The organism is Modicisalibacter sp. MOD 31.J (genome assembly GCF_020147985.1).
In the GTDB taxonomy this organism is placed as follows: Bacteria; Pseudomonadota; Gammaproteobacteria; order Pseudomonadales; family Halomonadaceae; genus Modicisalibacter; species Modicisalibacter coralii.
Map to the genome: position 1 here is coordinate 426,279 of NZ_JAGXFF010000001.1, position 112,074 is coordinate 538,352.

The 112,074-nt window shown below is 67.2% G+C and carries 99 protein-coding genes, 3 tRNA genes and 2 pseudogenes (1 of these 104 cut by a window edge); 53 read left to right on the top strand and 51 right to left on the bottom strand.

From position 1 onward, the window contains the following. From KGR00_RS01935 to KGR00_RS01950, 4 genes and pseudogenes are all read right to left on the bottom strand, one after another. Positions 1–182, bottom strand: a pseudogene (locus tag KGR00_RS01935) (hypothetical protein); the annotation flags it as partial. A gap of 42 nt (positions 183–224) precedes the next feature. Next, positions 225–755, bottom strand: coding sequence for a chromate transporter (locus KGR00_RS01940; protein ID WP_129138921.1), 531 nt, complete (start codon positions 753–755; stop codon positions 225–227). After that, complete coding sequence (locus tag KGR00_RS01945) at positions 752–1,315, bottom strand: chromate transporter (RefSeq protein ID WP_224417879.1); 564 nt, start codon at positions 1,313–1,315, stop codon at positions 752–754. Before KGR00_RS01945 ends, KGR00_RS01940 begins: the two co-directional genes overlap by 4 nt. 2 nt (positions 1,316–1,317) lie before the next feature. Next, positions 1,318–2,952, bottom strand: coding sequence for a gamma-glutamyltransferase family protein (locus tag KGR00_RS01950; RefSeq protein WP_224417878.1), 1,635 nt, complete (start codon positions 2,950–2,952; stop codon positions 1,318–1,320). Positions 2,953–3,091: 139 nt separating this feature from the next. Here KGR00_RS01950 and KGR00_RS01955 point away from each other — a divergent pair, with 139 nt between their 5' ends. Continuing rightward, the gene (locus tag KGR00_RS01955) at positions 3,092–3,745 is read left to right on the top strand and encodes an FCD domain-containing protein (RefSeq protein ID WP_224417877.1); all 654 of its coding nucleotides are present in this window, start codon (positions 3,092–3,094) and stop codon (positions 3,743–3,745) included. A 32-nt stretch (positions 3,746–3,777) separates the two neighbouring features. Further along, positions 3,778–4,152, top strand: coding sequence for a VOC family protein (locus tag KGR00_RS01960; RefSeq protein ID WP_129138925.1), 375 nt, complete (start codon positions 3,778–3,780; stop codon positions 4,150–4,152). Positions 4,153–4,164: 12 nt separating this feature from the next. Here KGR00_RS01960 and KGR00_RS01965 read toward each other — a convergent pair whose 3' ends face one another. From KGR00_RS01965 to KGR00_RS01980, 4 genes are all read right to left on the bottom strand, one after another. Next, positions 4,165–5,451: a DEAD/DEAH box helicase gene (locus KGR00_RS01965; protein WP_224417876.1), complete on the bottom strand. Its 1,287-nt coding sequence runs from the start codon at positions 5,449–5,451 to the stop codon at positions 4,165–4,167. 89 nt (positions 5,452–5,540) lie between these two features. After that, positions 5,541–6,164, bottom strand: coding sequence for an FMN-binding negative transcriptional regulator (locus KGR00_RS01970; protein WP_224417875.1), 624 nt, complete (start codon positions 6,162–6,164; stop codon positions 5,541–5,543). 4 nt (positions 6,165–6,168) lie between these two features. Beyond that, positions 6,169–6,921, bottom strand: a complete 753-nt coding sequence (locus KGR00_RS01975; protein ID WP_224417874.1) for a GNAT family protein — start codon at positions 6,919–6,921, stop codon at positions 6,169–6,171. Then, a complete protein-coding gene (locus KGR00_RS01980) occupies positions 6,918–7,391 on the bottom strand; it encodes a GNAT family N-acetyltransferase (protein WP_224417873.1) in 474 nt (157 codons plus the stop codon). Before KGR00_RS01980 ends, KGR00_RS01975 begins: the two co-directional genes overlap by 4 nt. A gap of 141 nt (positions 7,392–7,532) precedes the next feature. Here KGR00_RS01980 and KGR00_RS01985 point away from each other — a divergent pair, with 141 nt between their 5' ends. The 5 genes from KGR00_RS01985 to KGR00_RS02005 all read left to right on the top strand — a co-directional run bounded on the left by KGR00_RS01985 (position 7,533) and on the right by KGR00_RS02005 (position 11,945). Next, entirely contained in the window at positions 7,533–8,978 is a 1,446-nt protein-coding gene (locus tag KGR00_RS01985; protein ID WP_224419820.1) for a PLP-dependent aminotransferase family protein, read from the top strand. A 211-nt stretch (positions 8,979–9,189) separates the two neighbouring features. Beyond that, positions 9,190–10,146, top strand: coding sequence for a homocysteine S-methyltransferase family protein (locus tag KGR00_RS01990; protein ID WP_224417872.1), 957 nt, complete (start codon positions 9,190–9,192; stop codon positions 10,144–10,146). Positions 10,147–10,299: 153 nt separating this feature from the next. After that, a complete protein-coding gene (locus tag KGR00_RS22475; RefSeq protein WP_224417871.1) occupies positions 10,300–11,013 on the top strand; it encodes a ZIP family metal transporter in 714 nt (237 codons plus the stop codon). 107 nt (positions 11,014–11,120) lie between these two features. Next, complete coding sequence (locus KGR00_RS02000) at positions 11,121–11,390, top strand: PepSY domain-containing protein (protein WP_224417870.1); 270 nt, start codon at positions 11,121–11,123, stop codon at positions 11,388–11,390. A gap of 3 nt (positions 11,391–11,393) precedes the next feature. Then, on the top strand, positions 11,394–11,945 hold the full coding sequence (locus tag KGR00_RS02005) for a cytochrome b/b6 domain-containing protein (RefSeq protein ID WP_224417869.1): 552 nt from the start codon (positions 11,394–11,396) through the stop codon (positions 11,943–11,945). 94 nt (positions 11,946–12,039) lie between these two features. Here KGR00_RS02005 and KGR00_RS02010 read toward each other — a convergent pair whose 3' ends face one another. Next, on the bottom strand, positions 12,040–13,632 hold the full coding sequence (locus KGR00_RS02010; protein WP_224417868.1) for a glycosyltransferase family 39 protein: 1,593 nt from the start codon (positions 13,630–13,632) through the stop codon (positions 12,040–12,042). Positions 13,633–13,923: 291 nt separating this feature from the next. Between KGR00_RS02010 and KGR00_RS02015 the strand changes: the two genes are divergently transcribed. After that, the gene (locus KGR00_RS02015; protein WP_224417867.1) at positions 13,924–14,661 is read left to right on the top strand and encodes a sulfite exporter TauE/SafE family protein; all 738 of its coding nucleotides are present in this window, start codon (positions 13,924–13,926) and stop codon (positions 14,659–14,661) included. A gap of 2 nt (positions 14,662–14,663) precedes the next feature. On the opposite strand, the gene KGR00_RS02020 is transcribed toward KGR00_RS02015, so the two are convergent. Then, positions 14,664–15,584, bottom strand: a complete 921-nt coding sequence (locus tag KGR00_RS02020; RefSeq protein WP_224417866.1) for an AraC family transcriptional regulator — start codon at positions 15,582–15,584, stop codon at positions 14,664–14,666. Positions 15,585–15,808: 224 nt separating this feature from the next. On the opposite strand from KGR00_RS02020, the gene KGR00_RS02025 reads away from it, so the two are divergent. Together KGR00_RS02025 and KGR00_RS02030 are read left to right on the top strand one after the other, a co-directional pair. After that, the gene (locus KGR00_RS02025; RefSeq protein WP_224417865.1) at positions 15,809–16,867 is read left to right on the top strand and encodes an NAD(P)-dependent alcohol dehydrogenase; all 1,059 of its coding nucleotides are present in this window, start codon (positions 15,809–15,811) and stop codon (positions 16,865–16,867) included. 441 nt (positions 16,868–17,308) lie between these two features. Continuing rightward, entirely contained in the window at positions 17,309–18,781 is a 1,473-nt protein-coding gene (locus KGR00_RS02030) for a DASS family sodium-coupled anion symporter (RefSeq protein ID WP_224417864.1), read from the top strand. An 18-nt stretch (positions 18,782–18,799) separates the two neighbouring features. On the opposite strand, the gene KGR00_RS02035 is transcribed toward KGR00_RS02030, so the two are convergent. Continuing rightward, positions 18,800–21,484 carry a DUF2339 domain-containing protein gene (locus tag KGR00_RS02035; protein WP_224417863.1) on the bottom strand — a complete coding sequence of 895 codons (2,685 nt, stop codon included), beginning with the start codon at positions 21,482–21,484 and terminating at the stop codon, positions 18,800–18,802. 425 nt (positions 21,485–21,909) lie between these two features. Here KGR00_RS02035 and KGR00_RS02040 point away from each other — a divergent pair, with 425 nt between their 5' ends. The 5 genes from KGR00_RS02040 (at position 21,910) to KGR00_RS02060 (ending at position 25,708) form a co-directional block, all read left to right on the top strand. Further along, entirely contained in the window at positions 21,910–22,218 is a 309-nt protein-coding gene (locus KGR00_RS02040; protein WP_224417862.1) for a hypothetical protein, read from the top strand. 52 nt (positions 22,219–22,270) lie between these two features. Beyond that, the gene (locus KGR00_RS02045; protein ID WP_224417861.1) at positions 22,271–23,194 is read left to right on the top strand and encodes a DUF4339 domain-containing protein; all 924 of its coding nucleotides are present in this window, start codon (positions 22,271–22,273) and stop codon (positions 23,192–23,194) included. 239 nt (positions 23,195–23,433) lie between these two features. Beyond that, entirely contained in the window at positions 23,434–24,120 is a 687-nt protein-coding gene (locus tag KGR00_RS02050; protein WP_224417860.1) for a CDP-alcohol phosphatidyltransferase family protein, read from the top strand. Continuing rightward, complete coding sequence (locus KGR00_RS02055) at positions 24,113–25,045, top strand: phosphatidate cytidylyltransferase (protein WP_224417859.1); 933 nt, start codon at positions 24,113–24,115, stop codon at positions 25,043–25,045. Before KGR00_RS02050 ends, KGR00_RS02055 begins: the two co-directional genes overlap by 8 nt. A gap of 9 nt (positions 25,046–25,054) precedes the next feature. Then, positions 25,055–25,708, top strand: a complete 654-nt coding sequence (locus KGR00_RS02060; RefSeq protein WP_129138943.1) for a lysophospholipid acyltransferase family protein — start codon at positions 25,055–25,057, stop codon at positions 25,706–25,708. A gap of 120 nt (positions 25,709–25,828) precedes the next feature. Here KGR00_RS02060 and KGR00_RS02065 read toward each other — a convergent pair whose 3' ends face one another. After that, positions 25,829–26,641: an acyl-CoA thioesterase II gene (locus KGR00_RS02065; RefSeq protein ID WP_129138944.1), complete on the bottom strand. Its 813-nt coding sequence runs from the start codon at positions 26,639–26,641 to the stop codon at positions 25,829–25,831. A 57-nt stretch (positions 26,642–26,698) separates the two neighbouring features. Between KGR00_RS02065 and tadA the strand changes: the two genes are divergently transcribed. Then, positions 26,699–27,196: a tRNA adenosine(34) deaminase TadA gene (tadA, locus tag KGR00_RS02070; protein WP_224417858.1), complete on the top strand. Its 498-nt coding sequence runs from the start codon at positions 26,699–26,701 to the stop codon at positions 27,194–27,196. Between the two features lie 54 nt (positions 27,197–27,250). On the opposite strand, the gene KGR00_RS02075 is transcribed toward tadA, so the two are convergent. Together KGR00_RS02075 and mltF are read right to left on the bottom strand one after the other, a co-directional pair. Next, positions 27,251–28,948, bottom strand: a complete 1,698-nt coding sequence (locus KGR00_RS02075; RefSeq protein ID WP_224417857.1) for a hypothetical protein — start codon at positions 28,946–28,948, stop codon at positions 27,251–27,253. Positions 28,949–29,148: 200 nt separating this feature from the next. Next, positions 29,149–30,606, bottom strand: coding sequence for a membrane-bound lytic murein transglycosylase MltF (mltF, locus tag KGR00_RS02080; protein ID WP_129138947.1), 1,458 nt, complete (start codon positions 30,604–30,606; stop codon positions 29,149–29,151). A gap of 168 nt (positions 30,607–30,774) precedes the next feature. Here mltF and purL point away from each other — a divergent pair, with 168 nt between their 5' ends. Then, entirely contained in the window at positions 30,775–34,701 is a 3,927-nt protein-coding gene (gene purL, locus KGR00_RS02085; RefSeq protein ID WP_224417856.1) for a phosphoribosylformylglycinamidine synthase, read from the top strand. Between the two features lie 84 nt (positions 34,702–34,785). Here purL and KGR00_RS02090 read toward each other — a convergent pair whose 3' ends face one another. The 10 genes from KGR00_RS02090 to KGR00_RS02135 form a co-directional block, all read right to left on the bottom strand. Next, complete coding sequence (locus KGR00_RS02090) at positions 34,786–35,106, bottom strand: putative quinol monooxygenase (RefSeq protein WP_224417855.1); 321 nt, start codon at positions 35,104–35,106, stop codon at positions 34,786–34,788. A 165-nt stretch (positions 35,107–35,271) separates the two neighbouring features. Further along, positions 35,272–35,508: a transposase gene (locus tag KGR00_RS02095; RefSeq protein WP_224417854.1), complete on the bottom strand. Its 237-nt coding sequence runs from the start codon at positions 35,506–35,508 to the stop codon at positions 35,272–35,274. Between the two features lie 65 nt (positions 35,509–35,573). Continuing rightward, positions 35,574–37,040: an amidase gene (locus KGR00_RS02100; protein ID WP_224417853.1), complete on the bottom strand. Its 1,467-nt coding sequence runs from the start codon at positions 37,038–37,040 to the stop codon at positions 35,574–35,576. 2 nt (positions 37,041–37,042) lie between these two features. Beyond that, positions 37,043–38,314 carry a Zn-dependent hydrolase gene (locus KGR00_RS02105; protein ID WP_224417852.1) on the bottom strand — a complete coding sequence of 424 codons (1,272 nt, stop codon included), beginning with the start codon at positions 38,312–38,314 and terminating at the stop codon, positions 37,043–37,045. 45 nt (positions 38,315–38,359) lie between these two features. Continuing rightward, positions 38,360–39,055, bottom strand: a complete 696-nt coding sequence (locus KGR00_RS02110; protein WP_224417851.1) for an ABC transporter ATP-binding protein — start codon at positions 39,053–39,055, stop codon at positions 38,360–38,362. Further along, entirely contained in the window at positions 39,055–39,807 is a 753-nt protein-coding gene (locus tag KGR00_RS02115; RefSeq protein ID WP_224417850.1) for an ABC transporter ATP-binding protein, read from the bottom strand. The genes KGR00_RS02110 and KGR00_RS02115 overlap by 1 nt, the downstream gene beginning before the upstream one ends. Next, entirely contained in the window at positions 39,804–40,829 is a 1,026-nt protein-coding gene (locus KGR00_RS02120; RefSeq protein WP_224417849.1) for a branched-chain amino acid ABC transporter permease, read from the bottom strand. The genes KGR00_RS02115 and KGR00_RS02120 overlap by 4 nt, the downstream gene beginning before the upstream one ends. Before the next feature lies 1 nt (position 40,830). Then, positions 40,831–41,691: a branched-chain amino acid ABC transporter permease gene (locus tag KGR00_RS02125; RefSeq protein ID WP_224417848.1), complete on the bottom strand. Its 861-nt coding sequence runs from the start codon at positions 41,689–41,691 to the stop codon at positions 40,831–40,833. A gap of 75 nt (positions 41,692–41,766) precedes the next feature. Beyond that, positions 41,767–42,996 carry an ABC transporter substrate-binding protein gene (locus KGR00_RS02130; protein WP_224417847.1) on the bottom strand — a complete coding sequence of 410 codons (1,230 nt, stop codon included), beginning with the start codon at positions 42,994–42,996 and terminating at the stop codon, positions 41,767–41,769. A gap of 53 nt (positions 42,997–43,049) precedes the next feature. Continuing rightward, on the bottom strand, positions 43,050–43,826 hold the full coding sequence (locus KGR00_RS02135) for an FCD domain-containing protein (protein ID WP_224417846.1): 777 nt from the start codon (positions 43,824–43,826) through the stop codon (positions 43,050–43,052). 390 nt (positions 43,827–44,216) lie between these two features. Between KGR00_RS02135 and KGR00_RS02140 the strand changes: the two genes are divergently transcribed. The 4 genes from KGR00_RS02140 (at position 44,217) to rluB (ending at position 48,773) form a co-directional block, all read left to right on the top strand. After that, entirely contained in the window at positions 44,217–46,028 is a 1,812-nt protein-coding gene (locus KGR00_RS02140; protein ID WP_224417845.1) for a DEAD/DEAH box helicase, read from the top strand. Between the two features lie 119 nt (positions 46,029–46,147). Further along, entirely contained in the window at positions 46,148–47,017 is an 870-nt protein-coding gene (locus KGR00_RS02145) for a ScpA family protein (RefSeq protein ID WP_224419819.1), read from the top strand. Next, on the top strand, positions 47,017–47,919 hold the full coding sequence (gene scpB, locus KGR00_RS02150; protein ID WP_224417844.1) for an SMC-Scp complex subunit ScpB: 903 nt from the start codon (positions 47,017–47,019) through the stop codon (positions 47,917–47,919). The genes KGR00_RS02145 and scpB overlap by 1 nt, the downstream gene beginning before the upstream one ends. Beyond that, on the top strand, positions 47,916–48,773 hold the full coding sequence (rluB, locus tag KGR00_RS02155) for a 23S rRNA pseudouridine(2605) synthase RluB (protein ID WP_224417843.1): 858 nt from the start codon (positions 47,916–47,918) through the stop codon (positions 48,771–48,773). Before scpB ends, rluB begins: the two co-directional genes overlap by 4 nt. Positions 48,774–48,869: 96 nt before the next feature. Here rluB and KGR00_RS02160 read toward each other — a convergent pair whose 3' ends face one another. Beyond that, positions 48,870–49,589 (bottom strand): phosphatase PAP2 family protein, encoded by a 720-nt coding sequence (locus KGR00_RS02160; protein ID WP_224417842.1) that lies wholly within the window; start codon positions 49,587–49,589, stop codon positions 48,870–48,872. Between the two features lie 220 nt (positions 49,590–49,809). Here KGR00_RS02160 and KGR00_RS02165 point away from each other — a divergent pair. The 4 genes from KGR00_RS02165 (at position 49,810) to nadA (ending at position 51,369) form a co-directional block, all read left to right on the top strand. Further along, a tRNA-Lys gene (locus KGR00_RS02165) sits at positions 49,810–49,885 on the top strand. Between the two features lie 42 nt (positions 49,886–49,927). Beyond that, positions 49,928–50,003 (top strand) — tRNA-Lys (locus tag KGR00_RS02170). Between the two features lie 33 nt (positions 50,004–50,036). After that, positions 50,037–50,112: transfer RNA gene (locus KGR00_RS02175), tRNA-Lys, on the top strand. A 237-nt stretch (positions 50,113–50,349) separates the two neighbouring features. Next, complete coding sequence (gene nadA / locus KGR00_RS02180) at positions 50,350–51,369, top strand: quinolinate synthase NadA (protein ID WP_224417841.1); 1,020 nt, start codon at positions 50,350–50,352, stop codon at positions 51,367–51,369. 215 nt (positions 51,370–51,584) lie between these two features. Here the strand turns inward: nadA and KGR00_RS02185 are convergent, their stop codons facing one another. After that, entirely contained in the window at positions 51,585–53,048 is a 1,464-nt protein-coding gene (locus KGR00_RS02185) for a M48 family metalloprotease (RefSeq protein WP_224417840.1), read from the bottom strand. An 88-nt stretch (positions 53,049–53,136) separates the two neighbouring features. Between KGR00_RS02185 and KGR00_RS02190 the strand changes: the two genes are divergently transcribed. Beyond that, positions 53,137–53,382, top strand: coding sequence for a sulfurtransferase TusA family protein (locus tag KGR00_RS02190; protein WP_224417839.1), 246 nt, complete (start codon positions 53,137–53,139; stop codon positions 53,380–53,382). Continuing rightward, positions 53,379–54,476 (top strand): AI-2E family transporter, encoded by a 1,098-nt coding sequence (locus tag KGR00_RS02195; RefSeq protein ID WP_224417838.1) that lies wholly within the window; start codon positions 53,379–53,381, stop codon positions 54,474–54,476. The genes KGR00_RS02190 and KGR00_RS02195 overlap by 4 nt, the downstream gene beginning before the upstream one ends. A gap of 33 nt (positions 54,477–54,509) precedes the next feature. Here KGR00_RS02195 and KGR00_RS02200 read toward each other — a convergent pair. The 3 genes and pseudogenes from KGR00_RS02200 to KGR00_RS02210 all read right to left on the bottom strand — a co-directional run bounded on the left by KGR00_RS02200 (position 54,510) and on the right by KGR00_RS02210 (position 56,531). Continuing rightward, positions 54,510–55,121 (bottom strand): annotated as a pseudogene (locus KGR00_RS02200) (LysE family translocator). Positions 55,122–55,173: 52 nt separating this feature from the next. Next, complete coding sequence (locus tag KGR00_RS02205) at positions 55,174–55,947, bottom strand: AraC family transcriptional regulator (protein ID WP_224417837.1); 774 nt, start codon at positions 55,945–55,947, stop codon at positions 55,174–55,176. A 113-nt stretch (positions 55,948–56,060) separates the two neighbouring features. Next, a complete protein-coding gene (locus KGR00_RS02210; protein ID WP_224417836.1) occupies positions 56,061–56,531 on the bottom strand; it encodes a peroxiredoxin in 471 nt (156 codons plus the stop codon). 212 nt (positions 56,532–56,743) lie between these two features. Between KGR00_RS02210 and dapA the strand changes: the two genes are divergently transcribed. The 4 genes from dapA to purC all read left to right on the top strand — a co-directional run bounded on the left by dapA (position 56,744) and on the right by purC (position 60,211). Next, positions 56,744–57,628: a 4-hydroxy-tetrahydrodipicolinate synthase gene (dapA, locus tag KGR00_RS02215; RefSeq protein ID WP_224417835.1), complete on the top strand. Its 885-nt coding sequence runs from the start codon at positions 56,744–56,746 to the stop codon at positions 57,626–57,628. 30 nt (positions 57,629–57,658) lie between these two features. Continuing rightward, positions 57,659–58,606, top strand: a complete 948-nt coding sequence (gene bamC / locus KGR00_RS02220; protein WP_224417834.1) for an outer membrane protein assembly factor BamC — start codon at positions 57,659–57,661, stop codon at positions 58,604–58,606. Beyond that, positions 58,606–59,403, top strand: coding sequence for an MBL fold metallo-hydrolase (locus KGR00_RS02225; RefSeq protein WP_224417833.1), 798 nt, complete (start codon positions 58,606–58,608; stop codon positions 59,401–59,403). Before bamC ends, KGR00_RS02225 begins: the two co-directional genes overlap by 1 nt. A gap of 94 nt (positions 59,404–59,497) precedes the next feature. Beyond that, a complete protein-coding gene (gene purC / locus KGR00_RS02230; RefSeq protein WP_224417832.1) occupies positions 59,498–60,211 on the top strand; it encodes a phosphoribosylaminoimidazolesuccinocarboxamide synthase in 714 nt (237 codons plus the stop codon). Positions 60,212–60,283: 72 nt separating this feature from the next. Here the strand turns inward: purC and tsaA are convergent, their stop codons facing one another. Further along, entirely contained in the window at positions 60,284–61,027 is a 744-nt protein-coding gene (gene tsaA / locus KGR00_RS02235; RefSeq protein ID WP_224417831.1) for a tRNA (N6-threonylcarbamoyladenosine(37)-N6)-methyltransferase TrmO, read from the bottom strand. Positions 61,028–61,157: 130 nt separating this feature from the next. Between tsaA and KGR00_RS02240 the strand changes: the two genes are divergently transcribed. Beyond that, positions 61,158–61,640: a GNAT family N-acetyltransferase gene (locus tag KGR00_RS02240; protein WP_224417830.1), complete on the top strand. Its 483-nt coding sequence runs from the start codon at positions 61,158–61,160 to the stop codon at positions 61,638–61,640. Between the two features lie 73 nt (positions 61,641–61,713). On the opposite strand, the gene nadC is transcribed toward KGR00_RS02240, so the two are convergent. Continuing rightward, a complete protein-coding gene (nadC, locus tag KGR00_RS02245) occupies positions 61,714–62,568 on the bottom strand; it encodes a carboxylating nicotinate-nucleotide diphosphorylase (RefSeq protein ID WP_224417829.1) in 855 nt (284 codons plus the stop codon). A 77-nt stretch (positions 62,569–62,645) separates the two neighbouring features. On the opposite strand from nadC, the gene ampD reads away from it, so the two are divergent. The 5 genes from ampD (at position 62,646) to KGR00_RS02270 (ending at position 72,360) form a co-directional block, all read left to right on the top strand. Beyond that, complete coding sequence (ampD, locus tag KGR00_RS02250; RefSeq protein WP_224417828.1) at positions 62,646–63,218, top strand: 1,6-anhydro-N-acetylmuramyl-L-alanine amidase AmpD; 573 nt, start codon at positions 62,646–62,648, stop codon at positions 63,216–63,218. Positions 63,219–63,509: 291 nt separating this feature from the next. Next, a complete protein-coding gene (aceE, locus tag KGR00_RS02255) occupies positions 63,510–66,194 on the top strand; it encodes a pyruvate dehydrogenase (acetyl-transferring), homodimeric type (RefSeq protein WP_224417827.1) in 2,685 nt (894 codons plus the stop codon). A gap of 91 nt (positions 66,195–66,285) precedes the next feature. Then, positions 66,286–68,322: a dihydrolipoyllysine-residue acetyltransferase gene (aceF, locus tag KGR00_RS02260; protein WP_224424107.1), complete on the top strand. Its 2,037-nt coding sequence runs from the start codon at positions 66,286–66,288 to the stop codon at positions 68,320–68,322. A 133-nt stretch (positions 68,323–68,455) separates the two neighbouring features. Beyond that, positions 68,456–71,479 (top strand): bifunctional [glutamate--ammonia ligase]-adenylyl-L-tyrosine phosphorylase/[glutamate--ammonia-ligase] adenylyltransferase, encoded by a 3,024-nt coding sequence (gene glnE, locus KGR00_RS02265; protein WP_224417824.1) that lies wholly within the window; start codon positions 68,456–68,458, stop codon positions 71,477–71,479. 164 nt (positions 71,480–71,643) lie between these two features. Then, positions 71,644–72,360 carry a hypothetical protein gene (locus KGR00_RS02270; protein WP_224417823.1) on the top strand — a complete coding sequence of 239 codons (717 nt, stop codon included), beginning with the start codon at positions 71,644–71,646 and terminating at the stop codon, positions 72,358–72,360. Here the strand turns inward: KGR00_RS02270 and KGR00_RS02275 are convergent, their stop codons facing one another. The 4 genes from KGR00_RS02275 to KGR00_RS02290 form a co-directional block, all read right to left on the bottom strand. After that, on the bottom strand, positions 72,361–73,044 hold the full coding sequence (locus tag KGR00_RS02275; RefSeq protein ID WP_224417822.1) for an HAD family hydrolase: 684 nt from the start codon (positions 73,042–73,044) through the stop codon (positions 72,361–72,363). A gap of 55 nt (positions 73,045–73,099) precedes the next feature. Beyond that, positions 73,100–74,599, bottom strand: coding sequence for a tripartite tricarboxylate transporter permease (locus KGR00_RS02280; RefSeq protein WP_224417821.1), 1,500 nt, complete (start codon positions 74,597–74,599; stop codon positions 73,100–73,102). Positions 74,600–74,614: 15 nt separating this feature from the next. Further along, positions 74,615–75,085 (bottom strand): tripartite tricarboxylate transporter TctB family protein, encoded by a 471-nt coding sequence (locus tag KGR00_RS02285; protein ID WP_224417820.1) that lies wholly within the window; start codon positions 75,083–75,085, stop codon positions 74,615–74,617. A gap of 67 nt (positions 75,086–75,152) precedes the next feature. Beyond that, on the bottom strand, positions 75,153–76,154 hold the full coding sequence (locus KGR00_RS02290; RefSeq protein ID WP_224417819.1) for a tripartite tricarboxylate transporter substrate binding protein: 1,002 nt from the start codon (positions 76,152–76,154) through the stop codon (positions 75,153–75,155). Positions 76,155–76,537: 383 nt separating this feature from the next. Here KGR00_RS02290 and KGR00_RS02295 point away from each other — a divergent pair, with 383 nt between their 5' ends. From KGR00_RS02295 to aroQ, 3 genes are read left to right on the top strand one after another with little or no spacing between them, the layout of a single operon-like run. Beyond that, complete coding sequence (locus tag KGR00_RS02295; protein WP_224417818.1) at positions 76,538–78,385, top strand: sugar phosphate isomerase/epimerase and 4-hydroxyphenylpyruvate domain-containing protein; 1,848 nt, start codon at positions 76,538–76,540, stop codon at positions 78,383–78,385. A gap of 51 nt (positions 78,386–78,436) precedes the next feature. Beyond that, complete coding sequence (locus KGR00_RS02300) at positions 78,437–79,303, top strand: shikimate dehydrogenase (protein ID WP_224417817.1); 867 nt, start codon at positions 78,437–78,439, stop codon at positions 79,301–79,303. After that, the gene (aroQ, locus tag KGR00_RS02305) at positions 79,300–79,731 is read left to right on the top strand and encodes a type II 3-dehydroquinate dehydratase (protein WP_224417816.1); all 432 of its coding nucleotides are present in this window, start codon (positions 79,300–79,302) and stop codon (positions 79,729–79,731) included. Before KGR00_RS02300 ends, aroQ begins: the two co-directional genes overlap by 4 nt. A gap of 97 nt (positions 79,732–79,828) precedes the next feature. Here aroQ and KGR00_RS02310 read toward each other — a convergent pair whose 3' ends face one another. The 3 genes from KGR00_RS02310 to KGR00_RS02320 all read right to left on the bottom strand — a co-directional run bounded on the left by KGR00_RS02310 (position 79,829) and on the right by KGR00_RS02320 (position 83,313). Beyond that, on the bottom strand, positions 79,829–80,887 hold the full coding sequence (locus KGR00_RS02310; protein ID WP_224417815.1) for a TRAP transporter substrate-binding protein: 1,059 nt from the start codon (positions 80,885–80,887) through the stop codon (positions 79,829–79,831). Between the two features lie 59 nt (positions 80,888–80,946). Beyond that, the gene (locus tag KGR00_RS02315) at positions 80,947–82,395 is read right to left on the bottom strand and encodes an aldehyde dehydrogenase (RefSeq protein WP_224417814.1); all 1,449 of its coding nucleotides are present in this window, start codon (positions 82,393–82,395) and stop codon (positions 80,947–80,949) included. Between the two features lie 87 nt (positions 82,396–82,482). Further along, on the bottom strand, positions 82,483–83,313 hold the full coding sequence (locus KGR00_RS02320; RefSeq protein WP_224417813.1) for a p-hydroxycinnamoyl CoA hydratase/lyase: 831 nt from the start codon (positions 83,311–83,313) through the stop codon (positions 82,483–82,485). Positions 83,314–83,404: 91 nt separating this feature from the next. On the opposite strand from KGR00_RS02320, the gene KGR00_RS02325 reads away from it, so the two are divergent. Further along, positions 83,405–83,893, top strand: a complete 489-nt coding sequence (locus tag KGR00_RS02325; protein WP_224417812.1) for a MarR family transcriptional regulator — start codon at positions 83,405–83,407, stop codon at positions 83,891–83,893. 74 nt (positions 83,894–83,967) lie between these two features. Here KGR00_RS02325 and KGR00_RS02330 read toward each other — a convergent pair whose 3' ends face one another. The 3 genes from KGR00_RS02330 to KGR00_RS02340 form a co-directional block, all read right to left on the bottom strand. Beyond that, on the bottom strand, positions 83,968–85,287 hold the full coding sequence (locus KGR00_RS02330) for a TRAP transporter large permease (protein WP_224417811.1): 1,320 nt from the start codon (positions 85,285–85,287) through the stop codon (positions 83,968–83,970). Next, positions 85,284–85,856, bottom strand: a complete 573-nt coding sequence (locus KGR00_RS02335; RefSeq protein ID WP_224417810.1) for a TRAP transporter small permease — start codon at positions 85,854–85,856, stop codon at positions 85,284–85,286. Before KGR00_RS02335 ends, KGR00_RS02330 begins: the two co-directional genes overlap by 4 nt. 229 nt (positions 85,857–86,085) lie before the next feature. Continuing rightward, complete coding sequence (locus KGR00_RS02340; RefSeq protein ID WP_224417809.1) at positions 86,086–86,598, bottom strand: MarR family winged helix-turn-helix transcriptional regulator; 513 nt, start codon at positions 86,596–86,598, stop codon at positions 86,086–86,088. 219 nt (positions 86,599–86,817) lie between these two features. On the opposite strand from KGR00_RS02340, the gene KGR00_RS02345 reads away from it, so the two are divergent. After that, on the top strand, positions 86,818–88,656 hold the full coding sequence (locus KGR00_RS02345) for a feruloyl-CoA synthase (RefSeq protein WP_224417808.1): 1,839 nt from the start codon (positions 86,818–86,820) through the stop codon (positions 88,654–88,656). 399 nt (positions 88,657–89,055) lie between these two features. Here the strand turns inward: KGR00_RS02345 and KGR00_RS02350 are convergent, their stop codons facing one another. From KGR00_RS02350 to KGR00_RS02380, 7 genes are all read right to left on the bottom strand, one after another. After that, complete coding sequence (locus KGR00_RS02350; protein ID WP_224417807.1) at positions 89,056–90,270, bottom strand: DcaP family trimeric outer membrane transporter; 1,215 nt, start codon at positions 90,268–90,270, stop codon at positions 89,056–89,058. 452 nt (positions 90,271–90,722) lie between these two features. After that, the gene (locus KGR00_RS02355; RefSeq protein WP_224417806.1) at positions 90,723–91,544 is read right to left on the bottom strand and encodes a sugar phosphate isomerase/epimerase; all 822 of its coding nucleotides are present in this window, start codon (positions 91,542–91,544) and stop codon (positions 90,723–90,725) included. Positions 91,545–91,594: 50 nt separating this feature from the next. Then, positions 91,595–93,295, bottom strand: a complete 1,701-nt coding sequence (locus tag KGR00_RS02360) for an FAD-dependent oxidoreductase (protein ID WP_224417805.1) — start codon at positions 93,293–93,295, stop codon at positions 91,595–91,597. A 3-nt stretch (positions 93,296–93,298) separates the two neighbouring features. After that, complete coding sequence (locus KGR00_RS02365; protein WP_224417804.1) at positions 93,299–94,348, bottom strand: Gfo/Idh/MocA family oxidoreductase; 1,050 nt, start codon at positions 94,346–94,348, stop codon at positions 93,299–93,301. Between the two features lie 137 nt (positions 94,349–94,485). Then, positions 94,486–95,436 carry an AEC family transporter gene (locus KGR00_RS02370; protein ID WP_224417803.1) on the bottom strand — a complete coding sequence of 317 codons (951 nt, stop codon included), beginning with the start codon at positions 95,434–95,436 and terminating at the stop codon, positions 94,486–94,488. Between the two features lie 25 nt (positions 95,437–95,461). Beyond that, on the bottom strand, positions 95,462–96,250 hold the full coding sequence (locus KGR00_RS02375; protein WP_224417802.1) for an IclR family transcriptional regulator: 789 nt from the start codon (positions 96,248–96,250) through the stop codon (positions 95,462–95,464). 86 nt (positions 96,251–96,336) lie between these two features. Continuing rightward, complete coding sequence (locus KGR00_RS02380) at positions 96,337–97,128, bottom strand: IclR family transcriptional regulator C-terminal domain-containing protein (RefSeq protein WP_224417801.1); 792 nt, start codon at positions 97,126–97,128, stop codon at positions 96,337–96,339. A 129-nt stretch (positions 97,129–97,257) separates the two neighbouring features. Between KGR00_RS02380 and KGR00_RS02385 the strand changes: the two genes are divergently transcribed. From KGR00_RS02385 to KGR00_RS02420, 8 genes are all read left to right on the top strand, one after another. Continuing rightward, a complete protein-coding gene (locus KGR00_RS02385) occupies positions 97,258–98,595 on the top strand; it encodes an adenylosuccinate lyase family protein (RefSeq protein WP_224417800.1) in 1,338 nt (445 codons plus the stop codon). A gap of 163 nt (positions 98,596–98,758) precedes the next feature. Next, positions 98,759–99,577 (top strand): CoA transferase subunit A, encoded by an 819-nt coding sequence (locus KGR00_RS02390; protein WP_224417799.1) that lies wholly within the window; start codon positions 98,759–98,761, stop codon positions 99,575–99,577. Continuing rightward, positions 99,577–100,350 (top strand): CoA-transferase subunit beta, encoded by a 774-nt coding sequence (locus KGR00_RS02395; protein WP_224417798.1) that lies wholly within the window; start codon positions 99,577–99,579, stop codon positions 100,348–100,350. The genes KGR00_RS02390 and KGR00_RS02395 overlap by 1 nt, the downstream gene beginning before the upstream one ends. A gap of 14 nt (positions 100,351–100,364) precedes the next feature. Next, positions 100,365–101,570 carry a 3-oxoadipyl-CoA thiolase gene (pcaF, locus tag KGR00_RS02400; protein ID WP_224417797.1) on the top strand — a complete coding sequence of 402 codons (1,206 nt, stop codon included), beginning with the start codon at positions 100,365–100,367 and terminating at the stop codon, positions 101,568–101,570. 167 nt (positions 101,571–101,737) lie between these two features. Further along, positions 101,738–102,919 carry an alpha/beta fold hydrolase gene (locus tag KGR00_RS02405; RefSeq protein ID WP_224417796.1) on the top strand — a complete coding sequence of 394 codons (1,182 nt, stop codon included), beginning with the start codon at positions 101,738–101,740 and terminating at the stop codon, positions 102,917–102,919. A gap of 287 nt (positions 102,920–103,206) precedes the next feature. Beyond that, entirely contained in the window at positions 103,207–104,235 is a 1,029-nt protein-coding gene (locus tag KGR00_RS02410) for a TRAP transporter substrate-binding protein (RefSeq protein WP_224417795.1), read from the top strand. A 14-nt stretch (positions 104,236–104,249) separates the two neighbouring features. Beyond that, positions 104,250–104,768 (top strand): TRAP transporter small permease subunit, encoded by a 519-nt coding sequence (locus KGR00_RS02415; protein WP_129138998.1) that lies wholly within the window; start codon positions 104,250–104,252, stop codon positions 104,766–104,768. Continuing rightward, positions 104,765–106,057, top strand: a complete 1,293-nt coding sequence (locus KGR00_RS02420) for a TRAP transporter large permease (RefSeq protein WP_129138999.1) — start codon at positions 104,765–104,767, stop codon at positions 106,055–106,057. The genes KGR00_RS02415 and KGR00_RS02420 overlap by 4 nt, the downstream gene beginning before the upstream one ends. 84 nt (positions 106,058–106,141) lie before the next feature. Here the strand turns inward: KGR00_RS02420 and KGR00_RS02425 are convergent, their stop codons facing one another. Then, positions 106,142–107,056 (bottom strand): LysR family transcriptional regulator, encoded by a 915-nt coding sequence (locus tag KGR00_RS02425; RefSeq protein WP_129139000.1) that lies wholly within the window; start codon positions 107,054–107,056, stop codon positions 106,142–106,144. Positions 107,057–107,155: 99 nt separating this feature from the next. Between KGR00_RS02425 and mdlC the strand changes: the two genes are divergently transcribed. The 3 genes from mdlC (at position 107,156) to pcaQ (ending at position 111,059) form a co-directional block, all read left to right on the top strand. Next, complete coding sequence (mdlC, locus tag KGR00_RS02430; protein WP_224417794.1) at positions 107,156–108,742, top strand: benzoylformate decarboxylase; 1,587 nt, start codon at positions 107,156–107,158, stop codon at positions 108,740–108,742. A 73-nt stretch (positions 108,743–108,815) separates the two neighbouring features. Continuing rightward, complete coding sequence (locus tag KGR00_RS02435) at positions 108,816–109,865, top strand: TRAP transporter substrate-binding protein (RefSeq protein ID WP_224417793.1); 1,050 nt, start codon at positions 108,816–108,818, stop codon at positions 109,863–109,865. A 261-nt stretch (positions 109,866–110,126) separates the two neighbouring features. Continuing rightward, positions 110,127–111,059, top strand: coding sequence for a pca operon transcription factor PcaQ (gene pcaQ / locus KGR00_RS02440; RefSeq protein ID WP_224417792.1), 933 nt, complete (start codon positions 110,127–110,129; stop codon positions 111,057–111,059). An 18-nt stretch (positions 111,060–111,077) separates the two neighbouring features. Here pcaQ and KGR00_RS02445 read toward each other — a convergent pair whose 3' ends face one another. Continuing rightward, positions 111,078–111,326, bottom strand: coding sequence for a hypothetical protein (locus KGR00_RS02445; protein WP_129139004.1), 249 nt, complete (start codon positions 111,324–111,326; stop codon positions 111,078–111,080). 160 nt (positions 111,327–111,486) lie between these two features. After that, on the bottom strand, positions 111,487–112,074 hold the 3' portion of the coding sequence (locus KGR00_RS02450; RefSeq protein ID WP_129139005.1) for a TRAP transporter substrate-binding protein. 438 nt of this gene lie beyond the right edge of the window; the window shows 588 of its 1,026 coding nt (coding positions 439–1,026); the start codon falls outside the window, past its right edge — the gene reads right to left on this strand; it ends in the stop codon at positions 111,487–111,489.

The following is a 112,074-nucleotide window of genomic DNA, read 5'->3' on the forward strand; positions in this document are numbered from 1 at the left end:
TTGCCGGAGCCGGAGGCCCCGATGAGGGAGATCACGTCGCCCTGGTGGGCCTCGAGGGACAGGCCCTTGAGGACCTCGTTGTCGCCGAAGCGCTTCTTGAGGTTGCGCACGTCGAGCGGCAGGGTCGCGGTCGACGGCGCTCGGGTATCGCGGGGGGTGTCGATGAGTCTGGAAGAGGTCATGAGACGTCTCTCTTGTTCTTGTCTTGTCGGTTCAGGAATCGGTCAGCCGAGGAGCAGCGCCCCGTAGCCAAGCCCGAAACACACGACGAACGCCGGGTGGACCCGGGTCGCCAGCAGAAGGATCCCGGCCACGCCGCCGATGATCGCGGTGTGCAGCACGCCGGCCGTTTCCAGCCCCTCGGCGAGGAAGCGCCAGGTCAGAAACGCCATCAGCACCATCACCACCGGGCGTACCCACTGACTCATCGACTTGACCTTGATCGAGTCGCGATAGCGGTAGAGGGTCCCCAGTGCCACCAGCATCAGCAGCAGCGAGGGCGCCACGGTGGCGAAGAGCGCGACCAGCGCGCCGGCGACGCCGGCGACGTCGTAGCCGATGTAGCCGGCCATCTTGGTGGCGATGGGGCTGGGCAGGGCATTGCCCAGGGCCAGGGTCTCGGCGAAGGTCTGGGCGCTCATCCAGCCGTAACGGCCCACGACCTCGTTCTCGATCAACGGGATGATCGCCGGACCGCCGCCGTAGCCGACGATGTTGGGAACGAAGAAGGCGACGAAGAGCTGCCAGTAGATCATGAGCCGGTCTCCTTGGCCGAGGCGTGCCGCTCGGGCCGCAACAGGGCGGCGACGAGCAGGGCGCCGATCACCAGTCCGGGGTGGACGCCCAGGCCGTAGATCAGCCCACCCGCGACGGCGCCCATGATCACGGTGAGCAGCCAGCCGAGGCCGGCCCGGGCCTTGTTGAAGAAGTCCAGCGTCAGCTTGGCCATCATCACCATCACCACCGGCACCACGCCTTGCCCCATGCCCTGCACCCAGCGCTGGTCGCCGTGCCGGGCGTAGAGTCCGAGCAGCGCGATCATGGCCACCACGACCGGGGCGATCACGGCGATCACCGCGTTGACGGCGCCCAGGGCGCCACCGACCCGGTAGCCGATGTAGCCGGCCATCTTGGTGGCGATGGGGCCCGGCAGGGTATTGCCGATCGCCAGCACATCGGCGAAGGCGTCGTCGTCCAGCCAGGCGTGGCGCTTGACCACTTCCTGATGCACCAGCGGAATCATCGACGGGCCGCCGCCGAAGCCGAACAGGCCCACGCGCAGAAAGGCGAGGAACAGTTGTCGTTGCGAGGCCATGCTCACCACACCGCGATGCTGGCATCGGTGCGCGGTTCGGTGCCGCCGCAGTAGATGCCGGTGTCGGGATCGCGGATGATCACCTGGCCGCGACCGAATTCGCGGTTGTCGTGTTCGACACGCATGTCGTGACCGCGCTCGGCCATGTCGCGCACCAGGTGGGCCGGGAAATGGTGCTCGACGCCGATGCGCTTGCCGCCCATCCACTGCCAGCGCGGTGCGTCGAGGGCCGCCTGCGGGTTGAGGCCGAAGTCGACCAGATTGGTCACCACCTGGACGTGCCCCTGGGGCTGCATGAACCCGCCCATCACCCCGAACGGACCCAGCGGCATGCCGTCGGCCCGGGTCAGGAAGCCCGGGATGATGGTATGGAAGGTCTTCTTGCCCGGTGCCAGCACGTTGTCATGGGTAGGGTCGAGGCTGAAGTTGTGCCCGCGATTCTGCAGGGCGATCCCGGTACCCGGCACCACCACGCCGGAGCCGAAGCCGTGATAGTTGCTCTGGATGAACGACACCATGTTGCCGTCATCGTCGGCGGTGGCGAGATAGACGGTGCCGCCGGCCTGCGGCTGGCCGGGGCTGGGATCCAGCGCCCGTTCGCCGATCAGTGCGCGCCGCTCGCGGGTGTAGGCGTCGCTCAGCAGGGCGGCGACGTCGTGGGTCATGTGATCGGGCTGGGTGATATGGGTCTGGCCATCGACGAAGGCCAGCTTCATGGCCTCGAGCTGACGATGCAGCGTTCCCGGGTCGTCGCGCCCCACCGGCTCGAAGCCTTCCAGGATGCGCAGGGCCATCAGGGCCACCAACCCTTGCCCGTTGGGGGGGATCTCCCAGACATCCACGCCCCGGTAGCGGGCGGCGATGGGCGCGACCCATTCCGGCGCGTAGCCGGCCAGGTCGGTGGCGCGCAGATAACCGCCGGTGTCCCGTGAAAAGGCGTCGATGCGCTCGGCCAGTTCCCCGCGATAGAAGCTCTCAGCGCGGGTCTCGGCGATCGCTTCCAGGGTCCGCGCCTGATCCTCGCAGCGGTACCACTGCCCCGGTGCGGGCACCCGACCGTCGGGCAGGAAGGTCTCGAACCAGGGGGCGAGTTCGGGAAGGTCCTGGTAGCGGCGCAACTGGGCCTCTTCGAGCTGCCACAGGCCGGCGATGATCGGCGATACGGGGAAGCCGTCGCGGGCCAGGCGGATCGCCGGTTGCAGCAGGGTGGCGAAATCCAGCTTGCCGAAGCGGCGGGACAGTTCGGCCCAGGCGGCGGGGGTCCCCGGTACCGTGACCGGCGTCCAGCCGCACAGCGGCATCTCGGTATGGCCGGCCGCCGTCACCGCCTCGCGGGTCAGCGCCTGGGGCGCCGTGCCACTGGCGTTGAGGCCGTGAAGCTTGCCCTTGCCGCGGTCGTCGTCGGCGATCCAGACCAGCGCAAAGGCATCGCCGCCGATACCGCAGCCGGTCGGCTCGACCACCGTCAATGCCGCGGCGGTGGCGATGGCGGCATCCACGGCGTTGCCGCCCTGGGCGAGGATGTCACGGCCGATCTGGCTGGCCTGGGGCTGGGAGGCGGCGACCATGCCGTGGCGGGCGTAGGTGACACTGCGCTGCGAAGGGTAGGGCGTGGCGGGGGAAAAGGGCGTCAGCATGCCGTCTCCAATCGATTGTTGTGGTATAAATCGTTATTGATGAAAAAATCGATTTTCTGGGAATGACTATGACCCGTGACTGGGATAACGTCAACAGCCACGCTTTGCCTCATCACAACCGATCAACGGGAGGGGCCCCATGACCACCTCGCCCACCGCCGGCGTCACGGCGTCCAGCCAGGTCTTCGAGGCGCTCAAGCAGGATCTGATCCGGGGTCGCTTCGCGGCCGGCGAAAAGCTGGCCATCAGCGCGCTGAAGACGCATTACGGGGTCGGCCTGAGCCCCCTGCGCGAAGCGCTCAATCGCCTGGCGGCCTATGGATTGCTCGAACAGGTCAATCAGCGCGGCTTCCGGGTACCGGCCATGCATGGGGAGGAACTCGACGACATCGCCAGGCTGCGCCGGCAGCTGGAGTGCATGGCCCTGACCCAGGCGTTCCAGAACGGCGATTCCGAGTGGGAGTCGCAGTTGCTGGCGGCACACCATCGCCTGAAGCGTGCCGATGAGCAGCCACAGCGCGTCGAGGAGTGGGAGCAGGCGCACCTGCGTTTCCATCGCGCGCTGCTCGCCGCCTGCGGTTCGGCCTGGCTGCTGCGTTTCGTCGAACAACTGCACGATCAGTTCGATCGCTACCGGCGCATGGCCCCGGACAATCCGGGGGTGCGTGCCAGGCTGGACCGACAGCACGGCGAGCTGGTGGACCTGGCGTTGGCGCGCGACACGCATGACGCGCGGGCGTTGCTCGACGAGCACATTCGCCTGTCCTACGAGGTGGCGCGCGACGGCCTATAGTAGAGACGAGCCCCGCCGCGGAGACCCCCGCCATGCACAAGAGTCGACTGGCCTGTCTGGTGATCGATAGCCGGACCGAGGCCCTGATGGAAGCCGCCTATTTCTGGGGGCAGGCCCTAGGTTACGAGATCGCCGAGACCGACGGGCGTTACGTGTGTCTGCAAACGCCGGCCGACCAGCCGCAGGTGCTGCTGCAGCGGGTCGATCATCCCAGTCGCGTGCATCTGGACATCGAGACCGACGATATCGACGCCGAGGTGGCGAGAATGGAGGGGCTCGGCGCCCGGGTCGTCGAGCGCCTGGCCGAATGGGTGGTGATGCAGGCGCCGAGCGGTCAGCGCTTCTGCATCGTCGAACCGCAGCGCGCGGACTTCGCCGACGCCGACAACGTCAACGTGTGGCGCTGACGAGACGCCGGTTCACTCCCCGGAGGGCGAGCTGCGCCGGCGACCACGTCCGCCCCGGCGGCGGCGCGGCTTGGCACTGGCCCCGTCGTCCTTGCGCTCGCCGGTCGGGCGACGACGCGGTTCACCGCCGTTGCCACGCCGCTCGGGCGCGGGGGAACTCACCGCCTGACCGGGTTCGAAGCCGGCGATCGGCGTGCGCTTCAGGGTCTGCTTGATCAGGCGCTCGATGCCGGCGAGTTCCTTGGATTCCTCATGGCACACCAGCGAGACGGCCTGGCCGCTGGCACCGGCCCGGCCGGTGCGGCCGATGCGGTGGACGTAGTCCTCGGCGACATTGGGCAGTTCGAAGTTGACCACCTGCGGCAACTGGTCGATGTCCAGCCCGCGCGCCGCGATGTCGGTGGCCACCAGCACGCGGATCTCGCCGGACTTGAACCCGCCCAGCGCCTTGGTGCGGGCGTTCTGGCTCTTGTTGCCGTGAATCGCCGCGGCCTCGATGCCTTCGCCTTCCAGATAGCGGGTGAGCTTGTTGGCGCCGTGCTTGGTGCGGGTGAAGACCAGCACCTGGTGCCACTCGTGCTCGTGGATCAGGTGACTGAGCAGCGCGGGCTTGCGCGGCTTGTCCACCGGACAGACCCACTGGGCCACCGTGGTCGCGGCGGTGTTGCGCGGGGTGACCGAGACTTCCAGGGGATCCTCGACCAGGCCCTTGGCAAGCCGGCGGATCTCGTCGGAGAAGGTCGCCGAGAACATCAGGGTCTGACGCTTGGCCGGCAGCACCTTGAGAATCCGGCGGATATCGTGGATGAAGCCCATGTCGAGCATGCGATCGGCCTCGTCGAGGATCAGCACCTCGAGCGAGTCGAAGGACACCGCCTTCTGGCCGTGCAGGTCGAGCAGCCGACCGGGGGTGGCGACCAGCACGTCGACACCGCGCTTGAGGGCGGCGATCTGCGGATTGATCTTGACGCCACCGAAGACCACCGTGCTGGTCATCGGCAGGTGCTTGCCGTAGGTGGCCACGCTCTCGCCGACCTGGGCGGCCAGTTCGCGGGTCGGCGCGAGCACCAGGGCGCGCACCTGGCCGGGACGCGGGCGCGGGCCCTCCTTGAGCCGCTCGAGCAGCGGCAGGGTGAAGCCGGCGGTCTTGCCGGTGCCGGTCTGGGCGGCGGCCATCACGTCGCGCCCTTCGAGGACGGCGGGGATCGCCTGGGACTGGATCGGCGAAGGGGTGTCGTAGCCTTGTTCGGCCACGGCTTTCAGAAGTGGGGCGGACAGCCCCAGGGAAGCAAAGCTCATGGAATCTCTCGGTAGCTGCAGGATGGGGCCGTCGCGAACGCGCCGGCGGGGCAGCGGGCCTGCAGCTTAACGGATAAGTCGTGCCACGGCTAGCGAGGGAGAGCGCCGCTCAGTAAGTCGACCTCGTCGGCGGAGCCGCGGGCGTCGTCCCGCAGCCCCCGGCGCACCGCCTCGCGGGTCGCCGCGGGCTTGTTCTGGCTGGCCTTGTGCTTGCCCACCAGGCGCTCGACGCTGAGTTCCACGCCGACGATCGCTCGGCACAGGCCGTCGAGGTAATCCGCCGGCGCCTCGGCGAGCGACCAGGGCCTCTCGCGCCCCTGCTCGAAACGTCTCGTCAGGGCATCGACGCACTGCATGAGCCAGTCGCGATCCTCGATGAAACGCAGCCGACCGTGGGCGTGAACGACGAGATAGTTCCAGGTCGGTACCACCCGCCCATGCGCGCGCTTTTCGGGATACCACCCGGGGGAGACGTAGGCCTGCGGGCCGTGGAAGATCGCCAGGGCATCGCGCTCGCCGCCCTGCCACAGCGGGTTGGCCCGGGCGATATGGCCATAGAGCACGTCGCTCGTCGTCGCCTGGCGCAACAGTGGCAGGTGCTCGGCGCTGGGGCCAGCGTCGCCGACGCTGATCAGGCTGGCAAAGGGATGGCTATCGATCGTCGCGTGCAGGGCGCTCGCGTCGTCGAGGGCGAAAGGGCGAGGGCGGTACATGGCGTCACGGTCTCCGGTCGGTCGCTGAAGCAGCGGTGATGAAGGTCGCCAGGGACCGGCGCTGGCGACCCTCGGCGTCGAAGTTGTCGCAAGCGAGCCATTTTCTGAAGGCGCGCTCGATGGTCGGCCACTCGCCGTCGAGCAGCGCGTACCAGGCGGTATCGCGATTGCGCCCCTGGACCACGCGGTGCTGACGGAACACGCCTTCGAAACCCAAGCCCAGCCGCTCGGCGGCGCGTCGCGAGGGCGCGTTCAGGGCATCGCATTTCCACTCCAGGCGCCGGTAGCCCAGCGCGAAGGCTTCGCGCATCAGCAGGTAGAAGGCCTCGCTGGCGAGCGTGGTGCGTGACAGTCGCGACGAGAAACTCACATGACCGATCTCGATCGAGCCGTGCTCGGGAACGATGTTGAGCCAGGCCAGCGTGCCCAGTGCCTCGCCGGTGGCGATGTCGACGACGGCCAGGAAGCGCGGGTCGCGCTGGGTACTCTGGTGCTCGAGCCAGTCTTGGCAGCCGGCCTCGTCGGCGAAGGGGCGGCCGCCGAGGTAGGTCCAGCGCGCGGCGCCGTCGGTGTCGCCCGGACGGTCGGGATCCGCGCGGGACCAGGCCCGCCACAGCGCCGGGGCATGACGCGCGGCGTCGAGCGGCTCGACGCGCGCGGTGCGGCCGTGCAGCACGGTGTCGCCGGGTACGCAGGGCGGTCGCCACTCCGCCACGATGGGGCCCACCGGCTGGCCGAAGGCGTTGGTCGCGGTCACTGCGCGGCCTCCCCGGCGCGCGGCGCGAGTGCCAGCCGATAGCCGAAGAAGTCGTCGTTGCGCTGCCAGCCCAGGGACTCGTAGAGCGCCTGGGCGGCGTGATTGTCGACCTGGGTGCTGAGCGTCAATTGCGGAACGCCGTGGTCGCCGGCGAGTGCGGCCGCGGCCTGCATCAGTGCCCGCCCCACGCCCTGGCCGCGCGCCTCGGGGGCGACGAACAGGTCGTTGAGCAGCCAGCGCGGGGCCAGCCCCACCGTCGACAGCAGCGGATAGAGCTGAACGAAGCCGACGAGCCGTCCGGTCGCGCTCTCGGCGACGCGTAGATGGGCGTCGCCGAGGCCCAGGCGTTGTATCAGGAAGTCGCGCGCGGCGTCGATGTCGCCGGGCTGGCCGTAGAAGCGGCGGTAGCCATCGAGCAACTGGCTCAACGGGGCGAGATCATCGATCGTGGCGGGGCGGATGGTAGGCATGAGAATGAACTCCGTGACGGGGGACTCGCTCGATTGTGCAAGCGAAGTGGTGTCAAACTAAGAGCCAGTTCATGGCGATTTGGGGGAACCAGTTTGGCGCACGAACGGGAGCGGGACGCCTGGGTCATCGAGGCACTGGCGATGCAACTGAGCGACAAGACGGCCGGCACCCTGGCCCGCCGGCTGTACGACGCCCTGCGTGAACGGATCCAGGCCGGGGAGCTCGATCCGGGCACGCGTCTGCCCTCGTCGCGACGGTTGGCCCGGGAACTGGGGCTGGGGCGCAACACGGTCCTCGATGCCCTCGAGCGGCTGGTGGCGGAGGGCTTCGCCGAGGCCCGGCAGGGGGCCGGGCTGTTCGTTGCCGCTCTCGACCTGACCCCGGTCACCTCGCCGCCCGGCGAGGCGCGTGTCGAGCTGCCGCCGCTGTCGCGGCGGGGCCGCGAGCTGCTGGAACGCTGCGGCGACATGCGCGGCAGCCACCGGGCCTTCGCACCGGGGATCCCGGCGCTGGATCGTTTCCCGCATGCCCTCTGGGCGCGGTTGTTGCGGCGTCATCAACGTCACGTCCCGACGGCCTGGCTGGGTTATCAGATCCAGGGCGGGCTGCCGGCGCTCAAGGCCGCCCTGGCCGATTATCTGCAGCTTTCCCGCTCGGTGCGCTGTCGCCCGGAACAGATCCTGATCACCCAGGGTGCGCAGCAGGGCTTCGAGCTGATCGCCCGGCTGCTGACCGATCCGAATGACCCGGTGTGGATCGAGGAGCCGGGCTACGGTGGCGCCCAGGCCTGTTTCGCCGCAGCGGGGCTCGAGCGGATTCCAGTGCCGGTGGATGACCAGGGGATCGATCCCGCCGCCGCGCCCGCCTCGCCGTCGCCGCGGCTGATCTACACCACGCCCTCCCATCAGTATCCCGCCGGCGCAACGCTGACCCTGGCGCGCCGGCTGGCGCTGCTGGCGGCCGCCGAGCGCCACGGCGCCTGGCTCGTCGAGGACGACTACGACAGCGAGTTCCGCTACACCACGCCGCCGGTGGCATCGCTGCAGGGGCTGGCAACGCAGGCGCCGGTGATCTACGTCGGCACCTTCAGCAAGGTGCTCTATCCCGGACTGCGACTGGGCTATCTGGTGCTCCCCGAGGCGCTGGTCGACGACTTCCGGCGGGCCAATGCCCGGCTGCATCGCGAGGGCGGGTATGCCGTCCAGGCGGCGCTGGCGGATTTCATCGCCGAGGGGCATTTCGCGCGTCACGTGGCGCGCATGCGCCACTGCTACCGGCAGCGCCAGGTCTGTCTGCGCGAGGCCCTGGCGCCGGCTCTCGCCGAAGGGCTCGAACTCACCCAGGGCCAGGCGGGCATGCATCTGGTGGCGTGGCTCGACGATCACGCCCAGGAGCGCGATCTCGTCGCGCGCGGCGAGGCGGCCGGCGTGACGCTGGCGCCGTTGTCGCGCTTCTATCTCGGCGAGGCGTCACGCCCGGGGCTGGTGCTGGGCTATGCCGGCGCCGACGAGGCCGAGATCGCCCGCGCCGGGGCCTGGCTGTGCCAAGCCTGGCGCGAGACGCGGTCGCCGCCGGAGTGCCGTTGAGCGTGGTCTGGAGCGGCGCGTCGTCGCTCCGGACAAGTGCGCGGATGGCGAAGGCTGCCAGGCCCAGCCCGGTCATGATGACGAGTCGCTGGAAAGAGCGGTGCATGACGTCTTTCTCGCAGGTCGACGCTCAACAATCGTCACCCCGTTCCAGGGGCGCGCTATGCTTAGCGAGGGTGCGCAGGGGACGCTCTTTTCGGAGAGAGCTGCCATGACCCGCTATCGCAATGCCCTTCCACAGTCGGGGGATCGCCTGTTCCTGACCGACGGTGGCCTGGAAACCACGCTGATCTATCACGAGGGTTTCGACCTGCCCGATTTCGCCGCCTTCGTGCTGCTCGACGACCCGGCGGGCGAGCGAGCGCTGAACGACTATTACCGTGCCTATATCGATGTCGCCCGCCGATATGGCACGGGACTGATTCTGGAGAGTGCGACCTGGCGGGCCAGCCCCGACTGGGGGCGCCGCCAGGGCTACGACGGTGAGGCCCTGGCGGCACTCAATCGACGCGCGATCGCCCTGCTCGAGTCGCTGCGCGACGACGCGGCCGAAGGGGTGGACCTGGTGGTCAGCGGTTGTCTGGGGCCGCGCGGTGACGGCTACTCGCCGGAACGACTCATGAGCGTCGCCGAAGCGAGGGCCTATCATCGTCGTCAGGCCGAGGCACTGACCGAGGCCGGTGCCGACATGCTCAGCGCCATCACCCTCAACTACCCCGACGAGGCGACGGGCATCGCCCAGCTTGCCCGCGAACTCGACATGCCGGTGGCACTGTCGTTCACCGTCGAGACCGATGGCCGCTTGCCCACCGGCGAGACGCTGCGCGAGGCGATCGAGCGGGTGGATGCGGACAGCGACGCCTATCCCGCCTACTACATGATCAATTGCGCCCACCCCAGTCATTTCACCGCGGCCTTCGACGACGGCGAGGGCGGCTTGGCGCGGCTCAAGGGACTTCGCGCCAATGCCTCGCGCAAGAGCCACGCCGAACTCGATGCGGCCACCGAACTGGACAGCGGCGATCCGCAGGCGCTGGGTGCCGATTACGCTACCCTGCGTGCCCGGCTGCCCCAGTTCACCATCCTGGGCGGGTGTTGCGGTACCGACCAGCGGCACATCGCGAGCATTGCCGAGGCCTGCAGCCCGGTACCGCGCCTGGCTTCGTGAGCGATCGGCGTGACAGCCGGCCGGGTCGGGCGATCCATGGCCGACCCGGCCGGCCACCACCGCGGGTGTCGAGCGTTTCCGTGAAGTCGTGTAAGTTGGCCGGGGGCCGGCGACGCCGGTCGACTCGATCAGCCTGCAGGGAGCAAGGAACGCGTGACCGATGCCGTGGAAGTCATCGTGGGTATCGCCTGGTTGTCGGGGCTCGGTGCCTTCGTCGGCGGGCTGTTCGCCTGGCACGAGGGCAACGCCGACACCGAGACCAAGCGGGAGATCATTCACGGCGTGATCGCCTTCGGCGGCGGCACCCTGGTCGCGGCGGTGGCCTTCGCCCTGATGCCGGTGGGCATGGCGGTTCTGCCGCCCTGGGGGCTGGCGCTGGCCTTCTGCCTGGGGGGCGGTCTGTTCTGCGCGCTGGATGCCTGGCTCGAACGGCGCGGCGGCAGCTTTGCGCAGTTCATGGCGATGCTGATGGACTTTCTGCCCGAGGCGGTCTCGCTGGGAGCGGTCTTCAGTCACGACCGGCGGCTGGGCATCCTGCTGGCCGGCTTTATCGGCATCCAGAACCTGCCCGAGGGATTCAATGCCTTTCGCGAGATGCGCCAGACCGGACTCGCCAGGCGTCGCATCCTCGTCGTGCTGTTCGGGGTCAGCCTCCTGGGGCCGGTCGCCGCCTGGCTGGGGCATGCCTTCCTGCAGACCCGCCCGGCGCTCACCGCCTCGCTGATGGCCTTCGCCGCCGGCGGCATCCTCTACCTGATCTTTCAGGACATCGCGCCGCAATCGCGCATGCGCAACCACTGGACGCCACCGCTGGGCGCGGTACTGGGCTTTCTGGTCGGCATGCTGGGCAATGTGCTGATTCTTTGATTACGGCGGTTCTTTTCCTTACTGCTTAAGTTCTTCTTCAGCTTGGCGCTCTAGCGTGGTCGTGTCACCGCGGGTGACGGGACCATCGAACTCACGAGGAGAAGACCATGAGCGCCAAGCTGACAAGCCTTTTTGCACTGGCCCTGCTGAGCATGACCGGCACCGCGCTGGCCGGGGAACGCTGCGATGTTCCCCAGGATCAGTGGCAGCCCCAGGCCGCGCTGGAGAAGAAACTCACGGCCATGGGCTGGGAGATCAAGCGGATCAAGCACGAGGAAGGCTGCTACGAGGTCTACGCGCTCGATGCCGAGGGTCAACGGCGCGAGGTCTATTTCGACCCCGCGACCCTCGAGTCGGTGGGCGGCGAGGACGACTGAGCCATGGCCGCCGAAACGTCTTCCACGGTGCGTGTCTGGGATCTGTGGACGCGGCTGTTCCACTGGAGCCTGGCGGTGTGCTTTGCCACCGCCTGGTTGACCTCGGGCACCTGGCAGAGCGTCCACGAGTGGTCCGGCTACGCGGTGGCGGCGCTGGTCGCCTGGCGGGTGCTGTGGGGCCTGGTGGGGCCCCGTCAGGTGCGTTTCAGCGGCTTCGTGCGTTCACCCGTGACGGCCCTGAAGCATCTGGCGTCGATGCGCCACGGCCGGGAGCCCCGCTACCTGGGGCACAACCCGGCGGGCGCCTGGATGATCGTCGCGCTGTTGACGGGGCTGGGTCTGCAGACCTTCAGCGGCTGGCTGTCGACCACCGATGCCTTCTGGGGCGTGGGTTGGCTCCAGGAGGCTCACGGCTTCCTGGGGAACCTGCTGCTGGCACTGGTCGGGTTGCACGTCGCCGGGGTCGTGGCCTCGAGCTGGCTGCAGTGCGAGAACCTGGCACGGGCGATGATCACCGGTCACAAGCGCGCCCCCGGCCCGGACGACATCGTCTGAGCAATGGCGCCGACCAGAGGGCCCTGGATGAACCCCGGCGGGATTAGCTCCCGCCGGGCTTGCTTGCGCCGGGTCGCAGGGCGTTACCAGACGCTCAGTGTGCGTCGGCGAGAAGTGGCCAGGCGGCGACGGGAATCAGCAGCAGGTGGCTGCCGCGGTAGGGCTGTTGATAGACCGCCGCCGCGAGCAGGTCAGCGTCGGGGCGCTTGAGCACCTCGATCATCACGCCCTGCGGGTGGGCCGCGCGCCAGGCGGCGAAGGCGGCATCGGAGCCGAACACCGTCATGGTCTCTTGGGTGCGACCGAGAAAGCGGAACTGGTCGGCATAGTTGCCCAGGTAGGCGACCGGTACGTGGCGGGCCTCGAGACGGGCCAACTGACGGGCGGCGGGCTGGATGTCGTAGTAGCCGCGAATCGCCGGCGAGACCGCCAGCAGCAGAGTCAGCAGGCTCAGGGGCCAGGCCAGCGTCAGCGTCAGGCGGTGCGCGCGGCGCCACAGCAGCACGGCGAAGGCCGCCGGCACCAGTGCCGCCAGTCGCGCCGCCCCGGGCAGGGGCGCCTGTGGATAGAAGTGCCCGGCGATCTCGGGCAGGGCCGCCAACAGCAGGGTGACCAGCGCCAGGACGAGGCTCACTACCCGGGCACGATGCGGTCGTCCCGCGGCCAGTCGGCTGGCGATCCAGGTGGCCAGGAAGGGCAGGATCGGCATCAGATAGTGGATCTGCTTGCCACTGACCAGGCTCAACAGGAGCAGCGGCGGCAGGCTTCCCCAGGCGGCGAAGCGTTGCATCGGCGTGGCCAGCCAGGGGCGGCGCCACACGGCCATGCCCGACCAGGGCAGGGTCAACAGCGGCAGCAGCGGCAGGTACCAGTACCAGGGGCGGGCGTGCTCGAAGGCGTTGGTGACACGCCCGGCCGACTGGCCCCAGAAGATCGCTTCGGCGTAATCGCTCCCGCCGGCGAGCGCGGCGGGTATCGCCCAGGCCAGGGCGATACCCGCGCCGACCAGGGTGGCGGCAAGTACGCCAGCCCAGTAACGCCGGGCCGGCGCCGCACCGGCGGGCCGCCAGAAGCGCGTGCCCAGCGCCAGCGGCAGCCAGTAGAGAAGAACCACCGGCCCCTTGGCCAGCACGCTCAGGCCGACGCCGACCCCGGCCAGCAGAAGCATCGTGGTGCGCCCCGAGCGCACGTAACGCACCCAGCCGAGTACCGCGACCAGGAAGCAGGTGGTGAACAGGACGTCGAACATGCTCAACGCCTGGTAGACGAACCACAGCGTCAGGCTCATCAGGACCAGTGGCGCCCAGCGGGCTTCTTGGTGGGCGTCGGGGTCGAACTGACGCAGGATCGTGGCCAGCAGCGGATAGGCCAGCAGCCCGACCGCGGGCACCGCCAGCCGCGATACCCAGTCCGAGGTGCCGAACAGCGCCCAGGCCGACTGGATCACCCAGAACAGCAGCGGTGGCTTGTGGGGGTAAGGCTCACCGTTGAGCAACGGGACCAGGAAGCTCTGGTGCTGCCACATCTCCCAGGCCACCGACAGGTAGCGGGTCTCGTCGATGGGCATCAGCGGCAGGTGGCCGATCCGCAGCACGCAGAACAGCGCGGCGAGCGCCACCGCCAGCGCGGCCCCGGGGCGAGCGAGGACGGCGAGTCGGGGGCGGGTGTCGAGTCGGGTGAGGGGCATGGCACGTCGCATGGCTGAGTGGGCGGGAGGCTCAGGGTGTCGGGTCTTGCTTAAGGGAGTCTTAGCCGGACCGGGTGAGCCGGCAACCTCAAGAACCGCGACACGTGACGGCGCGCGGCTGAGCTGTGCCAACCCCCGGGCAGGCGGGATGGCGTCCCGCTGTTCAGCGGGGTGGCGACGGGGTGCGCTGCGCCGTCGCCGGCGGGCTGCTAATATGTTCCCTTTTGTGCCGCCCCGGTGGCTTGTCGCGGTGTGTCGCCGCCCGGGGCCGCTCGTTCAAGGACGACTTCCGTGAGCCTTCTCGTGACCGCCGCTTTTCTGGTCGTGGTGTTTCTCACCTCGGCCCTGTCGGGCATCTTCGGCATGGCCGGCGGGCTGATCCTGTTGTGGTTCCTGTTGCTGGCACTGCCGGCGAGCGTGGCGATCGTCGTCCATGGGGTCATCCAGCTCTGCGCCAACGCCTCGCGCGCCTGGCTGTCGCGGCAATACATCAATGCGCGCATCGTTGCCCTGATCGCCTCGGGGGGCGCGGTGTCGGCGGTGGTACTGGCGCTGCTCGACTACCATCCCGACACCACCATCGTCTCGCTTTTGATCGGTCTGATGCCGGTCCTGGTCTGGATTCCCCGGGCCTGGTTCCATTTCGACGCCTCGCGCACCGGGCATGCCCTGGTCTGTGGTGTGGTCGCCGGCGGCCTGACCATCGCCTCGGGAGTCTCGGGGCCCAGCATCGACCTGTTCTTCATCCGCACCTCGATGGACCGGCGCCAGATCGTCGCCACCAAGGCGGCGGTCCAGGTCATCTCGCATGCCATCAAGATCGTCTTCTATGCCGGTTCGGCGATGATGCTGGGCGCCGGCGAGTGGAGCGTCATCGCCCTGGCGATCCCGATCGCCTTCCTCGGCACCCGGGCCGGCAACGGCGTTCTGCGTCGCCTGACCGACGCCAACTTCCGCTACTGGACGCGCTGGATCGTCACCGTCGTGGGTGCCGTGTACTTTTTCCAGGCCCTCGTCGAGCTGATCTGAACTCAGCCTGCGCCACGCCGTTGTGCGGCGGGGCTGATGCCGAAGTAGCGCTTGTAGTCGCGACTGAACTGCGACGCGCTCTGGTAGCCGACCTCGCTGGCGGTGCGTCCGACCTGCCAGCCCTGTTGATCGAGCAGCGCCCGTGCCTTGAGCAGTCGCAGGCGCTTGAGGTACTGCATCGGGGCCAGGTGGGTGGTGTGCTTGAAGTGGTGGTGGAAGTGCGACGCGCTCATGGCGGCCTGCTCGGCCAGGACTTCCACGCTCAATGGGCGGGTGTAGTGGCGGTGCAGGTAGTTGAGCGCCTGCCCGATGCGCGCGTACTGGCCCGATTCGGCCAGCAATTGCCGCAGCGAATCGCCCTGGGGGCCGCGCAGCGCCTCGAAGACCACCTCGCGGATGCGCGCGTCGCCCAGCGCCTCGGCGAGCCGGGAATCGTGCAGGCACTCGAGCAGGCGCAGCACGTTGTCGGTCATGCGCCCCGCCAGCGGCACCGCGGCCATCGGCGAAGGGCGGGTCGCGGGTTGCCCGGCGTCCTTCAGCCAGGGTTGGGCCAGCTCGCCGAGCATCAGCCGGTCGAGGCGGATCGACACGCCGAGCAGCGGTTCGTCGGCGCTGGCATGGGTCTCGCACTCGAAGGGCAGGGGAAGGGCCTGGACCAGGTAGTGGCCGGCCCCGTAGTGGATCACCCGGTCATCGAGATAACCGACCTTGCCGCCCTGGACGACGACGATCAGGCCCGGTTCGTAGATCAGGGGCGTGCGGGCATGGCCACAATGCGACGCGACCAGGTGGACGCCGGGCAGCCGGGTCGGCTGGAAGCCGTCGTGCTCGACCAATGGCGAGATCAGCTCGGCCATGCGGGTCAGGTCATCGGGTCGGGCGGCGAGCGAAGGGGGTTCCGGAGACGGGATGGCAATGGTCATGGTGGCGATCGCAGTCGTTCGGTAAGGACAGGGTTTTCAGCCTAGCGTATTTTCCGGCATGAAATCCCCCGTGTACTGTCCCCTTGCGGTGAATTTTCACAGGATCGTGCAGAAATCGCACAGTATCGAGCATGGTCGGCGTGGCCCTCGACGCCCAGAATGACAGGCGTCTTGCGCTCGGCCGAGGGCATCGGCCGACACTCGTGATCCACAGGGAGTTCATCATGACCAACGCCAAGGGGTATGCCGCCCATTCCGCCGAATCGCCGCTCGAGCCGTATGCTTTCGAGCGTCGCGAACTGCGTGGCGACGACGTGGCGATCGACATTCTCTACTGTGGCGTCTGCCACAGCGACCTGCACTTCGCCCGCGACGACTGGGGCATGGCGGCCTATCCGGTGGTGCCCGGCCACGAGATCGTCGGTCGCGTCACCGCGGTGGGCGCCGAGGTCAGCCACTACCAGGAGGGCGATCTCGTCGGGGTCGGCTGCATGGTCGACTCCTGCCGGCATTGTCAGGCCTGCGACGACGGCCTGGAGCAGTATTGCGCCGAAGGCTTCACCATGACCTACGGCAGCGAGGACCGTCACGACGGCACGCTCACCCAGGGGGGCTATTCCGACAAGGTGGTGGTCAGCGAGCGCTTCGTGCTGCGCATGCCGGAGGGCATCGACCTCAAGTCCGCCGCGCCGCTGCTGTGCGCCGGCATCACCACCTATTCGCCGCTCAAGCACTACGGCGTCAAGCCGGGGCACAAGGTCGGGGTGATCGGCATGGGTGGCCTGGGTCACATGGGCGTCAAGCTGGCCAAGGCGCTGGGTGCCGAGGTGACGTTGTTCACCCGCTCGCAAGGCAAGGTCGACGAGGCCAGGAGCAATGGTGCCGATCACGTCGTGGTCTCCACCGATGACGACCAGATGGCGGCGGTCGCCGAGACCTTCGACTTCATGCTGGATACCGTGCCCAATCAGCATGACCTGAATCCCTACCTGCAGGCGCTGAAGTACGACGGCACGCATATCCTGGTCGGACAGCTGCAGCCGCTGGAGCCGGCCGTGATGGGCGCCAACCTGATCTTCCGCCGCCGGGTGCTGGCCGGTTCGCTGATCGGTGGCATCCCCGAGACCCAGGAGGTGCTCGATTTCTGCGCCGAGAAGGGCATCACCTGCGATGTCGAGATGATCGACATCCAGGACATCAACCAGGCCTGGGAGCGCATGCAGAAGGGCGACGTCCGCTACCGTTTCGTGATCGACATGGCCTCGCTCAAAGACGCCAACTGATTCCGGCGCTCCCGCAATGCTCCAAGCCGGCGCCCCCCCTTCGGGGTGCCGGCTCTATCATTACGCTTTGTCTGAAAAATGTCTGCGCTCGCCCGTACGGTGTTAAAAATCGACTGGTGCGCCAGCCCGGTCAAATGCTCGTTTACGACTTGTAAACTCCGCTTTTTCGTCAATTTTTGCCTTGTCTGGCCATCGCTCACCGATTTTTCTGACAGAGCTCAATTCCCCGTGACATCGTTGTCGGCGGCGTCGTCATTGCACACGTGACGCGCCTGGTCGAAGCGCTCATCGCCAGAGGGCATTCCGGCAGTTGAGTGTCCACGTAAACTGTCCCAGATCATTTACAGTCCCGGCCGTCGGCACATAGTCTGAAAGGGTTCCCACCTGTCCCAGGCCATTGGAATGGGTTGGCACACCTGCCCAAACCGATAAGGACTGTTCGTGAAACCGACCGCGAAAAGTGACTTCCGCCCGATTCCCGCTCTCATCGCTATCGCCATCGGGATTGCGATCGGGTTCGTCCCCACACCAGAGGGTGTGTCCTCCCAGGGCTGGTTGATGTTGGCCATCTTCGTGGCGACCATTGCCGCCATCATTGGCAAGGCCATGCCCATCGGGGCTGTGTCGATCGTGGCAATCACGGTGGTGGCTGTCAGTGGCGTCACCAGTGACAACCCCGGCACCGCCATTCGTGACGCCCTGGGCAGTTTCAGCAATTCGCTGATCTGGCTGATCGCCGTGGCCATCATGATCGCCCGGGGCTTGATAAAGACCGGCCTGGGCGAGCGTATCGGCTACTACTTCATTGCGCTGTTCGGCAAACGGACGCTGGGTATCGGATATGGTCTGGCGCTGTCGGAACTGGTGATTGCGCCGGTCACGCCCAGCAATACCGCACGCGGCGGCGCGATTATCCATCCGATCATGCTGTCCATCGCCAAGAGTTTCGGCTGCACGCCGGACAACGAAAACACCAATCGGATCGGCAAATACCTGGCGCTGGTGAACTACCATTCCAATCCGATCACCTCGGCGATGTTCATTACCGCCACCGCGCCCAACCCGCTGACGGTGAAGCTGATTGCCGATGCCACCGGGGGCGACATCAGTCTTAGCTGGACGACCTGGGCCCTGGCCATGCTGCTGCCGGGTCTCGTGGCCATTGCGCTCATGCCGCTGGTGCTTTATCTGATGTACCCGCCGGAGATCAAATCCACGCCGGATGCCGTCAATTTCGCCCGCGAGCGGCTGGAAAACCTGGGCAAGCTGTCCCGGGACGAGGGCATCATGCTTGGCGTGTTTCTGGTGCTGCTGTTGCTGTGGGCGGATGTGCCGGCCTGGATCCTGGGTGATGCCTTCAAGCTGAACTCCACCACCACCGCGTTTGTCGGTCTGTCCATTCTGTTGGTGACCGGGGTCCTGAACTGGAAGGATGTGCTGGCTGAAAAGAGTGCCTGGGACACCCTGGTGTGGTTTGGCGCGCTGGTCATGATGGCCACCCAACTGAACACGCTGGGTGTGATCGACTGGTTCTCCGGCGCCATTCAGCAGGGGATCGTCAGCACCGGTCTTGGCTGGCCGGCTTCCACCGCCCTTCTGGTGCTGGTGTTCCTCTATTCCCATTACTTTTTTGCCAGCACCACCGCGCACATCACCGCGATGATGGGGGCATTCCTGGTGGTCGGCCTTGGCCTTGGCGCACCGCCGATGGCATTTGTGCTGATGATGGCGGCCACGTCCTCGATCATGATGACGCTCACCCACTACGCCACCGGCACGTCACCGGTGATCTTCGGCTCCGGTTACGTGGGGCTGGGCGAATGGTGGAAGGCCGGCTTCGTGATGAGCCTGGTGAACCTCCTGCTCTGGGTGGTCGTCGGTGGCCTATGGTGGAAAATCCTGGGCTACTGGTAATCACCGTAGCCCCCTGGATTACTCCACCCCACCCACCGTCCGGGCCGGGGCGGGTTGCAGGTTTCTGCGGATGATCTGGTGAACGTAGGCCAGGCCCAACAGGCAAAGCCCCAGGCCCATGAACGAGGCGACACGCCACAGCCCGGTCACGTCCGACATGTCGAACAGGAAAATCTTGGCGATCACCAGCATCAGCAACAGCATCGCCGCCTTGTAAAGCGGCTGCGCCTGGAAGCGGATACCGGCAATGGTGCCGACCACCGCCATCAGCAGCCACACCATGGAATAGGTGTAGTGTTCGCCGTCGCTGATGACGTTGTGGATGCTCAGCCCTCCCTGCCACAGGTGATGGATCTCGATGGACACGAAATACAGCAGGGCGGCCCCGGCAGTGGCCCCGGCAATTTTGCGGAGCTGGCCTGCAAGCAGGCAATAGCTGGTGGCGGCCAGGACCACCGGCAGCCCGTAGGCGAGCAGCAGGCTATTGAGCAGGGGCGTGGAGGCAATCGATGCGGGCTCCCACAGCGGGTTTTTCAACAGCAACAGGCCGCCCACATAGATCAGGCCGCAGACAGCGAGTAACAGGTGCCCGCAAACCCGGTAGAACGCCTGCAGGTGGTGCGCGCTTTTTGCACGGTACATGTACACGTTCCCGATCAGGCCCGCGGCCGCCATATTGAGGGCCGCTTCCAGGTAGGAGTAGGTCTGGCGGAAAATATCGCCGTCGTACAACTGGTAACGGGTTTCATAGATCAGCGTCAGTGCCAGCAGGTGCAGGCCCGCGCCCTGCAACCATTGCCGCAGGGGATCCTCCGGCCGGGTGAAGTAAGCCGCCACCCAGACCACCAGGGCGGAGCCCCCGCACACCCACAGGCTCCAGTGGAAATCGGTGGGATAGCTCAGCAGCCAGGGATTCAGGGTCAGCCGTACGATGACAAGGCCCAGTACCGCCTTTACAAGGTACGGCAGCACCGGCAGGGCAAACCGCTGGTGGAGCCGGGACAGGGTCACCACCTGCAGGGCCAGCGCCAGGGTGAGCGTGGCTTCCCGCAGTACCATGACCGCCGCCAGTGAGTAGGCCAGATGGGCACTGATGACCAGTGCCGCGGTGACCGAAGCCGGAACCTCTTTAGCTGTCTGCCGGTTCGCAATAGAAAGATAGGCCGCGCCCAACACCAGCATGGCGACGGCCCACTGCCAGTGGGTGTTCATGTCCGTCAGTCCGATATAGGCAATGGACAGGGCCGCCACCGGCGCCAGAAAGGCCAGCGACGACCAGTACCCTTTGTGCTCGCTGACCTTGATGTTCCACAGAGCACCCGGGGTGAACAGGCCGACCAGAACGGCCAGTGCGCCGGCGAACTGGCTGGCTTCACTCGAAGACAGGTGGCGCACATGCACCCCGGTATCCGAAGCCAGTGCTGATGCCAGTATGCCGATGGCCGTGATCGCGAATGCAGGCCAGGCGATCAGGCTGAACCCGGGATGATGACGGCAGACCCAGAGTACCAGTGCGGGCAGGATCCACAGGGCGATCACCGGCGAGGGGTCGGACACGGCGATGCTGAGACCGGCGGCGGCAACGAAGGTTGCCAGCGTATAGACGTTCCGGGTGAGGGGGGAAATGAACATGTTCCGGTGGCAGCAGGCCATCAGGGGCGGCTCTTCCTTCACCTGGCTGTTGACCAGTCGCCAGTCGGAGCCGGGGATGGCCAGGAAACCATAGGTGACCAGCGCCAGGTAGATCAGTTGTACCGAAGGATCAACCGTCGAGGTCAATGACAGGGCCCACCAGCCTGTGGCGCCCGCCATGATGCCCAGCCACAGCCAGTTGCGATAGACATGACGCAGCAGTGCCAGTGACGAGCCCGTGATCACCAGGCTGTAGATCAGGGCCCCGAGCATGTTCTGGCTGCCGGTGTCGACCAGTATCGGAACCACATAGGCCCCCAGCATGCCGAGGGCGGCCAGTACCGGGCCATGGATCAGTGACAGGCCCATGGTGACCAGCGACACCACGAGCAGCAGGCTGAAGACCGGCCCGGCCGGCCACAGTTGGTAAAGATGGAGGGTCGCCAGCAGGGCAGCGTACAGGATAATGCTCGCGCCACCGGCCAGCGCGGCCAGCACATCGTTGTAGTGCGCCAGTTGGCGCCGCTTCCAGAGCGCCACGCCATGGAAGGTCAGGCCAAACAGGATCGCCAGCGCGATGCGGGCCGTTGGCCCCAGCAGACCGGCCTCGATGGAGTACCTGACCAGGAAAATGCCGGACAGGCCGACGCTCACGCCACCCAGCCACACCATCCAGTTCTCCTTCAGGTGGGCCAGCCAGGGGGCGTGATTCTCGAGGGGTTCCGTGTTGTCGGCGCCTGTCTTCCCGGTGTCGGGCTCACGCCCGGAAGAGACCGGCTTTTCGGCGGCAGGTCGTGGTGGTTCCGAAGGTGACTCGGGGGGTGGGCTTTGTTCCGCCTGAGCGTCGCTGGCCGTCCTTTCCGGGGACAACGAATCGCCGGCCGGTTGCTCCAGCGACGCCGGTTCCGACCGGTCGGGAACGGCATTGCGCTCAGGCCGGTTCAACTGCGCCTGCAAAGCCGCAACCTGAGCGCGCAGGTCACGTTGTTGAAAAAAGGCGATCCACCCCAGAATCGCGCCCGGTACCACTATGCCAAATAGAACAAGGGCAAAGATAATAACCCCACCCATGGCCACACTCCCTGTCAGTCGGGCAGGCAGTGTACCGCAAGTTACAGTGTGGTGTGTACGTCAGTAAGTTGGGGCGGATGATCGGGTCGCCTATAGACGTTATTCGTGTGGTTCCGCTATTGCGTTATCGGGTCGTTATTGAGTAAACGATCCAGCAATCCCATTTGCCGGGCCTGACTCGGCGATCGCAGGTCGTTGCCTTCTTGAGAAAATAGCCATGAGTGCTGTAGGAAATCAGCCATTATCGGTGTGAGAAATTGGCCATTATCGGTGCGGGAAGTTGGCTGGAGGCAAGATTGAGTCGAAAAAACTATGGTTGAGTAACGGCGTGGCGTCCTGCTTGAGTGAATAGTGAGGTTGTGTTATTTTTCGGTGCTGTAAGTCTTTATGTTTTCTACGTGTTAAATAAATAGTGGAGGTCTTTCATGGGGCTGGCTATTGCTGGTGTCACCTTGAATGTGTTGTTGGCGGCAGCCGTTTCCTTCAACGTCACCCAGGATCTTTCGGGAACGGCTTCGACCGTGTTTCTTTCCCTCATCGGGGCTTCTCTGGCAGCAACTGTCATCGGCTTCCTGGTCGCCGTGAGTAGTCGAAATGTCCGGCTCGGTGGTGTCATGATGATTGTTGGTTCGGTCATTTTCGTGCCTGGGGGGCTCGTTGCAATATTTGGGGCGAAACGTCTCATGAGTAAGTCTATGCAAGACCAGAGAGCCCAAGAAAAGTTCGATAGCTGACGATTGTTAAGTATCCATGGCGTTTATTGAGTATAGATAGAAAGGGCAGTCCGTGTCGCAACCAGAAATCTTCGAGAATCACTGGTATTATCAGGATAATGGCCGTATCCGTGGTCCATTCAAAAAAGAGGCAATGATAGTCTCCATTATGGACCACGAGATAGGCCCTGATACCCAGGTTTGGAATACGAGTTGGTCTGACGCCACTCCGGCAAAGCCGCTGCGCGATACGTCCTTCAGTGACTATTTAACGGACGAAGCCAGGAAAAAATATACGCCTAAGCCCGTCTCGGATCGGTTGGCTTGGGTGTTGGCATTGTTTCCTGTCGCCTTTCTGTTCATTGATAGCATACTGATTTATAATTACAGCCCCATTGCTTTTTCGAATTTTTATATATTTGGCGTGCCCATGGTCTATTCGCTAATAGCACTGGTGGATGCCTTGAGAATTCGGGACAGTGGTCGCGGGAAGGCCCCTCTTTATTGGTTCTGGATAACACCCGTCTATCTCGCGGTAAGAGCCAGCAAGCTCAAGCGAGGTGTTCGTTTTTTCTGGCTATGGCTTGCCTCATCGTTGCTTTATGCAATCGTCGTCTTCGGTGTCGTCGACGGCGGCTATCTCTTGCCATCGCTTCGCCCGTTACCCTCGTGCTCGAGCTCCATGGTCATCGATACGAACAAGCAGATCTTCGACGACGCTATGCGGGAAAATAGAAGTTCTTACGCAAGTATGGCGAGATCACTTCAGAATGCCTTGGGCGCCAAGTACGGTAGTCCCTACCACTACAATGAATACTCAGGTTTTGGGCAGAACATGAAGGCGGAAGAGCTCGCGAATATCCAGCAGGTAACAAACACGTCTGATGTCAGATCATGCCAGGCAGTAGTAATCACTTCTCTAGGGCCGCGTATCCCGATAGCTTACAGCATCAAGCGGGCAAGTGGCGGTATTGAGGTAAAGTTGAGGTCGCGTTAGTGATCAATGCTCAGTCAAATAGCGAGCGGTTTTAGAATGGAGAGGTCTGGTTTCTACGGAAGGGAATCGGCTGGTTGCGTTGGTCTTTTCAGCTTTTCGGTGCGACCTTTTTTGATCGCCGGTCGCCAGGCCGACCCCAGTCGACGGGCGGCAGGCCCCATAACGTCGATGTCGCTGGCAGGTCGTGCGCCATCGTGGCACTGACGTCGACACTACCCCTCTGGAACAGGAGACCCCGCGTGCCATCCTCTGACAATCGCAGGCCGCTCAAGAGTCGCAATCATCGTCTCGCGCAGCGCGCCGCTGCCTGGCTGAGCCGGCGTCGTTGCACGCCCAACCAGATCTCGCTGGCGAGTATCGGTTTCGCCGCTTTCGCCACGCTGGTGCTGGTGGCCTGGCGGCATGCCACGGGCGGGGCGCAGTGGGTGTTGCCGCTACTCGCCATCGTGGGTATCCAGGGGCGTCTACTGTGTAACCTGCTCGATGGCATGGTCGCGGTGGAGGGCGGGCGCTCGACGCCCGACGGAGAGCTCTACAACGATATACCGGACCGTATCGCGGATGCGCTGTTGCTGGTGGCGGCGGGTTATGCGGCGGGCACACTCTGGAGTGGCGGTATCTGGCTCGGCTGGCTGGCGGCGCTGCTGGCCGTGGCGACCGCCTACGTGCGCATGCTGGGCGCTTCGATGGGCGCGCCCATGTCCTTTATCGGGCCGATGGCCAAGCCGCACCGTATGGCGTTGCTGAGTGGCGTCTGCCTGCTCAGTGTGCTCGAACCCTATCTCTGGCCCAAGGGATGGGCGCTGCTGCTGGGTCTCGGCGTCGTCGTCGTCGGCAGTGCCCTGACCATCGTCCGGCGTACACGGGCGATCCACGCCCACTGCATGGCCGCCGCCGACCGGCCGGCGAGGGGCGAGGATGTTTGATATCGCGCCCCACGTCGAGACGGTGGTCATCGTGGTGCTGGGATTGCTGTGCGTCGCCAGCCTGTCGCGTGTGTGGCTTCGCCAGCGCTATCCGCAGCGCGACTGGCTGGAGCTCAAGCAGCGCATCCGCTCCTGGTGGTGGATGATCGGCCTGTTGTTCGTCGTTCTGTTGTTGAACCGCGAAGCCGGTATCGTCTTCTTCGCCTGCCTCAGCTACCTGGCGCTCAAGGAGTTCTTCTCGATCGTGCCGACGCGCCTGGTGGATCGCCGCGTGCTGTTCTGGGCCTACCTGGCGATTCCCGTGCAGTACCTGTGGATCTGGCAGGCGTGGTACGGCATGTTCAGCATCTTCGTGCCGGTCTACGTTTTCCTGTTCCTGCCGGTACGCATGCTGCTGCTCGGCGACAGTCAGGGGTTCATCCGCGCGGCGGGGGTGATCCACTGGATGGTGATGCTGGCGATCTACTGCATCGGTTACCTGGCGGCCCTGCTGACGCTGCCGGTACTCAATCCGGCGGCGGGTTACCTGGGGCCGGTTTTGTTCGTCGTCTTCATCACCCAGTTCAACGACGTCTGCCAGTACGTCTGGGGCAAGCGGGTCGGCAAGCGCCCGATCCTGCCGCAGGTCAGTCCGAACAAGACCTGGGGCGGCTTTCTGGGCGGCGTCGCCACGGTGACGCTCTGCGCCGGGCTGGCCGGGCCCTACCTGACCGGCATGTCCTGGACGCTGTCGCTGGGTGCGGGCGTGCTGATCGCCGTGTGCGGCTTCTTCGGCGACGTGGTGATCTCCTCGGTCAAGCGCGATCTCGGCATCAAGGACACCGGACAACTGATCCCGGGGCACGGCGGGGTGCTCGATCGGCTCGACAGCATCATCTACACGGCGCCGGTCTTCTTCCATTTCTATCGCTTCTTCGCCTACTGAGGTGGCGTCATGCAGCGCTGGCTGAAAGTGCTCTTCTTTCTACTGGTCGTTCGGCCGCTGATCGTGTTCGTCATCGGTCTCAATGTGTTCCAGCGCGAGCGGCTGCCGCGACACGGCCCGCACGTGCTGGTCGCCAACCACAACAGTCATCTCGATACGCTGGTATTGATGAGCCTGTTCTCGTGGCGGGACCTGGCGCGCGTGCGCCCCGTGGCGGCGGCGGATTATTTTCTCGCCAACCGTTGGCTGGCCTGGTTTTCGACCCGGGTCCTCGACATCATTCCGGTCCACCGCGATGGCCGAGGCGACCGGGGCGATCCGCTGGCCGACTGCCGTGCGGCGCTGGCGGCGGGCGATATCGTGATCCTGTTCCCGGAGGGGAGCCGAGGCCGGCCCGAAGCGATGCAGCCGTTGAAGAAAGGCGTCTTTCATCTGCTCAAGGAGAGTCCCGAGATACCGCTGACGCCAGTCATGCTGCGTGGCCTGGGGCGGGCCCTGCCGAAGGGCGAGGCGCTGCTGGTGCCGCGCAATTGCGATGTCGCCGTGGGCGAGGCGATGCATGTCGGCAGCGACAGTGCCGCTTGCATGGCGTCGCTCGAAGCGGCGTTCGCGATACTCGCGGAGCAGTGCCGGGGCAGCGCCTGGCTGGACGAATGGCAGTAGCCGAGCCTGGCGGACCCGATATCGAGGATGCGTTGCGGATCGGCGTGCGCCGCCGCTACGGTCGGGCGAGCAGGGCGGCGAGGATCACGGGCGCCCCGGCGCTCCGTTTCATGGCCTGGATCACGACGTCTTGAGCCGGGTCAGCCCTTCCTGGGCCGACGAGGCGACCAGGTAGCCTTGCCGGTCGTAGACGTTGCCGCGCGAGAAACCGCGCCCGCCGCCGGCCCAGGGGCTTTCCATGTCGTAGAACAGCCAGTCGTTGATGCGCACGTCGCGGTGGAACCACAGCGCATGGTCGAGGCTGGCGATGCGCAGCCTGGGGTCGCCGAAGTGCGTGTCGTGGCCGATCAGGCTGGTGGTCAGCAGGTTGAAGTCCGAGCTGTAGGCGAGCAGATAGCGGTGCAGGATGGCGTCGTCGGGCAGATCGCCGGCGAGCCGGAACCACAACCGCTTGGTGGGAATGCCGTCGCGCTCGCCATCCGGCAGGTGCAGGAATTCGATCGGGTGGCCGGCGAACTGCTGCGGCCGGGCGCCCTCGCCGATCAGGGTATCGGGGTCGTCGACGACGGGCCGACTCGGCTGGTGATGAAAGCCGGGCTCGTCGACGTGGAACGAGGCGCTGCAGAAGAAGATCGTCTTGCCGTGCTGGATCGCGCTGATCCGGCGGGTCGCGAAGCTGCCGCCGTCGCGCACCCGGTCGACCTGATAGACCACCGGGTGATGGGCGTCCCCGGCGAGCAGGAAGTAGCCGTGCAGGGAGTGCACGCGGCGCTGTGGATCGACGGTCTGGCAGGCGGCGGACAGCGCCTGGCCGAGCACCTGGCCGCCGAACAGTTGCGGAAAGCCGAGATCCTGGCTGCGACCGCGAAACAGGTTCTCCTCGAGCATCTCCAGGCCCAGCAGGTCGACCAGGGCATCGAGTGCGTGTGTCATGCGTCCTCTCCCTACGTGTACGATGAGCGCGTCGACAGAATACCCGAGACCCCGATCATGCGCAGCGATAACTACTACATGCACCGTGCCCTCGACCAGGCCCGGGTGGCGCAGGCCGCCGGCGAGGTGCCGGTGGGTGCGGTGGTGGTGGACATCGCCGGCGAGATCGTGGGGCGTGGCTACAATGCCCCGCTGGGCAGCCACGACCCGAGCGGCCACGCCGAGATCCGCGCGCTGCGCGATGCCGCCGCGCGGCTCGCCAACTATCGCCTCGATGGCTGCACGCTGTTCGTGACGCTCGAGCCCTGCATGATGTGCGCCGGGGCGATCATTCATGCCCGACTGGCGCGGGTGGTCTATGCCGCCGCGGAGCCGCGGACGGGGATGGTCGAATCGCGGGCCAATCTGTTCGCGCAGCCCTGGTTCAATCATCGGGTGGCGGTGGAGGGGGGGCTGCTGGCAGTGCAGTCGCGACGGCTGCTGCAGGCGTTCTTCGCCGAGCGCCGGGGGCAGGGGCCGCATGAGTCGCCCGAGGCGGACGAATCGCCTAGCTAGTCGGGGAGACGGCGGGAAGGATAAGCGCGGCACCCTCGGGTGCCGCGCCTGGAGTCACTCTTTCCAGTCGAGCCGGCTTTCGAGCACCAGGCCGCTGTCGGCCATACGGGCATCGATGTTCATGGCATCGATGTGCTCGAACTGGGCGCGGGCGCTGGCGAGCTCGCTGTCCAGCTCGTCGGCGAGCTCCCGGTTGCCCTGCATGGCCAGCAGCCCCTGGGTCATGTCCAGCCATTGCAGATACATTGCCCCGGAGATACGCAGGTGCATCAGGTGGCCGGCGTCGGCGTCGTCACCCTGCAACTGATCGGTGAGCCGTGTCTTCTCGCCGTCGCCCACGGCCACGCCCAGGGCCTTGTCGCTCATGGCGGCCCAGCCCGGCTGGCCGTCGAGCATGGCGAGCCACTGTTGCGGCAGGGAGACCGCGCCCGAGTCCGGTGTCAGGCGCAGCTCGGCGAGCTGCGGCACCATGCTCTGGCCCATGGCCAGCAGGCCGTCGGGATTGCTGGCGGCGATGATGGCCGCGCCCTTGACGTCGGGGATGCCGTTCGTGGCGGTATCCATGGCGTCGAGGATCAGGCGCACGCCGCGCAGGTCGCCGAACGGCGGCATCGCCAGCATGTTGATGCGTTGTCCGAGCTCGTCGAGCTGGCCGTTGAGCTCGGCGAGTTGCGGGCATTCGAAGGGCTTGGCCTGGAGGCTGTCGATCTGCTCGCGCAGCACCGTGCGCAGCGTCGGCATGGGCAGCGCCATGGCCAGATCGAAGGGGGCGTCGGTGGCGGCGCCGAGACCGGGCAGCGGCGTATGCAAGGTGGCGAACGGCTTGGCGATGTCCGACATCAGGGACACGTCCATACGCTGTTCGACATGATCCGCCTCGAGCGCCGTGTAGCCGAGACTCAGTTGCGGTACCCAGCCGGCGATACGTTCGGCATCCGCGCGGCAGGCCGCGGAAACGGCCGTCGGCGCCTGTCCGGTGGCCTGCTCGCGCATCGCTTTGACGGTATCGACGAGCGGATCCTCGTCACCGATGAGCAGGGTCACCAGACGCTGGGTATCGATGTAGCCGGTGCCGTAGGGCAGGTAGCCCTTGGCGTCGGCGAGCTTGGTCAAGGTGTCGCTGGCGCTCTTCTCGGGCAGGCTGTCGCCGAGCAGTTCCGACAACAGGGCGTCATCGAGGGTGTCGGGCGCCAGGGCGAGAACCGCCCGGCCGTCGTGGACCGCGCTGATCAGTTGCAGCGGCGTGTCCGCGAGCGGCACCCGGCGATAGTCCGTGCCGTCCAGGTCGCGCGTCTCGAAGGTCGCGCCGGCGGCCTTCGCCAGGCGATCGAGGAAGTCCCGGTAACGCTGGGGATCGTCGACGCCCAACCGCAGTACCGGTGTCAGACCGAGGCCGTAGAAGGCACTGAGCCCATACAGGTCGACGCCGATCGAGTCGGCCACCTGACGGTAGCCCTGCTTGCCCTCGAGTTCACCGGCGAGGGCCGCGAGGAGCCCGGCCATGGACTCGGCACCGTCGTCGCGCAGCGCATCGGCGGCCTGGGTCAGTTGCCGCCGATGCTCGTCGATCTGGGCATCGAGGGAGGCCAGCGGCGTCTCGAGGGCCGCCTCGTCGGGCGTCTCGTAGGTGGCGAACAGGTAGGGCGTGTCGGCCGGCACGTGGGCCAGCGGCGAGGAGGTCCCGGAGGATGAGTCGCCGCAACCGGCCAGCAAGAGGCCGGCGGCGGCGGTGGCGAGCAGTGCGCGTCGCATGGTAAGGCGTTCCTTTGTCGCTGTGCGTTGAATGATCCCGGCTCGATGGCCGGACAAGGTCGGACGGGAAGCACTGGGCCACTCTGTCGGTGGCTATCGTTTTTCAGGGACGGGGCGATGCCCGATTCCCAGGCTCGCCGGGCATTATCGGCGAGTGACGCCCATTATGCAGCCGTGGGCGGAATTTTTCCGCCCCCGGATCACAATACCGGTGGTACCACGTCGAAGAGTTGCTGGGTGTCCTCGTCGCTGGGCTCGCGCTGGTTGAGCTGGAAGAACTGCTGCTCGGTGCGCTCGATGTAGTTGAGGATCTCGTAGTAGCGGCGGATGTTGCGCACGTAGATCACCGGCTCGCCGCCGCGGGCGTAGCCGTGGCGGACCCGCGAATACCACTCGCGCTTCTGCAGCAACGGCAGCGCCTCGCGCACGTCGGCCCAGCTGTAGGGGTCGCCGCCCTGCATGTCGACGATCTTCTGGGCGTCGTAGAGATGGCCCAGGCCGACGTTGTAGGCGGCCAGCGCCATCCAGGTGCGGTCCGGCTCGGTGATCTCCTCCTGCAGGCGCCGTTTCGTCTCGAGCAGATACTGGGCGCCGCCCTCGATGCTCTGACGGGGGTCGAGGCGGTTGTCGACGCCGACTTCCTCGGCGGTGCGCTCGGTGAGCATCATCAGCCCGCGCACCCCGGTCGGTGACGTGGCCCTGGGTTTCCAGTGCGACTCCTGATAACCCAGCGCGGCGAGCAGCTTCCAGTCGAAGCCGGTGTCCTTGGCGGCGGCGACGAACTCGGCCTTGTAGGTGTCGAGTCGCTGGTTGGCCTGCTGGATGAAGGTACGGGCGCCGACGTATTCCAGGTAGTCGTCGTGGCCGAAATAGCGTTCGACCAGGTCGTCGAGGGTGCCGTCGGCCTGCATGTCGTCGAGGAAGCGGTTGACCCGCTCGAGCAGCCCCAGGCCGCTGTCGGCGGGCAGCGCCCAGGCCAGGCTCAGCGGGTCACCGATCAGGAAACCGTTCTCGACGCCGGGAAAGAACAGCCGGTTGAGCTTGAACTGGTGCTGGTAGATCACCGCCGCGTCGAGTTCGCCGTTCTCGACCAGGCTCAGCAGGTCGGCGACCTCGATGTCGGCGGATTCCTTCCAGGTCAGTTCGGGCAGGTCGTTCTGCAGTTCGCGCAGTACCAGGCTGGCGCCCGAGCCCTTGAGCACGCCGACCGAACGGCCGACCAGATCCTGGGTGCTGTCGATCGGCGGCAGGCCCCGGCGATACACCACCAGTGGCTTGAGCGTCATGATCGCGCGACTGAAATGCACCCCCGTCAGGGTCGGGTCGAGGGGCAGCGCCGCCGCGCCCAGGTCGGCGTCGCCGTCGCGTACCGCGGCGAGCACGTCGTCGATGTTGCCGTCGCTGTCCAGCGCCAGGCTGACGCCGAGGCGGTCGGCGAAGCGCTTGACCAGCTCGAACTCGAAGCCGGTCGGCCCCTGACGCCCCTGGTAGTAGGTGGTCGGGGTGTTGCGCGTGGCGACCTGGATGAAATCCCGGGCGCGGATCGCATCGAGCAGCGGGTCCCCGGGCGTCGCCTGCCAGGCCGGCCAGCCCAGCAGCAGCAATCCCAGCACGATGAGCGTCGTCCGGCGCGGGTGGCGGGCGAGGGCCTTGAGCATGCGTTGCCGTCGGTTGCAGTGAGCGGCTCACCATACCCGGCCCCCCGTGGGCTGTCATCCCGGCCGATTCCACGGATTTCTCGAAGGACGGGCTTTCCAGTATCATGTGCGCTCGTCGCCGCCGTCCGCGGTCCCCATTTTCGGCTTTCTTCAGAGGCTTCTTTCGACATGCTCGAACTGCGAGGAGCGCCCGCCCTTTCCGCTTTCCGTCATGCCAAGTTGTTGGCCGCCCTGCGCGATCGGGTCCCCGAAGTCGAGACGCTGCACGCCGACTACCTCCACTTCGTGGATCTCGACGGTGAGCTGGATGCCGGCGAGCGTGCGGTACTCGACAGCCTGCTGGCCTACGGTGCCGAGACCGATCCCGGCGCGGCGCGCGACGGTCATCTGTTCCTGGTGGTGCCGCGGCTGGGCACCCTGTCGCCGTGGTCGTCCAAGGCCACCGATATCGCCCGTAACTGCGGCCTGTCGCAGGTCCGGCGCATCGAGCGCGGCATCGCCTATCGCGTCAAGCTCGACGGCGTGCTCAGCGAGGCGGCCTTCGAGGCGATCGTCGCCACCCTGCACGACCGCATGACCGAGTCGGTGCTGGCGAATGCCAGCGACGCCGCCCGGTTGTTCGCCCACCAGGCGCCGGCGCCGCTCGGCCAGGTGGACGTGCTCGGCGGCAGCCGCGAGGCACTGGCCCGCGCCAACGGCGAACTGGGCCTGGCGCTGGCCGAGGACGAGATCGACTACCTGGTCGAGGCGTTCCAGGGCCTGGATCGCAACCCCAGCGACGTCGAGCTGATGATGTTCGCCCAGGCCAACTCCGAGCATTGTCGCCACAAGATCTTCAACGCCGCATGGACCATCGACGGCGAGGCGCAGCCGCATTCGCTGTTCCAGATGATCAAGAACACCTACAACGCGGCCCCCGAGGGCATCCTCTCCGCCTACAGCGACAATGCGGCGGTGATCGCGGGCAGCGAGGCCGGGCGGTTCTTCGCCGCGCCACGGCTGGGCGACACCGAGGCCCGCTACGCGGCGAGTCGCGAGCCCATTCACATCCTCATGAAGGTGGAGACCCACAACCACCCCACGGCGATCGCCCCGCATCCCGGCGCGGCCACCGGCTCGGGCGGCGAGATCCGCGACGAGGGCGCCACCGGCCGTGGCGGCAAGCCCAAGGCGGGGCTCACCGGCTTCGCGGTCTCCAACCTGCGCATTCCGGAGTTCGTCCAGCCCTGGGAAGCCTTCGACTACGGCAAGCCCGAGCGCATCCAGTCGGCGCTCGAGATCATGCTCGAGGCGCCGATCGGCGGGGCGGCGTTCAACAACGAGTTCGGCCGCCCCAACCTGACCGGCTACTTCCGCACCTACGAGCAGGACGCGGTGGGCGCCGACGGCATCGAGCGGCGCGGCTATCACAAGCCGATCATGATCGCCGGCGGTTACGGCAACATTCGCGCCGACCACGTCGAGAAGGGCGAGATTCCCGTCGGTGCCCGGCTGATCGTGATGGGCGGGCCGGCGATGCTGATCGGGCTGGGCGGCGGCGCGGCCTCGTCCATGGCCTCGGGCAGCTCCAGCGAGGATCTCGACTTCGCCTCGGTGCAGCGCGACAACCCCGAGATCGAGCGCCGCGCCCAGGAGGTCATCGACCGCTGCTGGTCGCTGGGCGAGGCGAATCCCATCGCCTTCATCCATGACGTCGGTGCCGGCGGGCTCTCCAACGCCCTGCCCGAGCTGGTCAAGGACGGCGGCCGTGGCGGGCGCTTCGAGCTGCGCGAGGTGCCCAACGCCGAGCCGGGCATGAGCCCGCTGGAGATCTGGTGCAACGAGGCCCAGGAACGCTACGTGCTGGCCGTGGCGGCCGAGGACCTCGAGACCTTCGACGCGCTCTGCGAGCGCGAGCGTTGCCCCTACGCGGTGGTCGGCGAGGCCACCGAGGCCCATCACCTGCGCGTCCACGACGGCCACTTCGACAGCCTGCCGGTGGACCTGCCGATGAGCGTGCTGTTCGGCAAGCCGCCCAAGATGCAGCGCGGCTTCGCGCGTGAAGCGCGGCCGATGCCCGGCGCCGACTTCGACAACCTCGACCTGCGCGAGGCTCTCGATCGCGTGCTGCGCCTGCCGGCGGTGGCGTCCAAGAGTTTCTTGATCACCATCGGCGACCGCTCGATCACCGGCCAGGTCGCCCGCGACCAGATGGTCGGCCCCTGGCAGGTGCCGGTGGCCGACTGCGCGGTGACCACGGCGAGTTTCGACACCCACGCCGGCGAGGCGATGGCCATGGGCGAACGCCCGCCGGTGGCGCTGATCGACCCCGCCGCCAGCGCCCGTCTGGCGGTCGCCGAGGCGATCACCAACCTGGCCGCGGCCCCCATCGCCAAGCTCTCCGACGTCAAGCTCTCCGCCAACTGGATGAGTGCCGCCGATCACCCGGGCGAGAACCAGGCGCTCTACGATGCCGTGCAGGCGGTGGGCATGGAGCTGTGTCCCCGGCTGGGCATCGCCATCCCGGTGGGCAAGGACTCGATGTCGATGCGCACCGCCTGGCAGGCCGGCGAGGACGAGGCCGTCGAGGAGAAGGCGGTGACCGCGCCGCTGAGCCTCAACATCACCGGTTTCGCCCCGGTGACCGACGCCCTGAAGACCCTGACCCCGCAGCTGCGCCTCGATCAGGACGAGAGCGACCTGATCCTGATCGATCTCGGTGGCGGCAGGAACCGCCTGGGTGGCTCGGCGCTGGCCCAGGTCTACGGCCAGGTGGGCGACGCCTGCCCCGACCTCGACGATGCCGAGGATCTCGCGGCCTTCTTCACCGTGATCCAGGGGCTCAACGCCGACGGCAAGCTGCTCGCCTACCACGATCGCAGCGACGGCGGGCTGCTGGTGACCCTGCTGGAGATGGCCTTCGCCGGTCGCGGCGGTCTGGAGATCAAGCTCGACTGGTTGATCGACGACGGCTATTCGGCGGCCAGTGCGCTGTTCGCCGAGGAGCTCGGCGCGGTGATCCAGGTCAACCGCCACGACACCGAGTTCGTGCTCGCCCAGTTCGCCGCGGCGGGCATCGACACCTGCGGCGTGATCGCCCGCCCGCGCTACGACGATCAGGTGCGCGTGACGCTGTTCGAGGAGCCGCTGCTCGAGACCACCCGCGCGCTGACCCAGCGCGCCTGGGCCGAGACCAGCTACCGGATGCAGGCGCTGCGCGACAACCCCGAGTGCGCCAAGGCCGAGTACGACGACCTGCTCGACCTGCGCGACCCGGGGTTATCCGCCGAGCCGACCTTCGACGTCGACGAGGACATCACCGCGCCGTTCGTCAACACGGCACGCCCGCGCATGGCGGTCCTTCGCGAACAGGGCGTCAACGGCCACGTCGAGATGGCCGCGGCCTTCGACAAGGCGGGGTTCGAGGCCCACGACGTGCACATGAGCGACATCCTCGCCGGCCGGGTATCGCTGGAGACCTTCAAGGGGCTGGCCGCCTGCGGCGGTTTCTCCTTCGGCGACGTGCTCGGCGCCGGCGGTGGCTGGGCCAAGTCGGTGCTGTTCAACGAACGCGCGCGCAGCGAGTTCGCGGCGTTCTTCGCGCGCGACGACAGTTTCTCCCTGGGGGTGTGCAACGGCTGCCAGATGCTCGCCCAGCTCAAGGAACTGATCCCCGGTGCCGAGAGCTGGCCGCGCTTCGTGCGCAACGAGTCCGAACAGTTCGAGGCCCGCGTGTCGATGGTCCAGGTCGAGAACAGCCCGTCGATCCTGCTCGCCGGCATGGAAGGCTCGCGGCTGCCGATCGCCGTGGCCCACGGCGAAGGGCGTGCGGAGTTCCGCGACAGCGGCCATCTGCGGGCCATGCAGGGCAAGGGGCAGATCGCCCTGCGCTACGTCGACAACTACGGGCAGGTGACCACCCATTACCCGGCCAACCCCAATGGCTCGCCGTCGGGTATCACCGGCCTGACCACGCCGGATGGCCGGGTGACCATCATGATGCCGCACCCCGAGCGGGTGGCGCGGGCGGTCACCAACTCCTGGCGCCCGGCGGAGTGGACCCGCGACGGGGCCTGGATGCGGCTGTTCCGCAACGCCCGGGTCTGGCTCGGCTGAGTGTCGGCGTGACCCGATCGGGCGACGGGCCTGCCGGTTGGCAGGCCCGTCTGCCTTTGGCGGGCACGGCGGCGTGCCCGGGGATCAGTCCGATTCGGGGCGTATCGCGGTGTAGAAGCAGCGCACGCTGGGTTCGCCATCGAGCAGCGCCGCGCTGCCTTCCTTGAACGGGGCGTAGTGGGGCATCTGTTTGTGGTGCTCGTAGGCGGCGCGGTCGCGATAGACCTCGTGCAGCACGACATGCTCGCCGCCGCCCTCCGGCGTCAGCACGTCGAAGGTCAGGCAGCCTTCCTCGTTGGCCAGCGATTCGCTGGCGTCGTTGTGTGCCAGGGCCAGAAAGGCCGGTACCTGGCCGGGCTTGATGCGGAATTCGGCAATGACCACGAAGCGTGTGCTATCGGTCATGATGACCTCCCTGTCGGTCGCTGGACGGATGTCGCACGCACCAGTGTACGTTCAACCCCGGGCCTCTGCCGAGGGCGATCGGCCCGGGGCCATGACACACGACGGCCGCCGTCTGGCGACGGCGGCCGTCGTTGTGCAGGAACGCGGCAAGTGTCGGCGCCGGGGTCAGTGGCGGTCGGCGTCCGGAGCGTCCGGGGCGCTGCGTGGCGAGGCGTCGTCGATATTCAGCATCTCCTCGAGGTCGTGGAGCACGTGGCGGAAGTTGCCGACCATCTGGTCATAGCGGCCGAAGTCATGGTCGCAGTTGTCACAGAAGACGTGATACTGGCCCTCACGACCCGGCGGGAAACGCTTCTCGCGGCTGCCGCATTCCGGGCATTCGGGACCTGTGGGTGCTTTCATGTCGGCCTTCTCCTCTTGCGATGTAGTCAAAATTGCGTCGGCAATGTCCCTGTTGCCGCTTTCGTCTAATGACCAGTATGTCGGGTCGTTGTCCGTTTCTTCAACTCTGCGGTCGGCCATGTCACGCAATCGGGAAATTCGGGCGGCACCAGGCGCGGCAGGCGCCGCTCGAGCAGCCGTGCGGCATCCATCACCCGCATGTCGTCGAAACGCGCCGCGACCAGGTGCAGGCCGACCGGCAGGCCGCCGTCGTCGAGGCCGCAGGGCAGCGACGCCGCCGGCTGCTGGGTGAGGTTGAACGGGTAGCTGAACGGCGTCCAGTCCATCCATTGTCGGTAGCGACCGCCCTCGGGCACGTTGCTGCCGACGGCGAAGGGCGCGATCGGCAGCGTCGGCGTCACCAGCAGGTCGTAGTGGCGATGGAACTCGGCCAGTTGCGCGGTCAGCGCGGCGCGCGCCTCGTCGGCGCCCTGGTAGTCGCTCAGCGAGATGCGCGCCCCGCGTTCGGCGATGGCCCGCAGGCCCGGGTCGAGGCGCTCGCGCTGGGCGTCGTCCAGGCCGCTGACCAGCCGCGCGGCGCCGGCGAACCACAGGGTGTTGAAGGTCGCCTGGGGGTCGGTGAAGCCGGGGTCGATCTCCGTCACCTCGGCGCCCAGGTCGCGCAGCACGGCGACGGCGTCATCCACCACCCGGGCGATGTCCGGCGCGACCTCGACATAGCCCAGGTCGCGGCTGTAGGCGATCCGCCAGCCCCGCAGGTCGTCCGGGGGGGAGCGGCGCCAGTCGAAGGGGCAGGGCGGGCCGGCGTAACCGTCACGCGGATCGGGCCGGGCGATCGCCGTCATCATCAGCGCGGCGTCCTCGGCAGTACGGGTCATCGGGCCGAGGTGCGAGAGCGTGGTCATGGCACTGGCCGGCCACTGCGGCACCCAGCCGAAGGTCGGCTTGAAGCCGAAGGTACCGGTAAAGGCGCAGGGAATGCGGATCGAGCCGCCGGCGTCGCTGCCCTGGTGGAGCAGGCCCAGGTTGAGCGCCGCGGCGGCGCCGGCCCCGCCGGACGAGCCGCCCGGTGTCAGGCGCGGATTCCAGGGGTTGCGGGTGATGCCGTGGAGGGGATTGTCGGTCACCCCCTTCCAGCCGAACTCCGGTGAGGTGGTCTTGCCGAGCAGCACGCAGCCGGCCTCGCGCAGGCGGGCGGCGAACGGGGCGTCGGTGTCCCAGGGTCCGGCCGCCGAGGTGGTCGCGGAGCCCTTGCGGGTGGGCATGCCGCGGGTCGGGGTCAGGTCCTTGATGGTCACCGGGATGCCGTCGAGCGGGCCCAGCGGCGTGCCGCGTCGATAGCGCACCTCGGCGGCGCGGGCGGCCTCCAGCGCGCCGTCGGCGTCGACGTGACAGAAGGCGTTGATGGTGGGGTTGTGGCGTTCGATGCGCGCCAGGCAGTCACGTGCCAGCGCCACCGGCGAGATCTCGCCGGCGGCCAGCAGGGCCCCGGCATCGACGGCGCTCAGGCCGGCCAGGTCGGTGTCGGTCATGATCAGGCATCCTCGCCGGGCCGACCGGCCAGTTCGAGGGTGGCATGCAGCAGCACGTCGGCGCCGGCGGCCACGTCCTCGGGGCTGGCGTATTCGGCCTCGTTGTGGCTGATGCCCTTCTCGCAGGGAATGAAGATCATCGCGGTCGGCGCCACGCCGGCGACGAGCACGGCGTCGTGCCCGGCGCCGCTGACGATGTCGCGGTGGGCGTGGCCGCCCGCCTGCGCCGCCCGGCGTACCGCGTCGATGCACGCGGTATCGAAATGCTGCGGCGGGTTGTTCGCGGTCTGGGTGACGGCGAGTTCCAGGCCACCCTCGGTGGCGATCCGTTCCAGGGTCCGGCGGAACTCGGCGACCATGGCGTCGAGCACCTCGCCGTCGCTGTGGCGCAGGTCGACGCTGAGGGTGACCTCGCCGGGGATCACGTTGCGCGAGTTGGGCCGTACCTGGCAGGCGCCGACGGTGCCGCGGCCGTCGGGCTGGTGGGCCATGGCGATGGCGTCGACGGCCTCGATCACGCGGGTGGCGCCGAGCAGCGCATTGCGGCGCAGGTGCATCGGCGTCGAACCGGAGTGGGCGGCCATGCCGGTCAGCGTGACGTCGAACCATTGGATGCCCAGCGCGCCGGTGACCACGCCGATGGTGTCGCCCTCGTCCTCGAGGATCGGCCCCTGCTCGATGTGCGCCTCGAGGTAGCCGGCGAAGCGGGCCGGTCGGTGGGCGTCGTCACCGACGTAGCCGATCGCCTCGAGCGCCTCGCCGGCACTGATGCCCTCGGCATCGCGCCGCGCCAGGGCGTCGTCGAGGGACAACTGGCCGACGAAGACGCCGGAGCCCATCATGCAGGGCGAGAAGCGGCAGCCCTCCTCGTTGGTCCAGGAGACCAGCTCCAGCGGCCGCTGGGTCTCGATGCCCTGGGCATTCAGCGTGCGGATCACTTCCAGCGCCGCCAGCACGCCGAAGCAGCCGTCGAACTTGCCGCCGGTGGGCTGGGTGTCGATATGGCTGCCGATCACCACCGGGTCGGCCGTGTCGTCGCGCCCCGGGCGCCGCGCGAAGAGGTTGCCGATGGCATCGAAGCGGACCGTCAGACCTTCCGCCTCGCACCAGCGGGTCAGCAGTTCACGACCCTGGCGGTCGAGATCGGTCAGCGCCTGGCGGTTGCAGCCCCCCTTGGGGGTGGCGCCGATGGTGGCCAGCTCCATCAGGGTCTGCCATAGCCGCTCGCCGTCGATGGTCAGTCGGGTCGCTTGGGATGAGGAAGTGGGGGTCATGGTCTTGTCCTTGTTGATGAGGATCGTGTTGCGGGGCGGCGGCGTTCAGGCGCTCAGCGCCAGAAAGCGGTCGCGGATCGCGGGGTCGTCGCGGAACGCCTGGGCGCTGCCGTGATAGACCACCCGGCCCTGTTCGAGCACATAGTGGCGGTCGGCGAGCTGTTCGCAGACCCGCAGGTTCTGTTCGACCAGCAGCACCGGCAGCCCCAGGTCGCGGATCTCCTTGAGGATGCGCACGATCTCGTCGACGATCACTGGCGCGAGCCCCTCGGTGGGTTCGTCGAGCAGCAGGATGCGCGGGTCGTTGATCAATGCCCGGGCGATGGCGAGCATCTGCTGTTCGCCCCCCGAGAGGGCGTTGCCGCCGTTGCGGCGCCGCTCCTCGAGGCGCGGGAAGAGGCGATAGATGTCGGCGAGTTGCCAGCGGCTGCTGCGTCGGGCGGCGATCTTGAGGTTTTCCTCGACGCTGAGCAGGCCGAAGATCCCGCGATGTTCCGGCACCAGGGCGACCCCCTGCCGGGCGATGCGGAATGGCTCCTGGCCGTTGATGACGCGCCCGTCGAAACGCACCGATCCGCGCCGTGGCGGCACCAGGCCGACGATGCTCTTGAGGGTGGTGGTCTTGCCGGCACCGTTGCGCCCCAGCAGGGTGACCAGCTCGCCGGCCTCGACCTTGAGCGAGACGCCTTCGAGCACATGGCTCTTGTCGTAGTAGCTGTGGATGTCGTCGACCTCGAGCATCAGGCGGCCTCCCCCAGGTAGGCGGTGCGCACCCGCTCGTCCTCGCGCACCGCTTGTGGCGTTCCCTCGACCAGGATCCGGCCGCGGTTCATGACGGTGATGGTGTCGCTGATCGACATCACGATGCTCATGTTGTGCTCGATCAACAGCACGGTATGGTCGCGCCCCAGCTCGGCGATCAGCCGGGTCATGGTGGGAATGTCGTCGACCCCCATGCCCGAGGTCGGTTCGTCGAGCAGCAGCAGGCGGGGCCGCGCGCACATCGCCATGCCCACCTCCAGAATGCGTTGCTGGCCATGTGACAGGGTGCCGGCGGGCAGCTCGGCGCGTGCGGTGAGCGCCAGGCGTTCGAGCATCTCGTCGGCGGTGGCGGCATGGCGGCGGTGGCCGTCCAGGCGCCGCCAGAAGTCCAGCGCCCGCCAGCCGGCGGTGCCCTGGGCGGCCAGGCGCAGGTTCTCGCGAACGCTCAGGTTCTGGAACAGGCTGGTGATCTGGAACGAGCGCGCCATGCCCAGCGCCACCCGGCCATGGGCGGGGCGGCGGGTGATGTCGCGACCGTCGAACAGGATGCGCCCGCCACTGACGCGGCGCTCGCCGGTCAGGCAGTGGAACAGGCTGGTCTTGCCGGCGCCGTTGGGGCCGATGACGGTGTGGATGGTCCCGGGTCGGATACGCAGCCCGACCCCGTCGACGGCGCGGAAGGCCCCGTAGGCCAGTGTCAGGTCGCGGGTTTCCAGCAATGGCGTGGTCATGCGTCCTCCTGCGTCGTGCGAGCGGCGCCGGCGCGCCGGCGCCCCAGGGCTTCGAGGCCGCCCCACAGGCCGCCGCGCATGAACATCACCACGGCGATCAAGGCCACGCCGAGCAGCAGCATCCAGCGTGGCCAGAGGGCGGAGAGCAGGTCGCCGAGCATCACGATGGCACCGGCACCCAGCAGCGAGCCGAACAGCGACCCGGTGCCGCCGATGATGGTCATGATCAGGATCTGCTCGGACATCGGCAGCTCGATGTTCGACAGCGGCGCGAAGTTGAGCAGCATGGCGTAGAGCGCCCCGGCGAGCCCGGTGACGGCGCCCGACAGCGTGAAGGCGAGGATCTTGAAGTGGCGGGTGTCGTAGCCCACGGCGGCGGCGCGCGCCTCGTTCTCGCGAATGGCCAGCAGGGTACTGCCGAAGGCCGAGTCGATGACCCGACGCGCCCCCAGGTAGAGGAGCACGAACAGCACCGCCACCAGGCCGTAGAAGGCCAGCGGCGACGCGAGGTCGAACAGGGTGACGCCGCCGATGGCCACGGGGGGCCGCGGGACGTCGAGCAGGCCGTTGTCGCCGCCCGTCCAGTCGCTCAGGGTATAGGCGATGAAGTAGGCCATCTGGGTCAGCGCCAGGGTCAGCATCACGAAGTAGATCCCCTTGCGGCGAATCGCCAGGGCGCCGACCAGCAGCGCCAGCAGCCCCCCGGCGGCGACCGCCAGCAGCAGCGCCGTGAACAAGCCGGCCTGCCAGTGGATCATGGCCAGGGCCGCCACGTAGGCGCCGCTGCCGAAGAAGATCGCCTGGCCGAAGGAGAGCAGGCCGGTGTAGCCGAGCAGCAGATTGCAGCCCAGCACGGCCATGGCGAAGATCAGGATCTCGCAGGCCAGGGTGGCCGACGGCACCACCAGCGGCAGGGCGATGACCACCGCGAACATGGCCAGGGTCGTCGCCGCCGGGCGCCGCCGGGGTGTGGCGGCGTGGCGATCGCCGCCACGCGCCGGTGTCGTGAGCTTGGGGGTCATCTCAGGCCCTCCCGAACAGGCCGTAGGGCCGCAGCAGGATCACCACGGCCATCGCGGCATAGATCATCAGGCTCGATCCCTGTGGCCACAGGCTGGCCATCAGGCTCTGTACCACGCCCACCATCAGGCCGGCGGCCAGGGCGCCGCCGAACGAGCCCATGCCGCCGATCACCACCACCACGAATGCCACGCCGAGGATCTCGGGGCCGAGGAAGGGATTGGCACCGCGCAGCGGCGCGGAGAGCACGCCGGCCAGCCCGGCCAGTGCCACGCCCAGGGCGAAGGTGATCGAGAACAGGCGGAAGATATTGGTGCCGAGCAGCGACACCGTCTCGGTGGATTCGCTGCCGGCGCGCACCAGGGCGCCGAAGCGGGTGCGTTCCAGCAGCAGCCACAGGGCCACCGCCACCAGGGCGGCGAAGCCGATCAGGAACAGCCGGTACTGCGGGTAGGCGAAGTCGCCCAGCCGCACGATGCCGCGCAGCAGGTCCGGCGTCGGCACGCTCTTGCCCACCGGGCCCCAGAGCATGATCGAGACTTCCTGAATGATCAGCGCAATGCCCAGGGTGACCAGGATCTGGAAGGTGTGCGGCAGATGGTAGATGCGGCGGATCAGGCTGCGCTCCAGCAGCCAGGCCAGCAGCCCCACCACCAGCGGCGCGACCAGCAGCGACAGCCAGAAGTTGCCGGTCAGGGTGACCGTGGTGTAGCAGAGGTACGAGCCGAGCAGGAAGAAGGCGCCGTGGGCGAAGTTGACGAAGTTGAGCAGGCCGAAGATCAGGGTCAGACCGACCGAGATCAAAAAATAGATCATCCCCAGCCCCAGCCCGTTCAGGATCTGGAAGAGATAGACGTTGAGCATGGTGGCACCTCGCCGGGAGCGGAAGGGGTTGACGCCAGGCCGCGGGGACGACATGTGTCACCCCCGCGGCAGCGGTCACATCTGGCAGCCGCTCTTCTCCGGCGGCAGGAATGACTGGCCGGAACTGACGACGTCGGCGTAATCGCTGGCGTCGGTCATCTCGACGGCGCCCTTGCCTTCGAGCAGGTAGTAGTCCTTGAGCACCTGGTGGTCGGCGGCGCGAATCGTCTCCTCGCCGGTGGGGCCCTGGTAGGTGCGCCCCTCGAGGGCGTGGATCAGTGTCTCGCCCTGGGTCGCGCCGCTGTCGGCCACCGCCTGCAGCAGGGTCTTGGTCATGGTGTAGTCGGCGGCCAGCGGGTAGTTGGGGGTGATGCCGTAGGCGTCCTCGACCTTCTTCACCAGCTCACGGTTGGCGGGGGTGTCGACCTCATGCCAGTACTGGGCACCGAAATAGATCCCGTCGATGTTGTCGTTGCCCAGCTCCTGCAGCTGCTCCAGGCCGGACGACCAGACCATGATGATGTCCATCTGCTGGTCGAGCCCGAAGTTGATCGCCTGGCGCAGGGCATTCGAGGATTGCGAGCCGAAGTTGAGCAGCACCAGGACGTCTGGGCTGGCGGCCATGGCATTGGTCAGATAGCCCGAGAACTCCTGCTCCTGCAGCGAGTGGTAGCTGTTGCCGACGTGCTCCACGCCCTTGTCGGCGAAGACCTGCTTGGCGTTGCGCAGCAGCGCCTCGCCGAACACGTACTGGGGGGTGATGGTATAGAAACGCTTGGCGTCCGGGTGGCTGTCGATGTAGGGCACCAGGGTCTGCTGGATCGCCCCATAGGTGGGCACCGACCAGCGGAAGGTGGCGGGGTTGCACTCGCTGCCGGTGATCTCGTCGGCGCCGGCCGGGGTCATGAAGACCCCGCCGGCGTCGTTGACTTCCTTGCCCACCGCCAGTGCGGTGGAGGAGAGCGTCGCGCCATTGAACAGGCGTGCGCCGTCCTGCTCGATCGCTTCCTGGACCTTGCGCACGGCACGTCCGGCATTGCCCTCGGTGTCGATGGAGACATAGTCGATCTGGCGCCCCAGCTTGGCGGACATTTCCTCGACCGCCAGCTTGGAGCCCATCTCGGCGTACTTGCCGTAGCTGGCATTGCCGCCGGAGAGGGACTTGACCCCGTAGACGGTGATCGGGGTCGCGTCCTGGGCCTGGCTCGGGCCCGCCGCCAGGCCGAGGGTGACGGCCAGCAGGGTGGTGGGAAGCCACCTGATGGAAAACCGGTTGGTGGAAAACAGCGTATCGCGTCGCATCATGAACCTCGCAATGATTGTCGTTGTCGTTGCAGCGATTGGCCGGGGGCGGATGCCTAGCCCGGGATCGGTAACCCCTGGCGGGGATTGACCAGGAACTGGTCGGCGACCTGGCCCTCGAGGGCCGTCATGTGGTGCTCGGCATCGCACATGTGGTCGTGCATCAACTCGCGTACCCGCAGGACGTCCCGTTCGCGCAGGGCCGCGACCAGCTCGACGTGGTAGTCGATGTTGGCCTGGTCGAACTGCTTGCGTTCCGGCTTGTAGGCCTTCTTGAGCACCACCAGGTCGCGCAGCAGATCGTTGAGGAAACCGCACAGGAAGCGCAGCAGGGGATTGGGGCAGGCGCGCGCCAGGATGTTGTGGAACTCGAGTTCCAGCATGCGATGGTGGCGATGGCCTTCGTCGCCGTCGTGAGGCTGCCGACAATGCTCGATGTTGGCTTCCAGGGCGACGAAGTCCTCGGTGGAAAGATGACCGATGACCGAGACGGCCATCTCGACCTCGGCCAGGCGTCGCAACTGATAGACCTGACCGCCATCGAGGTGCTGGAAATGCAGGAAGTTGCGCAGGGCCCGGCTGGCGGGGTCGGTAGTGGGGGCCTTGATGAAGGCGCCCCCGCCGGGGCCGGTCTTCAGCGTGACCAGGCCCTCCACCTCGAGCACCTTGAGGGTCTCGCGAATGGTCGCCTTGGCGCAGCCGTAATGGGTCATCAGCGCCTTTTCGTTGGGCAGCCGGTCGCCCGGCTGCAACTGGGCGGTGACGATCTCGCGCTTGATGTCTTCGCCGATGAGGTCGGCCAGCTTGCGACGGCGCGTCGGTTCCGCGGTCATGGAGTGCCTGTCTTTGTATTTATGCGAATAAATATATTTATTGGATCAAAAAGACCGGCGCGTCAAGGTGGCATCCTGCGGGGTATCGAAAAGGGGCGGTCGCGCCGTGCACCCGGATGGTGCCGGTGGCGGCGCCGAGATTGCCTCGGGCGTCACCAAGGCCTTGTGCGGGAACGGCAAGTTCACCGGAGGCGGGCGCTGCGTGGCGGTGCGCCGATGGCGTGACTGCACCAGGGCGATGAGACGCGGGGATTTTCGATAGCGTGAAGCTTTCAGAGTGGTCCGATCGATGAATGTATTTTTGAGCGGCGCTGCCGCGAGGTCGCGCTGCGTCGTGACGCACCATGCATTACCATGGGCGGCCCCATGCCACCCCGCACGACGCCTGCCATGACCTCCGATGCCGCGACAACGTCTCCGACACCGCCGACGCTGCGTCCCTACCAGCGCCAGGCCGTGGCCCGGGTGGTCGAGCACTTCCGCGCCGGCGACGAACCGGCGGTGGTGGTGTTGCCCACCGGCAGCGGCAAGTCGCTGGTGATCGCCGAGCTGGCGCGCCTGGCGCGGGGGCGGGTGCTGGTGCTGGCCCACGTGCGCGAACTGGTCGAGCAGAATCACGCCAAGTACCGGGCCTACGGTCTCGAGGCCGACATCTTCAGCGCCGGGTTGGGCCGCAAGGAGGCCCAGCGCCAGGTGGTGTTCGGCTCGGTGCAGTCGGTGGTGCGCAACCTCGAGGCCTTCGGCGGCGGCGATTTCACGCTGCTGGTGATCGACGAGTGTCACCGTGTCTCGCCGGACGAGGACGCCAGCTACCGGCGAGTGATCGCGCACTTCCGGGCCGCCAATCCGCGCCTCAAGGTACTGGGCCTGACCGCCACGCCGTATCGCCTGGGCCAGGGCTTCATCTACCATCGCCATCACCACGGCATGGTGCGTGGCGAGGCGGACTGCTTCTTCCGCGATTGCGTGTTCGAGCAGCCGCTGCGACTGATGGTCAAGCAGGGCTTTCTGGCCGAACCGCGGCGCATCGATGCCGCCGTCGACCGTTACGACTTCTCGCGGCTGACGCCCAATTCGCGGGGCGTCTTCGCCGATGAGGACCTCAATCGCGTGGTCTGCGGTCACCGGGCGACGCCGACGATCATCGCCGAGATCGTCGAGCGCGCCCGCGAACGGCGCGGGGTGATGATCTTCGCCGCCACCGTGGCCCACGCCGAGGAGATCCTGGGGTACCTGCCCGCCGCCGAGGCGGCGCTGGTCACCGGCGCCACCCCCTCGCGGGAACGCACGCACACTATCGAGGCCTTCAAGGCCGGGCAGCTCAAGTACCTGGTCAACGTCGCGGTGCTGACCACCGGCTTCGACGCCCCCCACGTCGACCTGATCGCCATCCTGCGGCCCACCGAGTCGGTAAGCCTCTACCAGCAGATCGTCGGTCGCGGCCTGCGCCTGGCGCCGGGCAAGACGGATTGCCTGATCCTCGATTACGCCGGCAACCCCTGGGATCTCTACGCGCCGGAGGTGGGCGCGCCACGCCCCGATTCCGACGCCGAGCCGGTGCAGGTCGAGTGCCCCTCCTGCGGTCACGCCAACCTGTTCTGGGGCAAGCGCGACGGCGATATCGTCATCGAGCACTTCGGGCGGCGCTGCCAGGGGCTCGTCGAGGATGACCGTGAGCGGCGAGGCGCGGCGTCGGGCGCCGGTAGACAGCAGTGCACCTTCCGCTTTCGCTTCAAGACCTGCGAGCAGTGCGGCGCCGAGAACGACATCGCCGCGCGGGCCTGCCACGGCTGCGGCGAACGGCTGGTCGACCCCGACGACAAGCTCAAGCAGGCACTGCGCCTCAAGGACGCGCGGGTGCTGCGGGTCGCCGGCATGCAACTGGCCGCCACCGTCAACGGGCGCGGGCTGGCGCGGCTCAAGGTGACCTATCACGACGAGGATGGCGTGACTCTCGACGAGTGGTTCGCCCTGGAGACGCCGGCCCAGCGGCGTGCCTTCGCCGCGGCCTTCCTGCGCCGCCATCTGCGGGCGCCGGGGGCGAACTGGGAGCCGGCATCGCCCGAGGCGGTGATCGCCGGCGAACACCGCCTCAAGGCCCCGGACTTCGTGGTCGGCAGGCGCGTGGGCCGTTACTGGCAGGTACGCGAGAAGCTCTTCGACTACACGGGGCGCTATCGCAAGGCCGACGCGGCGGGGTGACACGCCGGTGGCAGGCACGCTCGACGAGGGTGTTTCCGGCCCGCGGCGTTGGTAGACTGGCGGATTCGACGAGCGAGTAGTGTGGGCACGCGCCGATGGACACGCAGCAGGGCAACGACATGACACCGGCCTCGGCCGGCAGTTTCGGTGCGGTCATGGCCCTGGTCGCCGGCGAGCCGCTGCACGAGCTGCCGGAGGATCTCTACATCCCGCCCGAGGCCTTGCGGGTCTTCCTCGAGACCTTCGAGGGCCCGCTGGACCTGCTGCTCTATCTGATTCGCCGCCAGAACCTCGACATCCTGTCGATCGACGTGGCGGCGATCACCCACCAGTACATCGAATACGTCGAACTGATGAAGGCGCTGGAGATCGACCTGGCCGGCGAGTACCTGCTGATGGCCGCGATGCTCGCCGAGATCAAGTCGCGCACCCTGCTGCCACGCCCGCCCAAGGGCGACGCCGAGGACGACGAGGAGGACCCGCGTGCCGAGCTGATCCGCCGCCTGCAGGAATACGAGCGGCTCAAGCTCGCCGCCGAATCCCTCGACGAGCTGCCGCGCCAGGGGCGCGACTGGTTCCCCGCCCAGGCCGCCCTGCCGTCGCTGGAGACCCGCGTCGTGCACCCCGACGTCGAGCTCGACGAACTGCTCCACGCGCTCTCGGGGATCCTCAAGCGTGCCGAGCTCAACCAGGCGCACACCATCAGTCGCGAGGTACTTTCCACCCGCGAGCGCATGCTGCGGATCATGGATCGGCTGGCCGACGACCGCTTCGTCACCTTCGAGTCGCTGTTCACCCTCGAGGAGGGCCGCGCCGGGGTGGTGGTGACCTTCATGGCGATCCTCGAACTGGCCAAGGAGGCGATGATCGAGATCGTCCAGAATGCACCGCTGTCGCCGATTCACGTGCGCGCCCGCCAGACCGCGGGCGGCGAGGAAGAGCGTCTCGACGACGAAGGCGGCGAGAGCGCCTTCGAGGAGGAGTCCTGATGGCCGGCGCGAGACTCGACGAGATCCTCGAGGCGGCATTGCTCGCCGCCGGCGAGCCGTTGTCGCTGGACCGCCTCGAGGGGCTCTTCGATGCCCACGAGTGCCCACCGCGTCGCGATCTGCGCGACGCGCTCGGCGTGCTCGAGACGCGACTCGAGAGTTCCGCGCTGGAGCTGATCGAATCCGCCTCGGGGTATCAGATGCGCATCCGTCAGCGCCTGTCGCCGTGGGTCTCGCGGCTTTGGGACGAACGTCCGCAGCGCTATTCGCGGGCGCTGCTCGAGACGCTCGCGCTGATCGCCTATCGTCAGCCGGTGACCCGCGGCGACATCGAGGAGGTGCGCGGGGTGTCGGTGAGCGGCTCGATCATGCGCACTCTCGGCGAGCGTGGCTGGATCCGCGTGGTCGGCCATCGCGACGTGCCCGGGCGCCCGGCGGTCTATGCCACGACCCGCCAGTTTCTCGACGACTTCGGCCTCAAGACCCTCGATGCGCTGCCGCCCATGCACGAACTGCAGGGCTTCGCCTTCGCCGAGGAGACGGCCGCTGAATCGCCGGATACCGAGGTGCCGGCCAGCCCAGGAGGCGATGGCGATGTGCCGGAGACCGCCGGCTCGGACTATGCTGGTGACGAGGGGGGCGAGGCCGAGTCCGTCGACGACGGCGAGACACCCGAGACAGCGTCGGATGCCGCAGGTACCATGCACGACCCGACGGCCGGGATGGCCGACGAAACGACACACGCCGGGACGGCGTCCGCGCGGCCGGGACTGAGCTTCGCCGATCTCGAAGCCCGCCTGGCCGATCGCGCCCGCCGGCGCGACGGCAGCGCCCACGAGGGCGATGCCGACGACGGCGACAGCGCGGAACACTCTTCAAACGAGACCTCATCCGATTCATGAACAGCACCACCGAGAAACTCCAGAAGGTCCTCGCACGCGCCGGGCTGGGCTCGCGCCGCGAAATGGAAACGGCGATCAGCGCCGGGCGCGTCAAGGTCAACGGCGAGGTCGCCAAGCTCGGCGACCGCGTCGAGGTTCGCGACCGGGTGAGCGTCGACGACAACCCGGTCAACCTGCGCGCCGACGCCGACGTGTCGCGCCGGGTGATCATGTACAACAAGCCCGAGGGCGAGCTGTGCACGCGCAAGGACCCGGAAGGGCGCCACACCGTCTTCGAGCGCCTGCCACGGCTCAAGGGCGAGCGCTGGATCGCCATCGGCCGGCTCGACATCAATACCAGCGGTCTGCTGCTGTTCACCACCGACGGCGAACTGGCCAATCGCCTGATGCATCCCTCGACCCAGATCGAGCGCGAATACGCCGTGCGGGTGATGGGCCAGGTCCAGCGCGAGCACGTCGTCAACATGGTCGAGGGCGTGATGCTCGAGGACGGCCCGGCGCGCTTCACCGACGTCCAGGAGTTCGGCGGTGAAGGCATCAATACCTGGTTCCACGTGGTGATCATGGAGGGCCGCAACCGCGAGGTGCGTCGGCTGTGGGAATCCCAGGGGCTGACGGTGAGCCGCCTCAAGCGCGTGCGCTACGGCAACATCTTCCTCGACAAGCGCGCCAAGGCCGGCGAGTGGGTCGAGCTCAGCCAGGAAGAGATCGACGACCTGTCGACGATGGCCGGACTCGAGCCGCGCAAGGTGCCCAGCCTGACCCCCGACGAGCAGAACCGCTGGAGTCGCGACAAGCGCAAGCGCCGCCCGGTGCGTGCCATGCGCAAGCCGAAATCGCCCACCCGGCGCTGAGGGGGCGTCTTGCGCGGCGATGCCCTCTGAGGATTGCCGTGGCGGGCGTCACGCGCCCGCCTGCCTGCCCGCCATGATCGCCGGCTGGCGCCGGCTTCACCCCCTGAAGCGCCGCGTCCGATACGCCACGATCCCCCGCTCGACGAGCCCGGTGAGGGCGGCGCTGCTGCGGCGGGCGAGCGGCGTGCACAGCACCCAGGGCAACAGCAGCAGGGCGATGGACAGCGAGCCGACGAGAACGTCGCTCAGCCAGTGCGCGCCGACCATGATGCGCGGGGTGACGGCACAGACCACCAGGATCAGGCTGGCGATGCGGGTGACGCGGTCGCCGAAGCTGAGCATGAAGCCGGCGAAGATCATCGCCATGATGCCGTGATCGCCCGGAAAGCTGTTGCCCGCCTGGTCCTTGGTGGCGAAGTGCACGAAGCGTGAGACCAGGCTGGCGTCGGGAAAGGCCACCGTCGGGCTGGGATGGGCATAGGGCACCAGGTGGCGGACGAACTCGTTGATCAGCGCGGCGGTGACCAGCATGGTGAGGCCGATGCCCAGCCAGCGCCGCCAGCCGCCCTGGCGGTCGCGCTTGCTGGCCCAGGCCATGATCGCCAGCATGGCGAGCATGATCAGGGCGTCGTACTTGCGGTTGTTGAGGGCGGCGAGCACCGCGTCCCAGTGCGGATTGCCGGCGTTGATGGTGTGGTTGAAGAACCAGAAGACGCCATCGTCGAGGTGCGTCCAGAGCGTGAACCCGGGCAGCGCCCAGCTCAGCAGCAGGCCGATGCCCAGGGCGTTGAGCAGCAGGATGCGATTGATCGACATGGTTGGCACCTCGGAGCGCAGTGATGGCCGCCTGATAGATATAGAACAGCGTTTCTTAACGTTTTATCAGGTCTCCCGTTCGATGGCTAATGATTTTGTCGACGGGGTCGGGGGCGGTGTCAGGCCGGCTGCGTCGCTCGCTGGCCGTTAGGCGCTGAATCGGCTAAGAAAAGCCTTGCCACGACGTCTCGCTGAAAGTATTATGTGCGCCCTGTCGGACGGGTCGTTAGCTCAGTTGGTAGAGCAGTTGGCTTTTAACCAATTGGTCGTAGGTTCGAATCCTACACGACCCACCATCCGCGCCCGGCTTCGGGTGGCGGTTCCGACGATCCGGCGGCGGGTCGTTAGCTCAGTTGGTAGAGCAGTTGGCTTTTAACCAATTGGTCGTAGGTTCGAATCCTACACGACCCACCACTCTCGCCGCCTTGACGCCTTCGGGTGTCTCAAGGGTCGTTAGCTCAGTTGGTAGAGCAGTTGGCTTTTAACCAATTGGTCGTAGGTTCGAATCCTACACGACCCACCAGAATTGCGAATCGACGCCCCGGCAGCCGTGCTGTCGGGGCGTTTTCGTGTGTGTCGTCGGGGATCGTTCGTCGCTGGAAGTTGCCTCGAGGATGACGAGAAGGGCTGGGCAGCGTGACGGCCGCGCAGTACCATGGTCGTTTCAGGTGTGTCGTGCGACGGAGTCGATCGTCGGCGGCACTTCCGGTGAACGCAGGGGGAGCCCCTGCCTGTCGCAGTGGTAGACACGATGACAACCATGACTTCCCGCGCTCTCGTCCGAGAGCATCTGACGCGTACCTATTGCCCGACGCGGATCGCCGCCGAGGACGAGGCGCGCATCGACGAGATCAAGCACCTGCTCGAGCAGCGCGATGCGGTGCTGGTCGCTCACTACTATACCGACGATGCCATCCAGGAGCTTGCCGAGGAGACCGGCGGCTGCGTGGCCGACTCGCTGGAGATGGCGCGCTTCGGCGCCCGCCATCCGGCCTCGACCCTGGTGGTCGCCGGGGTGCGCTTCATGGGCGAGACGGCCAAGATCCTCTCGCCCGAGAAGCGTGTGCTGATGCCCACGCTCGAGGCGACCTGCTCGCTGGACATCGGCTGCCCGGCGGACGAATTCAGCGCCTTCTGCGATCAGCATCCCGAGCGCACCGTGGTGGTCTATGCCAATACCTCGGCGGCGGTCAAGGCGCGCGCCGACTGGGTGGTGACCTCGTCGATCGCGGTGGACGTGATCGAGCACCTGCATGCCCGCGGCGAGAAGATCCTCTGGGCCCCGGACAAGCACCTCGGCGGCTACATCCGCGACAAGACCGGCGCCGACATGCTGCTGTGGGACGGCGCCTGCATCGTCCACGACGAGTTCAAGGCCAAGGGCATCACCGACCTCAAGGCGCTCTACCCGGACGCCGCGGTGCTGGTGCACCCGGAATCGCCGGCGTCGGTGGTCGAGATCGCCGACGTGGTGGGTTCCACCTCGCAACTGATCAGTGCCGCCCGCGAGCTGCCCCAGCAGCGCCTGGTGGTCGCCACCGACCGAGGCATCTTCTTCAAGATGCAGCAGGCGGTGCCCGACAAGACGCTGTTCGAGGCACCCACCGCCGGCAACGGCGCGACCTGCAAGAGCTGCGCGCATTGTCCGTGGATGGCCATGAACGCCCTGGACAACCTGGCCGATTCGCTGCGCGATGCCACCGGCGAGGTGTTCGTCGATGCCGCGCTGCGCGAGCAGGCCCTCAAGCCGCTGGAACGGATGCTCAACTTCAAGGGGTAGGCTCGGGTAAGAGCGAAGAGCGAAGAGGTAAGAGGTAAGAGGTAAGAGGTAAGAGGTAAGAGGTAAGAGGTAAGAGGTAAGAGCGAAGATCTCAGAAAAAGCCCCCGCCAAATTCAGCAGGGGCTTTTTTGCGTTTGCAAGGTGGTAAGCCTCGTCTTCCGTCTTCCGTCTTCCGTCTTCCGTCTTCCGTCTTCCATCTTCCATCTTCCGTCTCGTCAGAACTGCTGCAGCGCTTCCCGATACCCCAGATAGTCCTTGCGGCGTTCCTGGATACGGCTGGCCATGCCGAAGTCGCCTTCCTGCTTGGCGTTGTCCTCGGCGATGTCGAGCTGCTTGATGGCGCGATCGATGTGCCCGGTGAGCTGCAGTTCCTCGGCGCGGGCCAGCAAGCCCCAGCTCTTGTGGCCGCTGCGTCCCGCCGCCTCGGCGAGCAGGTCGAAGACCTGCGGGTCCTCGGCGTGATCGCGGCTCATGTCGCGCAGCACCTGGAAGGCCTGTGCCGGCGCGCGCTGCAGCAGCACCCGGGCGCGGATCAGTTGCGCCGGATAGTAGTCGGGCGTCAGGCGCAGGATCTCCTCGGCGCGGGCCAGGGCGTCGTCGCGGCGACCGGCGTCGAGGGCGATCTCGGCGGCACTGGCGGGGATCAGGGTGAGGTCGGGCTTCTGGGCCGCGAGCCGGTCGAGGGCCTGCAGGGCGGCATCGGTGCGGTTGCGATGGGCGTCGGTGAGCGCCTCGAGATAGGCCGTCGCGGCCGGCGGGGCGTCGTCCTGGCGCAACTGGGTCATCGCCTGGGCCGGATCGTCGGCGTTCTCGTCGAGCAGCGCGCGGGCGCGGATCATGTCGTACGCCGTGCTGTCGTCGGGTGTCTCGGGGGAGGGCAACTGGTCGGCGCGGGCCTGGGTATCGCTGATGCGCGACTGGGTGACCGGGTGGGTGAGCAGGAATTCCGGCGGGTTGCCACCCTGCAGGCTGGTCAGGCGCTGCATGGCACGGAACATCGCCGGCATCGCCTGGGGGTCGAAGCCGGCGTCGGCCATGGCCTGCAGCCCGACGCGATCGGCCTCCTGCTCGAAACGCCGCGAGTAGGCCAACTGGTCCTGGATGAAGGCCGCCTGCGAACCGACCATGGCCGCCATGCCGGCATTGCCGGCACCCCCCGCGGCGAGCACCATGCCGGCCAGCATCGCCGCCATGGTGGGCATCTGGGTTTCCTGGACGCGTTCCATGCGTCGCGCGAAGTGGTTCTGGGCGAGGTGGCCGAGTTCGTGGGCGAGCACCGAGGCGAAGGCGTCCTCGTCGGGAGCGAAGGCGAACAGCCCTTCGTTGACGCCGATCACCCCGCCGGGCACGGCGAAGGCGTTGAGCAGGCGGCTGTCGACCAGCGTCACCGTCCAGTCCAGGCCGCCGACGTGACTATAGGGCAGCAGGCGCGAGACCAGCGATTCGACGTAGTGCTGGGCGATCGGGTCCTGCCAGGTTTGGGTCTGGGCACGGAACTGGCGCAGCCAGGCGCGGCCCATGCGAAACTCGTCGCCGGCCGAGATGCCGGCGGCGTCGCCGCCCAGCGAAGGAAGGCCGTCATCGTCCAGTGCCTGGGCCGGCGTCGTCAGCGGCACGAAGGCCAATAGTCCCGCAACCAGCGTTGTCGTCACTACCCGCAGCATGGCGTTCCTCGTCATCGTCGCGCGTCCCTGTCCGACATTGATTCGGGGGGCAAAGTGCCTTTAAATCGAGGCGGTTTTTTCGATCATTGTCCCGGGAGTCCGCATGGGCCTGCAACCGAATGATGAGCTGGACGCGCGTGGTCTGCACTGTCCGCTGCCCCTGCTGAAGGCCAAGCAGGCGCTGTCGCGCCTGGACGCCGGGCAGACGCTGCACGTCACCGCCACCGATCCCGGCTCATGGCGCGACTTCGAGTCGTTCGCCGCGCAGGGCGTGCATTGCCTCGTCGAGCGCGAGGCGCGCGACGGTGAGTATCACTACTGGATTCGCAAGGGCGGTAGCGGCGCATGAGCATGAAAGCGGTCTTCAAGACCTGGTTCGAACGCTACTTCTCCGACGAGGAAGCGGTCGTCCTGCTGCTGGTGCTGATCCTCGGTTTCGCCGCGGTGATCTGGCTGGGCAAGATGCTCGCGCCGTTCTTCACCGCGCTGATCCTGGCCTTCCTGCTGCAGGGCGTGGTCGCCTGGCTCGAGCGCCGTGGCCTGCCGCGGCTGCTGTCGGTACTGCTGGTGTTCCTGGTGTTTCTCGGCGCGGTGCTGGCGCTGGCGCTGATCGTCATGCCGCTGGTGTGGAACCAGCTGGTCGATCTGGTCCAGGAGACGCCGCGCATGTTCGCCAGCGTACAGACCCTGCTCGACGACATGCAGGCGCGCTATCCCACGGTGATCACCCCCGAGCAGATCAACGGCTGGATCGCCACCGCGGGGCGCGAGGCGACCCAGTTCGGCCAGCGCGCGCTGACCTTTTCGCTGGCCTCGCTGGGCAACCTGCTGGGCTTGATCATCTACCTGGTGCTGGTGCCGATCCTGGTGTTCTTCCTGCTCAAGGATCGCGAGGTGCTGACCCGGTTCACGCTGTCGCTGCTGCCGCAGAAACGCACCCTGATGGCCCGCATCTGGTACGAGATGAACGATCAGATCGCCAACTACGTGCGCGGCAAGGCGATCGAGATCGCCATCGTCGGCGGCGCGGCGTTCATCACCTTCTGGTGGTTCGGGTTGCCCTATTCGGCGCTGCTGGGACTGGTCGTCGGGCTGTCGGTGCTGGTGCCCTACATCGGCGCGGCGGTGGCGACCATCCCGGTGGCCGCGGTGGCCGGTTTCCACTTCGGGCTGGGCGAGCAGTTCGTCTACGTGGTGGTGGCCTACGGGGTGCTTCAGGCGCTGGACGGCAACGTACTGGTCCCGGTGCTGTTCTCCGAGGCGGTCAACCTGCATCCGGTGTCGATCATTCTCGCCGTGCTGTTCTTCGGCGGCATCTGGGGCTTCTGGGGGGTGTTCTTCGCGATTCCGCTGGCCACGCTGCTCAAGGCGCTGGTGCGGGCCTGGCCGCGCAGCGTGGCGTTGCAGGACCAGCCGTTGCATCAGGTCGATCTGCAGGACTGAACGAGGCCTCGACGCGGCCGTCTTGGGGGGCGATCAGATCGCCCCCAGGCCGAGCTGAACGCCGAGCAGCAGGAAGGCCGTGGCAAAGCCCCAGCGAATGCCCCGCATCACCGCCGGCTTGCCGATCACGTGATCGCGAACCCAGGCCGCCAGCAGCCCGTAGCCGATGAAGACGACCAGCGTCATGCCCGCGAAGACCAGGCCGAGCAGGAAGAAGGTGGCCTGCGCCCGCTCGGCGTTGGCCGGCACGAACTGGGGAAGGAAGGCGACGAAGAAGAGCCCCAGCTTGGGGTTCAGCAGGTTGAGCCACAGGCCCATGCCCAGCAGTCGACCCGGGCTGCGGGGCCGGCGATCGGCGTCGACGGCCAGCACGCCGTCATCGCGCAGCACCTACCAGGCCATGAAGAGCAGATAGAGCGTCCCGGCGATCTGCACCGCGCGAAAGACGCCGCTGCTGGTCGCGTAGAGGGTCGCCAGCCCCAGGGTGGCGAGCATCAGCTGCGGCACGATGCCCAGCGTACAGCCCAGGGCGGCGAGAACGGCCGCGCGCCCCCCGAGCCCCAGCCCCGTGGCCAGGGTATACAAGACGCCGGTGCCGGGGAGCAACACCACGATCAGGGCGGTCAGCAGAAAGTCGCCAGGCATGTCGATGTCCCGTGTCGTGAGGCGGATGCGAGAGGCTTTGAGGGCTCGGCGCTCAGGGCCGCCATTGCCCCGGGGTGACGCCGAGCTGGCGGACGAAGGCGCGGGTCATGTGGCTCTGGTCGGCGAAGCCGGCGCGCAGGGCCGCCTCCGCCAGCGGGTGGCCCGCGGCGATTGCCTGACAGGCCAGGCGCACGCGGTATTGCTTGAGGTAGGCGTGAGGCGGCGTGCCGACCTCGCGTCGAAAGCGGCGCAGTGCCGTGTACGGCGTGAGCCCGGCGATGCCGGCCAGTGCCGCCAGCGAGGGGGCGCTGACGGGGTCGTCGTGAATGCGCTCGAGCATGCGGTGCACGCCCGGCGAGGGCGCCACGGTCGCGGGAGCCTCGTGTGCGTCGTCGAGCAGCGCCGCGAACAGATCGGTGACGATCTCGGCGCCTTCGTCGGCGCCCGCTTGCGGCAGGTCCCGCAGCGCGGTGGTCAGTCGCCTCGCCAGCAACGGGTCCGCCAGCGCCGGGTGATGAAACTCGCGGGCGGCCATGTCGGCACCCGCGAGCCGGGCAACCACCGACGGTTCGACGAACATCATGCACCAGTGACGCGGAGCGTCGCGGAGCGGGATGCCGTCGTGGAGTTCATTGGGGCTCACCGTGATGACGTCGTTGGGGCCCGCCTCGACCAGGCCGCGCCCGCTCCACGAGCGATGCCCGCCGTCCAGCATCACGCCGATGCCGTACTGGTCGTGGGCATGGCGGGGGAAGCGACGATCCGAGCGGAGGTCGATCAGGTGGACGCCGGGCAGCCCGGCCGGCGTGTAGTGACAACGATGCATGGTAGGCCCGTCTCCCGTGCGTTCCGAGGGTTTCACTATCCGCACTGCCGGGCGACGGGGCTTGAACGAAATTGACGCTCGGTCTCAGAGGGCGGGCGTGATGGTGCCGCCCCTCAGCCGTCGAGTTCGCGGGCCGCTTCGAGCACTTCGTCGACGTGACCCTTCACCTTGACCTTGCGCCACTCGCGGGCCAGCTTGCCGTCCTTGTCGATCAGGAAGGTGCTGCGCTCGATGCCCAGGTGCTCCTTGCCGTACAGTTTCTTGAGCTTGATGACGTCGAACAGCCGGCACAGCGACTCGTCCTTGTCGGAGATCAGCTCGAAGTTGAAACCCTGCTTGGCCTTGAAGTTCTCGTGGGCGCGCAGGCCGTCGCGGGAGACCCCCAGGATCACCGTGTTGGCCGCGTCGAAGGCCGCCTTGTTGTCGCGGAAGGCTTCGCCTTCTCTGGTGCAGCCGGGGGTGCTGTCCTTGGGGTAGAAGTAGATCACCACCTGCTTGCCGCGCAACTCGGACAGCGTCACGGTGGTATCGTTGGTGGCCTGGGCGGTGAAATCGGGGACCGGCTCGCCGGGGCTGACGCTCATGGAAGGCTCCTCGAAGCATAAAGGGATCGTCGAGCATTACACGCAAGCCGCGTGCGACTGTAAAGCGCGAGGCGTTCGGGGCCTCTTCGCACCTGTACAGGCTCTGGCCGCCTGAGTACCATTTGTCCCCTGGCCCGGATATCGATAACGATGGTTTGCGCTGGCCCGGTCGAACCTGACCGGACGGGCGACTGACAGGAGAGCACCACAGGATGATCACAGGCAGCATCGTCGCGCTGGCGACCCCCATGAAAGCGTCCGGTGAGATCGATTGGGAGGCGCTGCGTCGTCTGGTGCGCTTCCATCTCGACAATGGCACCGACGCCATCGTCGCCGCCGGTACCACCGGCGAGCCCACTACCATGTCGTTCGCCGAGCACTTCGACGTCATTCGTACCGTGGTCGAGGAGGTGCACGGGCGGATCCCGGTGATCGCCGGCACCGGCGCCAACGCCACCTCGGAAGCGGTCGAACTCGCCCGTTACGCCAAGGAAGTGGGGGCTGACTACTGCCTCTCCGTCTGCCCGTACTACAACAAGCCGACCCAGGAAGGCCTCTATCAGCACTTCAAGGCCGTCGCCGAGGGCGGCGAGCTGCCGGTGATCCTCTACAACGTGCCGGGGCGGACCTGTTCGGATCTCTACAACGAGACCGTGTTCCGGCTCGCCGAGCTGGACAACATCGTCGGCCTCAAGGATGCCACCGGCAACCTGGAGCGTGCCGAGGAACTGGTCGAGCGTCTCAAGGGCAGCGGCTTCGCGCTGTATTCCGGCGACGATCCCACCGCCTGCGATTTCATGCTGATGGGCGGCCACGGCGACATCTCGGTGACCGCCAACGTCGCGCCGCACGCCATGCACGAACTCTGCGAGGCGGCGGTATCCGGCGACACCGAGCGCGCCCACCAGATCAATACCCGGCTGATGCCGCTGCACACCGCACTGGGCGTCGAGGCCAACCCGATTCCGGTCAAGTGGTCGCTCAACCGCATGGGCTATGCCGAGCAGGGCATCCGCCTGCCGCTGACCTGGCTTTCCGAGAAGTATCACTCCACCGTGGGCGAAGCCCTGCAGCTCGCCGGCGTCCTCGAGGACTGAGCCACGGCTCACGCACAAGAAGGTAGAAGCATGAACCCCATCTTCAAATGGATGCCGCTGGTCGTCGCCATGGGTGTGGTCGTGAGTGGATGCGGCCGTGACGGCTACTATTACGATCGCAACGACGAATACCGCAGCGCGCAGATGAGCGAGCCGCTCGAATTGCCGGACACGCGGCGCAAGAGCGACTTCCAGGACGCCATGCCGGTGCCGTCGGTGAGCAACGACTTCGCCGCCGAGGACGACTTCGAGGCACCGCGGCCCCAGCCGCTGGCCGGCGGCGAGAGCGAGGACGCGCCCTACGTCGAATTGCGCGAGGCCGGCAGCGACCGCTGGCTGCTGGTCAACGCCGCGCCGGGGAGTGTCTGGCCGCAATTGCAGGGCTTCGTCCAGAGTCGCGGCCTGCAGGTGACCCAGTTGAATGCGTCCAGCGGTCGCATTGCCACCGACCAGGCCGACTTCCGCATTCGTCAGGGGCTGCGCAGCAACACCAGCGAAGTCCGCTGCAGCGGGCCGGCGGCGACCGGCGGTCAGTGCCTGGCGGCGCTGCAGGGCTACCTCGACAGCAGCGGTGCCCAGGCCCAGGGCGTGTCGCTCGCCGCCCAGAAGCTCTCCCAGGAGCAGCGGGTTCGCCTGCAGCATCAGGACGGTCGCTGGCAACTGCTGCTGGCGCTGGACATGCAGCGCGCCTGGTCGGAGCTGCACTATCAGCTCGAGAACGACTTCACCGGCGACGGCCGCAAGCTGGTCGACCAGAATCGCAGCGCCGGCGAGTTCCTGATCGATTACAAGCCGCGGGACGAGGACGGCGGCTGGTTCGACTGGTTCGGCAGCGATCAGCCTCGGCGTTACCGGTTGAGCGTGACGCCCGCGGCGAACGACCAGACCCGGGTCACCGTGGCCGCCACCGACGACCGGACCCTGGACGACGGTGAAGCGCGCGAGGTGCTCGACGCGCTGGCAGCCACGCTGCGCTGATGAACGCCGATGCCGCGGCGCCGGATTCCCGTGCCCTGCGTTTCGCCTCGCTGGGCAGCGGCAGCAAGGGCAATGCCACGCTGGTCAGCGACGGCGAGACCCACGTGCTGGTCGACTGCGGCTTCGGTCTGCGCGAGACCGAGCGTCGTCTGGCGCGCTTCGGCCTGCATCCGCGGCAACTGGCGGCGGTTCTGGTGACCCATGAGCACGGCGATCACATCACCGGGGTCGGGCCACTGGCGCGGCGTCACGGGCTGCCGGTCTACCTGACCGCCGGGACCCTGCTGTCGCGGCGCCTCGGCGAGGTGCCGCGACACACCCTGATCGCCCCCCAGGCACGCTTCGCCATCGCCGGGCTGGAGATCGACCCGGTGACCGTCCCCCACGATGCCCGCGAGCCGGTGCAGTTTCGCTTTCACGCCCGACAGCGTTCGCTCGGCGTGCTCACCGATCTGGGCCACCCCACCGAGCACGTGGTCGCGAGCTTTCGCGGCTGTGACGCCCTGGTGCTGGAGTGCAACCACGACCCGCGCATGCTCGCCGAAGGCCCCTATCCACCGCGGCTCAAGCGGCGGGTCGGCGGCGACTGGGGCCACTTGGCGAATGCCCAGGCGCACGCCCTGTTGCGGCGCCTGGGACTCGACCGGCTGCAGGCGGTGGTCTGCTCGCACCTCTCGGAACACAACAACCGCCCCGACCTGGCCCGCGAGGCACTGACACCGCTACTCGACGGCGACGAGTCGCGGCTGGTGGTGGCGGCACAGGACCGGGGCTTCGACTGGCAGGCGGTGGCGTGACGGCGGGCTCGTCGCTGTCGGCGGCGGCCGGCCTTGGCTAACTTTTCGGGCAGGCAAGCATCCTGTCCCAGGCTCGACTTCGGAGATGGCTCCCATGGAAAAACGTGACGTGCTCTACGCCGGCAAGGCCAAATCGGTCTACCGAACCGACGATCCCGACCGCTTGATCCTGCACTTTCGCGACGACACCAGTGCCTTCGACGGCGAACGCATGGAATCGCTGGCGCGCAAGGGCATGGTCAACAACAAGTTCAATGCCTTCATCATGGGCAAGCTCGCCGAGGCGGGCATCCCCACCCACTTCGACGGCCTGGTCTCGGATACCGAGTGCGTGGTCAAGAAGCTCGCCATGATTCCCGTCGAGTGTGTGGTCCGCAATCGCGCCGCCGGCAGCCTGGTGCGCCGCCTGGGCGTGAAGGAGGGCCTCGAGCTCGATCCGCCGACCTTCGAGCTGTTCCTCAAGAACGACGCTCATCACGACCCGATGATCAACGAGTCGCTGGCCACCACCTTCGGCTGGGCGACGCCGGAACAGCTCGCGCGCATGAAGGAGCTGACCTTCCAGGTCAACGACGTGCTCAAGAAGCTGTTCCTGGACGGCGGCATGCTGCTGGTCGACTACAAGCTGGAGTTCGGCCTGTTCCAGGGCGAGATCGTCCTCGGCGACGAGTTCTCGCCGGACGGCTGTCGGCTGTGGGACGCCCAGACCCTCGAGAAGATGGACAAGGACCGTTTCCGCCAGGGGCTGGGCGGGGTGATCGAGGCCTACGAGGAAGTGGGGCGTCGGTTGGGTATCGCCTTCGACTGAGCGCAAGCATGACGTAGATGCACTGGAAGCGGCCCTCGGGCCGCTTCCTTGCGTTGCGGCTCTGGTCGGCGATCAGTCGCGCGGCGTCGCCAGGGCGACGATCTCGCCGACCAGGAAGGCAAGCTCGCCATCCGACTCGACGGCCTGGAAGCGCACGTCGACATCGCGCAGCGCCACGCCGTAGTGCCGGGTTTCCGCGCCCCGGCGGTAGGCGGGGCGCGGATCCTGGGCGAGCACCTGAATGATCAGCCGGCGCAGCGAGTCGCCGTCGTTGCGCGCATTCAGGCACGCCTCGGCGTCGGAGGTGAAGTGTACCGGCCGCTGCGGCGGGGGCGCCGGGGCGAACCCGGCCTCGGCCTCGGGGCGCGCCTCCGCCCAGGGCAGGTAGGGCTTGATGTCGAGCACCGGGGTGCCGTCGACCAGGTCATGGCCGCGCAGGTGCAGGCGCACGCCGCCCCGGGTCTCGATCCCGGCCAGCTCGACCAGCGACAGCCCCAGCCGGTTGGGGCGGTGGGTGCTGCGGGTGGCGAACACGCCGAGCCTGGCATTGCCGCCGAGACGCGGCGGGCGGACCAGTGGCGTCCAGCGCTCGGGACTGCGGTGAAAGACGAAGGTCAGCCACAGGTGGCTGACGCGTTCGAGCCCGCGTACCGCCAGGGGGTCGTCGTAGGGTGGCAGCAGGTGCAGCACGGCGTGCGCCTCGGCGGCCAGGCCGGGCTGACGGGGAATGCCGAACTTGTCGGGGTAGTCGCTGGCGATGCGCCCGATGGGGTGCAGCGCATAGGGGGCATCGAAGGTCGGATCGGGCTCGCACATGGGCGAATTATGCACGCCGCCGGCGGCGAGAGCGAGCCGACCGCCGACGGGCGAGACAACCGCATTCCGGCGTGTCGGGCGCCGGCCGGGCATGGCATGATGCCCGGGATGACGAACAGGAGAGGCCGACATGCGTGAACGGATTCGCTATCGCGAGGCGCTGCCGCGGGATGCAGCGGATCAGGCCGAAGTCTTCCATCACGCGGTGATGCAGGGCGCGGCGGGGCGCTACTCGCTGGTACAGCGCCAGGCCTGGGCCAGCGCGCTGCCACGCGAGGCTTCCGCCTGGGCCGCCCGTCAGGCGCTCTACGAGACGCTGGTCGCCGAGTGCGACGGGCGTTGCGTGGGCTTCGCCGAGCTCGATGTCCTCGACGCGCGTATCGAGACGCTCTACGTCTGGCCATCGCTGGCGCGGCGCGGCATCGGCGCACGCCTGCTCGAACTCGCCGAGGCGCAGTTGCGTGAACGCGGTGCCTCGCGGGCCCGCATCGAGGCCAGCCTGGTGCTCGCCGACGGTCTGGAACGCCGCGGCTGGCAGCGGCTCGGCGAGGAGTGGGTCGAGCGTCAGGGCGAGCCGCTGATGCGGATACGCCTGGAGAAACCGCTGATGTGATGGCCGAGCCGAGGGCGGCGCCATTCGGCCGCCCTGGGGCTCGGGAGGCAAACGGTCGGCTGTCAGGCGATGTCTAGCGCGTCTCGACCTGATCGACCCGCATCGACAGGTCGATCGCCTTGACGTCCTTGGTCAGCGCGCCGATCGAGATGCAGTCGACGCCGGTGGCGGCGATCGCCTCGAGGGTGGTATCGCTGACGTTGCCGGAGGCTTCCAGGGTCGCCTTGCCGGCGTTGCGCGACACCGCCTCGCGCAGGTCGTCGAGCGAGAAGTTGTCGAGCATCACCACATCGGCGCCGGCCGTCAGGGCCTGCTCCAGTTCCTCGAGATTCTCCACCTCGACCTCCACCGGCAGGTCGCTGGCGATGTGGCGTGCCTCGCGCACCGCCGCGGCGATGCCGCCACAGGCGGCGATGTGATTCTCCTTGATCAGGAAGGCATCGTAGAGACCGATACGGTGGTTGTGACAGCCGCCGCAGGTGACCGCGTATTTCTGCGCCAGGCGCAGGCCGGGCAGGGTCTTGCGGGTGTCGAGCAGGCGCACGCCGGTGCCGGCGACGCGGTCGGCATAGGCACGGGCGCGGGTCGCGGTGCCCGAGAGGGTCTGCAGCAGGTTGAGCGCGGCCCGCTCGCCGGTCATCAGGCTGCGTGCCGGCCCCTCGAGTTCGACGAAGACCTGATCGGCCTCGAGCCGGTCGCCGTCGGCCGCCTTCCAGTCGATCCGCACGCGGTGATCGAGTCGGCGGAACAGTTCGTCGACCCAGGCCACGCCGCACAGGATGGCATCCTCGCGGGTGATCACTCGGGCCTTTGCCCATTGGCGTTCGGGGATCAGCTGGGCGGTGATGTCGCCGGGGCCCACGTCCTCGGCGAGCAGGCGCGCGGTGCTGGTTCGGATCTCCTCGGCGAGGGCCTCGTAATAACGCATGGCTTGACTGGCTCTCCGGTGTGCGACAATGCCGCCATTATAGGGAATGGTGCGCCGCTTCGGCAGGGGAGAACGCAATGCAGATCGAGAATGGCTGGCTGGATGTGGCACGTCGGGTGCCTTCGCCCAACGTCAACGCCCGGCCCGAGGGCGAGATATCGGCCCTGGTGCTGCATTCGATCAGCCTGCCGCCCGGGGAGTTCGGCGGCGACGCCATCGAGGCGCTGTTCACCAACTGCCTGGATACCGGCGCGCACCCGTACTATCGCCGGCTCGCGGGGCTGCGCGTCTCCGCGCATCTGCTGATTCGCCGCGACGGCGAGGCCGTGCAGTTCGCCGCCTTCGACGCGCGAGCCTGGCACGCCGGGCGTTCGCGCTGGTTCGACGGCGTGCGCGAACGCCGCGAACTCAACGACTTCGGCATCGGCATCGAGCTCGAGGGCGACGAGATCCACCCCTACCGCGATGCCCAGTATCGCCGCCTGGCCGGTGTCGTGGGCACGCTCATGGCGCACTACCCGGGCCTCGACGCGACGCGCATCACCAGCCACGCGCGGATCGCCCCGCTGCGCAAGAGCGATCCCGGGCCGGCCTTCGACTGGGCCTACTTTCGTCAATGTCTCGCCGCGCAAGTGCCGATTTGTAGCTAGGCTACAACCTGCAAGGTGCGTGCGAGGCGCTCGCAAGCGCCTAATATTGCAGTGCAATGTGCGACATGGAATGGATTTCCATGTTTCGCGTAATTGGCAGGGAGCGGGGATTGCGGTATCTTCGTGGCCGGAATTTGTAACCTGACCATCATTGTCTGTAATACGGTTACAACCGCGAATTTTACGGAAAGACGACCCACAAGAAGGTCGGCCCGCACTGAAGAGCGCTACATGCCCCGCCGCCGATGTGGGGGGCAGACTGACACCCTATCTTCATTCGGAGAGACGTCTATGAGTCTGGAGGCAAGAGAAGATATCGATCCGACCGAAACCATGGAATGGATTGAATCCCTGGAATCGGTCCTGGATCGAGAGGGCGAGGAGCGCGCCCAGTACCTGATGAGCCGGCTGGCCGACCGGTTTCGTCGCGACGGCCGACAGGTGCCCTTCTCGGTCAACACCCCCCATCGCAACACGATCCCGGTGCACCGCGAAGCGCGCATGCCCGGCGATCTGTTCATGGAGCGCAAGATCCGCTCGCTGATTCGTTGGAACATGGCCGCCCAGGTCATCCGTGCCAACAAGAAGCACAAGGGGCTGGGCGGCCACCTGGCCAGCTACATGTCGAGCGCGACCCTCTACGAGGTCGGCTTCAACCATTTCTTCCGCGCCCCCAATGGTGACTTCAAGGGCGACCTGCTCTATATCCAGGGCCACGTCTCTCCGGGCATCTACGCCCGCTCCTTCCTCGAAGGGCGGCTGACCGAAGAGCAGATGGACAACTTCCGTCAGGAAGTCGACGGCAACGGCCTGTCCTCCTATCCGCACCCCTGGCTGATGCCGGACTACTGGCAGTTCCCCACCGTGTCGATGGGGCTGGGCCCGATCACCGCGATCTACCAGGCCCACGTCATGAAGTACCTCGACTCCCGCGGGCTGCAGCCGATGCAGGATCGCAAGGTCTGGGCCTTCCTCGGCGACGGCGAGTGCGACGAGCCGGAATCGCTGGGCGCACTGCACCTGGCCAGCCGCGAGAAGCTCGACAACCTGATCTTCGTGGTCAACTGCAACCTGCAGCGCCTCGACGGCCCGGTGCGCGGCAACTCGCGGATCATGGACGAGCTGGAAGGCGTGTTCCGCGGTGCCGGCTGGAACGTCCTCAAGGTGGTCTGGGGTCGTTTCTGGGATCCGCTGTTCGAGCAGGATTCCAAGGGCGTGCTGCAGAAGCTGATGGACGAGACCGTCGACGGCGAATACCAGAACTGCAAGGCCAACGGCGGCGGCTACACCCGCGAGCACTTCTTCGGCAAGTATCCCGAAACCGCCAAGATGGTCGAGAACATGTCCGACGAGGACATCTGGAAGCTCAACCGTGGCGGCCACGACCCCTACAAGGTCTATGCGGCCTATCAGGAGGCGGTCAGCAACGCCAACGGCAAGCCCACCGTGATCCTGGCGCATACCGTCAAGGGCTACGGCATGGGCGGTGGCAGCGGCGAAGCCGACATGGAAGCCCACCAGATCAAGACCATGGATACCGAGGCGCTCAAGGCGTTCCGCGACCGCTTCGCCATCCCGGTGACCGACGAGCAGCTCGACAGCGGCGTCATGCCCTACTTCAAGCCGGCCGAAGACAGCCCGGAGATGAAGTACCTGCACATGCGTCGCGAGCAGCTCGGCGGCTACCTGCCGGCGCGCAAGCACGACTTCGAGGGCATCGAGATCCCCGGGCTCGACGACAAGATGTTCGCCAGCCAGATCTCCGGTTCCGGCGATCGCGAAGTCTCCACCACCATGGCCTTCGTGCGCGTGCTCAACGGCCTGGTCAAGAACAAGGCCTTCGGCAAGCAGGTGGTGCCGATCATCCCCGACGAGGCACGCACCTTCGGCATGGAGGGGATGTTCCGCCAGCTCGGCATCTACACCTCCGAGGGCCAGAAGTACGAGCCCATGGATTCCGGCCAGATCATGTACTACCGCGAGGACAAGGCCGGGCAGATCCTCGAGGAGGGCATCACCGAGGCGGGCGCCATGTCGGCGTGGATCGCCGCGGCGACCTCCTACTCCAACCACCACATGCCGCTGCTGCCGTTCTACATCTACTACTCGATGTTCGGCTTCCAGCGCATCGGCGATCTGGCCTGGCTGGCCGGCGACATGCAGGCACGCGGCTTCCTGGTCGGCGGTACCGCCGGTCGCACCCCGCTCAACGGCGAAGGCCTGCAGCACCAGGACGGTCACAGCCACATCCAGGCCTCGACCATCCCCAACTGCCGCAGCTACGACCCGACCTACTCCTACGAGCTGGCGGTGATCATCCAGGACGGTCTGAAGCGGATGTATCAGGACAAGGAGAACTGCTTCTACTACCTGACCGTGATGAACGAGAACTACGCGCATCCGGAGATGCCCGAAGGTGTCGAGGACGACATCATCAAGGGCATGTACCTGCTGCGCGAGGTCTCGGGCAAGAAGGGCAAGGGCCATGTCCAGTTGATGGGCTCCGGCACCATCCTGCGCGAGGTCGAGGCGGCCGCCGAGATCCTCAAGGAGGACTACGGTGTCGGTTCCGACATCTGGAGCGTGCCGAGCTTCAACGAGCTGCGTCGCGAGGCGCTCGAGCTGGATCGCCAGGCGTTCCTCAAGCCCGAGCAGGAGCCCGCCAAGCCGCACATCACGGCCTGCCTGGAAGGGCGCAAGGGCCCGGCCATCGCCTCCACCGATTACATGAAGCTGTTCGCCGATCAGGTGCGCGCCTGGGTGCCCACCGATTACCACGTGCTCGGCACCGACGGGTTCGGTCGTTCGGACACCCGCGAGAAGCTGCGCCATTTCTTCGAGGTCGACCGTCACTTCGTGACCGTGATCGCCCTCAAGGCGCTGGCCGATCGTGGCGAGATCGACCGCAAGGTCGTCGCCGATGCCATCGAGAAGTACGGCATCGATCCGAACAAGCCCAATCCGCTGGTCTCTTGAGAGCGGTGATCTGCTGACCCGACGCCGGACGGGCTACGCTGAGACGAGGTGGCCCGCCTGGCGCCGAGCATGAATTGGAAGGAGCGCGACCTTGAGTAGCGAAATCATCAAAGTTCCCGATATCGGCGGCAGTGAAGACGTCGAGATCATCGAGGTGGCAGTGTCCGTGGGTGACGTCATCGAGCCCGAGGACACCATGATCACCCTGGAGTCCGACAAGGCCAGCATGGACGTCCCCGCGCCCAAGGGCGGCAAGGTCGTCAAGATCCTGGTCAAGGAGGGCGATACCGTCTCCGAGGGCGATGACATCCTCGAGCTGGAGGCCGAGGGCGGCGGCGACGCCGACCAGGACGAGGCGTCCTCCGAGCCGGCCGACAAGGATGAGGAACCCGCCAAGGACGACAAGGCCGACGAGAAAGACAGCGGCGGTCAGGCGGCGAAGAAATCCTCGGGCGGTGGCAAGCGCACGGTGGAGGTCAAGGTCCCCGACATCGGCGGCAGCGAGAACGTCGAGATCATCGAGGTGGCCGTCGCCGAGGGCGACGAGGTCAATGCCGAGGATGCGCTGATCACCCTGGAGTCCGACAAGGCCTCCATGGACGTGCCCAGCCCGCACACCGGCAAGCTGGTGTCGCTGGCGGTCAAGGAGGGCGACACGGTCTCCGAGGGCGACCTGATCGGCACCATGGAGATCGAGGGCGAGGGCGGCGACGAGACCGAGTCCGAGCAGGCCGCCGGCGATGACGCCGATGAGCCGGCCGAGTCGGCGTCGGCCCAGGACGACGATGCCGGGGACGACGAGTCCGCGGACGACGCGGGCGAGCCCCAGCGTCAGGAGATTCGTGTCCCCGACATCGGTGGCAGCGAGAACGTCGAGATCATCGAGGTCGCGGTGTCGGCCGGCGACGAGATCGACGAGGAAGACCCGCTGATCACCCTGGAGTCCGACAAGGCCTCCATGGACGTGCCCAGTCCCTACAAGGGCACGCTGGTCGAGGTCAGCGTCAAGGTGGGTGACACCGTCTCCGAGGGCGACCTGATCGGCTATGTGGAAGTGGCCGGTGCCAAGCCCAAGCCCAAGAAGGCCGAAGCGCCCAAGGGCGACGGCAAGCCGGCGGCCCAGGCCGAGAAACCGGCGGCGTCGCCGGCCGGTTCGCCGAGCCCCGAGGCGCAGATGGCCAGCGAGAAACCCCGCGACGGCAAGCTGGTCCACGCCGGCCCGGCGGTGCGCATGCTGGCCCGCGAGCTGGGCGTCGACCTGGCGCAGGTCAAGCCCAGCGGTCCCAAGGACCGCGTGCTCAAGGAGGACGTGCACGCCTACGTCAAGCAGGTGATGAGCCAGAAGCCGGCCGGCGGAGCGAGCGCGGGCGCCGCCCCCGCGGCGGGTGGCTCGGGCATCCCGCCGATCCCCGATCAGGATTTCAGCCAGTTCGGCGAGGTCGAAGAGAAGCCGATGGGCCGCCTGATGAAGATGGGCGCCACCAACCTGCATCGCAGCTGGGTCAACCTGCCGCACGTCACCCAGTTCGACGAGGCCGACATCACCGAGCTGGAGGCCTTCCGCAAGTCGATGAAGGCCGAGGCCGAGGCCCAGGGCGCCAAGCTCACGCCGCTGCCGTTCCTGATCAAGGCCTGTGCGCTGGCACTGCGCCAGTACCCGCAGTTCAACGTCAGCCTGAAGAGCGACGGCGAGACGGTGGTGCACAAGAAGTACGTGCACATCGGCATCGCCGTGGACACGCCGGACGGCCTGATGGTGCCGGTGATCCGCAATGCCGATCAGAAGTCGCTGATCGAGCTTGCCAAGGAGTCCGTGGAACTGGCCAAGAAGGCGCAGTCGAAGAAGCTCAAGCGCGAGGAGATGACCGGCGGCTGCTTCACTATCTCCAGTCTGGGCTCGATCGGCGGTACGGCGTTCACGCCGATCGTCAACGCGCCGGAAGTGGCGATCCTCGGGGTCTCCAAGTCGCAGACGAAGCCGGTATGGGACGGCCAGGCCTTCCAGCCGCGGCTGATGATGCCGCTGTCGCTGTCCTACGACCACCGTGCGGTCAATGGCGCCGATGCGGCACGCTTCACCGCGTATCTGGGTCAGGTGCTCACCGACATCCGCCGCATGCTGCTGTAACCGGCCGGCCTGTCCGGCGATACCGCGGCGGCCCGAGCGATCGGGCCGCCGTTTTTTATGCGTGCCCGGCGGTTCAGTGTCCCCGGTGCGTTGGTTATGCTGGGGTCATCAGCCACGACACGGAACGAACCCCATGGCGCTGCCCGACCCTCTTCTGCCGATGACGGATATCCCCGCGCCGCTCCAGGCACGCCTGCGCCAGGCCGAGCAGCGCCTTCGCGAGGCGCTCGGCGAGGCCGACCGTCAGGCCGAGCGCCAGGGCGCGGAGCCGCCCGGCGAAGGCTGGGCGGCGCTGACCGACGCCCGGCGCGCGGCGCTGGCGCGGGTGCTGGCGGTGTCCGACTTCGCTCTCGACGTGCTGGCGCGCCACCCCGACTGGCTGCTGCTGCTCGATGCCGAGAACGAGCTCGACGCCGCCCCCGACCGCGCGACGCTCGATGCGCTGCTCGCTGACGCCCTGGAAGGCGTCGAGGGCGAAGAGCCGATGCACGCCACCCTGCGGCGCTTTCGCAACGCGCGCATGCTGGGCATCGTCTGGCGCGATCTGGCGCGGCCCGCCGGTCACGACATGTGGCAGACCGCGGCGAGTGTCTCGCAACTCGCCGAGTGTTGCCTGGAGGGGGCGCTTGGCTGGCTCGAAGCGCACTTCGCGCCGCGCTGGGGGAGCCCGGCTCCCTGCGCCGATGGCACGCCCCAGCGGCTGGTGGTGCTGGGCATGGGCAAGCTGGGGGCCGGCGAACTCAACCTCTCCTCGGACATCGACCTGATCTTCGCCTTCCCCGAGAAGGGCACCACCCGGGGTGGCCGGCGCGAGTACGACCATCAGGAGTACTTCACGCGCCTGGGTCAGAAGCTGATCGCTGCGCTCGATGCCATCACCGCCGACGGCTTCGTGTTTCGCGTCGACATGCGCCTGCGCCCGCTCGGCGACGGCGGGCCGCTGGTGGGCAGTTTCGCCATGCTGGCCAGCTACTACCAGGACCAGGGCCGCGAGTGGGAGCGTTACGCCATGCTCAAGGCGCGGCCGGTGGCCGGCGATCGCGAGGCCGGCCATGCCCTGCTGGAGAGCCTGCGCCCGTTCGTCTATCGCAAGTATCTGGATTTCGGCGCCATCGAGTCGCTGCGCGAGATGAAGTCGCTGATCAATCGCGAGGTGCGGCGCAAGGGCATGGCCGAGAACATCAAGCTCGGCCCCGGGGGGATTCGCGAGGTCGAGTTCATCGTCCAGGCGTTCCAGTTGATCCGCGGCGGGCGCGACACCGAACTGCAGGCCACCTCGCTCAAGCAGGCGCTGGCACAACTGCCCGGGCTGGAATTGCTGCCCCGGGCGGTGGTCGACGAGCTCACGCCCGATTACGTCTTCCTGCGCGATCTCGAGCACGTCCTGCAGGCGCTCGACGACCGCCAGACCCAGATGCTGCCCGACGATGCCCCGACGCGCGAGCGGGTGGCGCTGGGCATGAGCCGGGGCGAACGCTGTTTCGAGGACTGGCCGGCGTTGATGGCGGAGCTCGCCGAGGTGCGCGAGCGCATTCGCGGCCACTTCAATGCCGTGATCGCCGATCCCGAGGAGGAGACCGAGACACCGGTCGAGGCGGACGAAACCGCCGGGGAGGGGACCGTGCCCCTCGATGAGTGGCGTGCCCTGTGGCGTGGTGAACTGGCCGACGACGAGGCCGACTCGTTGCTCGCCAGCGGCGGCTTCGACGACGTCGACACCGCGCGGCGGCGCATCGAATCGCTGCGTCAGTCACGCGCCGTGCAGGGCATGCAGCGGATCGGCTTCGAGCGCCTCGATGCGTTGATGCCGATGCTGATCGATGCCGCCGCCGGCAGCGACTTCCCCGCCACAGCGCTGACCCGGGTGCTGCCGCTGGTCGAGGCGGTACTGCGGCGCACCGCCTACCTGGCGCTGCTGCGCGAGAATCCCGACGCCCTGGCGCATCTGATGCGGCTGTGCGGCGCCAGCCCGTGGATCGCCGAGCAGCTCGCCCGCCACCCGGTGCTGCTCGACGAGCTGCTGACGCCGGCGACGCTCTACTCGCCGGCCGACAAGACCCGGCTGGCCGACGAGTTGCGACAGGCCCTGGCGCGCATTCCCGAGGACGACGAGGAAGCCCAGCTCGAGGCGCTGCGCGTCTTCAAGCACGCCCAGGTGCTGCATGTCGCGGCTTCCGACATCGCCGGCGCGCGCACCCTGATGAAGGTCAGCGACTACCTCACCTTCATCGCCGAGGTGGTGCTCGAGCAGGTGCTGGCGATGGCCTGGCGGCATCTGGTTCGCAAGCACGGCCGCCCCCAGCGCCGCGACGGCTCGCGGGCCGACCGACACACGCCGGAGTTTCTGATCGTCGGCTACGGCAAGCTGGGCGGCATCGAGCTGGGGTACGGCTCGGATCTCGACTTGGTGTTCATCCACGATGCCGCCCTGCAGGGCAGTACCGACGGCAAGCGCGCGATCGACAACGCGGTGTTCTTCACCCGGCTGGGGCAGCGGATCATCCATCTGCTGACCGCGGTCACGCCCTCCGGAACGCTCTACGAGGTCGACATGCGCCTGCGTCCCTCGGGCAATTCGGGGCTGCTGGTCACCGGTCTCGATGCCTTCGCCGAGTATCAGCGCCACGAGGCCTGGACCTGGGAGCATCAGGCGCTGGTCCGCGCGCGGGTGGTGGCGGGCAGCGAGGCCCTGGCCGAGGGGTTCGCGGCGATCCGCGGCGAGGTGCTGGCACGCCGACGCGATCCCGAAACCCTGCGCGACGAGGTGGTGAGGATGCGTCACAAGATGCGTGAGCATCTGGGCAGCAGTGCCGGTGACCGCGAGGCCGGGCGTTTCGATCTCAAGCAGGACGCCGGCGGCATGATCGACATCGAGTTCCTCTGCCAGTACGCGGTATTGGCGATGAGTCACGACGAGCCGGCGCTGCTCGGGTGGAGCGACAACATGCGCCTGCTCGAGACCCTCGAGGAAACCGGCCGGCTCGAATCCGAGGACGCCCGACGGCTGCGCGAGGCCTATCTCGCCTATCGCGACACCAACCATCGCCGGGCGCTGGCCAAGGCGGAGGGCCCGGTGGCGGAGGCCGAGTTCCATGGCCACCGCGAGGCGGTGAAGGCGCTGTGGCGGCGCTGGCTCGAACCCGAGGCGGCCGGGTAGCGCGGCCGGGCCGGGCACAGCCCCCTCGATTGCCGCTCGGCCGTCGGGGGCTTTTTCGTCTAGGCTTGCTGCATGACAGGGCAGCGCGGCCAACGGCGGATTAGTGTCTTGCCGTTGTCACCCGCGTTTCACGACAGGACCAGTTGTTCACGACAAGGAGCGTTATGTTCCACTGGATCTCGCAACACAAGGACGTACTCACCGTCTTCACCAATCTGGGCACGCTGTGCATCTGGCTGGTCTATGCCCAGCTGCTCTACTGGGGCTTTCGCCGCCAGCGCCGGCCCCGGTTGATCATCAATCGCGGCAAGAAGAAGGACATCAACGCGCTGTGCATCATCAGCAACATGAGCGCCGAGTCGATCTTCATCGAATACATCATCGCCGAACTCGAGACCAGTCAGGGGACGATCACCATGGACGTCACCGACTTCGAGCAGCAATACAGCGAAGGCGAGGAGATCGATTCCCGGGAAGAGGGACGTCGCAAGTTGAGCGACTCCTCGGTCAAGGAGAATACCCGCCAGGGGCCCCTGGGCTCGGGGGACTTCCTGCACATCGGCACCTTCGACGATCTGATCCGGCGCATGGCCCGCGACGAGGGCATCGAGATGCAGGACCATCGGCCCGAGGGCGATCTTGCCTTCAAGAGCCTGACGATACGCCTGATCGGCATCTATGGTCCCGAGGACATGCCGGTGGGTGCCGAGCGTCAATTCCTGCTCCAGGACAACGACCGCTACTGCTCGCTGACCCCGGCCACCTGGGACACTCGACGGCTGGCCTCGAAGCGCGAACGTCGCGAGTTGCGCAAGCGGGTCCAGCAACTCAACTCGACCAACTTCAGCGTGGCGTCGTCCTTCGGACGCACCGAGGAGTGATCAGTCCGCGGCGGGATCGGGCAGCCGTGCCAGGCTGGCTTCGAGATCGATCAGGTCCGGTTGGGTCACGGTGTGCGCCGGAAACGGCGAGTGTTCGGCGTCGGCTGCGAGAATGCCCACGAAGTGGGTTCCGTTGGAGCGTGCCGCCCGGTAGTCGTTGTAGGAATCGCCGATCATCACCGTGCGTGCCGGGGCATGGCCCCGTGCATCGAGCAGGTTGCGCAGCCCGTTGACCTTGTCGGGCGGGGCGCCCAGAACGTCGTCGAACAGCCGGTCCAGGCCGCGGGCGGCGATGATTCGCCGCAGCTCCGCCTGGGGCGTGGCGGAGAGCAGGTAGAGCGGCAGCCGACCCTGCCAGCGCTCGAGGAACGCGACCGCGCCCGGCAGCGCTGAGGTCTCGGCGACCCGCGACTCGATGCGCTCGGCAAAGGCCGTCGAGAGGTCACGGATACGCTTGTCGTCCACCGGCCGGCCGAGGATGTGCGCCTCGATGTGGTGGAACTTGACGTCGCGGGGCTGGCCGCCGCCGCGGGCCAGATAGGCGAGAATCGCCTCATGGAGAGCGGGAGGCTGGTCGCGGTAGAAATCGGCGAAGGTCGAGCGCTTGAGCCCCGCCGAGTCGAGAATCACCCCGTCGCAGTCGAAGACCAGGGCGTCGAAACGGGGCTCGATGGCATCGGACATGGCAGACTCGCGAGCGGATTCCTGAACGGGCCCGGGCGACCCCGGGCCCGGTTGATTATGCCTGACGGCGGCGCCGCAACATGTGCTTGAGCGGCGTATTGCCCAGCAACAGCAATACCACGGCGAGGGTCAGGACCAGCGACAGCGGGTTGCTGACCAGCGACAGCAGGAAGGCGCCGCTGTCGTCGCCCACCGAGGCCATCGCCTGGCGGTAGGTCTCGTCCATCAGCGGACCGAGAATCACCCCGAGGATCACCGGGCCCATCTGGAAGCGGAAGATCTTCATGAAATAGCCGAGCAGGCCGAAACCCAGCATCCAGTAGACGTCGGTCATGCTGCCCTTGAGCGAGTAGGTGCCCACCGTGCAGAGCACCACGATCAGCGGAATCAGGACCGCCTTGGGCAATTCCACCACCTTGGCGAAGACCTTGATGCCGGTCAGCCCGAAGAACAGCAGGAAGAGGTTGGCCAGCACCAGGTTGCCGACGGTGAACCAGAAGATGTAGGGCGTCTCGATCACCAGCATCGGCCCCGGATTGAGACCGTGAATGGTCAAGGCGCCGATGATGATCGCGGTCACCGCGTCACCCGGCATGCCCAGCGTCAGCATCGGCACATAGGCCCCGCCCACCGCGGCGTTGTTGGCGGTCTCGGGGGCCACCAGGCCCTCGTAGGCGCCCTTGCCGAACGGCTTGCTGGGGTTCTTGACCGAACGCTTGGCGTGGTCGTAGGCGAACAGCGAGGCGATGTCGCCGCCGGTACCGGGCAGGGCGCCGACGATCACCCCGATCAGCGAGGTGCGGATCGACAGCGGCAGGTACTTGAGCACCAGGCGCAGCGAAGGAATGATCTTGTCGACCTTCTGGCGCACCGGCCGGGCATTGAGCTGGTGCAACTGGAAGAAGGCTTCGGCGACGCCGAACATGCCGATCATCACCACCACGTAGTGGATGCCGCCCATCAACTGCATGCTGCCCAGGGTGAAGCGCGGCGTGGCGGTGACCTGATCGAGCCCCACCAGGCCGATCACCGCGCCCAGGGCGGCGGCGAAGATGCCCCGGGAGAGCGATTCGGCGGCCAGGCTGCCCACCAGCAGCAGACCCAGGACGGCGATCAGGAAATAGTCGCGCGGCGCGAACTTCAGGGCCATGTCGGCGAGAAAGGGGGCGACGCTGGCCAGCACCAGGGTGCCCAGCAGGCCGCCGATCACCGACATCACGGTGCTCAGGCCGATGGCGCGCCCGGCCTCGCCCTGCTGGGCCAGCGGATAGCCGTCGAACGCCGTCGCCACCGACGAGGGCGCGCCGGGGATGTTGAGCAGGATCGCGGTGCGCGAGCCACCGTAGACGCCGCCGGTGTAGATGCCCACGATCAGCGCCAGGGCGTCGTTGACGTCCCAGGAGAAGGTGAAGGAGATCAGGATCGACGTGGCCATGGTGACCGACAGGCCGGGGATCGCGCCGACGTAGATGCCCGCCAGGGTACCGATGGCCGTCAGTATCAGCAGCGAGGGGTCGAGCCACGCCATCAGGAAATGGGAAAGGGTGTCACCCATGGGGAAGAACCTCGGTCAGGGAAGATAGACCTGGAACAGCAGCTTGAACAGGGCGTAGATGACGCCGGTCGCCACCGCGGTGATGATCAGGGCGGCCAGGAAACGACCACGGCGCAGGTAGACCTGCGCGACGAACAGGAACAGCGCCGTGGCGGCGATGAAGCCCAGGGGGCGCAGCAGCAACAGGTAGGCGATGGCCATGGCCGAGAAGACGACGATGGGCAGCGGAAAGTGTTCGTGGAGGAACTGGCGAACCTCGTCGAGGGCGCCGCGGGTGGCGGGTCCGGGATGATGACGCTGCCCCCAGAGGATGGCGACCATCGAGCCGGTCATGATCGCGCCGAGCAGCAGGGGAAAGGCCCCGGCGGAGTTGGGCAGGTCGAAACCGGCGATCCGGTAGGCTTCGTAGAACACGCCCAGACTGAGCAGCAGCAGCAGGACGTTGAAGGCCCGCTCGCCTGCCTTGAGGGGTTGATGGTTGGACATGGCAGTCTCCATGCGAGCGACGGCGGGGGCGCCCGCCGTCGCTTCGTCGGGTCGAATCAGGTCGGGATCACGGCTTGGGGATGCCGGCTTCCTCCGGGGATATCTTGGCGCCACCTGCCTTCTGCAGGGCCCAGGCGGTCACCGACTGCCAGTGCGCGAGGAACTTCTCGGCCTCTTCGCCCTGCAGGTTGAGCGACTTGCCGCCGTTCTCGGAGAGAAATTTCTGGAAGTCCTCGTCGGCCACGCCCTTCCGGTAGGCCTCGCTGAGCGTGGCGACGATGTCATCCGGCGTATCCTTGCGAACCGCCACGGCCCAGAATGGCCCCCAGGGCAGGTAGGATTCGATCTCGGGCAGCGCCTGGGTGATCGGCGGCGTGTCGGGCAGTTCCTCGATCGTCTCCTTGGTGAGCACGGCCAGACCCTTGAGGCGGCCGGCCGAGATCTGATCCTGCGCGGCGGCCAGGCTCAACGGCATGAAGTCGATATGATCGCCCAGCATCGCGGTGATGCCGGGGCCGTCGCCACCGAAGGTCACGTTGCGCACGTCGAGGTTGTCGACCGAATTGACCATCGCCAGCACGGTGCTCGGCAGTCCGCCGGCGCCGGTGCCCCCCATGCGCAGCTCGCCCGGGTGCTGATGGGCGTAGTCGAGCAGGTCCTTGAAGTCGTCGAACGGGCTGTCGGCGGGTGCCGCGATCACCACCAGGCCCTGGCCGATCACGTTGACCGGGGTCATGTCGCTGTAGTCGAAGTCGGCCAGCCCCATGATCGGGTAGAGCTGCGGGTTCTCGGCGCCGTAGAGCACGGTATAGCCATTGGCGGGCTGCTGCATGACGGCGTTCATGCCGATGACGCCGGTGCCCCCGGGACGGTTGTTGAGGATGATGCGGGTGCCCAGTGCGTCCTCGACGTGGGGCGTCAGGCTGCGCGCGACGTTATCGGTGGCACCGCCGGCGCCCCACTGGATGATGCCCTGAATGTTGCGCTCCGGGTAGTCGGCGAAGGCCGACGAGGTGGCGGCCAGCGTGCCGGCCGACACGGCCAGAGTTGCCAGAATCTGCTTGAGCATGGCGTTGTCCTCCGAGGGATGGAATTGTTGTGGCGACGGCTGACGGGGTCAGCAGGACTCGAGGCTTATGTTCGTTAGGCGAATTACCGTCCTATCTGCGAACAAACTAGGGCCGGCCGGTGGCCCTGTCAATCGACGCACGTCCGACTACGACCAATGTCGAAGCAAATCTGGAACATCGTGCCAGAACTGCATTTGCGGGGCTCCAGCCCCCGATCCGCCGGGGGTTGCGCCCCCGACGTGCTTGACAAGCTCGTGCGCGGAAAGCCCATAATGCGAACTAACGAACGCTATGCGAACACTGTGTCATCCAGCGGCCGCTATCCTGCCCAGGGGATGCCAAAGTCGCCGACGTTACCTTGCCCGACAATCAGGAGGCTGTCATGCGCGCCATCGCCACCGTGTGCCTGAGCGGTGATCTTCGCAGCAAGCTGGAGGCGGTCGCCCGGGCCGGTTATGACGGCGTGGAGATCTTCGAGAACGACCTGTTGACCTTCGACGGCTCACCCAGCGACGTCCGCCGCCTCTGCGAGTCGCTGGGCCTGGCGATCGTCGCCTTCCAGCCGTTCCGCGACTTCGAGGCGATGCCCGAGCCACAGCGGCGGCGCAACATCGAACGTGCCGAGCGCAAGTTCGACCTGATGGAGGAACTGGGCACCGACTTCCTGCTGGTCTGCAGCAACGTCTCGCCGCAGGCCCACGACGATCTCGACCGCGCCGCCGACGACCTGCGCGAGCTGGCCGAACGCGCCGCGCGACGCGGGCTGCGCATCGGTTTCGAGGCGCTTGCCTGGGGGCGCCACATCAGCGACTACCGGGTCGCCTGGGATGTCGTGCAACGCGCCGACCATCCGGCCCTCGGGGTGGTCCTCGACAGCTTCCACATTCTCGCGCGGGGCCACGAGCTGGAGACCCTGGCCGGCATCCCCGCCGAGAAGATCGCCTTCGTGCAGATCGCCGATGCGCCGCTGCTCGACATGGACGTGCTGCAGTGGAGCCGTCACTTCCGCTGCTTCCCCGGCCAGGGGCGACTGCCGCTGGCGACCTTCATGCAGGCGCTGTCGCGCACCGGCTACAATGGTCCACTGTCGCTGGAGATCTTCAACGATGCCTTCCGCGCGGCGCCCGCCGAGGCCACCGCGATCGACGGGTTGCGCTCGTTGATCGCGGTCGAGGAACTCGCCGAGGGCGCGCCCTGGTCCGAGGCGCCGCCGCCCGCGGTGGGCTACGACGGCGTGCACTTCATCGAGTTCACCCTCGACGAGGAAAGCGCCGCGCCACTCGGCGAGTTCCTCTCGGCGCTGGGCTTTCGTCACATCGGCCGCCACCGCTCGAAGAACGTCGAGCTATGGCACCAGGGCGACATCCATCTGGTGCTCAACTTCGAGACCGACAGCTTCGCGCATACCTTCCGGCTGCTGCACGGCACGGCGGTCTGCGCCGTGGGCTTCCGGGTCAGCGATCTCGACGCCGCGGTGGCCCGGGCACGGCACTACCGGGCGCAGTTGTTCCACGGTCCGGTGGGCGAGGGCGAGATGGAGATCCCGGCGCTGCGCGGCATCGAGGGCAGCCTGGTCTATCTGGTCGACGACGCCCGGGCGCGCGAGATGCAGTGGAAGACCGACTTCCACCTCTTCGAGGATGACCAGGCCGATGGCGCCGGGCTGGTCGCCATCGACCACATCTCCTACGTGCTGCCGCCGACCCAGTTGCTGAGCTGGCTGCTGTTCCACCGTACGGTGTTCGGCTTCGACGCCGGGGCCGAGCACGAGATCGCCGATCCGCACGGCATGGTGGTCAGCCAGACCGTGACCAGTCCCGACAGCTCGATCCGCATTCCGCTGACCGTGACCTCGGCCCGCGAGACGCTGCCGGGGCGCTTCCTCTCGGAGCACCAGGGCGGCGTCCAGCAGATCGCCTTCGCCAGCCGCGACATCTTCGCCACCATCGACGCGATGCGCGCCCGGGGGCTGCCGATGTTGCGCATTCCCGCCAATTACTACGACGACCTGGCGGCGCGTTTCGAGATCGACGACGCCCTGCTCGAGGCGATGCGCAGTCGCAACATCCTCTTCGATCGCAACGACGACGGCGATTTCTTCCACGCCTACACCGAGACCTTCATGGGGCGCTTCTTCTTCGAGGTGGTCGAACGGCGTGGCGGCTATTCGCAGTTCGGTGCCGTCAATGCGCCGATTCGCCTGGCGGCTCAGGCCGGCCAGCAACGCTGATCCCCGGCGCCCGCCGTGCGCCGCCGGACCCGACATTTGAAGGAGTGATCCATGCGCCTTGGATTGATCGGCAAGGGCATCCTGAATTCCAGTTCGCCCGACCTGCACGTGCGGCTGGGCGAGCTGACCGGCATTCCCGCCAGCTACGACCTCTTCGACACGCTGGTGACGCCGATCGCGTCGCTAGACAGCCAGGTCCATGACGTCATGACCGCCGGCTATCGCGGCGTCAACGTGACCTTCCCCTACAAGGAGGAGGCGGTGCGACTGGCCACCCGCGTCGGCGAGGGCGCGCGTCTGGTCGGCGCCGCCAATACCCTGGTCTTCCAGAATGGCGAGATCCGGGCCGAGAACACCGACTTCACCGGCTTCATCAACGGCTATCGGGCCACCGTCGGCGAGCGTCGGCCCGGTCGCGTGCTGCTGATCGGCACCGGCGGGGTAGGCAAGGCGGTCGCCTTCGGCCTGGGCAAGCTGGGCGCCGAGGAGGTGCGGCTGATGGACCTCGACGGCGATAAGGCCGAACGCCTCGCCCGCGAACTCGTCGACGCCGGCTTCCCGGCCTCGGCGGTCGCCCCCGAGGCCCTGGAGACGACCGCGGCGCACTGCGACGGGCTGGTCAACTGCACGCCGATCGGCCACGAGAAGAGCCCGGGCTGCCCGTTGCCCGCGTCGCTGATCCGCGCCGACCAGTGGATCTTCGATGCCGTCTACGTGCCCGCGGTCACCGAATTCATCGCCGCCGCCCGGGCGGCGGGGGCCCAGGTGATCAGCGGCGTCAGCCTGTTCGTCTTCCAGGGCGTGGATGCCTTCAAGGTCTTCTGCGAGGATGCCGACAAGCGGGCGCTGGCCGATGCCCAGGCCGCGACCCTGTTCGATCATTACCGACATGCCCTGCTGCAGGAGAAAGACACATGAGCGCACACAAGATCCTGGTGCTGCACGGCCCCAACCTCAACCTGCTGGGTACGCGCCAGCCGGAGATCTACGGCCACGAGACGCTCGACGACATCAACAACCGGCTGTTCGAGAAGGCCGCCATCAACGGCTGGGACATCGCCTGCCGGCAGAGCAACCACGAGGGCGAACTGATCGATGCCATCCACGCCGCACGGATCGACGGCACCGACCTGATCGTCATCAACCCGGCCGCCTATACGCATACCTCGGTGGCGATCCTCGATGCCCTCAACGCCTACGAGGGGCGGGTCATCGAGGTGCATCTCTCCAACATCCACAAGCGCGAGGCGTTTCGTCATCACTCCTACGTCTCGCGGCGTGCCGACGGTGTGATTGCCGGGCTGGGCAGTCGCGGCTATCTGCTGGCGCTCGATTCCCTGGACTGATTGCGCGGGGGCGTCGATCCGGCTGCCCGCGAGGCAGGCCATGATGGGTGTCCTGGGGGAGAGGGGAAGACGAGGCCCGCTCGGGGCCTCGTGAGGTTTACTGGGATGCCTGGGTCTGCTCGGTGTACTTTTCCACCAGGGCGGTGGCGTCGTCGTAGAGTTGCTGGCCGTCCATGCCGCGGTCGTTCATGCCGTCGATCCACTGCTGGATGGTCTTGTCGGCGGCCTTTTTCCACTCGCCCTGGTCGTCCCGGGCGATGTGGATCATCTTGGCCTCGCCGCTGGCGTCGGTCTTGTCGATCGCGGCCTGCTCGGCCTGATCCATGACCCGCCCGATGCGCTGGGCTTCCTGAATGCCCGAGTTGTCGTCGATGACCTGCTGCAATTCCGGGGACAGCTCGTCGTACGCGCCCTGATTCATGGCGAGGACCATCATCGCCGTGTAGAGCCCGTGCTCGCCGTCGAAGAAGGTGTGGTTCCGGGCGATGTCCAGCACCCCCAGGGCGTCGGCGCTTTCGAACGGCAGGGTGACGCCGTCGATCACGCCGCGGGACAGGGCCTCGGGGATCTGGGGGAAGGGCATGCCGACCACCTGGGCACCGAGATTGGCGAAGAAGCGGTTCATGGCCTTCGAGGGAGCCCGCAGTGTCAGCCCCTTGACGTCGCCGGCACTGGCGATCTCGACGTCCTGGGTATGGATCTTGCCGGGGGTATGGGCGAAGACGGCGATGGGGTAGACGCCCTGCAGTGAATCCTGCATGTGCTGCATGGCATAGTCGTACGCCGCCATGCTGGTGGCCTCGCCGGTGGTCGGCACGAAGGGCAGGTCGAAGGCCTCGGAGGCCGGGAAGCGATTGGGCGTGTAGCTGAGCAGGGTCCAGGCGATGTCGACGACGTCGTCCTTGGCCTGATCGTAGAGCGAGGGGGCCGAGCCGCCGAGTTGCATGGCCGGGTAGATCTCGACCTTGATGGCGCCGTGGGATTGTTCTTCGATGCGCTTGGCCCAGGGCTCCAGATATTGCGTCTGCACGGGCGTGGTCGGCGCGGCGAAATGATGCAGGCGCAGCGTGACGGTGTCTTGTGCCGGGCTCGTGGTCGCCATCGTCATGCCGCCGGCCATCAGCAGGCCGGCCAGCAATGTTTTTCTTGTCATCATGTCGTCGATTCCTTCATGGGTGAGTGGCGTGGGTATTGTTGTTGGGTGGGGTGGTGAGGCTAGATCGGGTAGTGACGCGGTCCCAACTGCATCGTCATCCAGCGCAGTTCGGTGAACTCGGCGATCGCCGCCTTGCCGCCGAAGCGTCCGTAGCCGCTCGCCTTGACCCCGCCGAAGGGCATCTGCGGCTCGTCGTGGACGGTCGGCGCGTTGATGTGGCAGATTCCCGACGCGATGCGCTGGGCGACGCGCATCGCGCGTGCCGAGTCGCGGCTGAACACTGCCGCCGAGAGGCCGTATTCGCTGTCGTTGGCGATACGGATCGCGTCTTCCTCGCCGTCGACGCGAATCATCGCCACCAGCGGCCCGAATGATTCCTCGCGATACAGCCGCATGGCGTCGGTCACGCCGTCGACCAGGGTCGGCTGCATGATCACCCCCTCGGCCTTGCCGCCGGAGGCCACGCGCGCCCCGTGGGCCACGGCGTCGTCGAGCAGCGCGTTGAGCTTTTCCCCCGCCTGAGGGCTGATCAGGGTGCCCAGCGCATTGCCAGGATCGCGCGGGTCGCCGGCACGCAGGCTGGCGGCCTTGTTCGCCAGCTTTTCGGCGAATTCGTCGGCGATCGAGGCATCGACGATCAGCCGCTCGGTGGACATGCAGATCTGTCCTTGGTTGAAGAAGGCGCCGAAGGCGGCGGCCTCCACCGCGGCGTCGAGGTCGGCGTCGTCGAGAACGAGGAACGGCGCCTTGCCGCCCAGCTCGAGCAGCGCGGGTTTCAACTGGCGGGCCGCCTTCTCGGCGATGATCCGACCCACGCCGGTGGAGCCGGTGAAGTTGACGCGGCGTACCGCCGGATGCTCGATCAGCGCCTCGACCACCTCGGCGGCCTGCTCGGGGGCGTTGCTCACCACGTTGACCACGCCATCGCCGAACCCGGCCTCCACCAGGACCTCGCCGATCAGGTGGTGGGTCGCCGGGCATTGTTCCGAGGCCTTGAGGATCACGCTGTTGCCGCAGGCCAGCGGGGTGGCGACGGCACGGGTGCCGAGGATGATCGGTGCGTTCCAGGGCGCGATGCCGAGCACGGCGCCGCAGGGGACGCGCACGCCCATGGCCAGGCTGCCGGGCACGTCGGAAGGGATCGTCTCGCCGCCTACCTGGGTGGTCAGGCCCGCCGCCTCGCGCAGCATGCCGGCGGCGACCATAACGTTGAAGCCGGCCCAGCCCGGGGTGGCTCCGGTCTCGGCGACCATCCGCGCGATGAAGTCATCCTGGCGCGCTTCCATCAGCTCGGCGGCCTTTAGCAGCTTGGCGCGGCGTTCGCCCGGCCCGCTGTTCGAGTAACCGGCGAAGGCCTCGCCGGCGGCGTCGGCCGCGGCCCGGGCATCGGCGACCGAGGCCGCCGCGGCCCGGGTCGCCACGCTGTCGTCGAAGGGGTTGTGGCGCTCGAAAGTGGCATCGCCCTGGGCGGCGCATTGCCGGCCGCCGATCGATAGTTGCACGTTCATGTCGTCAATTCTCCGGCTGACGGTGACTCGATGGGCCGTCGACGTCGGCCACGCCTGCAGGCACGACGCCGAGCGGCATCCAGGACCTCAACGGCGATAGCTTTCGAGGCCGGGCTTGATGCTCTTGTCGTCGAGGAACTGCTTGAGCCCCTGCTCCCGGCCATGTTCGGGGTCGAGCAACTGGGCCTGATCCAGCTTGGCGTAGAGGTATTCCTCGTTCTGCTCCCAGGTCAGTTCGCGACACAGCTTGAAGCCGATCTTGGCGGCGCGCAGCACGACCGGGTTCTTGTCGCGCAGCGTCGTGGCCAGTTCGCGGGTGACCTCACGCAACTGGTCGCGCGGCACGCTGCGGTTGACCAGCCCCATGTCGGCGGCCTGGGGCCCGGTGAAGGTCTCGCCGGTCATGATGTAGTACAGCGCCTGACGGTGGCCCACGGTGTCGGCCATGGCCTTGCTGACCAGGTTGCCCGGGGGAATGCCCCAGTTGATTTCGGACAGGCCGAATACCGATTCGTCGGCGGCAATCGCCAGGTCGCAGGCGACCAGCGGCGAGAACGCGCCACCGAAACACCAGCCGTTGACCATGGCGATGGTCGGCTTGGCGTAGTTGCGCAGCAGCTTCCACTGCCAGGTGGAGGCATCCCGGCGCACCTTGACCTGCACGATTTCGGGACTGGCGTCGATCTCGCGGAAATATTCCTTCAGGTCCATGCCCGCGGAAAAGGACTCGCCCTCGCCGGTGAGCACCAGCACGTGGGCGTTCTGGTCGAGTTCGACGGCTTCCAGCACCTCGATCATTTCCCGGTTGAGCGTCGGGCTCATGGCGTTGCGCTTTTCAGGGCGGTTCAGAGTCACCCAGGCGATGCCGTCCTCGACGTCGACCTTGACCGTTTCCCAGCGATTCGCGTAGTCGTTCATAAAGTTTCCTGTCAACTTAGTATCAAGTAGGTTGATGTTTACCTGATCTATCCTAGTGCGCTACTCTGCGCTTGAAAAGAGGAAATCGCCCATGACCCGACCATTTGGCAATGACCCCGCGGCGTCGGACGACGACAGCGGGGATGTCGTGCGTGTCGCCTATCTGATCGGACGGCTGGATCGCGCCCTTCGCAAGCACATCGGCGATGTCGTCAGGCCGCTCGGCCTGACCATGCAGCAGTACACGGCCCTGTCCGTGCTGGCGCGGCGCAGCCCGCTGTCCAATGCCCAACTGGCCGATCGGTCGCTGGTCTCGCCCCAGGCGGCCAACGAGATGGTCAAGCTCATGGAACAGAAGGGGCTGATCGAGCGGCGCCCCGACCCCCACCACGGGCGTATCATCCTGATCGACATGACCGCCCAGGGGCGGGAGCTGCTCGCCGAATGCGACCGGGCCGTGATCGCGCTGGAAAACTGTCTGATGGAGAGCATGAGCGGCCAGCAGCGCGTCCAGTTCCAGCGCCATCTCAAGGACGGCCTGAAGGCGCTCGGCGCGGGGCTGGTCGAAACCGACCGATGACCGTCGCCGGGCACCCCGATGGAGGCGGTGCCGGCGTGCCGAGGAATGGCGCGTGACCATGAGGGAATGCCCTCTCAGTACAGGACGTACACGAACCACAGCGTGATTGCCGGGAAGCTGACGAGCAGGACGATGCGGACGATGTCGGCGGCCAGGAAGGGCAGGATGCCCCTGAAGATCTCGCCCAGCGGGACCCGGGGCGCCATGGAGTGGATGATGAAGATGTTCAGGCCGACCGGCGGCGTGATCATGCCGACTTCCACGACGACCAGCGACAGCACCCCGAACCAGATGGCGACATCGGAGGCGGGCATGCCGAAATCCATGCCCATCATGATCGGCAGGAAGATCGGTACGGTCAGCAGGATCATCGACAGGCTGTCCATGAAGCAGCCCAGCACCAGGTAGCACAGCAGCACCCCGCCCAGGATGATCCAGGGGCTGATCTCCAGGCCGATGATCCAGCCGGCGGTCGTCTGCGGGAGCTGGGTCAGGGCCAAAAAGCTGTTGAAGACGCTGGCGCCCAGCACGATGAAGAAGATCATGGCCGACGTCACGGCGGTTTCCAGCAGGCAGTCGCGTAACCCGCTCAAGCGCAGGCCGCCTTTCGTGACGGCCAGGATGCCGGTGGCCACGGCGCCCACGGCGGCCGCCTCGGTGGGGGTGAAGATGCCGGTGTAGATGCCGCCGATCACCAGCACGAAGATGCTGGCACCGGGCCAGACCTGCACGAGCGAATGGAGCCTGTCGCGCAGCGGTGTCCTGGCCTTGCTCGGCGCGCTGTCGGGAAAGACGCGCACGAACAGCGAGATGGCCACCATGTAGCTGACGGCGGCCAGGATCCCGGGGACCAGGGAGGCGGCGAACATCTCGTTGATGTTCTGCTCGGCCAGGATCGCGTAGATCACCAGCACCACCGAGGGGGGAATGAGAATGCCCAGCGTGCCGCCGGCCGCCAGCGCGCCCGCGGCCAGGCTGCCCTTGTAGCCCTGGCGCTCCATCTCCGGGAGTGCGACCTGGGTCATGGTGGCCGCCGTGGCCAGCGACGAGCCGCAGATGGCCCCGAAGGCGCCACAGGCGCCGATCGTAGACATGGCGAGCCCGCCACGACGATGCCCCAGCCAGTCGTTGGCGGCCTGGAACATGCCGCGCGAGATGCCGGCGTGGGCGGCGAACTGTCCCATCAGGATGAACAGCGGGACGATCGACAGGGTGTGGCTCGAGAAGTGCTCGTAGGGCAGGGTCTTGAGGCCGTTCAGGACGCCCGTCGGCCCCATGATCAGCACCGATCCCAGCGCACCGATCACCAGCATGGCCAGGCCGATGGGGATGCGCGCGCCCATCATCGCCAGCAGCAGGGCGAATCCGCTGATGCCCAGGGTCATGGGGGTCATCGCGGGCCTCCTGCCAGAGTGTCGTGCTGATCGTTGGCGGTGAGTGCGGCGATCGAGCGGTAGAGACAGACCAGGGTCAACAGGGCAAAGCCGACGATGCCCGCGGCGTACCCCCACCAGAGCGGGATGCCGAGCAGCATGCTGGTTTCCATGTAGCGCTGCTTGTCGAGCAGGCCATGAAACAGACGCCAGGTCATGAGCGCGGAAACCCCCATGAACAGGGTCTCCGCCAGGATGGCCGTGGCGCGCTGAATCATGCGGGGGGCGTGCATGACCAGCAGGTCCACCGTGACGTGGCCCCCGCGGAGGTGGCAATACGGCAGGAACAGGAAGACGGCGGTGGCCGTGCCCATCTGAACGATTTCGTAATCCCCCGTGACGGGGCCGATGCCGTCCAGCCAGGGCAGGGCGCCGAGGTAGGGGGCGCCGGCGATCCAGCGTCCCGCTATGCTGCACACCGTCATGACGGCCATTGCCAGGACCATCAGTCCGCCAAGTGTGGCCGCCCCCTGGCAGCATCCGCTCAGCAGCCGTCGCGCCAGGGTGGTGCCGACTTGTTCTTGTGTCATCGTCGAGCCGCTCATATCGATTCTTCGCGTCCCTCTCCGGGCCTGTGATCCATCGTTCGATGAGATAGTTGTTTTCAATAATTAATTATCCGGTCGAGCGTATGCAAGGCCTCTCGCCGAGATCGCCAAGAATTGCGGCTAAAGGATGAGGCGCGGGCATGGATGGTGGGTCGTGCGGGGAGGGGCGCACAAGCGACCGGGCGCTCGCTTGTGCCGATCGGATGAGGCCTCAGTCCCGGTCGTCGGGCGACTCGCCGGGGGCGTAGATCTTGCGCAGCAGCGTCAGCAGCTGGCGCCTTTCGATTTCGCTCAAGCGGTGGGTCGACTCGCGGTCGCTCTGTGCCGAGAGTTCCTTGAGCCGATTGACCAGGGATTCCCCCTGCTTGGTGAGGAATATGCCGTGGGAGCGGCGGTCGCGCTTGCAACGCACGCGCATCGCCAGACCCTTTTCCTCGAGGCTGTTGACGACATTGACGACCCTCGGGGGGTCGATGGCCAGCGTCTGCGCCAGGCTGGATTGCGTGACCCCGGGGTAACCCTCGACGATCACCATCGCCGAGAACTGGGCGGGACGAATGCCGTGCCCCCGCATCACTTCATCGAAGTGCTTGAAAACCTTGAGCTGTGCGCGACGCAGCGCATAACCCAGACGTTCCTCGAGAATGAGGCCATCGACGGGATCGGTGCTCGATTCCTCCACGGCGGTTTGACGTATCGATGTGTCCTGATCGGAGGGCCGCATGCCTCTGCCTCGCAAATGGGTGGGTTGGATCACTCTCGCACCCGCGTCCGCTGGCGTTCCCGTGTGAGCCCCGGGTGGCCGCCGCGCGAGTGGCTATCGTGGTGGTGACGTTAGGCTAAAGTCTCACCTTGTCATTCTAGCAATAAAATTAGTTGCATATTATAACTATTTTCCATCGGCATCAGAGTTCCAGCCGCTGATCAACTGATGGAGTATGTCATGTTGCCTGACGAAGGCAGAATGCCGGAGCACGAGGACGCCCGGGATGCGACGCAAAACGTCTACCGACTGAGCGGCCCCCGGATCGACGACTATCCCCGCTGTCTGACCGAACGTCTCGGCCTCTGGGAGCAGCAGCGCCCCGAGCAGATCTTTCTCGCTCAGCGCGGCGAAGACCGACGCGGCTGGCTGTCGTTGACCTATGCCCAGGCGTTGCCGCTGGTTCGCCGCCTGGCGCAGGCATTGCTCGATCAGGGGCTGACGCCCGAAAGGCCGTTGATGGTGCTGTCGGGCAATGACCTGCATCATGCCCTGCTGGCCTGTGCCGCGATGCATGTAGGGATCCCCTATGTACCGGTGTCACCGTCCTATTCGCTGTTGTCCAGCGATTTCGCCAAGCTGCGTCACGTGCGCGACCTGGTGACGCCGGGCATGATCTTCGTCGACGACGAGGCCCGCTTCGCCACGGCGCTTGCGGCGATCGCCGACGAGGCCGTGATCGTGTCCTCCCGGCCGGCGGGCAGGGCCCTGGCCTTCGACGCCCTGGCCGAGACGCCGGTCGTGGGTGACGGGGTGGAACGCGCCCATGCCCGGGTGACCCCGGACACGATCGCCAAGCTCCTGTTCACGTCCGGCTCGACCGGCATGCCCAAGGCGGTCATCAATACCCAGCGCATGCTCTGCAGCAATCAGGAGATGCTGCTGCTGCGCCTGCCCTTCCTGCGGGACAACGTACCGGTGCTGGTCGACTGGCTGCCCTGGCATCACACCTTCGGTGGCAACACGATCCTGGGCATGACGCTCCACAACGGCGGGTCACTGTATATCGACGATGGCAACCCGACCCCCGAGGGTGTCCAGCGAACCGTCGAGAATCTGCTCGAGGTGTCGCCGACCTTCTACTGCAACGTTCCCAAGGGATTCGAGGTGCTTGTCGATCATTTGAACGGCAACGAGCGGCTGCGTCGCGCCTTCTTCAAACAGCTGAAGATGATGCACTTTGGCGGGGCGGTGTTGCCCACGCATGTCGGGGACGCGCTCGACGCACTGAGCCGGTGCGAAAAAGGCGAGGCTACCCCGATGCTCACGGGGCTGGGCTCCACCGAGGCCTGTCTGGCGTTCTGCACGGACCAGCCCGAGAGGGTCGCGGGACTGATCGGCGCGCCGGTGCCGGGCCTGGACGTCAAGCTGGTCCGCGCTGGCAACAAGTGGGAGGCGCGCCTGAAAGGGCTCAACATCACGCCCGGGTACTGGCGGGACCCGGAGCGGACGGCCGAGGCCTTCGACGAGGAGGGGTATCTGTGCACCGGCGATGCCATGCGTCTCATCGACCCCGACCACCCCGACAAGGGGCTGCTGTTCGACGGCCGGCTCAGCGAGAACTTCAAGCTGCTGACCGGCACCTGGGTCAATGTCGGGACCCTGCGCCTGGGATTGATCGAAGAATTCGCGCCGGTAGCGCAGGATGTGGTTCTGGTCGGTGAAGGTCAGGATTACCTGACGGGACTCGTGGTCCTGAATGCCGCCGGCTGCGTTCAGCAACTGGGTGGCAGGGCCGAAAAGCCCCTGGAGGAACTGGCCCACGACGAGGCGCTGCGGGCGTTCCTCGCCGAGCGGCTGGCCGCGCACCGCCGGGGAAAGTCGAGCTCCACGCGTGTCGAGCGATTGCTCGTGCTGGATACCCCGCTATCGCTCGACAAGGGAGAGGTCACCGACAAGGGGTCGGTCAACCAGCGTCTGGTCCGCGAGGGGTATGCGAGTCGGGTGGATGCCCTGTACGCCACGCCCCCGCCCGCCGAGGTGATCACGCCGCGTGAGGATGAGCCGCCACGGGCTTGACGGCCGCCTGACGAAAGAATCGACGCCCCTGACCCGGAACGGACGCCATGTCGTCGGTCCCGGGTCAGGGGCGTTGGTGGTCGGCGTCTTCCGTACGCGGTGGATCGCCGTCAGGCCCGCGACGTCGGCACGCTCCTGTGCCATCGTTCTCCCTCTTCCCTCTTCCCTCTGGCTTCTATGGCTGATTCCCGGGCTTGCAGGCGCGGCGGCTCGCCCGGCCTGAGTCGGTCCGGCGAGGGCCGGTGGTCACGGCCTTGTGGGCCACGGGGAATGGCCGCAAGGGCGTTGACGTCCCCGGCTTCGGTGGATGTGGCGGCAGGAAGAGGTCATGAAAAAGCTGGCCCGGAGGGCCAGCCAAGGAACGATCGAACGGGGCGGGTTGCGACCCCCTCCGCCGGGCTAGAATTGGAAGATGGCGCTGGCCATCAGGCGACTGGCATCGACGGCATCGCCGGCGACGTTCTCGACATCGGCATACTGGTATTCCAGCCCCACCGTGGTGCGATGGGTCACGTCCCAGAGCGTGTTGACGAAGATATAGTCGGCGTTGTCGAAGTTCCGGGCGTAGATGGCGTCGTCGGGAAGGTCCTGCTCGAGCCGCGAGTAACCGGCCGAGCTGAACCATTCGTTCGACCAGTAATGGCTGAGTGACACGCCGAAGCCGAGCGTGTCGACGGCTTCCAGCTGATCGCCGTCCAGGTAGACATCGGGAGTGCTGCGGTGGCCGGTGTTGCCCGGATTGCCCATGTAGTTGCCGATGCCGCTGCCGTACGTCACGCTGCCGTTCAGCTTGGTGGCCGTGCCGAGCGGCAGGCTGGCCTGAGCCTGGACCCCGTAACCCATCGTGGTGTCGTCCACCGCGGCGACCTGGCCGTTGCTGGACAGTTCCCTGGCCAGCGCCGAGATCGCGAAGGCGCGCTGGTACTCGTAGCGCAGGGTCAGGTCCGGGAGATGGCTCTCGTCACTCGTCTCGGTGTCCGCCTGCCGCGCAATCACCGTTTCCGAGTCCTCGAGGGCAACGGAAAAGCGCCCCTTGGCGAGGTCGGTGGTGTAACGCAGCTGCGGGTTGCGATCGAACGAGTAGCCGCGCGGATCGCCCAGCGCCAGTGTCCGGGTGCCCCCCACGAAGCTCATGAAGTTCGACCAGGTCTGGCCCGCCAGAAAGCCGTTCATCTGCCCATAGGCATGGCGGATGTTGAAGTCGCCCTCGGGCATGAAGTGGCCTTCGAAATACGTCGTCACATCCCCCTGATCGGTGCGCGTATGCGTGCGGAAGTTGAGCCGGGTCTCGTAGGCGGAAAAGTGGGTTCTGCCGTCGGTCTCGTTGGCGGGATTGAGCAGCGTGAACAGGTCCGTCCCCGCGTCGTAGGGGGCGCTCATGTCGTAATCGAAGTCGTACGTCATGTCCAGCTTGACGTAGCCCCCGAAGGCGACATCGGTCTGGGTGCCGGGGATGCGCAGGGTCGAGCGATGATTCCAGGGAGGCCCCACGCGACTCGGTTCCCCGGTCACGACCGGCTGGCCTGCCTCGACGACATCGAAAGCCTGGGCGGTACTCGTCAGCAGGCAGGGCAGAAACACGAGGCTGGCGTATATCTTGTTGGTTCTTGACATCTTTTGTCCTTGTTTATCGTTGTCACGATGATTGTGTGCGCCTGGCGAACCATCATTCGCTATGACGCTTCGAATATCGTTTCAAAATACAACGAAGTAAACAAAACTAACGTATAACCATACATTAAGTATCTGTTTTATAGGAATAAAATGGTAAAAATAGTTATTTTTTTAACTAGTTCTCGGGGATTGGCAGTGGTCGTCTCCGACTCGGCGTTCGTGCCACAGGGGTGGCGACAGCCGGAGGGGGAGGAGTTTTAATTAACCCAGTAAAAGTTATTCGATTAATTAGTTTTCGGATAATAATCGCCTGAGACTCGCGCTCTTCAAGACGCGCCGCCTCATGGTCACGGGAGAGGAGAAGCGACGCCGTGGCCCCGAGCTGGGCCGGTTCGGCGTCCGACAGGGAAGAAGGGCAATGGAATCCCGTTCGGCGGGGCCTGCCGCCCCCGTCAGGGCGGCGTCGACACGAGCCGTCTGCTGCTTTCCAGTGCCGAGCGGGCCCGCTCCAAGGCGCTCACGCCACGGTCGCGCAGCGCCTGGGTGGGGATCTCCAGGCTCAGCGGCACGTCGTCGGGCAGCACGGCGAGCAGGCCGATGAGATCAATGTCGCCCTCGCCGGGGAAGCAGCGCGCCTGACGGGCCTCGTGGATGATCGCCGCCATGGTGTCGGGCCTTGGACCGGCGACGTCGCAGAGCTGGGCGTAGCGCATCCAGCGTCGGGGCACCTCGCCGAGTGCGTCGAGGCGGCTGCCGGAACGGTCGAAGTGAAAGGCGTCGACCAGCAGGCCGGCGTTGGGGCGGTTCACTGCGGCGATGATACGCCGCGCCTGGTCCAGGTCGCGGACGCCGGTCCAGGGCATGAACTCGAGATGCGGGTGCAGGCCGACGCCGGACGCCAGGTCGCACAACGCGGCGAAATTGTCGGCTAGCCGGACCCCGTCGTCGTCATTGCCGGCGACGAGCACCTCGCTGGCGCCCAGCTCGGCGCCCACGTCCAGCACCCGGGTGAAGTCGCGTCCGACATCGGTCTGCGGCGTCAGGCGCAGGATCTCCACGTCGAGCACCGCGATGCCGGTATCGCGCAGGCGCTGTCGGGTTCGTCGGCGCAGGCCGGGGTCGGCGACCAGCGGGAAGTGATGCTCCTCGGGCGTGGCGGGGATCAGGCGCAGGCCGACCCGGTCGTAGCCGGCGCGGGCCGCGACCTCGACCATCTCGGGCGGCGAGAGCTCGAGCACGGTCAGCGCGGCGAGGGAGAAGAGGCGTTCGGTCATAAGTGGGCCCTTCAGGGAGGAGTCAGGCGTCTTCGCCGCAAGAGGCTCTTTCATTCCTGGTCGGCGGCGTGGCGGGCGGCAATGTACCCGAAGGTCATCGCCGGGCCCAGGTTCACGCCGCCCGCGGGGTAGAAGCCGCCCATGATGCTGGCCATGTCGGTGCCGGCGGCATAGAGCCCGGGGATCGGCCGATCGTCGGCGTCGAGCACCCGGGCATGGGCGTCGGTCTCGAGACCGGCGAAGGTGCCGAAGCTGCCCGGCACCACCTTGATGGCGTAGAACGGCCCACGCTCGATCGGCGCGACACAGGGGTTGGGGGCATGGGCCGGATCGCCCTGCTTGCGGTTGTAGAGGGTCGATCCGCGACTGAACTCGGGGTCCTCGCCGTGGCGGGCATGTCGGTTATAGGCCTCGACGGTCCGGACCAGCCCCGCCGGGTCGATACCGCATTGCGTGGCCAGTTGATCGAGGGTGCGACCGCGCTCGAGATAACCGCGGCGAATCCAGTGCCGGTAGGGCACCGGCGCCGGCCGTACGATGCCCATCCCGTAGCGGCGCAGGAAGCGGTGATCGCCGATCAGCCAGGATTCGACCGCCTGGCCTCTCGGCACCGCCTCGATCAGCGCAGCGACGTAGTCGTAATAGCCGTGGGCCTCGTTGACGAAGCGCCGGCCATCGGCCAGCACGCCGATGATGCCGGGCTTGCCGCGGTCGATGATGTGCGGGAAATGGCCGGTGCGGCCGTTCGGATAGGGCACCGCCGAGACCGGGCACCAGGCGGCGGGCGACGCCAGGCCGGTACTCACGTGACCACCGGCGGATTCGCCCAGGCGGGTGCCGTCGCCGTTCGCCGATGCGGGCGGTAGCGCCAGGTGTTCGCGGCCGGTCGGGGTGCGCGGGAAGTAGCGTCGGCGTCGTTCGACGTCATTGGGGAAGCCGCCGGCGGCGAGCACCACGCCGCGCCGGGCGTGCAGGGTCGTTTCGGCGCCGTCAGGGGTGGCCACCGTCACCCCGCGGACGCGACCGTCGTCGATGATCAGGCGCTTGGCGGGCGAGGCGGTCCAGGTCTCCACACCCAGAACATCGGCGGATTTGACCAGCCGCCCGATGAGCGCCACGCCATTCACCCAGTGCATGGCGCGCCGGTAGCGGGCGAGATGGTAGAGATGGCGGGTGACGCGTCGTGCCACGTAAGCGGCCGAGCGTAGCGAGCGGGTCACGCTGAGAAACGCCATCAGATCGGGGCCGGCCTGGATCGGCATGCCCAGGAAGGCGGTCTCGGGCATGGTCCGGCGGATCTTGTGGAGACTCGCACCCAGCTCCCGGGCGTCGAAGGGCGCGGCGATCACCGAACGTCCGCCGGTGCCGGCACCGGGGGTATCGCCATGGATGTCCGGGATGGCGTTGCCGTCGTGGAACCGCAGTGCGGTGTGTTCCTGATAGAAGTCGACCATGCGCGGCGCGGCCTCGAGGAAGGCGTCGATCTTCGTCGCGTCGAAGCGCTCGCCGAGCTCGTGACGCAGATAGGTGCGGACCGTCTCGACGTCCTCGTCGATGCCCGCCTCGCGGGCGAAGCGGTTGCGCGGGATCCACATCCAGCCGCCGGACCAGGCGGTGGCGCCACCCAGTACGTCGTCCTTCTCCACCACGATCACCTCGAGGCCGTGATGCGCCGCGGTCACCGCCGCCGAAAGCCCGGCGGCGCCGGAGCCCACTACCACCAGATCGCAGTGGCGTTCGCGTGAGGTCATGGTTCAGGTCTCCCAGGGGGCGTGGGGCGTCGTCGCCCGGCCACTGGCGGCGGCACGCTCCACGGCATCGATCAGTGCCAGGGTGCGCCCCGCGTCCTCGACGCCGATCAGCGGCTCGGCGTCGCCGCGCGCCACGGCGATGAAGTGGCGCAGTTGCCGGGCCAGGGCCGCGCCGGGCGCCGCGGCCGTTTCGAGGCGTTCGAGCGGCGCGTGCCAGTGCGGCGTTGCGGCGTAGCGCCAGGTGGTGAGCCCGGGCAGGGCCAGCGCCCCTTCGGTGCCACTCAACAGATAGCAGGGCTGGTCGGCCTGGTGGGGGTAGACGGGGTTCTCGCCGCTGGTCAGTTCCCAGCTCCAGGGGGCGCTGGCGCTGTCCGAGGCGTTGAGCGTGCCCAGGGCGCCGTTGGCGAAACGCAGCAGCAGGGCGGCGGTGTCCGCGTAGGGCAGGCCGCGCCGACGGTCGCTGGCCATTGCCTGGACCTCGACGATTTCGCCGCACAGGTGTCGCAGCAGGTCGAGATCGTGAATCAGGTTGGTGTGCAGCAGGCCGTTGCCGGGGGTGCGCCGCCAGGACGCCGCGAAGTAGTCGGCGGGCTTGCGCAGTTGCCAGAGCGCGGTGACGTTGGTCATCTCGCCCAGCACACCGTCGGCGAGCAGCTCGCGGGCTCGGCCGATCAGCGGGTTGTGGCGGCGGTGATGGCCGACCAGCAGCGGTGTGGCGGCATGCCGGGCGGCCTCGATCAGCGCGCTGACCTCGGCCAGGTCGATGCCCACCGGCTTCTCGATCAACGCCGGGACGCCGGCGTTCAGGCAATCCCGGGCGGTGGCGACGTGGTGCGGGTTGGGGTTGGCGATGATCACCGCCTCGGGGCGGACTCGCTCGAGCAGCTCGCGGTGGTCGTCAAAGGCGGGCACGCCGCAGTCGGCCGCGAAGGCCCGGCCGGCCTCGCCGGGGTCGGCCAGGGCGCAGAGTTCGGTGTCGGGCTCGGCGGCGATGACGGCCTGGTGCTGGCGACCCATGGCGCCGGCGCCGATCAGCGCGATGCGCAGAGGCATGGAGAAGCTCCTGGTAAGCGTTTCCGTGAAACTAGAACGTTGTTCCGATATATGCAATGCGCACAGGTGTTCGCCATTCGTAGTAGAGGGCGAGGTCGATGGTGCCGTGTCGGAGCGAGAGAAGCGACAGCGCAGAATCAGGAGAACGCCGGTGGGTAAGCCTCGAGCAGCCACAACAGACTGCTGATGGTGACGAACGACAGCAGGGTGGCGAGCATCAGCGAAGCCGTGCACAGCTCGCCGTGGCCGTAACGCTGGCCGAGGATCGGATAGACGCTGAGCATCGGCGCGCTGGCGGTGACGATCGCCGCGGTAGTCAGCGCGGGGTCGGTGGGGGGCAGCCAGAGCAGCAGCAGAAAGACGGCCAGCGGATGCAGCAGCAGCTTGCCGACGACGATCTGGCCGACATCGCCGAGCAGGCCACCGACGCGCAGCCCGTAGAGGGTGCCGCCGATCACGAACAGCGCGGTGGGCGCCGAGGCCGAGGCCAGCATGTCGATCGCCTTGAACAGCGGGGCGGGCAGCTCGATGCCGGTGGCGGCGACGAGGATGCCGGCACAGATGCCGATCACCAGCGGGTTGCGGGTGAGCCGGGCCAGCGTCCGGCGCAGGGTGACGAAGAACGTGGCGCCCTCCTGGCGGCCCGCTTCGGCCAGCGCCAGGGCCGTGGGGATCATCAGCAGGTTCTCGACCACCATGCTCAGTGCCATGGCGATGACGGCGGTGGAGCCGACGACCATGGCGGCGATGGGGTAGCCGATGAAGCCGCTGTTGGATACCGACATGCCCAGCGCCATGATGCCGCTGTCGCCCAGCGACCGGCGGCGCACCCGGGACATGAACAGCAGCGCGCCGAGGAAGACCGACGCCGACCCCAGGGCGTAGGCGCCCAGGTAGACCGGGTCGAAGACCTCATCCAGGGGGTGCTCGACCAGGGCGCGGAAGATCAGCGAAGGCAGGGCGAAGTTGAGGGTGAAGCCCCCCAGTCCCTGGACCTGAGCCTTGCTCAGCAGCCGGGTCATCACGGCCAGATAGCCGATCCCGATCAGCAGGAAGATCGGCGCGGTGATGGCGAGTATGTCGAGCACGGCGGCGTCCTTGTCGGCGAGCGGGTCACTCGGAGAAGAGTTGAGACGCCTGGCTGCACTGCGAGAGTTCCTCGACGGCCTGCAGCAGTTTGGGGGCGAGCTCGTGCATGCGGGGCTCGGTGAGCCGCACGCTGGGGCCGGCGATACTGATCACGCCGATCGGATGACCCTGGGTGGGGTGTCGAATGACCGCGCCGAAGGCCGAGGTGCCCAGCGCCGAGCTGTCGACGCAGCAGGTATAGCCACGCTCGCGTGCTCGTGCCAGCCGTTCGAGCAGCTCGGCATCGCTGCGCGGGGCGTTGGGTCCGAAGCGTTCGGGATCGGGGTCGGCGTCGCCCTGACGGGCGAGCAGCGCCAGGGCGGCGTGATCGTCCAGGCAGGCCAGCCAGGCCTGCCCCGAGGCGGTGTAGCGCAGCGGCGCCTCGCGGCCCATGTCCGGGTCGTAACGCAGCCCGGTGCGGGTGCCCTGGGCCTTGGCGATCCAGGTCTGACGATCGCCTTCGATCACCCCCAGGCGCACCAGTTCGCCGGTCTCGGCCGCCAGCCGGTCGAGGATCGGCTGCAGTACGTCGCTGGCGCCGGTGCTGCCCAGGTAGCGAAAGCCCAGCGCGATCAGCCGGGTCGACAGCCGGTAGTGGCCGGTGCGGGTCTCCTGACGGGCGTAGCCGAGCCGGATCAGCTCGTTGCAGATGCGGTGCGCGGCGCTCTTGGGAATCTCGAGGCGCTCGGCGAGGCGCTGCAGGGGAATGCCGTCGGGTTCGCTGGAGAGGGTCTCGAGCACGCGCAGGGTGCGTTCGATGAGGCTGCCTGCCATCTATCCTTCCTTAGAGAGCGTCTACAAAAGGCCTGCGCTCGCCGACTCTCTGGACACGACCCGCGACGTCGGCGGCCGGCGCGGCGTCAGCTGACCTGGCCGGCGATCTGCCGGGCCTTCTCGCGCAGCAGCGGCAGGAAATTCTCGGTCAGCGTGGCCAGGTCGATGCGCGCCGCATTGGTGCTGACGTTGATTGCGCCGAGCAGCTTGCCGTGGGCGTCGAAGGCGGGCACGGCAAGCGAGCGCAGGCCGGAGTCCAGTTCCTGATCGACGATGCAGTAGCCCTGCTCGCGGACCCGGCGCAGACAGTCGCGAAGCTCGGCCTTGTCGGTGATGGTCCGCTCGGTGTGCCGCTCCAGCGTCACCGTCTCGAGCAGGGCGTCGCGTTCGTCGTCGTCCAGTTGGGCAAGCAGCACGCGCCCCATCGAGGTCGACACCGCCGGCAGGCGGGTACCGATCGCCAGGGTGATCGCCATCAGCCGGTGCGGTGCCGCCGAGCGTCCGACGTAGATCACGTCGCTGCCGTCGAGCACGCCCAGCGACGACGATTCGCCGGTCTCCTGGGTGATGTCCTCGAGGTGCTGCTGGATCACCGTGCGATAGTTGTTGGCCGAGAGAAAGGCGTAACCGAGCTGCAGCGTCTTGGGCGCCAGTTCGAAATGCCGGTGCTGCTTGCGCACGTAGCCCAGGGCGTTGAGCGTCAGCAAAAAGCGCCGGGCCCGGGCGCGGTTCATGCCGGTCTTGGCGGCGACCTCGCTGAGCGTCATGCGCGGATTGGCATGATCGAAGGCGAGTATGACGTCCAGGCCGCTGGCCAGCGCGGTCACGAAATCGCGATCGTCCGGGCTGAGGCGTTCGTCCTTGGTCGGTGTGGTCATCGGTTTGGCGCCATCGTGTCTCTGATCGTTGTATTGCTCGGTCATCGGGCTGACTCTAGCATAGAGTTCGAATTGCGAACATGTGTCCGCCAATGCGCCATTGGTGGTAGGAGCCGACGGAGAAAATCCATGTACGAGCAGTTGTTACGCCACCCCTTCACGAGCGTCAGCGGTCGCGAGCACTGCCGGGCCCGGGACCTCGTCGCGGCGATGCGCGACGTGGAGCTGGCCCTGGCCGCCGAGCAGGAGCACCTGGGCCTGCTGCCCGACGGGACTGCCGAGGCGCTGGGCCGGCACCTGCCGCTCGAGGCCTTCGACACCGAGGCCCTGGCGCTCGACACCGCCAAGGGCGGCAATGCCGCGATCCCCTTCGTCAAGCAGGCTAAGGCGGCCCTACCCGATGCATTGAAGCCGTATTTCCACCGTGGGGCAACCAGCCAGGACATCGTCGACAGCGCATTGATGCTGTTGATCAAGCCGCGGTTGACACGCTGCCGACACCTTCTGGGGGAGGCCATCGACGGCGGGCGGGGGCTGATGATCGCGCATCGCGAGACGCCCATGGTCGGACGCACGCTGATGCAGCAGGCGCTGCCGATCACCTTCGGCGCCAAGGTCGGCCAGTGGCTGTGGGGGCTGCACCAGGCCGGCGAACGCCTGGATGCGGTGATCGACGCGGGGCTCTACGTGCAGTTCGGCGGCGCCGTGGGCGTGCACTCCGGGCTCGACGACGCCGGCGTGACGATCATGAGCGGCATGGCCCGCCGCCTGGGCCTGGCCGAGCCGTGGCTGCCCTGGCACACCGAGCGTCAGCCGATCCATGCCCTGGGTTGTGCCCTCGACGCCGTGGCGGTGGCCGCCGAGAAGGTGGCGCTGGATGTCGCCCTGCTGACCCAGACCGAGATCGGCGAACTCGCCGAACCCGCCGAGGCGGGCGTCGGTGAATCGTCGTCGATGCCCCACAAGCGCAATCCGGTGGGCTGCGCCCGCATTCGTGCCGCGGCGCGCCAGATCCATGCCGCGCTGAACGTGCTGGCCAACGCCGGTGCGCAGCCGCTCGAGCGTGGCTTGGGCGAATGGCACGCCGAATGGGCGCCGCTACTCGACGCGGTGCTGCTGCTCGAGGGGGCACTGGAGACCCTGCGCCAGCTGCTCGGCGGGCTCGAGGTCCACCCCGAGGCCATGGCACGCAACCTGGCGGTCACCGGCGGGGCGATCATGGCCGAGCCGGCCGCGCGCTTCCTGCAGAGCGTGCTGGACAGCGACGATGCCCGGCGTGTCGCCCGCGAGGCCTCGGAAACCGCGCGTCGCGATGGCGTGACCTATGCCGAGGCGCTGCTGGCGCACGAGCGGGTGGCGGGCAGCGGCATCGACGCCGAGGCGTTGCGCCGGGCGGTGCATCCGGAATCATACATTGGTAGTAGCCGGCAACTGGTCGAACGCGTCCTGGAGCGGCTCGGCGGCTGACAAGTGACTGTTTGCGCAGGGGATCACGGGGTTCTCACGCCGCCACCAGGGGCCCGTCGTGGCGCGCCGTGCGGTTTGACGATCGATGACTTCGCGATTACTTTGTTCGTATCACAAACCCATGTTCACTTAGCGAACAATTCGTGTTGAGAGAGACCACACCATGGCCGAAGTCCTCACCCTGCATGACGCGGTGGCGCGCTACGTCGATGACGGCGCCACCGTTGCCATGGAAGGCTTTACCCACCTGATCCCCTTCGCCGCCGGTCACGAGATCATCCGCCAGGGCAAGCGCGACCTGACGCTGGTGCGCATGACGCCGGATCTGATCTACGACCAGTTGATCGGTGCCGGCTGTGCCCGGAAGGTGATCTTCTCGTGGGGCGGCAACCCCGGCGTGGGCTCGCTGCACCGCTTGCGCGACGCCGTCGAGAAGGGCTGGCCGCACCCGGTCGAGATCCTCGAACACAGTCACGCCGCCATGGCCTGCGCCTACGAGGCCGGTGCCGCCGGCCTGCCCCTGGCGGTACTGCGCGGCTACATCGGCAGCGATCTGCCCAAGGTCAACGACCAGATCAAGTTCATCGAGTGCCCGTTCAGCGGCGAGCGGCTTGCCGCGGTGCCGTCGATCCGGCCCGATGTCGGCGTGATCCACGCCCAGAAGGCCGACCGCAAGGGCAACGTGCTCATCGAGGGGATCATCGGCGTGCAGAAGGAGGCGGTATTGGCGGCCAGGCGCAGCATCGTCACCGTCGAAGAGATCGTCGACGACCTCGAGGCCACGCCCAACGCCTGCGTGATCCCCGGCTGGGCGATCGATGCCATTGCCGTGGCCGAGCAGGGCGCCTACCCGTCCTATGCGCACGGCTACTACCCGCGCCACAATCGCTTCTACAAGGAGTGGGACGCCATCGCCCGTGACCGCGACAGCTTCAACGCCTGGCTCGAGGAAAACGTCTACAACGCCGGAGGAGCGTCCTGATGACTCTCGAATACACCTCTGCGGAAATGATGACCGTTACCGCGGCGCGGGCGCTGGAGAACGGCACCACCTGCTTCGTGGGGATCGGCCTGCCCAGCGAGGCCGCCAACCTGGCACGCCTGACCCACGCCCCCGACGTGGTGCTGATCTACGAGTCCGGCACGCTGCAGACCAAGCCCGAGGTACTGCCGCTGTCGATCGGTGATGGCGAGCTGTGCGAGACCGCCTTGACCACCGTCTCGGTCCCCGAGATGTTCCGCTACTGGCTGCAGGGCGGGAAGGTCGACGTGGGCTTTCTGGGCACGGCGCAGATCGATCGCTACTGCAACCTCAACACCACCCTGATCGGCGACTACCGCGAGCCCAAGGTGCGCCTGCCGGGCGGCGGCGGGGCGCCCGAGATCGCCACCAATGCCGGCGAGGTGTTCATCACCGTCAAGCACTCCAAGCGCACCTTCGTCGATGGCGTCGATTTCGTCACCACCCTGGGCTTCGGCCGCGATGGTACCGCCCGCGACGGCGTGCCCCACATCGGCAAGGGCCCGACGCGGGTGATCACCGACCTGTGCGTGATGAAACCCGACCCCGAGACCAAGGAGCTGGTGGTGGTGTCGCTGCATCCGGGCGTCACCACCGAGCAGGTCCAGGACGCCACCGGCTGGGAGATCCGTTTCGCCGAGCGGCTCGAGACCACGGCCGAGCCCAGCGACAAGGAACTCGAGGTGCTGCGCGAACTCAAGGCGCGGACCGAACGCCATCATTCCGGCGAGTGAAGGGGAGAGAACGCATGAACGATGTCTATCTGTGCCGGCCGCTGCGTTCCCCGGTGGGCCGCTTTGGCGGCACCCTGGCCAGCGTGCGCCCCGATGACCTGGCGGCGCGGCTGTTCGAGGCGGTGCTGGCGCAGCATCCCGGGGTCGATCCCGCGGCGATCGACGACGTGATCATGGGCTGCGCCAACCAGGCCGGCGAGGACAACCGTAGCGTGGCCCGCATGGCGGCGCTGCTCGCCGGATTGCCGACCTCGGTGCCCGGTTCGACCGTCAACCGCCTGTGCGGTTCGAGCATGGACGCCATCGGCACCGCGGCGCGGGCGATCCGCGCCGGCGAGGCCGACCTGATCCTGACCGGCGGCGTCGAATCGATGTCGCGGGCGCCCTACGTGATCGGCAAGGCCGAGACGCCGTTCTCGCGCGGTCAGCAGATGGAGGACACCACCATCGGCTGGCGCTTCGTCAACCCGCTGATGGAGAAGCGCTACGGTACCCACTCGATGCCCGAGACCGCCGAGAACGTCGCCGAACAGTTCAATATCTCGCGCGAGGATCAGGACCGTTACGCCTATCGTTCGCAGCAGCTGACCCAGGCGGCCCAGGAGGCCGGCCGGCTCGGCGAGGGGATCGTGCCGATCGAGATTCCGCGTCGCAAGCAGGCGCCGCTGATCTTCGATCGCGACGAGCACCCGCGTCCCGAGACCACCCTCGAGAAGCTCGCCAAGCTGCCCACCCCGTTCCGCGAGAACGGCACCGTCACCGCCGGCAACGCCTCCGGGGTCAACGACGGCGCGGCGGCGATGTTCGTCGCCAGCGAGGCGGCGCTGGAGCGCTTCGACCTGGAGCCGGTGGCGCGCATCCACGGCATGGCCACCGCCGGCGTCGAGCCGCGGATCATGGGCGTCGGTCCGGTGCCGGCGACGCGCAAGCTGCTCGACAAGCTGGGCATGAGCATCGACCAGATGGACGTGCTCGAGCTCAACGAGGCCTTCGCCGCCCAGGTGCTGGCGTGTGCGCGCGGACTGGGTGTGGCCGACGACGACCCCCGGCTCAACCCCAACGGCGGTGCCATCGCCCTGGGCCACCCGCTGGGCATGTCCGGCGCGCGTATCGTCAGCTCGGCGGCCTATGAACTGGCGCGCAGCCACAAGCGCTTCGCGCTGTGCACCATGTGCATCGGCGTGGGGCAGGGTATTGCCACGGTGATCGAGCGGGTCTGACGCACGAGAAAAGAGGGAAGAGAGAAGAAGACAGAGGAACATCGAGGTGTTCCTTTTTCCGGTGCCAAGCACCGGGCCTGCGTCTCGAGCGGCGAAGCCGCGCTCTTCCGTCTCAGTCGAATCGGGCGCCGAGCCTCGTCTCGGCGCCTTGCCATGGGAGAATATGAATGGCTTTTCTGACCATCAACGGCCGCAGCGTCGCCTATCGCCTGCTGGGCGCCGAGGCCAATCCGCTGGTGCTGCTGGCGCATCCGCTGGGCATGAGCCAGGCGGTGTGGGACGACATCCTGGCGCGGCTGCTGCCGCGCTACCGGGTGCTGACCTGGGACCTGCCCGGGCACGGCGCCAGCCAGGCCTGGCCGGCGGACGGCGGCGACATCACCCCGGCCGAGCTGGCCCGGGAGGCGCTGGCGCTGGCCGACCACGCCGGGGCCGAGCGCTTTCACGTCGTCGGCACCTCGATCGGCGGGGTGATCGGCCAGCAACTGATCGCCGCCCACGGCGAGCGACTGCTGTCCGCGTCCCTGACCAACACCGGCGCGGTGATCGGCAATGCCGAGCTGTGGAACACCCGGGCCCGGCGCGTGCGCGAGGAAGGCCTGGCGGCGATGGCCGGCGAGATCGTGCCGCGCTGGTTCGCGCCGGCGCGGGTCGAGGCCGACCCGGCGCTGAAGGACGGCTGGTGCGTGTCGATGGGCCGCGGCGACGACGAGTCCTACGCGCGACTCTGCGAGATGCTGGGACGCGATACCTTCACCGGCCGGTTGAGCGGCAAGGGGGTGACGGTTCACCTCTACGGCGGCAGCGAGGACGCGGCGACCCCGCCGGCCACCCTCGAGACGCTTGCCGGGGAGTGCGACGGCGCGCCGCTGACGATCCTCGACGGGGTCGGTCATGTGCCCTCGATCGAGGTCCCCGAGCGCTTCGCGGCGGCGCTGCTCGAGGCGTTGGCGGTGGATCTGGGCGATGTCGGTGCGCACGGCGTGGACTACGCCACCGGGCTCGAGACGCGCAAGCAGGTGCTCGGCGAGGCGCATGTCGCGCGTTCCACCGACAACGCCACCTCTCTCGACGCGCCCTTCCAGCGGATGATCACCCGCCTGGCCTGGGGCGAGCTGTGGAGCAACGACGACCTGACGCGTCGCGAGCGCAGCATGATCACCACCGGCATCCTCGCCGCGCTGGGCCGTGAGGAGCTGGAGTTGCATCTCAAGACCGCCCGCCGTATCGGCCTGAGCGAGGCCGAGCTGCGTCAGGTGCTGATGCACGTGGCGATCTACGCCGGAGTGCCGGCGGCCAACCATGCCTTTGCATTGGCCAAGACGCTGGGGTGGGGCGACGCCCGATAGCGCGTGTCGGTGCGACGAAGCGCCCGGGCCGGGTCCGCGTGGCCCGGGCGTTCGTCGTCGAGCGGTCGGCCTACGACCAATGTCGGTCGCCGATCTTGCAAATTGACAAGTTTATATGCGGTTTCGCTGCTTTCATGGCCCACGGGCGTGCCAGAATACGCGGCAGGGTCGTGAGTTCGTCAGACGAACTAACGTTCGTCTAATAGACAAAACGGCCGCCTCCGACAACGATAAGCGCCAATCCGAGCGCCTCGATCAGGCTCATCGCCAATTGGAAGGGACCCATCATGAATCGTACCTTTGCACGCTGCCTTCTCGCGCTTTCCGTCGCCGGCCTGACCGCGGGTGCCACCACGGCCCAGGCGTCGACCACGCTGCGTCTGTCGCATTTCTGGCCGGGCGCCTCGGCCATCAACCAGCAGATCTTCGAGCAGTGGGCCAAGCGCGTCGAGGAGCAGTCCAACGGCGAGATCAAGATCCAGAACTTTCCGTCACAGACACTGAGTCAGGCCGATGAAACCTACGACGCCGCGGTCAACGGTATCGCCGACATCGGCATCACCGCCCAGGGCTATACCAACGGCCGTTTCCCGTTGAGTCAGATCGTCGAGCTGCCGGGCGTGGCGGAGTCCGCGCCGCAGGGCGCCTGTGTGCTGCAGACCCTCTACGACGACGGCAAGATCGCCAGCGAGTACGACAACTCGCACGTGCTGTTCCTGTTCACCACCGGGCCGGGCTATATCCATACCAAGGATACCGACGTGCAGAAGCCGAGCGATCTCGAGGGGTTGCGTATCCGTCGCCCGACGGCGGTGGCCGGCGAGATTCTCAAGAACATGGGCGCGCAGCCGGTGGGCATGCCGGCGCCGGACATCTACACCTCGCTGCAGCGTGGCGTGATCGACGGTCTGAGCTTCCCCTGGGAGGGCATCAATAGCTTCCAGTTGGGTGAGCAGCTCCACTACCACACCCAGGTGCCGTTCTACACGCTGATCTTCGTCGCGACGATGAACCAGCAGGCCTATGACCGGCTCAGCCCCGAGCAGAAGCAGGTCATCGACGACAACTCCGGCATGCAGTGGGCCGAGAAGGCCGGCGCCGTGTTCGCCGCCCAGGACCGGGCCGGCAAGCAGCAGGCCGAGCAGGCCGGTGACACCATCCGTGTCGTCGATCATCCGCTGGACGACCCCGACTGGCAGCAGCCGCTGCGCAACGGGATCGACAACTATCTGAGCGAACTCGAAGCGCGGGGCCTGGATCAGGCGCGCGACGTCTATCAGGCGGCGCTGGACGCCAGTCAGTCCTGCGCCCAGTGAGTCGGAGAGACTGAATGCAAGTCTTGCTACGAATCAGCCGCTGGCTGGAGATCATCGGCCGCGTCATCGCCGGCGTGGCCCTGCTGGCCATGCTCGGGGTGACGGTGGTCGATGTGGCCCTGCGTTACCTCTACCGCCTCAGCGACGGCGCCCTGTCGCTGAGCGTGGTGGGTAGCGTCGAACTGGTCAGCTATCTGATGCTGTTCGCGATCCTGGCGGCCATGGCCGCCAACGTCGAAAAGGCCCAGGTGGTGGTCGAGGCCTTCAGTCATGGCCTGAGCGACACCCTCAAGGCGCGTATCGCCGGCGTCTATCTGCTGGGATTCGTCGTGCTGGGGGCGATCCTCTGCTGGGGGCTGTGGGACTCCGGGGCGAGTGCCGCCGACTATGGCGAGACCACCCAGGACCTGCGCCTGCCCATGGCGCCCATCTATTTCTTCGCCGCCGGGCTGTGTGCCCTGCTCAGCGTGCGCTGCCTGCTGCACGCCGTGCTCGGCGCGGTGTTCGCCCATCGCGTGGAGGCCGTCGAATGAGTAGTGAAATGATCGGTGCCGTCGGCCTGGGTCTGCTGCTGGTGATGATGGTGCTGCGCGTGCCGGTGGCGCTGTGCATGCTGTTCGTCGGCGTCGGCGGTTTCTCCCAGGTGATCTCCTGGAGCGCGGCGATCTCGATGGTCAAGTCGGTGCCCGTGGAGGTGCTGTCGAACTACAGCTTCAGTGCGGTGCCCATGTTCATCCTGATGGGGGTACTGGCCGCGCATTCCGGCATGGCCGGCAAGCTGTTCGATTCCACGCGAACCTTGTGCGGTGGCTGGAAGGGCGGTCTGGCGATCGCCGCGGTGGGCTCGTGCGGGATGTTCTCGGCGATCTCCGGCTCGTCGCTGGCCACCGCCAGCACCATGACCCGTGTCGCCCTGCCGGAGATGGAGCGCCTGGGCTACAATCGCGGCCTGGCCACCGGGGCGCTCGCCGCCGGCGGCACCCTGGGGATCATGATCCCGCCGAGCATCGCGCTGTTGATCTACGCCATCCTCACCGAGCAGTCGGTGGGCGACATGTTCATCGCCGGCTTCGTGCCCGGCCTGATGGGCCTGCTGTTCTACGCCCTGACGGTCACCGTGGTGGTCCACCTCAAGCCCTCGCTGGCGGTGCCCGGCGAGCCGACCTCGTGGCGCGAGAAGATCGCCTCGCTAGGCGGCCTGCTGCCGTTCTTCGCGGTGTTCCTGGTGATCATCCTGGGGATCTACTTCGGCCTGTTCACACCCACCGAGGGGGCCAGCGTCGGTGCCTTCGCCACGCTGCTCTATGCCCTGGTCAAGGGGCTGCGCGGCAGGGAGCTGTGGGTCGCCACGCAGGAGACCCTGGCGCTGTCGACGGTGGTGTTCTTCATGCTGGTGGGGGCCGACACCCTGGGCTATTTCATCTCGGTGTCGCGCATCTCGTTCTCGATCAGCGACTTCATCTACGGCCTGTCACTGTCGCCGATGGCGGTCCTGCTGTGCATCCTGCTGCTCTACTTCGTGCTGGGGATGTTCATGGACTCGATCGCCATGCTGGTGATCACCGTGCCGGTGGTCTTCCCGATCGTCCAGGCGCTGGGCATCGATCCGGTGTGGTTCGGCGTGGTCACCGTGCTCACCGTCGAGCTCGGCCTGATCACCCCGCCGGTGGGCATGAACGTCTTCGTCATCAAGGCGATGGCGCCCCACGTGGGGCTGGGCGAGATCTTCCGCGGAGTGGCGCCGTTCATTCTCTCCGACTTCGTGCGCCTGACGCTGCTGATCCTGTTCCCGGTGCTGTCCACCTATCTGTTGACCGTCTGACCCTCCGACTCCCAGAGATTGCCGCCGTGTGCCCCGTGCCGCGGCGGCTTTTTTGTTGCCCGAGCGGGCGGCGCGAGAGGGTGTTCAGGACGGTGTGTGGTCGAGAGCGTCGTCGATTGCGGCGACGACCGAGTCATGGAACCAGCGCTGCGCGGGGGCCCGGGTGGCTGGCTCGTACCAGTGCAGGGCGACATCGAACTCGGGCACCGTGAACGGCAGTTCGACGATCTTCAAGGGCAGCTCGACGGCGAAGCGACGGGCGATCTGACCCGGCACGATCGCCACCAGGTCGCTCTCGATCAACAGTCGTGGAAGGATCGAGAAGTGCGGCACCTCGAGGCTGATCTTGCGCAGGATGCCCCGTTCGCGCAGCACCTCGGCTGCCAGGCCGTGCCCCGAGGAGGGCGTTACCACGGCGTGACGGGCCGCGAGAAACTGGTCGAGGCTCATGTGCGCGCCGATCGTGGGGTGCTCGCGGGCCATCAACGCCACGTAGCGCTCGCGAAGGAGCGCGCGTCGGGCGATCGCCGGGGCATGGAGCGGCCGACTGCAGATGGCGGCATTGACGGTACCGCTGACCAGCCAGTCGCCGACCCGCTCGATCTCCAGCGGCACCACTTCCAGTTCGACTTGCGGGGCCAGGGCCTGAAGGCGGGCGAGGATAGGGGGCAGCAGGGTCATTTCGCCGAGATCCGTCAGTGCCAGCCGGTAGCGACGTTCGCTGCTCGCGGGATTGAAGTCGCGGCTGCTTTCCACCGCACCGTCGATGCACGCCAGCGGGTCGCGGAACTGACGATAGAGCTGCTCGGCCACGAAGGTCGGCGCCATGCCCTCACGGCGGCGTACGAACAGCTTGTCGTCGAACAATTCGCGCAGACGCCCCAGCGCGTAGCTCACCGACGGCTGGGTGACGTGCAACCGCTCGGCGGCGGCGGTGACGCTGCGGGCCTCGTAAAGAACGACGAAGGTGCGTATCAGATTGAGATCGGTCTGTGCCATAAAATAAAGGCTGTCTATTTTTTATAGAAAAACTATCGATTTGATCGATTCTATCGCGGCGGCTAGCGTGGGACCATGTCCTCATTGGCCGGAGCCCTCATGCCCAGCGTTCACGCCATCACCTACCAGCTCCTCAGACGTCGGGGGTTGACCACCGTCTTCGGCAATCCCGGTTCCAACGAGCTGCCATTCCTCAAGGACTTTCCCGAGGACTTCCGCTACGTGCTCGGCCTGCACGAAGGAGTGGTCGTGGGCATGGCCGATGGCTATGCCCAGGCCAGCGGCCGCCCGGCGCTGGTCAACCTGCACGCGGCGGCGGGCTCGGGAAATGCCATGGGCGCGCTGACCAATGCCTGGTATTCCCACACCCCGCTGGTCGTCACCGCCGGTCAGCAGGCGCGCGAGATGCTCGGTGTCGAGGCGATGCTGGCCAACGTCGATGCGCCCCAGTTGCCCAGGCCGCTGGTCAAGTGGAGCTACGAACCCGCCTGCCCGGCGGATGTGCCACGGGCGCTCAGTCAGGCGATCCACATCGCCGGACTGCCGGCCCGCGGGCCGGTGTATGTGTCGATCCCCCACGATGACTGGGACAAGCCGGCCGACGAGGATGCCGAGGCGTTGCTTTCGCGCACGGTCAGCGATGCCGGAACGCCGTCGGCGGCCCAGCTCGACGCTCTGGCCCAGCGACTCCAGGACGCGCGCAACCCGGTACTGGTGCTGGGCCCCGAGGTCGACGCCGTGGCGGCCAATGCCCTGGTCGCGGACCTGGCCGAGCGCCTGGCCGTGCCGGTCTGGGTAGCGCCCTCGGCATCGCGCTGTCCGTTCCCGACCCGCCACGCCAGCTTCCGAGGCGTGCTGCCGGCGGCGGTCGCCGGCCTGGCGCGGTGTCTCGAGGGGAACGATCTGATCGTCGCCATCGGGACCCCGGTGTTTCGCTATCACCAGTACGACCCGGGCCGCTACCTGCCCGAGGGCGCCACTCTGGTGCAACTGACCAGCGACCCCCAGGAGGCCGCCCGGGCGCCCATGGGCGACGCCTGGGTCGGCGATATTCACGCCACCCTGGAAGGATTGCTGACGCGGCTGACCGCCGTCGACCGTCCGCAACCCGAGCCAAGGCCGCGTCCGGCAGCGGTGGAGGACCCGGCCGACCGGCTGGCTCCGGAAACCGTCTTCGACGTGCTCGACGCCCTGGCCCCGGAAGATGCCATCTACGTCAAGGAGTCGACCTCGACGGTCACGGCGTTCTGGGAGCGCGTCGAGATGCGCCATCCCGGCAGTTATTTCTTTCCGGCTGCTGGCGGTCTGGGGTTCGGCATGCCGGCGGCGGTGGGCGTGCAACTCGCCAGTCCCGAGCGCCGGGTGATCGGCGTGATCGGCGACGGCTCGGCGAACTACGCGATCACTGCCCTGTGGACGGCAGCGCAGTATCGCATCCCGGTGGTCTTCGTGATCCTGCGCAACGACACCTACGGTGCGCTGCGCTGGTTCACCCGGCAGTTCGATGCGGGCGAGGTGCCGGGCCTCGACGTGCCGGGCCTGGACTTCTGTTCGCTGGCACGGGGCTATGGTGTCGAGGCGCGCTTCACGTCACGCCGCGAGGAGTTCGAGGATGCGCTGCGCGACGCACTGACGGCCGATACGCCCACCCTGATCGAGGTGCCCACCACCACCATCGAGCCCTGAATCGCGCTGCGCTCGAGCCGAGCCGAAGAGGCCGGCGATATCTCTACCCACAACAGCACAACACGAGGTAGCCATGAATCACGCCATCTCACGGGGTCTCGCGACCTGTCTTCTGCTGGCGCTGACGCTACTGGTGTCTTCCGGCGCCGATGCCGCAACGACACTGCGCATGGGACACATATGGCCGGCCGGTTCGGCGGTCAACCAGCAGGTCTTCGAGGCCTGGGCCGATGCCATCGAGCGGGAGTCCGACGGTCGGCTGGAGGTGCAGAACTACCCCTCCCAGACGCTGACGCCGGCCAACCAGGCCTACGACAGTGCGGTCAATGGCATCGCCGATATCGCCATCACGCTGCAGGGCTATACCGCCGGACGCTTTCCGCTCACCGAGATCGTGCAGTTGCCAGGTGTCTCGAGCAGCGCCGTGCAGGGCTCCTGCATCCTGCAATCGCTCTACGACGAGGGCAGGATCGACCAGGAGTATGACGATACCCACGTGCTGTTCCTGTTCACCACCGGACCAGCCTATCTGCATACCCGCGACACCGAGATCGAGACCCCGACGGATCTCCAGGGACTGCGCATCCGGCGTCCCAGTGAGGTCGCCGGCGAGATGCTCGAGCGCATGGGCGCTCAGCCGGTGGGAATGCCGGCACCGGATATCTACAGCGCCATGCAGCGCGGGGTGATCGATGGCCTGAGCTTTCCCTTCGAGGCGATGAAGGTCTTTCGTATCAATGAGTTGACCAAGTATCACCTGCAGATCCCGTACTATTCGGGGGCGCTCGTCGCGACCATGAACCAGCGCGCCTACCAGCGGCTGCCCGACGATCTGAAGACAGTGATCGATGACAACAGCGGCATGGCCTGGTCGCTCAAGGCCGGCGGGGTGTTCGCCGAACTCGACAAGGCCGGGCGCGAGCAGGCGCTCGAGCAGGGCGACGTCATTCATGAAGTTGCCGATCCGCTCGCCGACCCCGACTGGTCCGGGCCACTCGAGGCGGGTACCCGGCGCTATCTCGAGCGTCTCGCCGAACGGGGTCTCGACCAGGCCGAGGGCATCTATCATGAGGCACTCGATCTGCGCGACCGGTGTGCGGTGTCGCGTGACGAGGCTTCGTGATGGGGCCCCTCATCGACCACCCGGGAGCGCGGAAGCTGGCGGTCGGGAAGAGGCTGGCCCCCCATGCCCGGCAAGGGAGGCGCGCCCAGGGGCCACGCGTGCTTCGGCGGCGATAGGGTGATCGCCGAGCCCGGCGAATCCGCACGGACGACACTACAGCCGGCCCGCGTCTCTCCTCGATCCGATGGACCGGGCCGCTGACCCGGCGTCATACCTGGGTTACAGTCGGGGGCTCGTCGTCTCGGGGATCATCGTCGGATCATGCTCAACCCGCGTATCAAGCTGCGTCACCTGCAGGCCTTTCTCGAACTGGCCAAGCGGCGCAGTTTCGTGCGCGCCGCGGAGGGGCTGGCGATCACCCAGCCGGCGCTCTCCAAGGCGATTCGCGAACTCGAGGACAATCTCGGTGCGCCGCTGTTCGAGCGGACCCCGCAGGGCGTGTCGCTCAACCAGGCCGGGCTGACCCTGCTGCGCCACGCCGGCCCGGCACTGCGTGCGCTGGAAGAGGGTGTCACCGCGATCGGCAACGGCCTGGGGCGCGAGCGGCGGGTGCGCGTCGGCGCGTTGTCCACCGTCGAGAGCCGTTTCCTGCCCAGGGCCATCGAGCGTCTGCATGCCCGCCATGCGGATATCGGCGTGCGGGTCGTCGGTGGCCCCAGCGCCTATCTGCTGTCGCGGTTGCGTGCCGGGGAGCTCGACCTGGTGGTGGGGCGCATGACGGCGGCGCGGGAGATCCGCGACTTGACCTTCGAGCACCTCTACTACGAATCACTGGTATTCGCCGTGCGCCACGACCACCCCCTGGCGGGGCTCGTCGCCCCGGCGCCGGCGCGGCTGAGCGAGTTTCCCTGGGTATTGCCGCTGCCCCAGACCACGCTGCGTCAGCAGGTCGACAGCTTCTGCGTGCGTCACGGCCTTGACGTGCCCGGGCGTGTGGTGGAAACCCTGTCGTTGGCGATCAGCCGTCACTACGTGCTGGACGGCGACGCCTTGTGGGTCGCCGCGCCCCGCGAGGCGGTGGCCGGGGACGTCGAGGCCGGGCGGCTCGCCGTGCTGGATATTGCCCTGGAGGAGCAGGGCGGCTCGGTGGGTCTGTGCACCAATGCGTCTCTTCAGCCCTCGCTGGCGCTGGAGGCCTTCTGCGAGAGCCTGCGCGAGGTCGCGGCCGAGCGCCGCGACGCCGCCACGCAGTGAGGTTGCGCCGCCGGGCGTTCAGGCGTAGTCGGGATCGTCCGTTCTCACCGTGACCGCTTCCCCTTCGCCGGGGACCCGCACCGAGAACTCGCCGCCGCCGAGGTAGGTGGCGGTGTGGCCCTCGAGGGTCCGGAAGGTGGGCAGGCCGCCCTGGATGGCGCCGCCCTGAGCCATCTCGTTGAGTTCCTTGTTGCTGGTGAACACGTCGATCATGTACTCGCGACCGAAGTCATCGAAGGCCATGAGGGTCTTCTCGTGATGTTCCATGGGGTGCCTCCCGCTGTCGTCATGCCGATAGCGATAGGTCTAGCAGCATGATCCGCCGTCGGCAACGCCGACCACTGGCGTGTGAAGCCGCGGCGGCATCCATCGATGGGAAGCCGGCTCGCACCCCGAACGCAGGGCGCGAGCCGTGGGCGGTACCGGCTCACGCCGGGCAGCTTTCCTGTCCCAGGCGCTTCGCCTCCTCATAGATCGATTCGACCGAGTCGGACTCGCTGCCGACGTCCTGCAGATAGCGGTCGATGGTGTCCTGCAGGACGGGCCCCCAGTCGGCATTCTGCAGGGGATCGTCGATGGTCAGGAAATGGTGTCCCGCGTCCACCGCGTCCTGGCGCCCCTCGGCGATCAGCCGGTCGTAAACGGCGGCGGCCTTCATCGACCACGCCATGCCGCTGTGCGCGTCGATGACCTGCTTGAGGTCGTCGGGCAGCGCGTCATAGGAGGACCGGCTCATGGTGGCGACCAGCGACAGATCGTAGAGCGGCACTTCGGTGTGGTAGGAGGCCAGGTCGTTGAGCCGGAAGGTCTTCATGCCTTCCCAGTTGAAGCTGAGTCCATCGATGACACCACGCTGCATCGAGGTGTAGACGTCCGGCGCCGGCATGCCGACGGCCTGAGCGCCGAGGCGGGTCAACATGTCGCCGACGACCGGGGTCGGTCGGCGAATGCGCAGGCCGGCCAGGTCCTGGGGTTTTTCGATCAACTGATCCTTGGTGTGTAGGTAGCCCGGCCC

What these genes read in the sequence shown, in the direction of transcription:
- KGR00_RS02335 (WP_224417810.1), bottom strand. Translation starts at nt 85,856, where the DNA reads ATGACACAAGAACAAGTCGGCACCACCCTGGCGCGACGGCTGCTGAGC.
- purL (WP_224417856.1), top strand. Translation starts at nt 30,775, where the DNA reads ATGCTCGAACTGCGAGGAGCGCCCGCCCTTTCCGCTTTCCGTCATGCC.
- KGR00_RS02135 (WP_224417846.1), bottom strand. Translation starts at nt 43,826, where the DNA reads ATGACCGCGGAACCGACGCGCCGTCGCAAGCTGGCCGACCTCATCGGC.
- KGR00_RS02210 (WP_224417836.1), bottom strand. Translation starts at nt 56,531, where the DNA reads ATGAGCGTCAGCCCCGGCGAGCCGGTCCCCGATTTCACCGCCCAGGCC.
- KGR00_RS01945 (WP_224417879.1), bottom strand. Translation starts at nt 1,315, where the DNA reads ATGGCCTCGCAACGACAACTGTTCCTCGCCTTTCTGCGCGTGGGCCTG.
- rluB (WP_224417843.1), top strand. Translation starts at nt 47,916, where the DNA reads ATGAACAGCACCACCGAGAAACTCCAGAAGGTCCTCGCACGCGCCGGG.
- KGR00_RS02185 (WP_224417840.1), bottom strand. Translation starts at nt 53,048, where the DNA reads ATGACGAGGAACGCCATGCTGCGGGTAGTGACGACAACGCTGGTTGCG.
- KGR00_RS02240 (WP_224417830.1), top strand. Translation starts at nt 61,158, where the DNA reads ATGCGTGAACGGATTCGCTATCGCGAGGCGCTGCCGCGGGATGCAGCG.
- scpB (WP_224417844.1), top strand. Translation starts at nt 47,017, where the DNA reads ATGGCCGGCGCGAGACTCGACGAGATCCTCGAGGCGGCATTGCTCGCC.
- KGR00_RS01970 (WP_224417875.1), bottom strand. Translation starts at nt 6,164, where the DNA reads ATGTACCGCCCTCGCCCTTTCGCCCTCGACGACGCGAGCGCCCTGCAC.
- KGR00_RS01980 (WP_224417873.1), bottom strand. Translation starts at nt 7,391, where the DNA reads ATGCCTACCATCCGCCCCGCCACGATCGATGATCTCGCCCCGTTGAGC.
- KGR00_RS02040 (WP_224417862.1), top strand. Translation starts at nt 21,910, where the DNA reads ATGGGGCTGGCTATTGCTGGTGTCACCTTGAATGTGTTGTTGGCGGCA.
- KGR00_RS02010 (WP_224417868.1), bottom strand. Translation starts at nt 13,632, where the DNA reads ATGCCCCTCACCCGACTCGACACCCGCCCCCGACTCGCCGTCCTCGCT.
- KGR00_RS02315 (WP_224417814.1), bottom strand. Translation starts at nt 82,395, where the DNA reads ATGAACGTGCAACTATCGATCGGCGGCCGGCAATGCGCCGCCCAGGGC.
- KGR00_RS02380 (WP_224417801.1), bottom strand. Translation starts at nt 97,128, where the DNA reads ATGACCACACCGACCAAGGACGAACGCCTCAGCCCGGACGATCGCGAT.
- KGR00_RS01960 (WP_129138925.1), top strand. Translation starts at nt 3,778, where the DNA reads ATGCACAAGAGTCGACTGGCCTGTCTGGTGATCGATAGCCGGACCGAG.
- tsaA (WP_224417831.1), bottom strand. Translation starts at nt 61,027, where the DNA reads ATGTGCGAGCCCGATCCGACCTTCGATGCCCCCTATGCGCTGCACCCC.
- KGR00_RS02410 (WP_224417795.1), top strand. Translation starts at nt 103,207, where the DNA reads ATGAATCGTACCTTTGCACGCTGCCTTCTCGCGCTTTCCGTCGCCGGC.
- dapA (WP_224417835.1), top strand. Translation starts at nt 56,744, where the DNA reads ATGATCACAGGCAGCATCGTCGCGCTGGCGACCCCCATGAAAGCGTCC.
- aroQ (WP_224417816.1), top strand. Translation starts at nt 79,300, where the DNA reads ATGAGCGCACACAAGATCCTGGTGCTGCACGGCCCCAACCTCAACCTG.
- KGR00_RS02005 (WP_224417869.1), top strand. Translation starts at nt 11,394, where the DNA reads ATGGCCGCCGAAACGTCTTCCACGGTGCGTGTCTGGGATCTGTGGACG.
- KGR00_RS02060 (WP_129138943.1), top strand. Translation starts at nt 25,055, where the DNA reads ATGCAGCGCTGGCTGAAAGTGCTCTTCTTTCTACTGGTCGTTCGGCCG.
- glnE (WP_224417824.1), top strand. Translation starts at nt 68,456, where the DNA reads ATGGCGCTGCCCGACCCTCTTCTGCCGATGACGGATATCCCCGCGCCG.
- KGR00_RS02295 (WP_224417818.1), top strand. Translation starts at nt 76,538, where the DNA reads ATGCGCGCCATCGCCACCGTGTGCCTGAGCGGTGATCTTCGCAGCAAG.
- KGR00_RS02090 (WP_224417855.1), bottom strand. Translation starts at nt 35,106, where the DNA reads ATGACCGATAGCACACGCTTCGTGGTCATTGCCGAATTCCGCATCAAG.
- KGR00_RS02320 (WP_224417813.1), bottom strand. Translation starts at nt 83,313, where the DNA reads ATGAACGACTACGCGAATCGCTGGGAAACGGTCAAGGTCGACGTCGAG.
- KGR00_RS02065 (WP_129138944.1), bottom strand. Translation starts at nt 26,641, where the DNA reads ATGACACACGCACTCGATGCCCTGGTCGACCTGCTGGGCCTGGAGATG.
- KGR00_RS01965 (WP_224417876.1), bottom strand. Translation starts at nt 5,451, where the DNA reads ATGAGCTTTGCTTCCCTGGGGCTGTCCGCCCCACTTCTGAAAGCCGTG.
- KGR00_RS02375 (WP_224417802.1), bottom strand. Translation starts at nt 96,250, where the DNA reads ATGGCAGGCAGCCTCATCGAACGCACCCTGCGCGTGCTCGAGACCCTC.
- KGR00_RS02140 (WP_224417845.1), top strand. Translation starts at nt 44,217, where the DNA reads ATGACCTCCGATGCCGCGACAACGTCTCCGACACCGCCGACGCTGCGT.
- mltF (WP_129138947.1), bottom strand. Translation starts at nt 30,606, where the DNA reads ATGCTCAAGGCCCTCGCCCGCCACCCGCGCCGGACGACGCTCATCGTG.
- KGR00_RS02445 (WP_129139004.1), bottom strand. Translation starts at nt 111,326, where the DNA reads ATGGAACATCACGAGAAGACCCTCATGGCCTTCGATGACTTCGGTCGC.
- KGR00_RS02115 (WP_224417850.1), bottom strand. Translation starts at nt 39,807, where the DNA reads ATGACCACGCCATTGCTGGAAACCCGCGACCTGACACTGGCCTACGGG.
- KGR00_RS02300 (WP_224417817.1), top strand. Translation starts at nt 78,437, where the DNA reads ATGCGCCTTGGATTGATCGGCAAGGGCATCCTGAATTCCAGTTCGCCC.
- KGR00_RS02075 (WP_224417857.1), bottom strand. Translation starts at nt 28,948, where the DNA reads ATGCGACGCGCACTGCTCGCCACCGCCGCCGCCGGCCTCTTGCTGGCC.
- KGR00_RS01940 (WP_129138921.1), bottom strand. Translation starts at nt 755, where the DNA reads ATGATCTACTGGCAGCTCTTCGTCGCCTTCTTCGTTCCCAACATCGTC.
- KGR00_RS02130 (WP_224417847.1), bottom strand. Translation starts at nt 42,996, where the DNA reads ATGATGCGACGCGATACGCTGTTTTCCACCAACCGGTTTTCCATCAGG.
- pcaQ (WP_224417792.1), top strand. Translation starts at nt 110,127, where the DNA reads ATGCTCAACCCGCGTATCAAGCTGCGTCACCTGCAGGCCTTTCTCGAA.
- KGR00_RS02190 (WP_224417839.1), top strand. Translation starts at nt 53,137, where the DNA reads ATGGGCCTGCAACCGAATGATGAGCTGGACGCGCGTGGTCTGCACTGT.
- KGR00_RS02270 (WP_224417823.1), top strand. Translation starts at nt 71,644, where the DNA reads ATGTTCCACTGGATCTCGCAACACAAGGACGTACTCACCGTCTTCACC.
- KGR00_RS01950 (WP_224417878.1), bottom strand. Translation starts at nt 2,952, where the DNA reads ATGCTGACGCCCTTTTCCCCCGCCACGCCCTACCCTTCGCAGCGCAGT.
- KGR00_RS02095 (WP_224417854.1), bottom strand. Translation starts at nt 35,508, where the DNA reads ATGAAAGCACCCACAGGTCCCGAATGCCCGGAATGCGGCAGCCGCGAG.
- KGR00_RS02360 (WP_224417805.1), bottom strand. Translation starts at nt 93,295, where the DNA reads ATGACCTCACGCGAACGCCACTGCGATCTGGTGGTAGTGGGCTCCGGC.
- KGR00_RS02405 (WP_224417796.1), top strand. Translation starts at nt 101,738, where the DNA reads ATGGCTTTTCTGACCATCAACGGCCGCAGCGTCGCCTATCGCCTGCTG.
- aceE (WP_224417827.1), top strand. Translation starts at nt 63,510, where the DNA reads ATGAGTCTGGAGGCAAGAGAAGATATCGATCCGACCGAAACCATGGAA.
- KGR00_RS02365 (WP_224417804.1), bottom strand. Translation starts at nt 94,348, where the DNA reads ATGCCTCTGCGCATCGCGCTGATCGGCGCCGGCGCCATGGGTCGCCAG.
- KGR00_RS02290 (WP_224417819.1), bottom strand. Translation starts at nt 76,154, where the DNA reads ATGCTCAAGCAGATTCTGGCAACTCTGGCCGTGTCGGCCGGCACGCTG.
- KGR00_RS02205 (WP_224417837.1), bottom strand. Translation starts at nt 55,947, where the DNA reads ATGCATCGTTGTCACTACACGCCGGCCGGGCTGCCCGGCGTCCACCTG.
- KGR00_RS01985 (WP_224419820.1), top strand. Translation starts at nt 7,533, where the DNA reads ATGCAACTGAGCGACAAGACGGCCGGCACCCTGGCCCGCCGGCTGTAC.
- KGR00_RS02425 (WP_129139000.1), bottom strand. Translation starts at nt 107,056, where the DNA reads ATGGCACAGACCGATCTCAATCTGATACGCACCTTCGTCGTTCTTTAC.
- KGR00_RS02345 (WP_224417808.1), top strand. Translation starts at nt 86,818, where the DNA reads ATGTTGCCTGACGAAGGCAGAATGCCGGAGCACGAGGACGCCCGGGAT.
- KGR00_RS02105 (WP_224417852.1), bottom strand. Translation starts at nt 38,314, where the DNA reads ATGACCCCCACTTCCTCATCCCAAGCGACCCGACTGACCATCGACGGC.
- KGR00_RS02035 (WP_224417863.1), bottom strand. Translation starts at nt 21,484, where the DNA reads ATGGGTGGGGTTATTATCTTTGCCCTTGTTCTATTTGGCATAGTGGTA.
- KGR00_RS02000 (WP_224417870.1), top strand. Translation starts at nt 11,121, where the DNA reads ATGAGCGCCAAGCTGACAAGCCTTTTTGCACTGGCCCTGCTGAGCATG.
- KGR00_RS02280 (WP_224417821.1), bottom strand. Translation starts at nt 74,599, where the DNA reads ATGGGTGACACCCTTTCCCATTTCCTGATGGCGTGGCTCGACCCCTCG.
- tadA (WP_224417858.1), top strand. Translation starts at nt 26,699, where the DNA reads ATGCGCAGCGATAACTACTACATGCACCGTGCCCTCGACCAGGCCCGG.
- KGR00_RS02110 (WP_224417851.1), bottom strand. Translation starts at nt 39,055, where the DNA reads ATGCTCGAGGTCGACGACATCCACAGCTACTACGACAAGAGCCATGTG.
- KGR00_RS02225 (WP_224417833.1), top strand. Translation starts at nt 58,606, where the DNA reads ATGAACGCCGATGCCGCGGCGCCGGATTCCCGTGCCCTGCGTTTCGCC.
- KGR00_RS02310 (WP_224417815.1), bottom strand. Translation starts at nt 80,887, where the DNA reads ATGATGACAAGAAAAACATTGCTGGCCGGCCTGCTGATGGCCGGCGGC.
- KGR00_RS02195 (WP_224417838.1), top strand. Translation starts at nt 53,379, where the DNA reads ATGAGCATGAAAGCGGTCTTCAAGACCTGGTTCGAACGCTACTTCTCC.
- KGR00_RS02395 (WP_224417798.1), top strand. Translation starts at nt 99,577, where the DNA reads ATGACTCTCGAATACACCTCTGCGGAAATGATGACCGTTACCGCGGCG.
- KGR00_RS02160 (WP_224417842.1), bottom strand. Translation starts at nt 49,589, where the DNA reads ATGTCGATCAATCGCATCCTGCTGCTCAACGCCCTGGGCATCGGCCTG.
- KGR00_RS01990 (WP_224417872.1), top strand. Translation starts at nt 9,190, where the DNA reads ATGACCCGCTATCGCAATGCCCTTCCACAGTCGGGGGATCGCCTGTTC.
- nadA (WP_224417841.1), top strand. Translation starts at nt 50,350, where the DNA reads ATGACTTCCCGCGCTCTCGTCCGAGAGCATCTGACGCGTACCTATTGC.
- KGR00_RS02390 (WP_224417799.1), top strand. Translation starts at nt 98,759, where the DNA reads ATGGCCGAAGTCCTCACCCTGCATGACGCGGTGGCGCGCTACGTCGAT.
- KGR00_RS02275 (WP_224417822.1), bottom strand. Translation starts at nt 73,044, where the DNA reads ATGTCCGATGCCATCGAGCCCCGTTTCGACGCCCTGGTCTTCGACTGC.
- KGR00_RS02385 (WP_224417800.1), top strand. Translation starts at nt 97,258, where the DNA reads ATGTACGAGCAGTTGTTACGCCACCCCTTCACGAGCGTCAGCGGTCGC.
- ampD (WP_224417828.1), top strand. Translation starts at nt 62,646, where the DNA reads ATGCAGATCGAGAATGGCTGGCTGGATGTGGCACGTCGGGTGCCTTCG.
- KGR00_RS02285 (WP_224417820.1), bottom strand. Translation starts at nt 75,085, where the DNA reads ATGTCCAACCATCAACCCCTCAAGGCAGGCGAGCGGGCCTTCAACGTC.
- purC (WP_224417832.1), top strand. Translation starts at nt 59,498, where the DNA reads ATGGAAAAACGTGACGTGCTCTACGCCGGCAAGGCCAAATCGGTCTAC.
- KGR00_RS02020 (WP_224417866.1), bottom strand. Translation starts at nt 15,584, where the DNA reads ATGACCATTGCCATCCCGTCTCCGGAACCCCCTTCGCTCGCCGCCCGA.
- KGR00_RS02055 (WP_224417859.1), top strand. Translation starts at nt 24,113, where the DNA reads ATGTTTGATATCGCGCCCCACGTCGAGACGGTGGTCATCGTGGTGCTG.
- KGR00_RS02350 (WP_224417807.1), bottom strand. Translation starts at nt 90,270, where the DNA reads ATGTCAAGAACCAACAAGATATACGCCAGCCTCGTGTTTCTGCCCTGC.
- KGR00_RS02340 (WP_224417809.1), bottom strand. Translation starts at nt 86,598, where the DNA reads ATGCGGCCCTCCGATCAGGACACATCGATACGTCAAACCGCCGTGGAG.
- KGR00_RS02025 (WP_224417865.1), top strand. Translation starts at nt 15,809, where the DNA reads ATGACCAACGCCAAGGGGTATGCCGCCCATTCCGCCGAATCGCCGCTC.
- pcaF (WP_224417797.1), top strand. Translation starts at nt 100,365, where the DNA reads ATGAACGATGTCTATCTGTGCCGGCCGCTGCGTTCCCCGGTGGGCCGC.
- KGR00_RS02120 (WP_224417849.1), bottom strand. Translation starts at nt 40,829, where the DNA reads ATGACCCCCAAGCTCACGACACCGGCGCGTGGCGGCGATCGCCACGCC.
- KGR00_RS02435 (WP_224417793.1), top strand. Translation starts at nt 108,816, where the DNA reads ATGAATCACGCCATCTCACGGGGTCTCGCGACCTGTCTTCTGCTGGCG.
- KGR00_RS02325 (WP_224417812.1), top strand. Translation starts at nt 83,405, where the DNA reads ATGACCCGACCATTTGGCAATGACCCCGCGGCGTCGGACGACGACAGC.
- KGR00_RS02145 (WP_224419819.1), top strand. Translation starts at nt 46,148, where the DNA reads ATGACACCGGCCTCGGCCGGCAGTTTCGGTGCGGTCATGGCCCTGGTC.
- KGR00_RS02125 (WP_224417848.1), bottom strand. Translation starts at nt 41,691, where the DNA reads ATGCTCAACGTCTATCTCTTCCAGATCCTGAACGGGCTGGGGCTGGGG.
- bamC (WP_224417834.1), top strand. Translation starts at nt 57,659, where the DNA reads ATGAACCCCATCTTCAAATGGATGCCGCTGGTCGTCGCCATGGGTGTG.
- KGR00_RS02355 (WP_224417806.1), bottom strand. Translation starts at nt 91,544, where the DNA reads ATGACCGAACGCCTCTTCTCCCTCGCCGCGCTGACCGTGCTCGAGCTC.
- mdlC (WP_224417794.1), top strand. Translation starts at nt 107,156, where the DNA reads ATGCCCAGCGTTCACGCCATCACCTACCAGCTCCTCAGACGTCGGGGG.
- KGR00_RS02100 (WP_224417853.1), bottom strand. Translation starts at nt 37,040, where the DNA reads ATGACCGACACCGACCTGGCCGGCCTGAGCGCCGTCGATGCCGGGGCC.
- KGR00_RS02330 (WP_224417811.1), bottom strand. Translation starts at nt 85,287, where the DNA reads ATGACCCCCATGACCCTGGGCATCAGCGGATTCGCCCTGCTGCTGGCG.
- KGR00_RS02420 (WP_129138999.1), top strand. Translation starts at nt 104,765, where the DNA reads ATGAGTAGTGAAATGATCGGTGCCGTCGGCCTGGGTCTGCTGCTGGTG.
- nadC (WP_224417829.1), bottom strand. Translation starts at nt 62,568, where the DNA reads ATGCGTTATTACGAGGCCCTCGCCGAGGAGATCCGAACCAGCACCGCG.
- KGR00_RS02415 (WP_129138998.1), top strand. Translation starts at nt 104,250, where the DNA reads ATGCAAGTCTTGCTACGAATCAGCCGCTGGCTGGAGATCATCGGCCGC.
- KGR00_RS01955 (WP_224417877.1), top strand. Translation starts at nt 3,092, where the DNA reads ATGACCACCTCGCCCACCGCCGGCGTCACGGCGTCCAGCCAGGTCTTC.